Source organism: Nocardia sp. NPDC057353 (assembly GCF_042667085.1).
Taxonomy (GTDB): domain Bacteria; phylum Actinomycetota; class Actinomycetes; order Mycobacteriales; family Mycobacteriaceae; genus Nocardia.
The window spans coordinates 1-93649 of the sequence record NZ_JBHVAK010000025.1; the positions used below are offsets into that span (position 1 = coordinate 1).

General features: G+C 72.1%; 86 protein-coding genes and 2 pseudogenes. 60 read left to right on the plus strand and 28 right to left on the minus strand.

Annotated elements, in window-relative coordinates:
* Nucleotides 1–28: 28 nt before the first annotated feature.
* From ACFUUZ_RS15290 to ACFUUZ_RS15315, 6 genes are all read right to left on the minus strand, one after another.
* A complete protein-coding gene (locus tag ACFUUZ_RS15290; protein WP_378696470.1) occupies nucleotides 29–1666 on the minus strand; it encodes a cation acetate symporter in 1638 nt (545 codons plus the stop codon).
* Nucleotides 1663–2010, minus strand: coding sequence for a DUF485 domain-containing protein (locus ACFUUZ_RS15295; protein ID WP_378696472.1), 348 nt, complete (start codon nucleotides 2008–2010; stop codon nucleotides 1663–1665). Before ACFUUZ_RS15295 ends, ACFUUZ_RS15290 begins: the two co-directional genes overlap by 4 nt.
* Before the next feature lie 140 nt (nucleotides 2011–2150).
* On the minus strand, nucleotides 2151–3926 hold the full coding sequence (locus tag ACFUUZ_RS15300; RefSeq protein ID WP_378696473.1) for a cation acetate symporter: 1776 nt from the start codon (nucleotides 3924–3926) through the stop codon (nucleotides 2151–2153).
* Nucleotide 3927: 1 nt separating this feature from the next.
* Nucleotides 3928–4260 (minus strand): hypothetical protein, encoded by a 333-nt coding sequence (locus tag ACFUUZ_RS15305; protein ID WP_378696625.1) that lies wholly within the window; start codon nucleotides 4258–4260, stop codon nucleotides 3928–3930.
* Nucleotides 4261–4397: 137 nt separating this feature from the next.
* Nucleotides 4398–5192 (minus strand): LytR/AlgR family response regulator transcription factor, encoded by a 795-nt coding sequence (locus ACFUUZ_RS15310; RefSeq protein WP_378696475.1) that lies wholly within the window; start codon nucleotides 5190–5192, stop codon nucleotides 4398–4400.
* Between the two features lie 39 nt (nucleotides 5193–5231).
* A complete protein-coding gene (locus tag ACFUUZ_RS15315; protein WP_378696477.1) occupies nucleotides 5232–6395 on the minus strand; it encodes a sensor histidine kinase in 1164 nt (387 codons plus the stop codon).
* A gap of 117 nt (nucleotides 6396–6512) precedes the next feature.
* On the opposite strand from ACFUUZ_RS15315, the gene ACFUUZ_RS15320 reads away from it, so the two are divergent.
* From ACFUUZ_RS15320 to ACFUUZ_RS15335, 4 genes are all read left to right on the plus strand, one after another.
* Nucleotides 6513–7532 (plus strand): hypothetical protein, encoded by a 1020-nt coding sequence (locus ACFUUZ_RS15320; protein ID WP_378696479.1) that lies wholly within the window; start codon nucleotides 6513–6515, stop codon nucleotides 7530–7532.
* A 4-nt stretch (nucleotides 7533–7536) separates the two neighbouring features.
* Nucleotides 7537–8268, plus strand: a complete 732-nt coding sequence (locus ACFUUZ_RS15325) for a nucleotidyl transferase AbiEii/AbiGii toxin family protein (protein ID WP_378696481.1) — start codon at nucleotides 7537–7539, stop codon at nucleotides 8266–8268.
* A gap of 327 nt (nucleotides 8269–8595) precedes the next feature.
* On the plus strand, nucleotides 8596–9054 hold the full coding sequence (locus tag ACFUUZ_RS15330) for a hypothetical protein (RefSeq protein ID WP_378696483.1): 459 nt from the start codon (nucleotides 8596–8598) through the stop codon (nucleotides 9052–9054).
* Nucleotides 9055–9178: 124 nt separating this feature from the next.
* Nucleotides 9179–9868 carry a class I SAM-dependent DNA methyltransferase gene (locus ACFUUZ_RS15335; RefSeq protein WP_378696485.1) on the plus strand — a complete coding sequence of 230 codons (690 nt, stop codon included), beginning with the start codon at nucleotides 9179–9181 and terminating at the stop codon, nucleotides 9866–9868.
* 106 nt (nucleotides 9869–9974) lie between these two features.
* Here the strand turns inward: ACFUUZ_RS15335 and ACFUUZ_RS15340 are convergent, their stop codons facing one another.
* A complete protein-coding gene (locus ACFUUZ_RS15340; protein WP_378696487.1) occupies nucleotides 9975–10601 on the minus strand; it encodes a winged helix-turn-helix transcriptional regulator in 627 nt (208 codons plus the stop codon).
* A 30-nt stretch (nucleotides 10602–10631) separates the two neighbouring features.
* On the opposite strand from ACFUUZ_RS15340, the gene ACFUUZ_RS15345 reads away from it, so the two are divergent.
* Nucleotides 10632–11477, plus strand: a complete 846-nt coding sequence (locus tag ACFUUZ_RS15345; protein ID WP_378696489.1) for an alpha/beta fold hydrolase — start codon at nucleotides 10632–10634, stop codon at nucleotides 11475–11477.
* Between the two features lie 36 nt (nucleotides 11478–11513).
* Here the strand turns inward: ACFUUZ_RS15345 and ACFUUZ_RS15350 are convergent, their stop codons facing one another.
* Entirely contained in the window at nucleotides 11514–12188 is a 675-nt protein-coding gene (locus ACFUUZ_RS15350) for a hypothetical protein (protein ID WP_378696491.1), read from the minus strand.
* Nucleotides 12189–12300: 112 nt separating this feature from the next.
* Between ACFUUZ_RS15350 and ACFUUZ_RS15355 the strand changes: the two genes are divergently transcribed.
* Complete coding sequence (locus ACFUUZ_RS15355) at nucleotides 12301–13293, plus strand: metallophosphoesterase family protein (RefSeq protein ID WP_378696493.1); 993 nt, start codon at nucleotides 12301–12303, stop codon at nucleotides 13291–13293.
* Between the two features lie 38 nt (nucleotides 13294–13331).
* Here the strand turns inward: ACFUUZ_RS15355 and ACFUUZ_RS15360 are convergent, their stop codons facing one another.
* Nucleotides 13332–13847 carry a hypothetical protein gene (locus ACFUUZ_RS15360; RefSeq protein ID WP_378696495.1) on the minus strand — a complete coding sequence of 172 codons (516 nt, stop codon included), beginning with the start codon at nucleotides 13845–13847 and terminating at the stop codon, nucleotides 13332–13334.
* Between the two features lie 10 nt (nucleotides 13848–13857).
* Nucleotides 13858–14340 carry a nitroreductase/quinone reductase family protein gene (locus tag ACFUUZ_RS15365; RefSeq protein WP_378696496.1) on the minus strand — a complete coding sequence of 161 codons (483 nt, stop codon included), beginning with the start codon at nucleotides 14338–14340 and terminating at the stop codon, nucleotides 13858–13860.
* A gap of 119 nt (nucleotides 14341–14459) precedes the next feature.
* Here ACFUUZ_RS15365 and ACFUUZ_RS15370 point away from each other — a divergent pair, with 119 nt between their 5' ends.
* From ACFUUZ_RS15370 to ACFUUZ_RS15395, 6 genes are all read left to right on the plus strand, one after another.
* Nucleotides 14460–15194 carry a hypothetical protein gene (locus ACFUUZ_RS15370; RefSeq protein WP_378696498.1) on the plus strand — a complete coding sequence of 245 codons (735 nt, stop codon included), beginning with the start codon at nucleotides 14460–14462 and terminating at the stop codon, nucleotides 15192–15194.
* A gap of 333 nt (nucleotides 15195–15527) precedes the next feature.
* On the plus strand, nucleotides 15528–19070 hold the full coding sequence (gene dnaE / locus ACFUUZ_RS15375; RefSeq protein WP_378696500.1) for a DNA polymerase III subunit alpha: 3543 nt from the start codon (nucleotides 15528–15530) through the stop codon (nucleotides 19068–19070).
* A gap of 111 nt (nucleotides 19071–19181) precedes the next feature.
* Nucleotides 19182–21122 carry a cellulose biosynthesis cyclic di-GMP-binding regulatory protein BcsB gene (locus ACFUUZ_RS15380; protein WP_378696502.1) on the plus strand — a complete coding sequence of 647 codons (1941 nt, stop codon included), beginning with the start codon at nucleotides 19182–19184 and terminating at the stop codon, nucleotides 21120–21122.
* A 43-nt stretch (nucleotides 21123–21165) separates the two neighbouring features.
* Nucleotides 21166–22644, plus strand: coding sequence for a hypothetical protein (locus tag ACFUUZ_RS15385; RefSeq protein ID WP_378696504.1), 1479 nt, complete (start codon nucleotides 21166–21168; stop codon nucleotides 22642–22644).
* Complete coding sequence (locus tag ACFUUZ_RS15390; RefSeq protein ID WP_378696506.1) at nucleotides 22641–24083, plus strand: glycosyltransferase; 1443 nt, start codon at nucleotides 22641–22643, stop codon at nucleotides 24081–24083. Before ACFUUZ_RS15385 ends, ACFUUZ_RS15390 begins: the two co-directional genes overlap by 4 nt.
* Entirely contained in the window at nucleotides 24080–25738 is a 1659-nt protein-coding gene (locus tag ACFUUZ_RS15395) for an ArnT family glycosyltransferase (RefSeq protein WP_378696508.1), read from the plus strand. The genes ACFUUZ_RS15390 and ACFUUZ_RS15395 overlap by 4 nt, the downstream gene beginning before the upstream one ends.
* Here the strand turns inward: ACFUUZ_RS15395 and ACFUUZ_RS15400 are convergent.
* The 5 genes and pseudogenes from ACFUUZ_RS15400 to ACFUUZ_RS15420 all read right to left on the minus strand — a co-directional run bounded on the left by ACFUUZ_RS15400 (nucleotide 25713) and on the right by ACFUUZ_RS15420 (nucleotide 28172).
* Nucleotides 25713–25889, minus strand: a complete 177-nt coding sequence (locus ACFUUZ_RS15400) for a DUF397 domain-containing protein (protein WP_378696627.1) — start codon at nucleotides 25887–25889, stop codon at nucleotides 25713–25715. The genes ACFUUZ_RS15395 and ACFUUZ_RS15400 overlap by 26 nt on opposite strands.
* A gap of 56 nt (nucleotides 25890–25945) precedes the next feature.
* Nucleotides 25946–26104 (minus strand): annotated as a pseudogene (locus ACFUUZ_RS15405) (Scr1 family TA system antitoxin-like transcriptional regulator); the annotation flags it as partial.
* Entirely contained in the window at nucleotides 26076–26471 is a 396-nt protein-coding gene (locus ACFUUZ_RS15410) for a Scr1 family TA system antitoxin-like transcriptional regulator (protein WP_378696629.1), read from the minus strand. The pseudogene ACFUUZ_RS15405 and the gene ACFUUZ_RS15410, both read right to left, overlap by 29 nt.
* Before the next feature lie 18 nt (nucleotides 26472–26489).
* Nucleotides 26490–26750: a hypothetical protein gene (locus tag ACFUUZ_RS15415; protein ID WP_378696510.1), complete on the minus strand. Its 261-nt coding sequence runs from the start codon at nucleotides 26748–26750 to the stop codon at nucleotides 26490–26492.
* 444 nt (nucleotides 26751–27194) lie between these two features.
* Nucleotides 27195–28172 carry a beta-mannosidase gene (locus tag ACFUUZ_RS15420; protein ID WP_378696512.1) on the minus strand — a complete coding sequence of 326 codons (978 nt, stop codon included), beginning with the start codon at nucleotides 28170–28172 and terminating at the stop codon, nucleotides 27195–27197.
* A 98-nt stretch (nucleotides 28173–28270) separates the two neighbouring features.
* Here ACFUUZ_RS15420 and ACFUUZ_RS15425 point away from each other — a divergent pair, with 98 nt between their 5' ends.
* From ACFUUZ_RS15425 to ACFUUZ_RS15450, 6 genes are all read left to right on the plus strand, one after another.
* On the plus strand, nucleotides 28271–28675 hold the full coding sequence (locus tag ACFUUZ_RS15425; RefSeq protein WP_378696514.1) for a hypothetical protein: 405 nt from the start codon (nucleotides 28271–28273) through the stop codon (nucleotides 28673–28675).
* A gap of 119 nt (nucleotides 28676–28794) precedes the next feature.
* Nucleotides 28795–30531 (plus strand): malto-oligosyltrehalose trehalohydrolase, encoded by a 1737-nt coding sequence (treZ, locus tag ACFUUZ_RS15430; RefSeq protein ID WP_378696516.1) that lies wholly within the window; start codon nucleotides 28795–28797, stop codon nucleotides 30529–30531.
* A 56-nt stretch (nucleotides 30532–30587) separates the two neighbouring features.
* Entirely contained in the window at nucleotides 30588–31838 is a 1251-nt protein-coding gene (locus tag ACFUUZ_RS15435; RefSeq protein WP_378696518.1) for a serine hydrolase domain-containing protein, read from the plus strand.
* Nucleotides 31839–31995: 157 nt separating this feature from the next.
* Nucleotides 31996–33540, plus strand: a complete 1545-nt coding sequence (locus ACFUUZ_RS15440) for a hypothetical protein (RefSeq protein WP_378696520.1) — start codon at nucleotides 31996–31998, stop codon at nucleotides 33538–33540.
* Nucleotides 33541–33616: 76 nt separating this feature from the next.
* Entirely contained in the window at nucleotides 33617–34672 is a 1056-nt protein-coding gene (locus ACFUUZ_RS15445) for a hypothetical protein (protein WP_378696522.1), read from the plus strand.
* Between the two features lie 49 nt (nucleotides 34673–34721).
* Complete coding sequence (locus ACFUUZ_RS15450) at nucleotides 34722–38810, plus strand: hypothetical protein (RefSeq protein WP_378696524.1); 4089 nt, start codon at nucleotides 34722–34724, stop codon at nucleotides 38808–38810.
* Between the two features lie 16 nt (nucleotides 38811–38826).
* Here the strand turns inward: ACFUUZ_RS15450 and ilvA are convergent, their stop codons facing one another.
* Both ilvA and ACFUUZ_RS15460 read right to left on the minus strand, forming a co-directional pair.
* Nucleotides 38827–40191 carry a threonine ammonia-lyase IlvA gene (gene ilvA / locus ACFUUZ_RS15455; RefSeq protein ID WP_378696526.1) on the minus strand — a complete coding sequence of 455 codons (1365 nt, stop codon included), beginning with the start codon at nucleotides 40189–40191 and terminating at the stop codon, nucleotides 38827–38829.
* Between the two features lie 53 nt (nucleotides 40192–40244).
* Nucleotides 40245–40679, minus strand: coding sequence for a nitroreductase family deazaflavin-dependent oxidoreductase (locus tag ACFUUZ_RS15460; RefSeq protein WP_378696528.1), 435 nt, complete (start codon nucleotides 40677–40679; stop codon nucleotides 40245–40247).
* Nucleotides 40680–40777: 98 nt separating this feature from the next.
* Here ACFUUZ_RS15460 and ACFUUZ_RS15465 point away from each other — a divergent pair, with 98 nt between their 5' ends.
* Nucleotides 40778–41002 carry a hypothetical protein gene (locus ACFUUZ_RS15465; RefSeq protein ID WP_378696530.1) on the plus strand — a complete coding sequence of 75 codons (225 nt, stop codon included), beginning with the start codon at nucleotides 40778–40780 and terminating at the stop codon, nucleotides 41000–41002.
* Here the strand turns inward: ACFUUZ_RS15465 and ACFUUZ_RS15470 are convergent.
* The gene (locus tag ACFUUZ_RS15470; RefSeq protein WP_378696532.1) at nucleotides 40982–43651 is read right to left on the minus strand and encodes an AAA family ATPase; all 2670 of its coding nucleotides are present in this window, start codon (nucleotides 43649–43651) and stop codon (nucleotides 40982–40984) included. The two genes, ACFUUZ_RS15465 and ACFUUZ_RS15470, sit on opposite strands and share 21 nt — an antisense overlap.
* Nucleotides 43652–43746: 95 nt before the next feature.
* On the opposite strand from ACFUUZ_RS15470, the gene ACFUUZ_RS15475 reads away from it, so the two are divergent.
* Nucleotides 43747–44097 carry a nuclear transport factor 2 family protein gene (locus tag ACFUUZ_RS15475; protein ID WP_378696534.1) on the plus strand — a complete coding sequence of 117 codons (351 nt, stop codon included), beginning with the start codon at nucleotides 43747–43749 and terminating at the stop codon, nucleotides 44095–44097.
* 32 nt (nucleotides 44098–44129) lie between these two features.
* The gene (locus ACFUUZ_RS15480) at nucleotides 44130–44540 is read left to right on the plus strand and encodes a hypothetical protein (RefSeq protein ID WP_378696536.1); all 411 of its coding nucleotides are present in this window, start codon (nucleotides 44130–44132) and stop codon (nucleotides 44538–44540) included.
* Here the strand turns inward: ACFUUZ_RS15480 and treY are convergent.
* Together treY and glgX are read right to left on the minus strand one after the other, a co-directional pair.
* A complete protein-coding gene (gene treY, locus ACFUUZ_RS15485; RefSeq protein WP_378696538.1) occupies nucleotides 44526–46946 on the minus strand; it encodes a malto-oligosyltrehalose synthase in 2421 nt (806 codons plus the stop codon). The genes ACFUUZ_RS15480 and treY overlap by 15 nt on opposite strands.
* Nucleotides 46947–46960: 14 nt before the next feature.
* A complete protein-coding gene (gene glgX / locus ACFUUZ_RS15490; protein ID WP_378696540.1) occupies nucleotides 46961–49123 on the minus strand; it encodes a glycogen debranching protein GlgX in 2163 nt (720 codons plus the stop codon).
* Between the two features lie 91 nt (nucleotides 49124–49214).
* Between glgX and ACFUUZ_RS15495 the strand changes: the two genes are divergently transcribed.
* Both ACFUUZ_RS15495 and ACFUUZ_RS15500 read left to right on the plus strand, forming a co-directional pair.
* On the plus strand, nucleotides 49215–50495 hold the full coding sequence (locus tag ACFUUZ_RS15495) for an adenosylmethionine--8-amino-7-oxononanoate transaminase (protein WP_378696542.1): 1281 nt from the start codon (nucleotides 49215–49217) through the stop codon (nucleotides 50493–50495).
* A gap of 275 nt (nucleotides 50496–50770) precedes the next feature.
* Nucleotides 50771–51208, plus strand: coding sequence for a hypothetical protein (locus ACFUUZ_RS15500; RefSeq protein WP_378696544.1), 438 nt, complete (start codon nucleotides 50771–50773; stop codon nucleotides 51206–51208).
* A gap of 7 nt (nucleotides 51209–51215) precedes the next feature.
* On the opposite strand, the gene ACFUUZ_RS15505 is transcribed toward ACFUUZ_RS15500, so the two are convergent.
* The gene (locus ACFUUZ_RS15505) at nucleotides 51216–51590 is read right to left on the minus strand and encodes a cupin domain-containing protein (RefSeq protein ID WP_378696546.1); all 375 of its coding nucleotides are present in this window, start codon (nucleotides 51588–51590) and stop codon (nucleotides 51216–51218) included.
* A gap of 72 nt (nucleotides 51591–51662) precedes the next feature.
* Here ACFUUZ_RS15505 and ACFUUZ_RS15510 point away from each other — a divergent pair, with 72 nt between their 5' ends.
* The 4 genes from ACFUUZ_RS15510 to ACFUUZ_RS15525 all read left to right on the plus strand — a co-directional run bounded on the left by ACFUUZ_RS15510 (nucleotide 51663) and on the right by ACFUUZ_RS15525 (nucleotide 55163).
* The gene (locus ACFUUZ_RS15510) at nucleotides 51663–52121 is read left to right on the plus strand and encodes a MarR family winged helix-turn-helix transcriptional regulator (RefSeq protein WP_378696548.1); all 459 of its coding nucleotides are present in this window, start codon (nucleotides 51663–51665) and stop codon (nucleotides 52119–52121) included.
* 61 nt (nucleotides 52122–52182) lie between these two features.
* Nucleotides 52183–53337 (plus strand): 8-amino-7-oxononanoate synthase, encoded by a 1155-nt coding sequence (locus ACFUUZ_RS15515; protein ID WP_378696550.1) that lies wholly within the window; start codon nucleotides 52183–52185, stop codon nucleotides 53335–53337.
* The gene (gene bioD, locus ACFUUZ_RS15520; RefSeq protein WP_378696552.1) at nucleotides 53334–54023 is read left to right on the plus strand and encodes a dethiobiotin synthase; all 690 of its coding nucleotides are present in this window, start codon (nucleotides 53334–53336) and stop codon (nucleotides 54021–54023) included. The genes ACFUUZ_RS15515 and bioD overlap by 4 nt, the downstream gene beginning before the upstream one ends.
* Nucleotides 54024–54083: 60 nt before the next feature.
* The gene (locus ACFUUZ_RS15525) at nucleotides 54084–55163 is read left to right on the plus strand and encodes a hypothetical protein (protein ID WP_378696554.1); all 1080 of its coding nucleotides are present in this window, start codon (nucleotides 54084–54086) and stop codon (nucleotides 55161–55163) included.
* 42 nt (nucleotides 55164–55205) lie between these two features.
* Here the strand turns inward: ACFUUZ_RS15525 and ACFUUZ_RS15530 are convergent, their stop codons facing one another.
* Nucleotides 55206–56360: an acyl-CoA dehydrogenase family protein gene (locus ACFUUZ_RS15530; protein ID WP_378696556.1), complete on the minus strand. Its 1155-nt coding sequence runs from the start codon at nucleotides 56358–56360 to the stop codon at nucleotides 55206–55208.
* A 54-nt stretch (nucleotides 56361–56414) separates the two neighbouring features.
* Here ACFUUZ_RS15530 and ACFUUZ_RS15535 point away from each other — a divergent pair, with 54 nt between their 5' ends.
* Nucleotides 56415–56885 (plus strand): SRPBCC family protein, encoded by a 471-nt coding sequence (locus tag ACFUUZ_RS15535; RefSeq protein WP_378696558.1) that lies wholly within the window; start codon nucleotides 56415–56417, stop codon nucleotides 56883–56885.
* A gap of 82 nt (nucleotides 56886–56967) precedes the next feature.
* The gene (locus tag ACFUUZ_RS15540; protein ID WP_378696560.1) at nucleotides 56968–58128 is read left to right on the plus strand and encodes an alpha/beta fold hydrolase; all 1161 of its coding nucleotides are present in this window, start codon (nucleotides 56968–56970) and stop codon (nucleotides 58126–58128) included.
* On the opposite strand, the gene ACFUUZ_RS15545 is transcribed toward ACFUUZ_RS15540, so the two are convergent.
* Complete coding sequence (locus tag ACFUUZ_RS15545; protein WP_378696561.1) at nucleotides 58116–58580, minus strand: DUF1877 family protein; 465 nt, start codon at nucleotides 58578–58580, stop codon at nucleotides 58116–58118. The genes ACFUUZ_RS15540 and ACFUUZ_RS15545 overlap by 13 nt on opposite strands.
* Nucleotides 58581–58677: 97 nt before the next feature.
* Here ACFUUZ_RS15545 and ACFUUZ_RS15550 point away from each other — a divergent pair, with 97 nt between their 5' ends.
* Genes ACFUUZ_RS15550 through ACFUUZ_RS15570 form a run of 5 tightly spaced genes read left to right on the plus strand, consistent with a single transcriptional unit; the run spans nucleotide 58678 to nucleotide 63923 of the window.
* The gene (locus ACFUUZ_RS15550; RefSeq protein ID WP_378696563.1) at nucleotides 58678–59766 is read left to right on the plus strand and encodes an ABC transporter substrate-binding protein; all 1089 of its coding nucleotides are present in this window, start codon (nucleotides 58678–58680) and stop codon (nucleotides 59764–59766) included.
* Nucleotides 59766–60632 (plus strand): ABC transporter permease, encoded by an 867-nt coding sequence (locus tag ACFUUZ_RS15555; protein WP_378696565.1) that lies wholly within the window; start codon nucleotides 59766–59768, stop codon nucleotides 60630–60632. Before ACFUUZ_RS15550 ends, ACFUUZ_RS15555 begins: the two co-directional genes overlap by 1 nt.
* A complete protein-coding gene (locus tag ACFUUZ_RS15560; RefSeq protein WP_378696567.1) occupies nucleotides 60608–61354 on the plus strand; it encodes an ABC transporter ATP-binding protein in 747 nt (248 codons plus the stop codon). Before ACFUUZ_RS15555 ends, ACFUUZ_RS15560 begins: the two co-directional genes overlap by 25 nt.
* Nucleotides 61351–62703, plus strand: a complete 1353-nt coding sequence (locus ACFUUZ_RS15565; protein WP_378696569.1) for an LLM class flavin-dependent oxidoreductase — start codon at nucleotides 61351–61353, stop codon at nucleotides 62701–62703. Before ACFUUZ_RS15560 ends, ACFUUZ_RS15565 begins: the two co-directional genes overlap by 4 nt.
* Nucleotides 62700–63923 carry an MFS transporter gene (locus ACFUUZ_RS15570; RefSeq protein ID WP_378696571.1) on the plus strand — a complete coding sequence of 408 codons (1224 nt, stop codon included), beginning with the start codon at nucleotides 62700–62702 and terminating at the stop codon, nucleotides 63921–63923. The genes ACFUUZ_RS15565 and ACFUUZ_RS15570 overlap by 4 nt, the downstream gene beginning before the upstream one ends.
* A 46-nt stretch (nucleotides 63924–63969) precedes the next feature.
* Here the strand turns inward: ACFUUZ_RS15570 and ACFUUZ_RS15575 are convergent, their stop codons facing one another.
* Entirely contained in the window at nucleotides 63970–64557 is a 588-nt protein-coding gene (locus tag ACFUUZ_RS15575; RefSeq protein ID WP_378696573.1) for a TetR family transcriptional regulator, read from the minus strand.
* Between the two features lie 113 nt (nucleotides 64558–64670).
* On the opposite strand from ACFUUZ_RS15575, the gene bioB reads away from it, so the two are divergent.
* The 4 genes from bioB to ACFUUZ_RS15595 all read left to right on the plus strand — a co-directional run bounded on the left by bioB (nucleotide 64671) and on the right by ACFUUZ_RS15595 (nucleotide 67374).
* Nucleotides 64671–65684 (plus strand): biotin synthase BioB, encoded by a 1014-nt coding sequence (gene bioB / locus ACFUUZ_RS15580; protein WP_378696575.1) that lies wholly within the window; start codon nucleotides 64671–64673, stop codon nucleotides 65682–65684.
* A gap of 41 nt (nucleotides 65685–65725) precedes the next feature.
* Nucleotides 65726–65935 (plus strand): hypothetical protein, encoded by a 210-nt coding sequence (locus ACFUUZ_RS15585; RefSeq protein WP_378696577.1) that lies wholly within the window; start codon nucleotides 65726–65728, stop codon nucleotides 65933–65935.
* 11 nt (nucleotides 65936–65946) lie between these two features.
* Nucleotides 65947–66570, plus strand: coding sequence for a DUF2567 domain-containing protein (locus tag ACFUUZ_RS15590; RefSeq protein WP_378696579.1), 624 nt, complete (start codon nucleotides 65947–65949; stop codon nucleotides 66568–66570).
* Between the two features lie 72 nt (nucleotides 66571–66642).
* Complete coding sequence (locus ACFUUZ_RS15595) at nucleotides 66643–67374, plus strand: hypothetical protein (RefSeq protein WP_378696581.1); 732 nt, start codon at nucleotides 66643–66645, stop codon at nucleotides 67372–67374.
* Here the strand turns inward: ACFUUZ_RS15595 and ACFUUZ_RS15600 are convergent.
* Nucleotides 67358–68053 carry an NUDIX domain-containing protein gene (locus ACFUUZ_RS15600; protein WP_378696583.1) on the minus strand — a complete coding sequence of 232 codons (696 nt, stop codon included), beginning with the start codon at nucleotides 68051–68053 and terminating at the stop codon, nucleotides 67358–67360. The genes ACFUUZ_RS15595 and ACFUUZ_RS15600 overlap by 17 nt on opposite strands.
* Nucleotides 68054–68129: 76 nt before the next feature.
* Between ACFUUZ_RS15600 and nadA the strand changes: the two genes are divergently transcribed.
* From nadA to nadC, 3 genes are all read left to right on the plus strand, one after another.
* Nucleotides 68130–69155: a quinolinate synthase NadA gene (nadA, locus tag ACFUUZ_RS15605; RefSeq protein WP_378696585.1), complete on the plus strand. Its 1026-nt coding sequence runs from the start codon at nucleotides 68130–68132 to the stop codon at nucleotides 69153–69155.
* Nucleotides 69152–70885, plus strand: coding sequence for an L-aspartate oxidase (locus tag ACFUUZ_RS15610; protein ID WP_378696587.1), 1734 nt, complete (start codon nucleotides 69152–69154; stop codon nucleotides 70883–70885). Before nadA ends, ACFUUZ_RS15610 begins: the two co-directional genes overlap by 4 nt.
* Before the next feature lie 97 nt (nucleotides 70886–70982).
* Nucleotides 70983–71843 carry a carboxylating nicotinate-nucleotide diphosphorylase gene (nadC, locus tag ACFUUZ_RS15615; RefSeq protein ID WP_378696589.1) on the plus strand — a complete coding sequence of 287 codons (861 nt, stop codon included), beginning with the start codon at nucleotides 70983–70985 and terminating at the stop codon, nucleotides 71841–71843.
* Here the strand turns inward: nadC and ACFUUZ_RS15620 are convergent.
* A complete protein-coding gene (locus ACFUUZ_RS15620) occupies nucleotides 71840–73018 on the minus strand; it encodes a winged helix DNA-binding domain-containing protein (protein ID WP_378696591.1) in 1179 nt (392 codons plus the stop codon). The genes nadC and ACFUUZ_RS15620 overlap by 4 nt on opposite strands.
* Nucleotides 73019–73165: 147 nt before the next feature.
* Between ACFUUZ_RS15620 and ACFUUZ_RS15625 the strand changes: the two genes are divergently transcribed.
* The 12 genes from ACFUUZ_RS15625 to hisI all read left to right on the plus strand — a co-directional run bounded on the left by ACFUUZ_RS15625 (nucleotide 73166) and on the right by hisI (nucleotide 84893).
* A complete protein-coding gene (locus ACFUUZ_RS15625) occupies nucleotides 73166–74011 on the plus strand; it encodes an arylamine N-acetyltransferase (RefSeq protein ID WP_378696593.1) in 846 nt (281 codons plus the stop codon).
* A 47-nt stretch (nucleotides 74012–74058) separates the two neighbouring features.
* Nucleotides 74059–75810, plus strand: coding sequence for a penicillin-binding transpeptidase domain-containing protein (locus tag ACFUUZ_RS15630; protein ID WP_378696595.1), 1752 nt, complete (start codon nucleotides 74059–74061; stop codon nucleotides 75808–75810).
* A 167-nt stretch (nucleotides 75811–75977) separates the two neighbouring features.
* Nucleotides 75978–77552 (plus strand): protein kinase, encoded by a 1575-nt coding sequence (locus tag ACFUUZ_RS15635; protein ID WP_378696597.1) that lies wholly within the window; start codon nucleotides 75978–75980, stop codon nucleotides 77550–77552.
* 131 nt (nucleotides 77553–77683) lie between these two features.
* Nucleotides 77684–79021, plus strand: coding sequence for a histidinol dehydrogenase (hisD, locus tag ACFUUZ_RS15640; protein ID WP_378696599.1), 1338 nt, complete (start codon nucleotides 77684–77686; stop codon nucleotides 79019–79021).
* A 53-nt stretch (nucleotides 79022–79074) separates the two neighbouring features.
* Entirely contained in the window at nucleotides 79075–80172 is a 1098-nt protein-coding gene (locus ACFUUZ_RS15645; protein ID WP_378696631.1) for a histidinol-phosphate transaminase, read from the plus strand.
* A 16-nt stretch (nucleotides 80173–80188) separates the two neighbouring features.
* Nucleotides 80189–80803: an imidazoleglycerol-phosphate dehydratase HisB gene (gene hisB / locus ACFUUZ_RS15650; protein ID WP_378696601.1), complete on the plus strand. Its 615-nt coding sequence runs from the start codon at nucleotides 80189–80191 to the stop codon at nucleotides 80801–80803.
* Nucleotides 80800–81429 (plus strand): imidazole glycerol phosphate synthase subunit HisH, encoded by a 630-nt coding sequence (hisH, locus tag ACFUUZ_RS15655; protein WP_378696603.1) that lies wholly within the window; start codon nucleotides 80800–80802, stop codon nucleotides 81427–81429. Before hisB ends, hisH begins: the two co-directional genes overlap by 4 nt.
* Nucleotides 81430–81497: 68 nt before the next feature.
* A complete protein-coding gene (locus ACFUUZ_RS15660; RefSeq protein ID WP_378696605.1) occupies nucleotides 81498–82037 on the plus strand; it encodes a hypothetical protein in 540 nt (179 codons plus the stop codon).
* A gap of 72 nt (nucleotides 82038–82109) precedes the next feature.
* Complete coding sequence (gene priA, locus ACFUUZ_RS15665; RefSeq protein WP_378696607.1) at nucleotides 82110–82841, plus strand: bifunctional 1-(5-phosphoribosyl)-5-((5-phosphoribosylamino)methylideneamino)imidazole-4-carboxamide isomerase/phosphoribosylanthranilate isomerase PriA; 732 nt, start codon at nucleotides 82110–82112, stop codon at nucleotides 82839–82841.
* 73 nt (nucleotides 82842–82914) lie between these two features.
* Nucleotides 82915–83742 (plus strand): inositol monophosphatase family protein, encoded by an 828-nt coding sequence (locus ACFUUZ_RS15670; protein ID WP_378696609.1) that lies wholly within the window; start codon nucleotides 82915–82917, stop codon nucleotides 83740–83742.
* A 13-nt stretch (nucleotides 83743–83755) separates the two neighbouring features.
* Nucleotides 83756–84529: an imidazole glycerol phosphate synthase subunit HisF gene (hisF, locus tag ACFUUZ_RS15675; RefSeq protein WP_378696611.1), complete on the plus strand. Its 774-nt coding sequence runs from the start codon at nucleotides 83756–83758 to the stop codon at nucleotides 84527–84529.
* 19 nt (nucleotides 84530–84548) lie between these two features.
* On the plus strand, nucleotides 84549–84893 hold the full coding sequence (hisI, locus tag ACFUUZ_RS15680; protein WP_378696613.1) for a phosphoribosyl-AMP cyclohydrolase: 345 nt from the start codon (nucleotides 84549–84551) through the stop codon (nucleotides 84891–84893).
* A gap of 1 nt (nucleotide 84894) precedes the next feature.
* Here the strand turns inward: hisI and ACFUUZ_RS15685 are convergent, their stop codons facing one another.
* The gene (locus ACFUUZ_RS15685) at nucleotides 84895–85320 is read right to left on the minus strand and encodes a MarR family winged helix-turn-helix transcriptional regulator (RefSeq protein WP_378696633.1); all 426 of its coding nucleotides are present in this window, start codon (nucleotides 85318–85320) and stop codon (nucleotides 84895–84897) included.
* Nucleotides 85321–85583: 263 nt separating this feature from the next.
* Nucleotides 85584–86045, minus strand: coding sequence for a peroxiredoxin (locus ACFUUZ_RS15690; protein WP_378696615.1), 462 nt, complete (start codon nucleotides 86043–86045; stop codon nucleotides 85584–85586).
* An 89-nt stretch (nucleotides 86046–86134) separates the two neighbouring features.
* Here ACFUUZ_RS15690 and ACFUUZ_RS15695 point away from each other — a divergent pair, with 89 nt between their 5' ends.
* The 7 genes and pseudogenes from ACFUUZ_RS15695 (at nucleotide 86135) to ACFUUZ_RS15725 (ending at nucleotide 93606) form a co-directional block, all read left to right on the plus strand.
* On the plus strand, nucleotides 86135–87685 hold the full coding sequence (locus tag ACFUUZ_RS15695) for an anthranilate synthase component I (RefSeq protein WP_378696617.1): 1551 nt from the start codon (nucleotides 86135–86137) through the stop codon (nucleotides 87683–87685).
* A gap of 74 nt (nucleotides 87686–87759) precedes the next feature.
* Nucleotides 87760–88488, plus strand: a complete 729-nt coding sequence (locus ACFUUZ_RS15700; RefSeq protein ID WP_378696635.1) for a TIGR02234 family membrane protein — start codon at nucleotides 87760–87762, stop codon at nucleotides 88486–88488.
* 205 nt (nucleotides 88489–88693) lie between these two features.
* Nucleotides 88694–89512, plus strand: coding sequence for an indole-3-glycerol phosphate synthase TrpC (gene trpC / locus ACFUUZ_RS15705; RefSeq protein WP_378696619.1), 819 nt, complete (start codon nucleotides 88694–88696; stop codon nucleotides 89510–89512).
* Nucleotides 89512–90762 (plus strand): tryptophan synthase subunit beta, encoded by a 1251-nt coding sequence (gene trpB / locus ACFUUZ_RS15710; protein ID WP_378696621.1) that lies wholly within the window; start codon nucleotides 89512–89514, stop codon nucleotides 90760–90762. The genes trpC and trpB overlap by 1 nt, the downstream gene beginning before the upstream one ends.
* Nucleotides 90726–91553, plus strand: coding sequence for a tryptophan synthase subunit alpha (gene trpA / locus ACFUUZ_RS15715; protein WP_378696637.1), 828 nt, complete (start codon nucleotides 90726–90728; stop codon nucleotides 91551–91553). The genes trpB and trpA overlap by 37 nt, the downstream gene beginning before the upstream one ends.
* A gap of 64 nt (nucleotides 91554–91617) precedes the next feature.
* Nucleotides 91618–92721: pseudogene (lgt, locus tag ACFUUZ_RS15720) on the plus strand (prolipoprotein diacylglyceryl transferase); the annotation flags it as partial.
* Nucleotides 92722–93060: 339 nt separating this feature from the next.
* Nucleotides 93061–93606 (plus strand): TM2 domain-containing protein, encoded by a 546-nt coding sequence (locus tag ACFUUZ_RS15725; RefSeq protein ID WP_378696623.1) that lies wholly within the window; start codon nucleotides 93061–93063, stop codon nucleotides 93604–93606.
* Nucleotides 93607–93649 lie beyond the last annotated feature (43 nt).

Consider the following 93649-nt stretch of genomic DNA (forward strand, 5'->3'; position numbering starts at 1 on the left):
AATCGGATTCGCGCGGCGCGTGGCCGGGTCAGTGCGCGATCGCCTTCTCGGCGCCGACCCCGGTGAGCGAGCGCACCTCCATCTCGGTCGCCTTGGCCGGATCCTCGTCGTCCTTCCCGAGGAAGGTGCCGACGATGCCGAGCACGAAGGCCAGCGGGATGGAGACGATGCCGGGGTTCGACAGCGGGAACCAGTCGAAGTCGGCATCCGGCAGCATGGCCGTCGGGCCGCCGGAGACGGCGGGGGAGAAGACGATCAGCACGACCGTCGAGATCAGCCCGCCGTACATGCTGCAGAGCGCGCCGGTGGTGTTGAACCGCCGCCAGAACAGCGAGTACAGGATGGTCGGCAGGTTCGCCGCCGCCGCGACCGCGAAGGCCAGCGCCACCAGGAAGGCGATGTTCTGCCCGTTGGCCAGGATGCCGAGCCCGATGGCGAGCACGCCGATCACCACCGCGGTGATCCGCGAGACCCGCACCTGCTTGCGCTCGTCCACCTCGCCCTTCTTGATGACGCTGGCGTAGATGTCGTGCGCGAACGAGGCCGATGCGGTGATGGTGAGCCCGGCGACCACCGCCAGGATGGTCGCGAAGGCCACCGCGGAGATGATGCCGAGCAGCAGCACGCCGCCGAGCTCGAAGGCGAGCAGCGGGGCCGCCGAGTTCTGCCCGCCCGCGGCGGCCAGGATCCGGTCCGGGCCGACGATGGCCGCGGCGCCGTACCCGAGCACCAGGGTGAACAGGTAGAAGGCGCCGATCAGGGCGATGGCCCAGACCACGGAGCGCCGCGCCTCCTTGGCGGTGGGCACCGTGTAGAAGCGCATCAGCACGTGCGGCAGCCCGGCGGTGCCGAGCACCAGCGCCAGGCCGAGCGAGACGAAGTTCAGCTTGGACATCTCGCTGCCGCCGTACTGCGCGCCGGGCGCGAGCACGTCGCGCGCGGCGACCTTCTCGTTCGCCGAGCCGGTGACCGCCTGCTGCGCGCTGCCCAGGATCTCGGAGAGGTTGAAGCCGAACTTGGCGAAGACCATGACCGTCATCAGCGCCGCGCCGGAGATCAGCAGCACCGCCTTGATGATCTGCACCCACGTGGTGCCCTTCATCCCGCCGACCAGCACGTACACGATCATCAGGATGCCGACCACCGCGATCACGACGGACTGCCCCGCGCGATCGGAGATGTCGAGCAGCAGCGCGACCAGGCCGCCCGCGCCCGCCATCTGGGCGAGCAGGTAGAACAGCGAGACGGCGAGCGTGGTGAGCGCCGCCGCGGTGCGCACCGGGCCCTGCTTCAGCCGGAAGCTGAGCACGTCGGCCATGGTGAACTTGCCGGTGTTGCGCAGCATCTCGGCGACCAGCAGCAGCGCGACCAGCCAGGCCACCAGGAAGCCGATGGAGTACAGGAAGCCGTCGTAGCCGTAGACCGCGATGGCGCCCGCGATGCCGAGGAAGGAGGCCGCGGAGAGGTAGTCGCCCGCGATGGCGATGCCGTTCTGCGGGCCGGAGAAGCCGCGGCCGCCGGTGAAGTAGTCGGCGGCGGTGGCGTTGTTGCGGCTGGCCCGGATCACCACCACCATCGTGACCGCGACGAAGATCGCGAAGATGGCGATATTGGCGGCGGGGTTGCCGACGGTGGCCGATGCGGCCAGCAGGGAACCGGTGCTCACGCCTTGTCTCCTTCCAGCTCCGCGCGGATGGCGGCGGCGCGCGGGTCGAGTTCGCGGTTGGCGAACCGCACGTACACGCCGGTGATCACGAAGGTGGAGACGAACTGGCCGAGGCCGAGCAGCAGCCCGACATTGATGTTGCCCACCACCTTCGTCGCCATGAAGTCGTGCGCGTAGGCACCGAGCAGCACGTAGGCGAGGTACCAGAGCAGGAAGAGCGCGGAGACGGGAAAGACGAAGCGCCGCAGGCGGCTGCGCAGCTCCTGGAACTGGGGGCTGGAGTACGCCGCGGCGAACTCGGCCGGGGTCGGCGGCTGCGCGCCGCCGAGGTCGGTACTGGTCATCCGGGGGAGTCCTGTCGTGTGACGTGGCTGACAGCGGAAGACCGTAACCCCGCCGCGGGGGCCCACAGGGCGTGTGTCGCAGGTCACTCCGTGAAGGGGTGGGATCGTGCGGTGAGCGGTCGGCGGGGAGCGGCGAGCGGTCAGCGCCCCGCGGGGCCGCCCGGCTCGTTTCCGAGGACTCCGTGCTCGCGGTCCGCGCCCATCCCCAGCTTCTCCGGGGCGTGCATGCGCACGAAGATCCGCCCGACGGTGCGCGCGTCCTGGCCCCTGGTCACCAGGCTGACCAGCACCATGGTGGCGAAGGCGATCGGCACGCTGACCGCGGCCGGGTAGCCGAGGATGTCCGCGGGCCAGCCGCCCGCCCAGTCGGCGGCGACGCCACCGGTCACCGAGACCACGGTGGCCGCCCCCGCGGTCAGCCCGCCCGCGCTCAGCCCTGCGGCGGCCCCGGCCGCGGTCAGCCCGCGCCACCAGATGCCGAGCACGAGCAGCGGGCAGAGCGTGGAGGCCGCCACCGAGAAGGCGAGCGCCACCGTCCTGGAGAGGTCGAGCGAGACCACGGTGAGCGAGAGCAGCAGCGGCACGACCCCGGCCACCACGGCCGCGAACCGGAAGTCCCGGACCCGCCCGCGCAGCACGTCGGTGCCGAGCACCCCCGCGATCCCCACCAGCAGCCCGGACGAGGTGGAGAGGAAGGCCGCGATCGCCCCGGCCGCCGCCAGCGCGGCGAGCAGCTGTCCGGGCAGCCCGCTCAGCACCGCGCCGGGCAGCAGCACCACCGCCGCGTCCGAGGTGCCGGTGATCAGCAGCTGCGGCACGTACAGCCGGGCGAAGACCCCGAGCAGCACGGGGAACAGGTAGAAGACGCCGAGCAGCCCGATCACCGCGAGCGCGGTCGCCCGCGCGGCCCGCCCGTCCGGGTTGGTGTAGAAGCGCACCAGCACGTGCGGCAGCCCCATGGTGCCGAGGAAGGTCGCGATGATCAGCGAATACACCTGGTAGGTGGGGTGCGTGCCGCCGAACCCGCCGCCGGGGCGCAGCCAGTCGGCGCCGTCCGCGGGCGCGCCCGCCACCACCGGGACCGCGCTGCCCGGCTCCAACACCAGATCGGTGCCCGCGCCGAGTTCGTGGTCACCCGCGCTGAGCTCGACCGGGCCGTCGACCGCGGCGCCGTCCAGGGTGCCGCGCACGGTGGCCGGGGTGGGGCCCGCGACCTGCACCACCACGTCGGTGCTGATGTCAACGGTGGTGCGCTCGGCGAGCACCGGCGGCGCGGGTGAGCCGAGCGGCCGGTCCTCGGCCAGGAAGTGCCCGGCCAGCACCAGCGCGGGCAGCGCCACCGCGGTGAGCTTGAGCCAGTACTGGAAGGCCTGCACCAGCGTCGCCGAGCGCATGCCGCCGCCCGCCACATTGCCGATCACGATCACCCCGACCGCCACCGCGCCCACCCACCCCGGCCAGCCGAGCAGGATGCGCAGGGTGAGCCCGGCGCCCTGGAACTGCGGGATCAGGTACACCGCGCAGACCAGCACCACGACCACCGCGGCCAGCCTGCGCAGCCGCGCCGAGCCGAGCCGGAACTCCGCGAAGTCCGGCACCGTGTAGGCGCCGGAGCGGCGCAGCGGCGCGGCCACGAAGAGCAGCAGCCCCAGGTACCCGGCGGTGAACCCGACCGGGTACCAGAGCGCGTCCGCGCCGTACTTGGCGATCAGCCCCGCGACGCCGAGGAACGAGGCGGCGGAGAGGTACTCGCCGGAGATGGCGGCCGCGTTCCAGCGCGGGCCCACGCTGCGCCCCGCGACCAGGAAATCGGAGGTGGTGCGCGCCAGCCGCACCCCGTACACCCCGAGCGCCACCGTGACCAGCGCCGCGAGCAGCAGCGCGGCCACGGTGAGCAGCGGGGCGGTGCCTGGCATCTCAGTCGCCGGCCAGTTCCAGGAAGTCCTGCTCGTTGCGCTCGGCCAGCCGCCGGTACAGCCGCCCCGCCCCGTACAGCAGCGGATACGCCACCGCGCCGAGCAGCAGCCAGGGCAGCCGCACCCCGAACACGGTGACGGTGGCGGGCGCGCCCGCGGCGAAGAGCATCGGCAGCGCACCGAGGACGAGCACCACGACCAGCCCGATCCGTAAGCCCAGGCCGAGCTGGGCCCGGATCAGCCCGCCGATCAGCGCCGCGCCGATCTCGGTCTGCTCGGCCACCTCGCTGCGGGTGCGCACCCGGCGGGCGCCGCGCCGCTCGGCCAGCACCACCCGCTCCCTGGACGGCCGCTGCACAGCCGGACGCTGCGGGGTTTCGCGCGCGGCCGCCGGGTGCTGCGATATCTCGCGCGCGGCCGCCGGGCGCCGCACTTCTCCGGCGGGCCGCCGCGGCGGCTCCCCGTTGCCGCTCACCGCCCGGTCCAGTTCTGCCGGGGGCCGTGGACCAGGCGGTTCTTGAGTTCGCGCAGCTGCCTGCGGCTGACCGGCAACTCCACCGCGGCCGCCTCGCCCTCGCCGCGCAGGCAGACCAGCGTCGCGCCGCCCACGGTGCGCAGCCCGGTCACCAGGCGCAGCGCGATCAGGTAGGAGCGGTGCACGCGCAGGAAACCGGCGTCCCGCCAGCGGGTCTCCAGCGCGGAGAGCGGGATCCGGACCAGGTGCGAGCCCGCGCTGGTGTGCAGCCTGGCGTAGTCGCCGTCCGCCTCGACCCAGTTCACGCTGGCCCGGTGCACCAGCGTGGTCACCCCGCCCAGCTCCACCGGGATCACCTCGGCCGGGTCGGCGCGCGGCGCGGCGGCCGGGGGAGCGGCGGTGCTGCGGGCGGCGCCGATCCGGCGCACCGCCTCCGCGAGCCGCTCCGTGCGCAGCGGTTTGAGCAGGTAGTCCACCGCGCCCAGGTCGAAGGCGGCGACCGCGCGGTCGTCGTGCGCCGTCACGAAGACCACCGCGGGCGGGTGCGCGAACTCGGCGAGGATGCCCGCCAGCTCCATTCCGTCCAGGCCCGGCATGTTGATGTCGAGGAAGACCGCGTCCACCGGGTGCCTGCGCAGCAGCCGCAGCGCCGCCGTCGACTCCCTCGCCGCGTGGATCTCGCCCACCTCCGGCTGCGCCCGCAGCAGGTAGACCAGCTCGTCCAGAGCGGGCTTCTCGTCGTCGACGGCGAGCACGCGCAGGGCGGCGCCGGAGGGGGTGGTGGCGGTCACAGCGGTCTCATCGTAGAAGGAGGCGCCGCCGGTGCGCCGTCATACCCGCACGCCCGGTCGGAACTTCGGCACCCGCAGGCTCACCTTGGTGCCCGCGCCCGGCGCCGTCTCCACCACCAGCCCGTAGTCGTTGCCGAAGGCGGCGCGCAGCCGGTCGTCCACATTGGCGAGCCCGACGTGCGCCGACTCGCCGGTGGTGACGGCGTCCAGCTCGCCGGAGCGGAGCAGCTCGGGGTCCATCCCGGCGCCGTCGTCCTCCACGCTGATCAGGCACTCGGTGCCCGCGTCGACGGCGACGATGCTCACCGTCCCGGTTCCGGTCAGCCCGTGCCGCACCGCGTTCTCCACCAGCGGCTGCAGCGCCAGGAACGGGAGTACGACGCCGAGCACCTCCGGCGCCACCCGCAGCCGCACCTGCAGCGCGTCGCCGAACCTGGCCCGCTCCAGCGCCAGGTAGCGCTCGATATTGCGGAGCTCGTCGGCGAGCACGGTGAACTCGCCCGCCGCGCGGAACGAGTAGCGGGTGAAGTCGGCGAACTCCAGAATCAGCTCGCGCGCCCGGTCCGGGTCGGTGCGCACGAACGAGGCGATGGTGTTCAGCGCGTTGTAGATGAAGTGCGGGCTGATCTGCGCGCGCAGCGCCCGCACCTCGGCCCGGTCCAGCCGGGCCCGCGAGGCGTCCAGCTCGGCCAGCTGCAGCTGGCCGCAGGCGTACCTGGCCACCTCCGCCAGCGCGCCCAGCGTCCCCGGCCCCGGCCTCCCCTCGGTCACCACGCCGAGCACCCCGGTGACCTCGTCGTCCGGCAGCAGCATCGGCTGCGCCACCAGCGTCCGCCCCGCCTGCTCACCCGGCCCCGCCACCAGCACCGCGCGCCCGCCCGCCGCCGCCCGCGCCGCCGCCTCCGCGAACGTCCCGCGCAACCCCGCGTGCGGGCCGTCCCACGCCAGCACCGCCCCCACGTGGTCGGCCACCCCCAGCGCCGCACCCCCCGTCAGCAGCCGCAGATGTGGCGCCGCCTCCGCCGCCGCCTCCGCCGTCAGCCCGCGCCGCAGCGGGACCGCCGCCAGCGCCGCCGTGTGCAGGGCGGAGTGCACCGCGCGCTCGGCGGGGGTGGTCACCACGCGGCGGGTGCGCGGCCACAGGAGCAGGGCGCCTGCCAGCAGGGCCGCCGCCACCACGATCGCCGCCGCGGTGGTGTTCATCGGGTGGGTTCCATGGGTCGATTATGCGGTCTGCGCTCGGTTCGACCGGGCAGGCGCGGTGTTCGCTGTTCGGTGTTCGGTATTGACCGAACACCGAACATTAGGCACTCTGAAACGGTGGAAGGTCTCTCGGCAGCCGGTGCGCGCGAGCATCTCGCCGATGCGCTTCGATCCGTCGGGCTCGAGAACGAGGCAGGCGACGGCACTGTTCTGATCGTTCGGCACGGTGCCGAGCGGATTGCGATCGAGGTCGAAGCCGCTTCGCTGATTACCGCCAAGGACGTCTCCCGCCTCGTCCGTCGTGCGACCGAAGAAGGCGAGCAGCGCCCTCGCCCCCGCGTGCTGGTGGCGAAGCGAATCACCGAGGACGCTCGTCGATCGCTTCGGGAAGCCGGATACAGCTGGTTGGATCTCCGGGGGCGCCTGCACCTGGCCGCGCCCGGCCTCTTCGTCCACGCTGATGTCGAACCGGTGCTGACCACTCGGCGAGCGGAACCGTTCGCCGGCGCGGTGGTCGTGGAGGTGGCCGTCACGGCTCTCCTCGCTCCGGAGCGGCCGGTGCGCATCCGGCACATTGCGCAGAGCATCGGCCGCGCACCGAGTTCGGTCTCGGTGGCGGTCGACGGGCTGCGCCGCGCGGGGCTGCTCACCTCGGACGGGGTGCCCGACGTGCCCGGGCTCTTCTGGGAACTCGCCGCGGCATGGCGCCCCGAGGAACTCGACATCGCGGAGCTCCCACTCGACGATCTCGGCCTTCGACAGGCGCTCAGGATGAACGACGCGGATGTATCGGTCGCCGGATGGGCACTGAGCGACTCGCATGCCGCCGCGGCCTACGGCGCCCCCATCGCCATTCGTGCCGACAGTCCGCCCGACTTCTACGTGCCGGACTCCGCTGTCCTCCGCCGTGCCGCGAAGCTCCTCGGCACGACGAACCGCGGAAGAGGTGATCGGGCAGCCACTTTGCGGGTTTCGCCGGTCGGCTATGTTTGTCGGCATCGGGTGGCGCCGCAGGCGGGGGAGTGGCCGCTGGCGCATCCGCTTTTCGTAGCTCTCGACCTGGCGGGGGACCCCGGGCGCGGGCGGGAGATCGTCGAGTTGTGGACGCCGGAGGGGGAATTTCGTCGTGTCTGGTGATCGGGTGGTCGAGCTGGCCGGTCCTTCGATGGCCGCGTTGGTGCACGCCATACCGGAAACGGAGCGCCGGGCCGGGCGGCCGATCACCGTGATCGGCGGTTTGGCGGTGATCTGCCGGGTCGCGAGCCCGCATCGCGCCACCAGCGATCTCGATACCGTTCATCGCCGCTGCGGTGACGAGCCGAGCCAGCTGGAGGTGCTCGTCGCGAGCACCGGCCGGGCGAGTGGGCCCGCCGGGGTGCTGATCCCCACGCCCGAGGGGGAGGTGCAGGTCGACGTGCTCGAGGTATCCGACGCCGATTTCGATCCCCTGCCCGAGGATCCGACCGGGCGCCTGCACGTGCTGTCCCATTCCTGGGCCGCGGAGACCGCGAGCCCGCTGCGGCTTCGGGCGCGCGGGAGTGCCGCCGTCACCGTTGCCGTCGCCGAACCCGGTTCGCTGATCGCCATGAAGCTGCAGTCCGCCTTCGACCGCGGAGCGCGCAAGGAGGCGACGGATCTGCTGGACATCGTGCGTCTCAGCACCGATCGGGCGTGCGGCGCGACAGCGCGATCCCAGCTGGCGGCGGCTGCCCAGGTGCTGCGTCGCGATGCCACCCAGCACCTCGACCTCTTCTTCGAGCAGCGGGTCGCGCGGACAGCGCGGCTCATCCGGGAAATCCCGGAGGGCAGGGATGCCGCGCTCGACGACCTCGTCCTGGTGCACGAACTCCTGTCGGAGGCATTGCGGAGCTGAACCGATTCACACCACGGGATCGTTCTGCGGGCATCCGCGGTGACGTTCAGCAAAATGCGGCTTTCCGTGCGGAACGGAATGCGGGTCTTTCCGAACATGCCGACGGCGGAGATGGATTGCCGCAGCAATGCCGACTGTTCCGCGCAGCCGCCGCCGCGTGCCGTCGGCGCCCGCCGCTGACCTGCTCCGTCGCGGCAAGGGTCGGTCGCAGTGCACCTCGCTCAGAATTCACCGGCGGCGATCCACTCCGTGCGCTGAACCGGTTTACGCCACCCCCACCGGGGCACTCCTTCCCAGCCCCGCCCACCAACCCCCGAGAGGGCCCCGATGAGATCAGCCAGACCCGTGCTCGCCGTACTGGCCACCGCCGTGCTCGCGGGCGCCGCGCTGGTCGTGTTCGCCACCCCCGCCGTGGCCAACCCCGCCACCACCGGCGGCCCGTTCACCCCGGCGGTCGCGCTCACCGACGGGCCGTGCGTGGCCTACGTGGAGTCCGCGGTCACCGGCGACGCCTACCCGGAGCACGCGGCGTTCACCGTGGCGGCGACGCTGGTCGGCGTCGGCCCCTGCTCGCTGCCGGTCACGCTGACCTGGCGCAATGTCGACACCGGGGAGACCGGGGTGGTGACGAAGACGGCGCAGGGGCCGGGGTACTGGAGTACCAGCGGGCGGGACGCGCTGTTCCACGCCGGTGTCGGCCGCTTCGACGGCACCGTGACGATCGGCCCGGCGCACCTGCCGGAGCCGGGCACCGTCGACTTCACCGTCACCCGCTACCAGGGCTGACCGAGCCGGGCAGCGGGGCACGTCGAATCCCGGTCGGCGGACGGTGCCGGATTCGAGCCCCGGCACCGCCCGCCGCTGGAAAAGGCAGTGCACCCGGCCCGGCGCCGGCGCTACCGTCCCGCGGGTGATCGATCACTTCGGGGAGGCGGTCGCCGCGACGTACGACCGGAATTCGGCCGAGCGCTTCGAGCCGGAGCTGGTCGCGTCCACCGTCGACGTACTGGCCGAACTGGCCGGTGCGGGCCGGGCACTGGAACTCGGAATCGGGACGGGGCGGATCGCGCTGCCGCTGGCCGCGCGCGGGGTGCCGGTGCACGGCATCGAACTCTCGACCGCCATGCTCGCCCGGCTGCGGGCGAAACCGGGCGGAGCCGAGATCGGCGTCACCGTCGGGGATTTCGCGAGCACCAGGGTCGCGGGCGAGTTCGCGCTCGCCTACCTGGTCTTCAACACCATCATGAACCTGACCACCCAGGACGCCCAGGTCGCCTGCTTCCGCGCCGTCGCCGACCAACTCACGCCCGGCGGCTGCTTCGCGGTCGAGGTGATCGTGCCCGAGCTGCGCAAACTGCCCGCCGGGCAGACCGTGCTCCCCTTCGGCCTCGGCCCGGACCGCTGGGCTCGGTCGGACTACAACCCGGCGACCCAAGCCGCACCTGCCACTACCTGGACATCGCGGCGGGCACGCACCGGAGCGTCCCGGTCGATCTCCCCGTGCCGCCGCAGGATTCGATACGCCGAGCAGGCCATCTCGGTGTCGTCGGTCCACAGCCAGGGCCGGCGGCAGCGCGCGCCGCGAGGGCCGAGCTGTTGAGCGGGTCGGTCCAGCAGGAGCCGAAGCCGTCACCCGTGGCCAGTCCGCGCAGCGCGATCGCCGCGCGCTCCTCCCGCTCGGTCCGCACGGGTGCGAGTATCCCAGGTCAGGCGGCGAAGGCGGCGCGGACCGCGGCCTCGTCCCCGTCGATCGCGAGCAGGCCGAGCGCGCGGGCGTCGTCGAGGGTGAAGGCGCCCGCGGCGAGCCCGAGCAGGTGGGCGGGGTCGGCGCGGAGGGTGGCGTCGAGGGCGCGGCCGTCGTGCGGGACGACCTCGACGCCGGAATCCGTCACGCTGAGCCGCAGGGGCGGGCCACCGACCTCGAGGCCGATCGCCGCCGGGGTGCGCACCTCGACCCGAGCGCTGAGCAGCGCGGGGACGGCGAGGGTGAGCCACTCCGCGCGGAAGGAGTCCCCCTCCGGGCCGCGGACCATGAGCGGGGTGGACCAGCGGATCAGGCTCTCGATCGGCCCGCGCAGCTCGGCGCCCCACGGGGTGAGCGCGTACTCGACCACGCTGCCGGTGCCCGCCAGTCGCCGCTCGACCACGCCGGCGGCCTCGAGGTTGCGGAGCCGGTCGGCGAGCAGGTTGGTGGCGATACCGGGCAGCCCTTCGGCCAGGTCGCGGTAGCGAGCGGGGGCGATGAGCAGCTGCCGGACGACGAGCAGGGTCCAGCGGTCGCCGATGACCTCGAGGGAGCGGGCGAGCCCGCAGAACTGTCCGTAGCTGCGCATCGGGGTTCTGCGAACGCGCGTCCCGCCTGGGTGGACGATGCCCTGTTCCCTTTCGAGAGCCGCTTCGTCGAGCTCGACGGGCACACCGTGCACTACGTGGACGAGGGGGCGGGGCCGGTGCTGCTCCTGCTGCACGGCAACCCGACCTGGTCGTTCCTCTGGCGCGAGATCATCACCGCGCTGCGCCCCGACTACCGGTGCATCGCCCTCGACTACCCGGGCTTCGGTCTCTCCGCGGCGGCACCCGGCTACCGGTACCTGCCCGAGCAGCACGCGGAGGTGGTCAACGCCTTCGTCGACGCACTCGGTCTCGAAGGGGTCACCCTGGTCGGGCAGGACTGGGGCGGCATGATCGGCTTGGCCGCGGCGCAGCGGCTGCCCGGCGTCTTCGAGCGGTTGGTGCTCGCCAACACCTGGGCCTGGCCGGTCAACGGCATCCCGCACTTCGAGGCTTTCTCGCGCATCATGGGCGGCCCCCCGGCCCGCTTCCTGATCCGGCGGTTCAACCTCCTGGTGGACGCTTTCATCCCCACCGGCCACCGGCGGCGGAAACCGACCGCGGCCGAGATGACCCACTACCGCCGGGCGCTCGACACCCCCGAGCGGCGTGGTGCCTCCGCCGTGCTGCCTCGTCGCGTCCGCGCGAGCCGGGCCTTCTTCGCCGAGGTCGAGGCCGGGCTCCCCGGTCTCGCCCCCCTGCCGACGCTGATCGTGTGGGGTGATGCCGACATCGCCTTCCGCCCCCGCGAACGGGTCCGGCTGGAAGCCGCCTTCCCTCGGCACACGACCGTGATCGTCGAGGGCGCGGGAACGTATGTGGAGTCCGACGCGCCCGAGGAATTCGTCGCCGCCTTCCGCAGCTGGGTGGCGCGGTGACCGAGCCGGCGGGAACCGACCCGTCCTGAGCGCCGCTCAGTTCTGGCAGACCGGATACACCGCGGCGGGATGGCAGTGCGCGGGGCAGGCGAGCAGGTAGACCATGTTGCCGAGCAGGAACCCGTCGTCGAAGGCGACCGCCGCGTCCGCCTCGGGGGTGCGGTGCCGGAAGGCGCCGAAGTCGTAGTTCTCCGAGATGTGGGCGAGGAAGACCAGATCTTCGCCGCAGGGGCAGCGGAGGTGCTCGGCGCCCTGGAACCAGTAGGGGGAGCCGCCCACCTTGAAATCCTGCAGCGGCCCGTCGTAGCCCGGGAAGTCATCGTCGTCGACCGCGCGCTCCAGCGTCAGCCGGTGCGGGCGCAGGTACGGGTCGAGCTCGGCGACCTCGGTGGCGTTGCGCTGCAGCAGGATTCGCCAGTGCGCGTGGTCGTTGGCGGGCGGGTGGTCCCAGAACTCCGGCGGCAGCTGTCCCCTGGCCTGGAAGCAGGCGTCGCTCTCGGCCGGGCACTGGAAGACCAGGAGTTGGTCGCCCGCGAAGTGCGTGACGTCGGCTGGGACTCGGAGCTGGAAGTAGAGCGCCATCCTGGCGCCGCACCGGCACACCGGCCACGGCTGCCCGGCGTCGAGGACCGGCCATCCGCCGATGGTGTCGCGGTCGCCGGGGGCGGCGGGGTCGCCGGAGGCTCGGATGATGTAGGTGTGCGCGTCCACGGGCTGCTCCTTCCAGGGGTGGGTTCACCCTGGCAAATGCGTCCGCGCGGCGGCACGCCGGGACCGGAAAAGCCGTCGCGCCGGGGCGCACGGGCGGTCTAGCGTCGGCTGGATGGAGCGCACCGTGATCGTCGGCGACATCCACGGCTGCCACGCCGAACTCGTGGAGTTGCTGGCGGTGGCCGAGGTCGGGCCGGACGACCTGCTCGTCTCCGTCGGCGACCTGGTCGATCGCGGGCCCGCACCCGCCGAGGTGGTGCGGCTGTTCCGGGAGCGACCCAATTCCCTGGTGCTGATGGGCAACCACGAGCGCAAACATGTCCGCGGCGTCTTCTCGTACGCCCAGGAGATCACGCGCCTGCAGGCAGGGGCCGGGTACGCGGACATGGTCACCTGGATGGCGACGTTGCCGTACTGGTTCGAGAACGAGCACGTGCGGGTGGTGCACGCGGCGCTCGTCCCCGGCGTGCCGCTCGCGGAGCAGCGGGAAGAGGTGTTGTGCGGGTCCACCCGCGGTGAGCGCGAGTTGAAAGCGCTCTTCCCCGAGGGGTATTGGCACGAGCGCTACACCGATAGCGTGCCGGTCGTGTTCGGACACCATGTGACCGGTGCGGACCCGCTCATCCGGGACGGCCGAATCTTCGGCCTGGACACCGGCGCCTGCCACGGCGGGTACCTGACCGCCCTCTCCGTCCCCGACTTCACCCTGCACCGGGTGCGCGCGCACGCCGACCACTGGACCGCGGTGCGCCGCACATGGCAGCTTCCGGTACTGCGCAGCAGGCCGTGGGCCGAAACCACCTGGGACGAGATCGACGCGGCGGGCCCGTTCGCCGATCCGGCGTCGTCGGCCTGGGTCACTGCCCTGCGCGAGTGGGCATTTCGGGTGCGCGCCGTGCAACCGGCGATTCTCGCCGCGGCACAGGAGCAGGCCGCCCGCTCGGAGCCCGCGCAGTTCCACGCGCACCCCGCGGCGCCCCTCCTCTTCCAGGCCAGGGCCGGGCGGCTCGACGCCGCCGCCCTCGACCGGCTGTGCACCACGCCCGAGCGGCTGTGCCGCCTGGCGGCCGCCTTCGGCATCGAGGTGGAGTCCCGCCCCGCCTGAACCGCGCTGGGCGGGCATCTGCCGCGGCGGCTCCGCCGTCAGCGCCGGAGCGCGGCGCGGGTCTCCCGGTCGAACGCCACCGTGGCGGCGAGGGCGGCGCTCAGGTCGGCGAGCGCCCGGTCGTAGGCGGGGCGGGGGAAGCGGAACGGGCCGAAGGCGGTGTAGTCGCGGGCCGGGCGGAACGGTTGCTCGGCATCGCTCCAGTTCACGGTGGTGTCGGTGGTGGTGATGGTGAGGATCAGCGGCCAGTCGGCCCATTCACCGCACCGGCAGGCGAGGACGCGGGTGCGCGGCTCGTGGCCGAGGAAGTGCCGGTCGGCCGAGCCGCCGTCGAACCGCAGCAGGGCGGGGACGATCCCGCCGTACGCCTCACCCGCCGGTTCCATCCCGGCCTGCTGCTCGAACCGGTCGACCAGGTCGGTGAAGCGCACCCCGTCCAGTCGGGGCACGATCCGACCCCGGGCGTTCAGCGGCGGGACCCCGTGCCGGATCCGCCGCGGCGCGCGGAACTCCACCTCCAGGTCGAACCGGATCGTGCCGACATCGCGAACCACGAGCCCAGTATCAGCCCTCCCCGTCCAGGGTGAGCACGACCAGCGGCATCGGTCGGTCGATCTTGGACTGGAAGTCCGCGAGCAGCGGGTTGTTCGCCAGCACCCAGGCCGCGAACTCGTCGTACTCCGCGCCCTCCAGCACCCGGCCGGTCGCGCGGTGGGTCCGGTCCCCGAGCTCGATGGTGACCTGCTGATTCGCCTTGATGTTGTGCCACCAGGCGGGGTACTTGTCCTCGACGAACGAACTCACGTACAGGATGTCGCCCCGGTAGAGCGGGCCGAGCGGGACCGTGTGCCGCTTGCCGCTCCTGGCGCCGGTGGTGGTGAGCAGGATGAGGTCCCCGCCCGCGTAGGCGCCGCCCACCCTGCCCTCGTTCTCCCGAAATTCCTTGATCACGTCGTCGTTCCAGTTGGCGATGCTGCCCTCCTGGTCCCACGCCTGGTTCCAGGGTGCGTTCGGATCGTTGTAGTCGGTGATGTCGGGTTCGCTCATGATTCGAGTATCTCGGGCGGTTAGGACAGACCAGGTCCTAACTCGACACCCCGGGCGCAATCGTTTCCCGTAGCACAGGGGTATGACAGACTCGAAAGTATGTTCGAATGGATCCGGCGGTGAGCGCGCGCGACCGGCTCGACCCCGAGCGCCTGGCCGCGCTGTCGAAGGCCGAGCGCGTGGCCGCGCTGCGCGACGTCATCGACCGGGTCCCCGGCGCCGCCGCCGCGCGCACCCCGGTGCTCGCCGTGCCTGCGGCCCTCGCGCCGATCTTTCCGGACGGCGGACTCGCCAAGGGATCGACGGTGGCCTACACCGGCACCAGCACGGTGCTGCTCGGGTTGCTGGCCGCTGTCACGGCGGACGGCGCGTGGGCCGCGCTGGTAGGCGGCGGGCGGCGCGGGCTGCTCGCCTTCCACGAGATGGGGGGCGCGCTGGAGCGGCTCGCCGTCATCCGGGATCCGGGGCGGGACCCGCTCGGCGTGGTGGCGGCGCTGACCGACGGGATCGACCTGGTCGTGCTGGACCACCGGGTCGACATCCCGCCCGCTCGGGCCAGGACCCTGGCGGGGCGGGTGCGCAGTCAGCAGGCGGTGTTGCTGGTCGCCGGGCAGGACTGGCCGCACCCGGACCTGCGGATTCGCAGCCACCTGGCGGGGGCGCACGGCCTCGGCGCGGGGCGCGGGCGGCTCAAGGGGCTGGAGGTGGAGGTGGCGACGCAGGACCGCACCGGCCGGGTCCGGGAGGTGACCGCCGTCCTGGACGGGGTGGGCGGACGCACCGGGTGGACCGCCGCGGACGAGGGGCACGGCGCCGCGGTGCAGCCGCCGGTCACCGATCAGCGGACGGGGTGAGAACCGTGCCTGCACTCCACCGGGGGACCGGAGCGCGGCCGTGCCGGAGGTCGCCACCCGGCCGGGCGGCGCGGAGCGCGGCCGATGCCGAATGTTCGCCGACGTGTCGCACAGCCACCCGCCGCGGTCCGAATCGCGGCGATTTCCGACGCGCCAGAGGCGACGCGCCGGGATGCATATCGGCCGTTCCGCAGCGTCGGCGGGGCAACTTGACGGCCCCGAATCCAAGCACGAGACTCGACCACTCGGGCCGGATCGACGGCGGGGCGGCACACCTCCTCGCCGGGAGAAACGCGTCCCGATCCCGTCGCGACCCTGGGAGGTAGGACCGTCTTGGCCGAGTCCGGTTTCGTTCACCTGCACAACCACACCGAGTACTCGATGCTCGACGGCGCGGCCAAGATCTCGCCGCTCTTCGCCGAGGCGAACCGGCTCGGGATGACCGCGGTTGGCATGACGGACCACGGCAACATGTACGGCGCCTCCGAGTTCTACAACTCGGCCAAGAAGGCGGGCATCACGCCGATCATCGGGATCGAGGCGTACATCGCGCCCGGCTCCCGGTTCAACACCAAGCGCGTGCAGTGGGGCGACCCGAGCCAGAAGGGCGACGACGTCTCCGGCTCCGGCGCCTACACGCACATGACCATGGTCGCGGAGAACGCGACCGGGCTGCGCAACCTGTTCAAGCTCTCCAGCCTGGCCTCGATCGAGGGCCAGCTGGGCAAGTGGGCGCGGATGGACGAGGAGATCATCGCCGCCCACGCCGAAGGAATTATCGCCACCACCGGCTGCCCCTCGGGCGAGGTGCAGACCAGGCTGCGGCTGGGCCACGAGCGCGAGGCGCTGGAGGCCGCGGCCAAGTGGCAGGAGATCTTCGGCCCGGAGAACTTCTTCCTCGAGGTGATGGACCACGGGCTGTCCATCGAGCGCCGGGTGCGCGAGGGGCTGCTGATGATCAGCAAGCAGCTCGACATCCCGCCGCTGGCCACCAACGACTGCCACTACGTCACCAAGGACCAGTCGACCAACCACGAGGCGCTGCTCTGCATCCAGACCGGCAAGACGCTCTCGGACCCGACCCGGTTCAAGTTCGACGGCGACGGCTACTACCTCAAGTCGGCCGCCGAGATGCGCGCCATCTGGGACGCCGAGGTCCCCGGCGCCTGCGACAACACCGTGCTCATCGGCGAGCGGGTGCAGTCCTACGACGAGGTCTGGCAGCACCGCGACCGGATGCCGGTCTTCCCGGTGCCCGAGGGCGAGACCGAGGGCTCCTGGCTGCGCAAGGAGGTCGCCCGCGGCCTGGACCAGCGCTTCCCGAACGGGGTGCCGCGCGAGTACGCGGACCGGGCCGACTACGAGATCAGCGTCATCCTGGAGATGGGCTTCCCGGCCTACTTCCTGGTCGTCGGCGACCTGATCAAACACGCCCGCGAGGTCGGCATCCGGGTCGGCCCCGGCCGCGGCTCGGCCGCCGGTTCGCTGGTGGCCTACGCCCTGCACATCACGAACATCGACCCGATCCCGCACGGCCTGCTCTTCGAGCGCTTCCTGAACCCCGAGCGCGTCTCGATGCCCGATATCGATATCGACTTCGACGATCGCCGCCGCGGCGAGATGGTGCGCTACGCCACCGAGCAGTGGGGCACCGACAAGGTCGCCCAGGTCATCACCTTCGGCACCATCAAGACCAAGGCCGCGATCAAGGACTCGGCGCGGGTCCTCTTCGGCCAGCCCGGCTTCGCCATCGCCGACCAGATCACCAAGGCGCTGCCGCCGCCGATCATGGCGAAGGACATCTCGGTCTCCGGGATCACCGACCCGAACCACGAGCGGTACAAGGAGGCCGCCGAGGTCCGCGAGCTGATCAACACCAACCCGGACATCGCCAAGATCTACGAGACGGCGCGCGGCCTGGAGGGGCTGATCCGCAACGCGGGCGTGCACGCCTGCGCGGTCATCATGTCCTCGGAGCCGCTCACCGACGCCATCCCGGTCTGGAAGCGGGCCCAGGACGGCGCCATCATCACCGGCTGGGACTACCCGTCCTGCGAGGCCATCGGCCTGCTCAAGATGGACTTCCTCGGGCTGCGCAACCTCACCGTGCTCGGCGACGCCATCGACAACGCCAAGCTCAACCGCGGTATCGAGATCGACCTGGACGCGCTGCCGCTGGACGACAAGCTCACCTACGAGCTGCTGCAGCGCGGCGACACGCTCGGCGTCTTCCAGCTGGACGGCGGCCCCATGCGCGACCTGCTGCGCCGCATGCAGCCCACCGCCTTCGAGGACATCGTCGCCGTCGGCGCGCTCTACCGCCCCGGCCCGATGGGGATGAACGCGCACAACGACTACGCGGACCGGAAGAACGGGCGGCAGGAGGTCAAGCCGATCCACCCGGAGCTGGCCGAGCCGCTCAAGGAGATCCTCGGCGAGACCTACGGCCTGATCGTGTACCAGGAGCAGATCATGCACGTCGCGCAGAAGGTCGCCGGGTACTCGCTCGGCCGCGCCGACATCCTGCGCCGCGCCATGGGCAAGAAGAAGGCCGAGGTGCTGGCCGCGGAGTTCGAGGGCTTCGAGGCGGGCATGCAGGCCAACGGCTACTCCAAGGCCGCCATCAAGGCGCTCTGGGACACCATCCTCCCGTTCGCCGGCTACGCCTTCAACAAGTCGCACGCCGCCGCCTACGGCCTGGTCTCCTACTGGACCGCCTACTTCAAGGCGAACTACCCCGCCGAGTACATGGCGGCGCTGCTCACCAGCGTCGGCGACGACAAGGACAAGGCCGCCGTCTACCTCTCGGACTGCCGCAGGCTCGGCGTGCACGTGCTGCCCCCGGACGTGAACGAGTCCGAGCTGAACTTCGCCTCGGTCGGCACCGACGTGCGGTTCGGGCTCGGCGCGGTGCGCAATGTCGGCGCCAACGTGGTGGCCTCGATCCTGCAGGCGCGCAAGGAGAAGTCGAAGTACACCGACTTCTCCGACTACCTGAACAAGATCGACACCGTGGCCTGCACCAAGAAGGTCACCGAGTCGCTGATCAAGGCGGGCGCCTTCGACTCGCTCGGGCACCCGCGCAAGGGGCTGCTGCTCATTCACTCGGACGCCATCGACGCGGTGATGACCACCAAGAAGGCCGAGGCGATCGGGCAGTTCGACCTCTTCGGCGGGATGGACGCCGACGAATCGATCACCTCGATCTTCAATGTCTCGGTGCCGGACGACGAGTGGGAGTCCAAGCACCGGCTGGCGCTGGAGCGGGAGATGCTCGGGCTCTACGTCTCCGGGCACCCGCTGAACGGCGTCGAGCACGTGCTGGCCGCGCAGGCCGACACCCAGATCCCGGCCATCCTGGAGGGCGACCTCAAGGACGGCACCCAGGTGACCGTCGGCGGCATCCTGGCCTCGGTGAACCGCAGGGTCAACAAGAACGGCCTGGCCTGGGCCTCGGCCCAGCTCGAGGACCTGACCGGCGGCATCGAGGTGCTCTTCTTCCCGCAGTCGTACCAGCTCTACGGCATGGACGTGGTCGAGGACGCCATCGTGCTGGTGAAGGCGCGGGTCAGCGTCCGCGACGACCGGGTCTCGCTGATCGCCAACGACCTCGCGGTGCCGGACCTCTCCGCCATCGGCGTCGCCAAGCCGCTCGCCGTCACCATGACCACGCGGAACTGCACCCCGGACAAGGTCAGCGAACTCAAGCGGGTGCTCATCAGGCACCCCGGCACCGCGGACGTGCACGTGCGCTACGTCGGCGCCAGGGAGAAGACCACCGTGCTCAAGCTCTCCGACTCGCTCCGGGTCTCGCCGTCCTCGGCGCTCATGGGCGACCTCAAGGCGCTGCTCGGCCCCGGCTGCCTGACGAGCTGAGCCGGACCGCGGGCACCGCGACACGCCCCGCCTTCGGCACTGACCAGGACTTTCGGCCCTATTGTTGGGGTCGTTCGTCCTGATCTCGGCTCGTGTGGTGGAGGTGTGGGCATGACGGTCGCCGGCTCGATCCGGTCCGGTATCGCGCGCTGCGCGGCGATCGGGGTCGCGGTGCTCGCGCTGGCCGCGCCCGCCGCGGCGGCGCCGCTCCGGCAGGACGCGCAGTTCCCGCTCCCCGCGCTCGGGCTCACCGCGGCGCAGACCTTCGAGGGCCGGGACGACGTGGTCGCGCTGGTGGTCCCGGTTCCGCCGGGCATGGCGCCCGCCGCGCTGCGCGGCACCCTGCAGGTCGCCCCGGACGCCGGGGCCGGGCGGATCGACGTCGAGGTGCAGGGGCGGGTGGTCGGCTCGGTCGAGGTGCCGCCAGGCAGCTCCACGCTGCCGGTGAGCCTCCCGCTGGCCGGGGTGCCGGTGCTGAACGGGGCCGCGACCGTCACGCTGCACTCGCACCTGACCGCCATGGACGCGGGCTGGTGCGCGGACGACAGCGGGGGGACGCTCACCCTGGTGGACGCCACCGTCGACTACACCGGCGACGAGGCGCAGCCCGCGGTGATCGCGGACTTCCTGCCGCCGGTGCTGAACCGGCTCACCCTGTACCTGCCCGCCACCCCGTCCGCGGACGAGACCGCCACCGCGCTGGAGCTCGGCACCGCCGTGGTGGCCAGGTACGCCAACCAGACCGTCGCGGTGCAGCTGCGCCCGCTCGGACCAGGCAACACCGTCCCCGCCGACCAGCCGGAGCTGCTGGAGCGCCGCGTGGTGATCACCGAGGACGACACCGCGGGCACCACCCTGCGGACGACGGCCCCCGGCGGCCCGGTGCTCGCGGTCACCGGCCGCGGCGGCGAGCTGCGCACCCAGGCCAGGTTGATCACCAGCAACATGGCCTGGATCGCCGCCGACACCGACGCGGTCGCCGGGTCGCTGGAGCTCGCGCCGCAGCTCGCGCCGGACAGCGTCACGCTGCGCGACCTCGGCGTCACCACGCTCAGCGCGACCGGTCCCGGCCGGGTCCGGATCCCGGTCGCGGTGGACCAGACCCGGCTCGGCCGTCCCTCCGGCAGCGTGCGCATCCACCTGCGAGGCAACTACACGCCGTTGCCCGAGGTGGCGAACGGGCAGCTCACGGTGAGCATCGGGGACAGCACGCTGGCCCAGTGGCCGGTGGAGGACTCCGGGCGGATCGACCGCTGGATCGATGTCCCGGACCGGTTGCTCGGCCGGTTCACCGAGGTCGCGGTCGGGTTGCAGGTCGCGGGGACCGCGGGCTGCGAGGTGGCGCAGCCGGTCACGCTCACCCTCGACCCGGAGAGCACGGTGGAGAGCGTGCGCCGGGTGCCGCCGGTGCCCGGCGGGTTCGAGGCGCTGCCGCAGGCGCTCATGCCCGGCGTGCAGGTGGGGTTGAGCGAGGGAACGCTGGCCGACGCGGGCCGCGCGCTCGGGCTGCTCGCCGGGATGCAGCGGATGACGCTGGAGCCGCTGCGCCCGGAGCTGGTCCCGATGGACGCGGCGCTGGACTCGGACCGCCCCGCGATCCTGATCGCCGCCGACGGCGGGCTGCCGGACTCGCTGCACCTCCCGCTCACGGTCGTCGGGCCCAGCGTCACGGTGGCCGACGCGGGCGGCGGCGAGGCGCAGAGCGTGGAGCTGCCCGGGCAGCGGCTCGGCTCGCTGCAGGCCGCCTGGGCAGGCGACCGGATGCTGCTGGTCGCCACCTCCACCGGCGACCCCGCCGCGCTCGACCGGCTGCTGGACTGGCTGCGCGCCGAGCCGGACCGCTGGTACGGGCTGCGCGGCGGGGTGCTGGTGCAGACCGGCGATCGAGAACCGATCCTGCTCCAGGCGCCCGCGACGGTGCCCGCCGAGCAGCCGGCCGACGACCACACCACGCTGCTGATCGCGGGCGGCGTCCTGCTCGCCCTCGGACTGGTCGGCGCGGTCCTGGTGCTGCTCACCCGGGCCCGCCGCGGCCCCGGCCACCGAGCGTGAGAAGGGCGCCGAGATGGGCGGACCGGCGAGCGTGAGCGGGGCCGTGAGTACCGACACGGCGCAGCACTCACTCTGGTTCCGGCACCCGGTCCTCGCGATCACCCTGCGCTGGGTGCCCATCGTCGGCGGCGGCGCCATCGCCTTCGACGCCTCGCTGGACCGGCTGCAACCGACCGCGGAGAACGGCCAGCGGATCGGGTACCTGGTCATGCTGCCGCTGCTGGCGCTGGTCGCCGCGCTCGGCATCGCCCGGCGCCGGTACCGGGAGCTGCCGATCCACGACCGCCAGGTCGACTACATCGTCGGCGGGATGGCGCTGGTCCTCGCGGTGGTGATCGTCGGGTTGATGGTGCCGCGCTACCCGGACACCTTCGACCTGCTGCGGCTGGACATGTACGCGGGCGTCGCCTACTACTTCGGCGGCTGCGTGCTCATGTTCGGGCTGCGCGCCACCGGGCGGTTCTGGCCGGTCTGGCTGGTGGTGGTGCTGTTCGGGCCGCTGCCGTACCGGGCCATCGCGGTGCTGCTCGGCGGCGACTGGAAGGCATCGGCGCTGGTCTCGGTGCTGTTCGTCGGGTTCTGCGCGGGCATCGCGGTGGCGCGGACCTGGCGGCGCGGGCTGCTCGGCGCGGTGGTCGGGCTGCTCGTCGGGCTGGCGCTGGTCGGCGTGCTGGACCTGCTGACGACGGGCATCCCCAACCCGTTCGTGCAGCAGCTGCCCGCCGCCGTCGCGGCGGCCGCGGTCGGGCTCTACTTCATCTGGCACACCATCCGCTTCAAGGAGCCGAACGCGCACCTGGTGCCGCGCCGCGAGCCGACCGTCGCCCGGCCGTGGCCCGCGCTGATCCTGCTCGGCGCCGTCACCCTCGCGCTCGCGCTGCTGCCGCTGCCGCCGCCGATCGACCAGCGGATCGGCACCGGCCCGCCGCTCGCAGGCGGTCCGGGGCTGAACGTCCCGGACGGCTGGACCCAGACCGGCTTCGCCCGGCTGGACTGGGCGCCGCAGTACTTCGGCGCCGACGCCACCCTGGTCCGCCAGGTGGTGACCGCCGACCGCGTGGTCGACGCCTGGGACTCCAAGGGCCGCAGGCGGACCCTGGTGGTCGACACGCTGAACACCGACGACGTCTTCAATCTCCAGGTCTACCCGGGGCAGACCCTGTACTCCACCATCTACGCCCGCCGCTCCGACCCGCTCACCATCGAGCTCGCCCCGGGCCAGACCGGCCGCATCTACACCATCGTGGACGAGAACCTCTTCCTCACCTGGACCTACCTGAGCTTCATCTGGCAGCGCGGCGCGGTGGTGGAGTCGGTGCGGGTGATCGCGGTCGACAACCACGACCCGGACGCCCCGTTCCCCGAGCCGACGCCGAACATGGGCTCGATCGCCGGGCAGAGCTTCACGATCCTGATGCGCGGCAACGCCGTCGCGGTGGACGACAAGCCGGAGTACAAGGACGTCGACCTGCTCACCACCTTCGGCAGGGCACTGGTCGCCGAGCAGTGGGAGGCGCCGTGACCGACCCCGAGTTCCGCGCCGCCGCGCTGCACGACGCCGTCTCCGGGCTGCGCGAGCGCACCCCGAGCGCCTCGGCGGCGGTGCCCTTCACCCCCTGGCAGCGCAGCATCGCGCTCGCGCTGCTCGCGGCGCTGATCGCGGGCGGGATCTTCGCCCCGATCCCCACCCTGACCACGCTCACCGCCGCGAGCACGCTGGCCTACGTCGCCGCGCTGCTGGACCGGCTGCTGATCTTCCGCCGCGGGCTGCCCGCCGACGCCATCGTGACCATCGACGACGACGAGGCGCGCGCCGTCCCGGACGCCGAGCTCCCGCCCTACACCGTGCTCATGCCCGCCTACGACGAGACCGAGGTGATCGGCCAGCTCATCGCCGCCATGCGCGCGCTGGACTACCCGAAGGACAAACTGCAGATCCTGCTGCTGCTGGAGGAGGACGACGACACCACCATCGCCGCCGCGGCCGCCGCCGGGGTCGAGCAGGTGGCCACCGTCGTGCTCGTCCCCGCCGCCGACCCGCGCACCAAACCCAAGGCCTGCAACTACGGGCTGCACTTCGCCACCGGCGAGATCCTCACCATCTACGACGCCGAGGACGTCCCGGACCCGCTGCAACTGCGCAAGGTGGTCGCCACCTTCGCCCGCTCGGACCCGAGGACCGCCTGCGTGCAGGCCAAGCTCGCCTTCCGCAACGGCAGGCAGAACCTGCTCACCGGCTGGTTCACCGTGGAGTACGACGTCTGGTTCAGCTACCTGCTGCCCGGCGTCATGCGGGTGAACGCGCCGATCCCGCTCGGCGGCACCTCCAACCACCTGCTCCGCCGGGTGCTGGACGACATCGGCGCCTGGGACCCGTACAACGTCACCGAGGACGCCGACCTCGGGGTACGGCTGGCGATCAACGGCTACCGCACCGCGGTGCTGAACTCGATCACCTGGGAGGAGGCCAACAGCGACCCGATCAACTGGCTGCGCCAGCGTTCCCGCTGGTATAAGGGGTATCTCCAGTCCTGGCTCGTGCACACCAGGCACCCGGTGCGGCTCTGGCGCTCGATCGGCCCCGCCGCCTTCCTGCGCTTCACCCTGCTGCTCGCGGGGACCCCGCTGATCGCCTGCGTGAACGCGATCTTCTGGCTGGTGCTGGTGCTCTGGCTGCTCGGCCAGCCGCGCGCGGTGGCCTGGGTCTTCCCGCCCGCGGTCTACTACCCGGCGCTGATCAGCCTGGTGCTCGGCAACGCGCTGACCATCTACATGAACCTGATCGGCTGCCGCGAGGGCCGCGACCCCCGGCTCGTCGTCGCCTGCCTGACCGTGCCGATCTACTGGTTCATGATGAGCATCGCCGCGATCAAGGGGGTCTGGCAGCTGCTGCGCAACCCGTCGTACTGGGAGAAGACCGCGCACGGGCTGGAGGTCACCACCGACGAGCCCGCGCCATGAGGTCGCGCGCGGTCCCGCTGCTCTTCGCCTGCGCCGCCCTGGTCTACCTGGCGCTCGGCTGGGTGCTGGCGGTGCGGCACGGCTACCTCATGGGTGACGCGCTGAGCCGGGTGCAGGCCGTGCAGGCGGTGCTTTTCAGCCGGGACCCGCACCTGGCCGCCATCGGCTTCGTCTTCACCCCGCTCACCGCGCTGCTGGAGTTGCCGCTGGTGGCGCTGAGCCCGTGGCTGCCCGCGCTCACCCGGTACGGCGTGGCCGGGGTGGTGGTCTCCGCGCTCTTCATGGCGGGCGCGGTGGTGCAGGTGTACGGGGTCGGCGTCGACCGCGGCGCGCCCCGGTGGCTGACCGTGCTGGTGACCGCGGTCTTCGCGGTGAACCCGATGATCCTCTGCTACGCCCTGACCGGGATGAGCGAGGCGCCGTTCGTCTTCTGCGTCTGCTGGGCGGTGCGCAGGCTGATCCGCTGGGTCTGCACCGACGACATCCACGACCTGATCACCGCGGGCGCCGCGCTCGGGCTCGGCTACCTGGCCAGGTACGACGCGGTGGTGCCGATCGCGGTCACCGCCGCCTTCGTCGCGCTGCGCAGCTACCGGGCGGGCCGCGGTCGCAAGCGGGGCGACCGGATCGCCGCGGGCGTGCTGGACGCGCTGCTGCTGATCGGGCCGGGCGCGCTGGCGGTACTCACCTGGTTCGTCACCAGCTGGCTGCTCACCGGCGAGGGGCTGGCCCAGTTCAGCTCGGCCTACGGCAATGCCGCCATCATCGAGCAGTCCGGCGGCGCGGCGCAGCAGGGGCTCGCCGCGCTCGGCTTCTCCGCCGCCGGGCTGCTGGTGCTCGCCCCCGCGCTGCCGCTGATCGCGCCGGTCGCGCTGGCGCTCGGGTGGCGCCGCCGGGACGTCGAGGTGCTGGTGCCGACGCTGATCCTCGGCTCGGTGCTCGCCTTCCAGGCGTACGCCTACTTCAACGGCGCCACCTTCCCCCTGCTCCGCTTCTACATCGCGGGCCTCCCGCTCGTCTGCGTCTACGCCCTCCAGCTCAGCCCGCCCGCGGGCGCCCCCGTCGCCCGGCGACCCGGCCGCAATGCCCGCCCCCGCGCCGCCGCCGTCCCGCGGGCCCGCCTCGCCGCCGCGCTCGGCGCCGCCCTCCTGGTGCTCGGCCTGCCGATCACCGCCGTCGGCCTCGCCGAACCGACCATCTCGGTGCAGCAGTACGCCCTGCGCAGCCTCTTCACCGGCCCCGGCGACACCGCGCCGACGGTCGACACCGAGCGCCGCATCCTCGCCACCTTCCGCACCGAGCGGCAGATCGCCGACTACCTCGACGCCCAGGACCTGCCGGACGGCTCGGTCGTCACCGACACCGTCTCCGGCTTCGGCGTCGTGGTCGCCTCGGACCACCCGAAGCAGTTCGTCATCCCCTCCGACGAGGACTTCATCACCGTCCTCAGCGACCCCGCCGCGCACGGCGTCCGCTACATCCTCGCCGTCCCCCCGGTCGGCCGCGGCACCGCCGACGCCGTCAACCGCCGCTACCCGACCATCTACGAGAACGGTGGGGAGGTGGGGGTTCTGGAGTTGGAGGCGCCGAACGACGGTCAGGATCAGCCGGATTGGCGGCTGTACCGGGTCATCCCGGAGCGGGATCGCAATTGAGCGGGCTACCGCTGCCGCACGTCGAAATCCCCGCCTGCGATCGCGGAGGTGAAGGCACCCAGGCGCTCGCGGAGAACGTCAGATGCCCACGCTCGATGTCTTTAGAGTCTCGGACACCGACCTGAACACCCGCGAAAAGCGACTTCGACACAGTCTTTGCTGCCGCTCTTGGTGGACTTGAACCAGCGCGCCCCGCGAAATCAACGGTCACCGCCCGTATTTCCTTGCCACCTGCCGGAGCAGGTCACGTGTCTGCTGCGGGTTCAACTCTAAGCGGGCGCAGGTCTCGAAGGCGATTCGATATCGATCCACGCTTTCGGACCGCTCGAGGTAGAGGTCACCGGTGTAGCTGTCGACGTAGACGACCGATGGTTCGTGCTTGCTTTCGTGCCCTGGTCGAAGTCGAGGATGGTGAACGGGCCTGTAAGGTCACCGAGCGGGACACCCGCAGCGAAGGGCACCACTCTGATTCAACGTTGTCGCGCGTGCCGATGTCGGCGAGATGTTTCAGCTGCTGAGCCATGATCGCTGGGCTGCCGACGATCCGGTGCAGGATCTGCTCGTCCAGCAGAGCGGCCATTCGAGTGGGCCGCCGCTCTCGGGTGGCGAGCTTCTGGCGATGTAGTCGCATCTGGACGCGACGACCTATATCGGACGACTCGTTGTCCGGGTACGCCGCTCGAATCAGTGATTCGGCGTAGGAGGGCGTCTGGAGCAGGCCAGGGTTAAGCAGGTGTGTTCGATTCTTGAACTACGGTCTGCGGTCTTTCACCTGTCCACCAAGCAGCACGCAGAGCGCGTAGGCTGGCCAATTCCAGTCATCAAATACCTCGTAATTATTCTTGGAGCGCACACAGTATTTCTTGATGAAGTCAAGCTTAACCTCGCCAAGATTGTTGGTGACAAATTCGGCGTCGCGTGCAGATCCCGCGGCAGGTTCGGCCGCCGCCGTCGCACTAGGTGCGCACAGCAAGCCAGCAATAACCGCAGCGATCCAAAGTCGAGTCTTCATGGTTCTCCTGACATGTTGGTAACGGTACGCTGATCAGCAGTAGGCTAGCAGTAAACTAAACGCTTGTATGTCGATTGATCGGCGGACAAGCCATGCAGGGCTACCAGAAATCTGCTCGGCAATATCGCCGAGATTTGAGCGGCCGTCAAAGTCCTACCTGACTGTGCGCCGTCACAGCTTCAATAGCTTGGTTACGACTCCGACTCCACCACCACGAGCAGACGAACGCCAATAGTTATTGACCTGGAACTATTCGGTTTCCTCGATTCGGGTGTAGCGGACGCGGGTGCGCCGAAGTAGCCGCGGATGATGTGGGGCTGTCGCGCGTCAGACTTTGTGGCAGGGCCCGTTGTTTGCGGGCTTGACCAGTGAGAGAGTCTGAATCATGGCTAAGTGCTGCAACGGCACTCAGGTGAGGTAGCTTGCCTGAGTGCCATTGCAGTATTAGCCGGCGAGGAGGGTGAAGAGCGGGTCGCTGGGGCCGATGTCGTAGGTCTGCTCGCCCGGGCGCGGGTCGGGGACGAAGGCCCAGAGCAGGGCGCCCGCGGTGCCCGCGGCGCGCTGGCCGTCGATCTTGCGCTCGATGTCGGCGGCGCGCTGGGCCAGGGACGCCGGTGATTGGTCGCTGTGCTGCCCGATCTCGGCCACCAGCAGCGGTTTACCGGCGGCCCGCGCCTGCTCGATGCGGCGGGCGAGGCCGTTCCACTGGTCGCCGGGGAGCGGGACGCCGTCGGCGCCGTAGTCGTGGTACTGCATGATGTCGACGTACGGCGACTCGGCGATGAACCCGTATTCGTCACCGGCGGAGCCGCATTGGCCGCCGCCGAGGAGTCCGGCGGTGATCGGGGTGTCCGGCGAGTTCGCCCGGACGATCGCGCCCGCCTCGTCCATGAAGGCGCGCAGGACGGCGGCGGCGTCGGGCGGGCAGGTGCGGGCGTTCCAGGCGCAGTCGCCGTCTGGGCAGACGCCCGGCTCGGGTTCGCCGACGAGTTCCCAGGCGGCGAGCGCGGGGGAGCCGTGCCAGCGGGCGGTGGCGGCCGCGGTCCAGGCGGCGAAGGGGCCGCGCCAGCCGTCGGTGTACCAGTTGTACTGCTTGAACTGCTCGTCCTCGCAGGCGCCGTCCTGCGCGGTGAGGACCGGGATCAGCAGTTGGCCGTGCCGCTCGGCGGCGGCGAAGACCGCGTCGATCGGGGCCCAGTCCCGCGCGCCGGTCACCTTGTGCGTGGCCAGCGACTCGAAGGCATTGAACCGGGTGAGCGAATCAGGGTGCAGCGCAGCGAAATACGCGTCCAGGTCGACCTGGGCCCCACAGCCGCGGTTGATCGACCAGTTCGTGGCGAGTTGGTAGGCGTTCAGCCCGGCGGGCCACCACGGCTCGCCGTCCAACCGCAGTTCCCCCTGCTGCACGCCCACCCTCGCCATCACCCCAGTGTGCGCGTTGACCGGATGTTAAGGGCGCGAAAAGCGGGAGACCGCATTCTTTCCTCAACACACCGACCGAGACACACAGGAGAGAGACAATGAACGTCCTTCGCGCCCAGTTCCGGCTGCTGGCCCTCGCGTTCACCGCGCTGGCGGCCGCCGCCGCGCTGACCATCGCGGGTGCGTCGGGCCAGGCTGCCGCAGGCGTCTTCACCGAGCTGCAGCTGCAGCCGGGCACCAGCAGCGGCGGCATCGGCGGCGCCGTCGTCCGCGGCGACTCGGACACCTACATCCTGGAGGCCCGCTCCGGCCAGCTGTTCAGCGCCGGGCTCGGCTCGGTCGAGGACAACGCGACCTTCACCCTGATCGCCCCGGACGGCACCATCCTGGCGATCGAGGAGACCTACACCGAGGTCTGGCTGCCGCTCTCCGGCGACTACGTCCTCGATATCGCGCCGACGCGCGGCAATGCCGAGTACTACCTGCAGATCGAGATCCTGTAGCGCTCCCGGCGGTGGGGGCGAGGGGTGCCCACCGCGCGGGTCACGAGGCCGCCGGTCCACTGGACCGGCGGCCTTTCCCGTTCCCGGCACACCGGCCGCGATCGTGGAATCCTGGCCGGGTGACTCTCTTCGAGGTGTGGGCGCCCCGGCCGGATCTGGTCCGGCTCGATCTCGACGGCGCGGTGCACCCCATGCGCCGCGACCACGCGGGCTGGTGGCGGGCCGAGGTCCCGGCCGCCCCCGGCGCCCGCTACGGCTTCCTGCTCGACGACGACCCCACCGTCCTGCCCGACCCGCGCTCGCCGTGGCAGCCGGACGGCGTGCACGGCCGCTCCGCGCTCTGGAGCCCGGACCCGGAGCTCTGGACCGACGCCGCCTGGCCCGGCCGCGGGCTGCCAGGCGCGGTCTTCTACGAGCTGCACATCGGCGCCTTCACCCCGGAGGGCACCTTCGACGCCGCGATCGGCAAGCTGGACCACCTCGTCGGCCTCGGCGTCACCGTGGTCGAGGTGATGCCGGTGAACGCCTTCGACGGCACGCACAACTGGGGCTACGACGGCGTGCTCTGGTACGCGGTGCAGGACTCCTACGGCGGCCCCGCCGGGCTGCAGCGCTTCGTCGACGCCTGCCACGCCCGCGGGCTCGCGGTGGCGCTCGACGTCGTCTACAACCACCTCGGCCCCTCCGGCAACTACCTGCCGAAATACGGCCCCTACCTCACCGACGGCCGCAACACCTGGGGCCAGAGCCTGAACCTGGACGGCCCCGGCTCGGACCACGTGCGCAGGCACATCCTGGACAACGCGCTGCGCTGGCTGCGCGACTTCCACCTCGACGCGCTGCGCTTGGACGCGGTGCACGCCCTGGTCGACCGCACCGCCGCGCACCTGCTCGAGGAGCTGGCCACCGAGGTCGCGGTGCTCAGCGCCAGGGTCGGCCGCCCGCTCACCGTGGTCGCGGAGAGCGACCTCAACGACCCGCGGCTGATCACCCCGCGCGCCGCGGGCGGCTACGGCCTCACCGCACAGTGGAACGACGACCTCCACCACGCCGTGCACACCGCCGTCTCCGGCGAGCGGCAGGGCTACTACGCCGACTTCGGCAGCCTGGAGTGCCTGGCCACCACGCTGACCCGCGGCTTCTTCCACGCGGGGAGCTACTCCAGCTTCCGCGGGCGCAGGCACGGCCGCCCGGTGGACCGGAGCACGACCCCGCCCTCAGCGCTCTTCGGCTACACCTGCGACCACGACCAGATCGGCAACCGGGCGATCGGCGACCGGCCGTCGATGAACCTCACCGACGGCCAGCTGGCGGTCAAGGCCGCGCTGGTGCTGCTCGCCCCCTTCACCCCGATGCTGTTCATGGGCGAGGAGTGGGGCGCGCGCACGCCCTTCCTCTTCTTCACCTCGCACACCGACCCGGAGATCGGCGCCGCCACCGCAGCAGGCCGCAAGGCGGAGTTCGCCGAGCACGGCTGGGCCGCCGCCGAGGTCCCCGACCCGCAGGACCCGGAGACCTTCGCCCGCAGCAAGCTGGACTGGACCGAATCCGCCGACCCGTCCCGCGCCCGCCTGCTCGAGCTATACCGCGATCTGCTCGCGGTGCGCCGGCTGCGGCCGGAGTTCACCGGCACCTGGATTCCGGACCACGCGGTCCGCTACGACCAGCGCGCGAACTGGATCGTGATCACCCGCGGCGGCCTCGAGCTGGCCTGCAACCTCGGCACCGAACCGGCGACGGTACCGGTGACCGGCGTCACAGTACTGGCCTCGGCCGAGCCGGACAGTTCGCCCGACGGTGCCGGAACCGTGCTCCCCGGGCACTCCTTCACACTGCTGGCCTGCGAGAACAATTGAATCACCGTCTCGGACGGGTGATTGCCGGAGTGGAAACACCCGACTACCGTTGTTCTATGAGCACCGTTGCTTCCGCCGGCGATTGCGCCGAGCTACCGGACGGTGTCGGCGGCAGCGCCGGCACCGAGTTCGCCCCGCTGGTCCGCACCTTCGCGCGGGTCTTCGGCCACCGCAGGGACGCGGGGGCCGCGCTCGCGGTGTACCGGCACGGACAACCGCTCGCCCACATCTGGACCGGCTACGGCGGCGACCGGCCGTGGACCGCCGACACCGGCACCGTGGTCTTCTCCGCCACCAAGGGCATCACCGCCACCGTGATCCACCGGCTCGCCGACCGCGGGCTGATCGACTACTACGCGCCGGTGGCCGAGTACTGGCCGGAGTTCGGGGCCAACGGCAAGGCCGCCATCACCGTCGAGCAGGTCATGACGCACCGGGCCGGGCTCTCCGCGCTGCGGCAGGTCGCGCGGAACACCACCGAGGTGCTCGACCACGAGCTCATGGAGCAGCGGCTGGCCGCCGCCGCGCCGGACCACCTGCTCGGCACCCCGACCTACCACGCGCTCACCTACGGCTGGCTGATGAGCGGGCTGGCCCGCTCGGTCACCGGCAAGAGCATGGGGCAGCTCTTCCGCGAGGAGGTCACCGAGCCGCTCGGCATCCGGGACGGGCTGCACCTCGGCTACCCGAGCCCCGGCTCCGCCACCCGCTACGCGCCGATGGCGGGCACCCAGCTCAGCGCCGCCCGCAGCCCGATCGCCGCGCTGGTGCTCGGCCGCGGGCACGGCATCCCCGGCGTGGTCGGGGCCGCCGTGCGCTGCCTCTTCGTGCCCGGGCTGGAGGCCATCCTGGAGGGGGCGCAGCCCTCGCTGCTGCAGACCGAGCAGGGCGCCGCGAACGGCGTCTGCACCGCCTCCGCGCTGGCCACCGTGTACGGCGCGCTCGCGGGCGACGGCACGGTACAGGGCAAGCGCTACCTCTCCGGGCACACGCTGCACGAAATGCGCAAGGTGCGCAGCTACCAGCTCGACCACGCGCTGTTCTACCTGCCGATGATGTGGCACCTCGGGTACCACTCCATCCCGGTGCCCGGCGGGCACACCGGCTTCGGCCACATCGGGCTGAACGGCTCGTTCGGCTGGGTCGACCCGCGCTCCGGCATCTCGGTCGGCTTCGTGCACAACCGCTTCACGCTGCCGTTCTTCGGCCTCGACATCTCCACCGTGGCCTGGCTGCTCCCGCTGATCGTCGGCTGCCTGCGCGGCACCGGGGCCGAGCTCGCGCCCGCCACCCGCTCCGCGGCGTGAGCGGGGCGGATCCGATGTCGATCGTTCGACCGACAGAGAATCCGGACTCCGTATCCTACTCTGACCCTGAGTAATGCCACAAAATTCGTGAGCTCTCGCCGGATGAGTACGCTGTCAGGCTGCTCCGAGGCAGCCCGCCCAGCGACTCGGGGGAAGTGTGAAATTCGGCATCGCCGCCGTGTTACTGGTCCTGGCAGCCGGATTGCAGCTATTGAGCCCCGGATTCGCCTCGGTACGGGCAGACCCAGGAGGCTTCATCGCGACGCCCGGCGAACTCACCTTGGCTCCCGACGAATCGGCCTCCGGTTTGGTGGAGATCAGTAATCCCGGCGCGGTTTCGACCCGAGTCCGGCTCATGGCCAGACCGTCGAATGATTCGGTGCGCGTGGAGTTGCCGAATCCCGAGCTGGTGATCGAGGCCGGGCGGGCAGCCGTGATCGGCTTCACGGCTACCCGTATCAGGGAGGGAAGTGGCAATGACGTCACCATAGCTTTCATCGTGGAAAAGACACCGGTGTCTGGCGCTGCCGGAGCCGGTCCCGACATCACGGTTGGGAAGGTCCTCGTCACCTCGTCCGCCGCTCCCGCCCTGGTCGAACTTTCCATACTTGCCGCGGACTTGACGGTGAACGAGAACCGGACAGCGACCGCGCTGGTGAAGATCGTCAACCAGCGGAACGACGCGATCGAGCTGACCAGCCTCTCGATCACGGCCCCGAATTCGGTGACGCTGACGGTGCAGTGTCCCGGCGGACAGACCGTGCTCGCAGTGGAGCGGCAACGGGGAACCGGTTGTTCCTACACCATGCTCCCGCGGGAAGAAGTGCTGCTACCTGTTCAGATCGATGCCATGCGGGCGGTGGTCCCCGGTCCGCGCGCGGCAGTCGTCGAGGCCGAGGTACGTAACCCCGGGACGCCAAAACCACACCGCCTCGCTGCCACGATCCCGTTCACGGTCGAGGTATTCGGCGAGTCGGACATTCTGCAGGTGGTGGGGGTGCCCACGCTCCTGCTCGCCCCCGGCCTGATCGTACTTCTCACGTTCTGGTTCCTGCTGCGGCTGGCGGGGATCGGCGCAGGCGTGCAGAAGGAATTGGCCACCGAAAGCACCATCGCGAATGTCGGTCTCACTGCGGTCGCGGGCGTATTCCTGTCGCTCGTGATGGCAAAGGTCTATCCGACGATCACGCAGTGGCTGCCGCCGGGAGAGCGGCGAGACTACCTGAAGAGCTACGGATTCAATGACATCTTCTTGGTCTTCACCTATAGTTTCGCCATTGCCACACTGCTGTGGGTGGCGGCGGTGGCCGTCTCACGAGTGTGGCACTGGGCAGCGGTTCCCGCCGAGCGGGACGACCCGAGGACACTGCTGCGCAAACTCGCGCTGCGGGATCTCGCCGGATTCCGATCGACGTTTCCCAAAGTGATGTACGACGGCCGCGGAGCGCTGCTGATTGCCGACAGCGCCGAGGACACGGTGCTCATCGCTCCTCGGATACGGCTTTCGGCGAGCAGCGAGCTGCTCGAGAGCGTGGAGAACTGGGTAGTCGACGGCCGGACGTGCCGGATATGGCAGAAGATCTGGAGATCCAGCGAGGCGCGGCTGAGCTGGGTCGCCGGTGATGTCGGCGAGGTCGAGGTGGTCCCGCGGCCGGAGGTGGGCGACCCCGGGCAGACCGTGTCAGCGATCCAGAGCTCCTGATGAAAGACGAATGGCCGGCAATGCCGGCCATTCCCTTACCGTAGCAAGGAGTCTCGGACACTATAGCGGAGGAACGATGGCACGAGTGACGAAAGTGGCGTTCCGGATCAGCTGGACGACCATCTACCCCGAGCTGCTCGCCGAGAACCGAGGCAAGCTGATCACGTCGGCGGGCTACCGCGCCCTCTTCGATTCCTATAACCCGAACCTAACCATGCCCTGGAATCACTATCCGCAGCGGAAGCACTGGTCCCGCTTCTGGTCGTCGTACCTCGCCGCGCCGAGCAAAATGCACGGAATCCGGTGGGATGCCGCGTACGCGCGACGCCTACCATTCCAGTGGTGGGAGCCGGTTACGCTCTCCGGCCCCGGCGGAGCCTCCGGCGTCATGCGGGTCCGGATGTATCCCTGGGCGGTCGTCGTACTCGCGCAGATCGAGGCCGTCGGCGCCTGGCCGGTCCCAGAGCTGGCGCACTCTGTGAGCGATCTGCGTCGCGCGCGGGAGTGGAGGGCGGCCCAGGTCGACGCTCGCGCCGATCGCTCGCTCGACGGGCTGGCGGACGAGCTGCGCGAGCGGATCGGTAATCCGCATCTGACGGATGGGCAGCTCGGCGATCCGTGGCCCGCGAATGTCTATACGATCGGGGCGCCTATCCGCGGCGAAGGCTCGCTCTCCGACTTCGAATTCGAGAACGTTGCGGCGGCCTCCTGCCTGGCGGGGCTGGCTTCGCTGGGGCCGCCGGGCGACTACGACAGCGAGCGGTTGACAGCGGCGAACAGGACATCGCAGTGGTCGACCCGAGCGTACGTCTCCCGGGACGGGCACGCGATCTGGAACCCGACGACCTTCACCGACCCGAATGCCGGGCACACCCTGGACTGCCTGCTCGCCAACCAGGCGGACGCAATATCGCACATCGACGCGCTCGAGGGAGCCCTGTCCTGGGCGGCGGAGCAGATCGCGGAAAGTCTGCCGATTCCCACGGCGGCACAGCCGACAGTATTGCGTGTGTCCGAAATATTGGAACAGCTGTACCGGGGTGATAAACGGAAAACCTACAGAAGTGGGGTTGCCCGACTCCGAATCGAAAAATATATCGACTCGATCGCGCCTGTGCGAGCGGCCCTATAGATTTCTGGAGAACACAATGGCGGCAGAAAATCGCATACGGGCGTCGAATGTGACGACGTTGATCGAGGCTGTCCGGCAGAGCAAGGTGGCCGCGCGCACAAGCGGCGGCCAGCACAGCATATCGGGCTTCGACTATCAGGTGCATACAGCGCTGCTGAACTACCTCCGCGCCGCCAGCGAGATCTCCTCGGAGATGCCCGACCTGCGCTACGAAGAGATCGCGGACTACGCTATCTTCGGCGACGAGACCTGGTTCACGTCGGAGGTCAAGCAGACCCTCAATGTGCGGCAGCTGCATTCCGCGCTCAACGTGCTGCTCGAGGTGCGCCAACTGGCCGAGCGGGTCGAGCAGTCGTTGGTCGCACGGCTGCGTTTCCGGATCTGCTACATCCGATCGGACATCGCGGCGAAAGAGAATGCGGCGTTGGCCTGGGCCCAGCAGCAGCCCGATCCAACCATCGCGGAGGCGGTGGTCGAAGCACTGGAGTTCTCGAACGAACCGGATCCGCACGGCGAACTGATCAGCATTCTGACGACCGAGTACCGGATACGGCAACCGCAGGCGCTGATCGACAAGTGGATCAGGCACATCATGGCCGACGCGGCGGGGCGCAGTTCGCTGGCCGGAGAGATAGCGCACGAGCTGTCTTCGGCGCGCCGGTCAGCGACGGACACACCATTCATAGTTCTGTCGCAGGAGGATCGGGAACCCACCGAGGTCGATCTGCTGGCGGACGGATTTCTGGTGTCCAGTCAGCCGACTATCAGCCACCTCCGGGAGGGTTACTTCGCTCCCGGCGGCGAGCGTGTGGATAGAGTCGCAGCCAGCCTCTGGGACTGGTACGAGAGTCTCGCGTCCAGCCCGCAGGTCTCGTTCGGGGCGCGGATTCCCCTGTTCTGGATTGAAGGTCCCTCGGGAGCGGGAAAAAGTATCCTGCTCCTGCAGACACTGGCACGGCTCAACGCCAGTCCGCAGGTCACGGTGCTCTGGCTGGCGGAGGCTGTCGAGGGCCTGCCGGAGGCCGTGCGATTCGCCAAGGCGGTGAGCGGTCTGCGCCGGGTCGTCATCGGACTGGACGATCCGCTCTCGAGGGGAATCGACGAGGTCAGCGCGTATTTCCGGCGCGCCATCTCCGAGCTGGTCCCCGTCCGGCAGCACCGGCAATTCGATTCGCTCCCCATCGTCGTGTGCTGCGGGCCGAGCGAGCAACTGGCGGATTTCCGCGAGCAGTACGACGACGAGTTCGAGATCAAGACGCTGTACCACGGAATTCCCAGTGACGATTTCGCGGGCGATCTGCGGACGTGGTACCTAAGACGCACCGGCGACACGCGCGAACTACCGCTGCGCGAACCCAATATGCTACCTCTGCAACTCTTCTTCGAATGGTGGCAGCACGCCGATATCGGAGTGTTCGCGCGGCGGTTCCGAAGGCGAATCCGCTCCATGGGGAATCCGGCACTCGAGAAGTTCATCGATCATGTCATAGCGCTCAATCGGCTGTACGTGGGCTACCCGAGGGCGGCGGTCGAGAAGCTCAATCCGCAGACGCGCGACAATCTCGCCGTCCTGGAACGCGATCTCCATTTCGGCGCCACCAAGATCGGGCGCCGTGAAGTTTGGCTAAGTCACCCGCATCTCGCCGAGATTCTCTACAACATCTGGCATCCCTCGATGCAGAAGACGCACAATCGAAGCGCGCACCTCATCAACGCCCTGCTCGAGGCGGTCGATGCGGATGAGGGCGGGTATGCGCACTCGGGCATCGTGCTCGCCCTGCTCGAGCCACTCGGCATCGCCGAGAACAAGCGCAGCGCCGCCGGTCGCCGGGTGCGAAGGCAGGATGCCGCGAAGGCGTTGGCTCGCGCCGCCGAGGTGCTGAGGCCGCGGGCCGATCGCTTGGGATTCCACGCCCTCGGTGCCTGGATTCGCGTGGACGTCCTGGCGCCCGCCTGTGTGCAGAGCTGGGATCCGCTCGCCATCGCGATGGAGGCGTTGGAGACGGCGAACACGTCCAGCCCCGGCCTCGTGACCATGCTGCTCGCCATTGTCGACGGCAGTGATATCGCTGCCGTCGACCGGGTGCGGGACTTCCTCGATGCGCACAGTGACTGGGACGAGTGGGCGCTGGTGGTGGAGAGACTGGTCGCGTGGTACCACCAGGACGAGATCTCCGGAATGATCGGTCGCGGTGTGCGCGCGAACCGTGCCGATCCCGCCCGGGTGCAGCTCCTCACACGGCTTATCCGCAGGTCGGACGAGTCTGGCGAGCTCGCGGCGGTGGGCAGGGAGATTCTGGGGGATCCGAACAGCGCTCCGGAGGGCGTCGGCTCGCTCACCGCGGAATTGATCGGCCGCTCGGACGCGGATCGCAGGGCGGCCGTCAGCTGGCTACTGCGTGATATCCGCCAGGAGAACGGTCCCGGGCTGACCGTCGCGCTCGCGACACCGGCGGCTCCGGTGGAGTTCCTTCACGCCGCCAATCACTGGTTGCTGCGGTACCCGACGGATCCCGCTGCCAACTCGCTCTTCGCGACGACGCTCACGTGGTTCAAGTTCCGAAATCACGAATACCGGACCGCGCTCGGACGGCAGCTGAATTCGCCCCATGCCGTCATCGATTCCGACCTGCTGAGCCGAATCATGACCATCTTGGAGCGCGATATCGACCACGCGTCATGGCCCTTCATGCTCGACGCGCTGTCGGACACCCAGCGCAGTGCCCCGGAAATTCAACGGCTCGGCCGTGCGTGGCTCGCCGCGAACCCGGCATCGAAGGGCTGGGCGAGCGTGTGGGTGCTCCTCGCCCGGGGAGTTGCCGAGGAAGATGCCGAACTGATCCGGTATGCGATGGAAAACCTGCCCTACTTCGTCAACACCGACCGCTGGTCGTACATCACCCGGCAGATGTATGACATCGCTCCGAGTGTCGTCCGGACTGGACACTTCCGGGAGTCGCTGGAGTGGCTGCGGGCAAATCCCGAGAGCGACATGGGCTGGGGTCACCTCTACACCTACCTGGCCGAGCGCGCCGAGTCGTGCCGACCGGAGCTGGAGCGGCTGTCCTACGAATGGCTGGAGAACAGGCCGGATGCCGTCACCTGGAGCTATGTCTGGCGAGCGGCCAGCTCCGCTGCCGAGGGGCGGCATCGGCAGGAGTTGGCTGCGCTCGCGCTCGACTGGCTGGCGGTTCCCCGTAGGGGCTGGGGGCAGGTCTTCCGGCACCTGGTGAAGCTCGAGCTGGTCCCGGCCGAGCGGCAGGAACGTGCCGAAACCTGGCTGCAGAACAACCTGCGGGACGATCAGTGGCCCGCGGTGTTCGATCTGGTGATGGTGCAGGCCGGGCGCGAGAAGGCGACGAATCTGCTCGCGGCCTGGTTCGACGAGATGGCGGACGAGGACAGCAAGGTCGGATTCCTGTGGGCGGTCGCGGTGGAGAGCGGGCGCTACCCCGGCCTCAGCATGGAGCCCGCGCTCCGGGAGCATGTCATCCGGTGGCTCCGGAGATCGGCGCGAGTCCGCACCTGGTGGCATATCTGGTGGTTCATCTACGCCGAGGAGCCGACGTCCAAGGTGCTCCTTGAGATAGCGATCTCCGTCGAGACGTTTCGGCACCGCATCTACGGGATCAGCAACAGGCTATCGAAGATGGCCGTCGGGAGCCCAGCTGTGGCGGCGGCGATCTGGGAGGTCTTGGCCGGTGCCGCGGAACGTGGACCGGCCTGGATCCCCATCTGGCGTGACCTCGGCGTCGCGACTCGGGACCCGATGTTCTTCCAGCTCGGCATTCGCGTCTTCAACGAGCCCGAAGACCCCGATTTCACGCTGATCTGGAAGACCCTGTGGGATGAGTTCTCTGGGGTCCGCGAGCGGACCTACCTCGAGGACGTCGGCATTGAATGGTGCGAGCGTCGCGGGCACCACTACTGGGCGGGAGTTTGGCTACGACTCGCCGTCGACCCATCGCCGACACAGGCCGACCGCATCTGGGCGGCCGGGATCGCCTGGGCGGCCGAACCGCGGAACGCGACCGCCTTCAAATTCGAGGAGGTCCAGGCTGCCCTGGCCGACCACGCGCAGGGCAGCCTCGAGGTGGTCGCCGTACGGGATGCCGAACTCGGCGCCGGACAGCGGTGATCGCGATCATTTCCGGTCAGGTGAGGTAGCGGTAGGCGGGGGAGCCGGGGTCGAGGCGCTCGCAGTTGATCGGCGAGTCCTCGATCCGCCGCAGCAGCGCGTCCAGGCAGTCGGCGGCGCCGAGCTCGATGCCGACCAGCGCGGCCCCGGTCTCCCGGTTGTTCCGCTTGACGTACTCGAAGACGGTGATGTCGTCGTCCGGGCCGAGCACCTCGTCCAGGAAGCGGCGCAGCGCGCCGGGCTCCTGCGGGAAGTCCACCAGGAAGTAGTGCTTGAGCCCCTGGTGCACCAGCGAGCGCTCGATGATCTCGTTGTACCGGGAGACGTCGTTGTTGCCGCCGGAGACCAGCACCACCACGGTCGAGCCCGGCTCCACCGCGATCTCGGCGAGCGCCGCGGTGGCGAGCGCCCCCGCGGGCTCGGCGATGATGCCCTCGTTCTGGTACAGCTCCAGCATGGCGGTGCAGATGGCGCCCTCGTCGATCTGCATGAGCCCGAAGTCGCCGTCGCCGGTGCCGCCCGCGGGCGCCGCGAGCAGCGGCAGCGAGCCGTGCGAGACCACCCGCCCGCCGAACTCGGTGACCGCGGCGAACGGCACCGCCCCGATCCGCCGGACGGCGGCGCCGTCCACGAACGGGTCGATCTCCGGCAGCGTCACCGGCCCGCCCGCCACCAGCGCCGCCGTCATCGAGGCCGCGCCCGCGGGCTCGACCCCGAGGATGCCGGTCTGCGGGGAGCGTTCGCGCAGGTAGGTGCCGACTCCGGCGAGGCAGCCGCCGCCGCCCACCGGAACCACCACCAGGTCCGGCGCGAGCTCCAGCTGGGTCAGGAACTCGGCGGCGATGGTGCCCTGCCCGGCGGCGGTGCGCGGGTCGTCGAAGGGCGGGACCATGGTGGCCCCGGTGCTCGCCACGTCGTCGGCGGCGGCCGCTGCGGCCGCGTCGAAGTTCTCGCCGACCGCGATGAGCTCGACGAACTCGCCGCCGTGCACCCGGATGCGGTCGCGCTTCTGCTTGGGCGTCGTGGTCGGCACGTAGATCCGGCCGCGCACCCGCATGGCCTGGCAGGCGTAGGCGACGCCCTGCGCGTGGTTGCCCGCGCTGGCGGCGACCACGCCCGCGGCGCGCTCGGCGTCGGTGAGCTGGACCATGAGGTTGTAGGCGCCGCGCAGCTTGTAGGAGCGGACCGCGGTCAGGTCCTCGCGCTTCAGGTAGACCGTCGCACCGGTGAGCGCCGATAGCCGCGGGCTGTGTTGCAGCGGCGTCGGCTCGATAATGTGCCGAATGCGCTCCGCCGCGAGGTCGATCTCGGCAGCGGTCAGAGCCGGATGCGCGATGGACTGGGTCTCGAGTACCGGAAGCGGATTGGACACCCGGTCCATGGTGCCACCCGGCACGTGCGCCGCGCGCGCCGGGTGGCGGGTGTCCGGGCTGGTCAGCGCGGCGTGAGCACGAAGACCGGGATCTCCCGGGAGGTCTTGGTCTGATACTCGGCGTAGTCCGGCCAGACCGCGACGGCGCGCTCCCACCAGGCGGCCTTCTCGTCGCCGGTCACCTCGCGCGCGGTGTAGTCCTTGGTCTCGGTGCCGTCGCGCAGCTCCACGTGCGGGTCGGCCTTGATGTTGAAGTACCAGACCGGGTGCTTGGGCGCGCCGCCGAGCGAGGCCACCACCGCGTACTCGCCGCCGTGCTCCACCCGCATGAGCGGGGTCTTGCGCAGCTTGCCGGTCTTGGCGCCGCGGGTGGTCAGCAGGATGACCGGCACCCCGCGCAGCGTGGTGGCCTCGGTGCCGCCGGAGTTCTCGTACTGCTCCGCCTGCTCCCTGGCCCAATCCGACGTACTCGGTTCGTACTCTCCTGTAAGTGGCATGCAACCAGTAACTCGCAGATCGGGCCGCGCTGTTCCCGTGACACACGGAACAGAAAAGTTCGGTGGACCGAAAACTTTCCCACGGCTATGGTGAAGAGATGACAGCGGTGCACCCTGATTCCCCGCTCGCCGAGGCTCCGACGGTAGCGCTCGCCGGGGTGCCGTGGCCGCTCTTCAAGCTGGAGGCGCTCGCGCTCGGCCTGGTCGCGCTGCTGGTCCTGCTGCTGGTCACCGGCTCGCCCGCGGTCGCGGTGCTCGGCGGCGCCGGGTTGGCCGCCGCCCGCTGGGCGCTCGCCGCGGTGTCACCCCGGCTCCAGCGGTAGCCCCGCCAGCTCGCCGCGCGCGGCCACACCCAGCTTCGGGTACGCCTTGTACAGGTGGTGCCCCACCGTGCGCGGGCTCAGGAAGAGCTGCGCCGCGATGTCCCGATTCGAGAGGCCGCGCGCGGCCAGCCGGACGATCTGCAGCTCCTGCGGGGTGAGCCGGGCGAGCGGCCCCGGTGCGGCCGGTGTGCTCGCGCCGCCGCCGATGGCCGCGAGTTCGGTGCGCGCCCTGGCCGCCCACGGCGCCGCCCCCGCTCGCTCGAAGGTCTCCGCCGCCGGTTCCAGCTGCGCCCGCGCCTCGGTCTTGCGCTTGGCCCGGCGCAGCCACTCGCCGTAGAGCAGCCGGGTTCGGGCCTGCTCCAGCGGCCGCGCCCCCGACTCCAGCGCGGCGCGGAAGTACCGCTCGTCGCCGGTGAGCAGGGCACGGCAGCGCTGCTCCAGCGCCGCCACCCACGGCTGCCCGCCGCGCCGGGCCCACTCCGCCAACCGCTCGACGGCATCCCCTGCCCGCTCCGGCTCGCCGAGCCGCACCGCCGCCTCCACCACGTCGGGCAGCGCCCGCGCCGCCGCCACGTGGTGCCGCACCGGCCCCGCGGTGAGCGCGGTCAATCGGTGCAGCGCGCCCGCCACCCGGCCGAGCCCGAGCTCGAGCAACCCCTGCGCGGCCTCCGCCCAGGTGCCGCCGGGCGCGCGCACCCCGCCGACCGCGGTCGCCGCCGCCACCGCGGCCGCGCACTCCCGCTCGTCGCCCGCCAGCGCCGCCAGGTAGGCGCGGAAAGCGTGATGCTGGCTCACCCACTGGCCGAGCCCGGCGTCGACGGCGATCCGCAGCCCCTCGGCCGCCGCCACCGCGGCCTCCGCGCGGTTGCCGCCGAAGAGCTCGGCCTCGGCCAGGAAGAAGAGCAGCGGCGGCAGCAGCGCGATCCGGCCCTGCTCCCGGCACTCCGCGATCAGCTCCGCGGCCAGCTCGGCCACCTGCGCGTCCTGCCCGACCACCAGCCCGGCCCCGCACAGCTGCACCAGGTCGCGCGGGCTCTCCGCGCCGTGCCGCCGAGCCGCCGCGGCGGCGTCCCGCAGGTCGGTGGTACGGGTGCCGCGCAGCGCGGGCAGCATGTAGCCCGCGATCGGCGCGACCGGGTCGACCTCGGGCAGCGCGAGTCCGGCGAAGGCGTCCGCCACCGCGGTGAGCTCGGCGTCGCCGAGGTACCAGGCCGGGTGCACCGCCTGGATGAGGATGCGGGCCGCGCGGGCGGGCTCGCTCGCGGCGGCGGCGCCGAGCAGCAACCGGTGCGCGGCCGCGGGCCTGCCCGCGCCGAACTCGGCGAGCCCGCGCACCACGTCCAGCCGGGCCAGGGTGGCCTGCTCCGGCGTAGCCACCGCCGCGGCGCGCTCGGCCGAGCGGCGGGCGAGGTCGAGCAGCCCGGCCTCGGCGGCGGTCTCCGCGGCGGGTACCAGCCGCCGCGCCCTGGCCGCGTCGTCCACGCTGAGCGCGGCCGCGCGCTCGTAGGCGGCCACCGCGCCGTGGTAACCGCTGCGCCTGCGGGCCCGCTCCGCGGTCTCCTCCAGCGCCGCGGCGACCGCCTCGTCCGGGCCGGTGGCCGCGGCGGCCAGGTGCCAGGCCCGGATATCGGCGTTCTCCGGGCCGGTCGCGGCGTCGGCGAGCGCGCGGTGCGCGGCCAGCCGCTCGGGCAGCGGCGCGCTCCGGTACACCGCCGAGCGCAGCAGCGGGTGCCGGAACACCACCCCGGCGGTGCCGGTGCGCACCAACCCGGCCCGCTCGGCCGGGGCCAGCTCGGCCGGGCCCGCCCCCAGCGCCGCCGCCGCGCGCAGCACGGTGCCCAGCTCGGCGGTGTCCGCCGCGGCGGCGACCAGCAGCAGCGTCCTGGTGGCCGCGGGGAGCCGGGCCACCTGGCCCTGGAATGCCCGCCGAAGCCGCTGCGGCAGCGGCTGTTCCGGCGCGGCGCCCTCGGTCTCGGCGGCGAGCAGCGCCGGGAGCTCCAGCAGCGCCAGCGGGTTGCCTGCCGATTCGACCAGCGCGCGGTAGCGCACGGTGGGTGAGAGCCCGGTGTGCCCGGCGTCGAGCAGCGTGGCGGCGGCCTCGGGCGGGAGCGCGCCGACCGGCAGCTCGGGCAGCCCGGGGGCCGGGAAGTCGTGCTCGCCCGCCCTGGTGGCGAAGATCAGCGCGACCCCCTCGGCATCGAGCCTGCGGGCCGCGAACAGCAGCGTCTCCGCGGTCGCCCGGTCCAGCCAGTGCGCGTCGTCGACCAGGCAGAGCAGCGGGCCGTCGGCCGCCTCCTCGGCGAGCAGCGAGAGCACCGCGAGGCCGATCAGCATGCGGTCGGCCGGGTCGTGCTCGGCGAGGCCGAAGGCGCCGTCCAGCGCGGCACGCTGGCGCGGCGGAAGCGCGCCGAGGTCGGCGCCGCGGACCAGGAGATGCAGCGCGGCGAAGGGCAGCTCGGCCTCGGACTCGATCCCGGCCCCGCGCACCGTCGGCAGCCCGGCCGCGGCCGCGTGTTCCAGCAGCGCCGTCTTGCCGATGCCCGCCTCGCCGCGCAGCACCAGCGCGCCGCTGCGGCCCGTGCGTGCCGCGGCCAGCATGGCGTCGATCCGGGCCAGCTCGGCCGCGCGGCCGAAGAGTGCGGTCGGCATCACCGAAAAGTACCTATAGGCGACCGATTCGGCACACCCCCGGCCCGCCATAACGTTGTCCTCACACCGCAAACCAGCAGGTAGAGGAGAAAATCGTGAACGAGATCGTGGCGCAGTACCTGGCGGCGTGGAACACGACCGACCCGGCCGCCCGGCGGGCGGCGATCGCCCGGGTCTTCACCCCCGACGCCGCCTACACCGACCCGCTCATGGCCGTGCGCGGCCACGCCGAGATCGACGCGGGCATCGCCGCCGCCCAGGCGCAGTTCCCCGGCTGGGAGTTCCGGCAGGCGGGTGAGCCGGACGGCCACCACGACCAGGTGCGCTTCACCTGGGGGCTCGGCCCCGCCGGTGCCCCGCCGGTGGTGCTCGGCTTCGACGTCGCCGTGCTCGACCAGGGCCGGATCAGCACCGTCTACGGCTTCCTGGACCAGGTTCCCGCGTAATCCCCACCCCGAACCCCGAGGAGGTTCCCGTCATGACGAACACCGGACTGCTCGCCCCCGGCGACCGACTGCTGCGGCTCTCGCTGCGCGCCGACGCCGTGATCACCGGGGTCAACGGCCTCGCCTACCTGGCGCTCGCCGGGCCGCTCGAGTCGCTGCTCGGCCTGGATCGCCCGCTCGGCATCGCGATCGGCGTGTTCCTGACCGGCTACGCCGTCGCGGTCGCCGCGGTCGGGCAGCTCGCCCGGATCCCGGCCGCCGCCGCGGGGGCGGTGATCGCGGTGAACGCCGCATGGGCGGTGGCGAGCGTGCTCGCCCTGGTCACCGGCGCGCTCGGCGTCACCGCGGTCGGCGCGGTCTGGGCGGTGCTCCAGGCGCTGGTGGTCGGCGGCTTCGCCGCGCTGCAGTACCTGGGGCTGCGCCGGGCGTCAGCGCACCAGTAGCGCCACCGGCAGCCGGTCGAAGATCTTCTCCAGGTGCGCCCGCCCCTGGAAGGTCTCGCCGGTGAGCCGGTCGGTCCAGACGCCGGGCGGCAGGTCGAGGACGGTGTCCGCCCAGCCGGTCTGGGCCAGCGCGTAGCTGTGCCTGGTGGCGGCGACCAGCACCTCGGGCAGCCTGCCCGGCTTGCCGCGGCCGTAGCAGATGAGGTGCCCGGCCCGCTCGCCGATGGCGTGCATCGGCAGGTAGCTGCCGCCGACGAAGCACTCCGGCCGCTCCCGGCGCAGCCACAGCGCGTAGGCGACCACCCACATCTTGGCGGCGCCGGTGGTGTCCAGCGCCGGGGTGCCGGTGAGCGACTGCAGCATGCCCGCGCGCACCGCGAAGTCGACCGGGCGTCGGTTGTCCGGGTCGACCAGGGAGTCCTCCCAGAGCTCGCAGCCCTGGTAGATGTCGGGGACGCCGGGGCCGCAGAGCTGCAGCAGCTTCTGCGCCAGCGCGTCCGACCAGGCGTGCGGGGCCAGCTCGTGCACCAGGTCGTTCAGCCCGGTCCCGACCGGGCCGTCGATCACCGCGTCCAGCCAGCGGTGCACTGCCGTCTCGAACTCGGTGTCCGGGTCCTCCCACGAGGTGCGGGTGCCCGCCTCCCGGATCGCCTTCTCCGCGTACTGGTGGATCCGCTCGCGCAGCCCCGGCACCGAGGAGGCGGGGCGGCCGTCCGCGGGCCACACCCCGAACATGTTCTGCAGCAGGAAGAGCGCGGTCGCGCCGTCTGGGCCAGGCGTCGCCTCCTGCCAGGCCCGCACGCGCCGCGCCCAGATATTGCCGACCTGGGAGAGCACCCCGATCCGCGCCCTGACGTCCTCGCCGCGCTTGGTGTCGTGGGTGGAGAGCGTGGTCATCGAGGAGGGCCAGCGCCGGGCCCGCTCGCTGTTGGCCAGGTGGAACTCGTTGACCGAGCGGGCGAAGCGCGCCGGGCTGCCGCCGACCTCCTGCAGCGAGATCAGCCGGACCGCGCGGTAGAACATGGCGTCCTCCACCGCCTTCGCCGTCATCGCCCCGCACACCTGGTCGAACCGGATCTGCGCCTCGCCGTCCCTGGCCAGCGCCGTCACCAGCACCTGCAGCGGCGCGGTGAGCTCGGCATTGCGCCGCTCCACCTCGGCGACGACGGCGCCGGTCATCCCGGCCAGCGGGCTGTAATCGGCCCGGTAGACCGGCATGAAGGCCAGCACCTCGATGGTGGCGTTGGTCAGCGCCATGGTGTCGAAGCCGGGGGCGTCGGCGTCGTGCTTGATCGCCGCCACCAGCCTGCGCACCTCGGGGGAGAGGATCGACTCCGCGACCGCGCGCTTGATCCGGTGCTCGGTCTCGCCGATCCAGGAGCGGTCGCTGCCGTGCCCGGTGAACCGCCGGGAGAGTTCGGTGAGCGCGGGCTCGCCCGCCGGGTCGATGAGCACCCCGCCCAGGTCGGCCAGCGCGTCGTAGCCGGTGGTGCCGTCGATCGGCAGCGTCGGGTCCAGCGGCTCCCGGTTGGCCAGGATCTTCTCGATCAGCAGCAGCCGGTCCGGGCCGAGCAGTTTCCGCAGCCGGTGCAGGTAGCCGATCGGGTCGGCGAGGCCGTCCGGGTGGTCGATCCGCACCCCGTCGATCAGGTCGTGCTCGCACCACGCGGCCAGCTCCCGGTGCGTGGCCTCGAAGACCTCGGGGTCCTCCTGGCGCACCGCGGCCAGCTCGCTGACCGCGAAGAACCGCCGGTAGGTGCAGACCCCGGACTTCCAGCTCACCAGCCGGTAGTGCTGCTTGTCGTGGATGCGCAGCGCATTGTCGCCGTCGGTGCCCGGCGCGATCGGGAACCGCATGTCGTGCAGGCTGAGCATGGGCTCGGGGCCGGAGCGGTCGACGCCGAGCGCGGCCGGGTCGTTCTCGCCCTGCAGCACCGGCAGCGCGAGCCGCCCGCCCGCGCCGTTGCCCTGGCTCCAGTCGATGTCGAACCAGTGCGCGTACTGCGACTCCCTGCCGTGCCGCAGCACGTCCCACCACCACTTGTTCTGCCGCGGGTCACCGACCCCGACGTGGTTCGGCACCAGGTCCACGATCAGCCCCATGCCGCGGGTGCGCACCTCGTCGGCGAGCGCCTTGAGCCCGGCCGGGCCGCCGAGCGCCGCCGAGACCGTGGTCGGGTCGGTGACGTCGTAGCCGTGCGTCGAGCCGCGCACCGCCGTCAGGATCGGCGACAGGTAGAGGTGCGAGATCCCGAGCTGCTGAAGGTACTCCGCGATGGACCTGGCGTCGGCGAAGGTCAGCGCGTCCGGCCGGAGCTGGAGCCGGTAGGTGCTGCGCACCGGCCGTCGGGCGGGTTCCCGGCGGCGCGGGGTGGGGTCGGTGGTGTGCGTCGCGGACTCGGTCATGGGCGTCGGTTGCCTCAGGTCGAGGGGTCGGTGTGCCGCAGGACGAGCAGGCAGCGGCCCGGGACGGTGACGGTGGCGCCCGCCTCGTGGTCCGCGGGCGCCTCGCCGGTGGGCGTCGAGCAGTCGAGCACCACGCTCCACCCCAGCCCGTAGTCCGGGCCGGGTAGCGCGAAATCCAGTTCCTGGTCGTGGGCATTGAAGCAGAGCAGGAACGAATCGTCGGTGATCCGCTCGCCCCGCGGCCCCGGCTCCGGGATGCCCGCACCGTTGAGATACACCGAGAGCGACTTGCCGAAACCGCTGTCCCAGTCCGCCGGGGTCATCTCCTCGCCCGCCGGGGTGAGCCAGGCGATGTCGCGGGCGTCGTCCTTGGAGCGGATCGGCCGCCCGGCCAGGAACCGGCGGCGCCGGAAGATGGGGTGCGCGGTGCGCAGCGCGATCACCCGCCGGGTGAACTCGAGCAGGTCGGCATTGGTCTCCGCGAGCGACCAGTCCATCCAGGAGAGCTCGGAGTCCTGGCAGTACACATTGTTGTTGCCGTGCTGGGTGCGGCCCATCTCGTCGCCGTGCGCCAGCATCGGGGTGCCCTGGCTGAGCACCAGGGTGGCCAGCAGGTTGCGGCTCTGCCGCGCGCGCAGCGCCAGGATCTCCGGGTCGTCGGTCGGCCCCTCGACGCCGCAGTTCCAGGAGCGGTTGTGGCTCTCCCCGTCCCGGTTGTCCTCGCCGTTCGCCTCATTGTGCTTCTCGTTGTAGGAGACCAGGTCGCGCAGGGTGAAGCCGTCGTGCGCGGTGATGAAGTTGATGCTCGCGCTCGGCCTGCGGCCGGTGGCCTCGTAGAGGTCGGAGGAGCCGGTGAGCCGGGAGGCGAACTCGCCGAGCGTGGCGGGCTCGCCGCGCCAGTAGTCCCGGACGGTGTCGCGGTACTTGCCGTTCCACTCGGTCCACAGCCCAGGGAAGTTGCCCACCTGGTAGCCGCCCTCGCCGACGTCCCACGGCTCGGCGATCAGCTTCACCTGGCTCACCACCGGGTCCTGCTGCACCAGGTCGAAGAAGGTGGAGAGCCGGTCCACGTCGTGCAGCTCGCGGGCCAGGGTGGCGGCCAGGTCGAAGCGGAAGCCGTCGACGTGCATCTCCAGCACCCAGTAGCGCAGCGAGTCCATGATCAACTGCAGGGTGTGCGGGTGCCGCACGTTCAGGCTGTTGCCGGTGCCGGTGTAGTCCATGTACTTCGACGGGTCCTCGTCGACCAGCCGGTAGTAGGCGGCATTGTCGATCCCGCGGAAGGCGATCGTCGGGCCCTTGTGGTTGCCCTCGGCGGTGTGGTTGTAGACCACGTCGAGGATCACCTCGATGCCCTCCTCGTGCAGCGCCCGCACCATCGCCTTGAACTCGGTGACGGCGGCACCCGCGCGCGGCATGGCGGCGTACTCGCTGTGCGGGGCCAGGTAGCCGAAGCTGTTGTAGCCCCAGTAGTTTCGCAGCCCCTGGTCGAGCAGCACGGTGTCCTGGAAGAACTGGTGCACCGGCATGAGCTCGATCGCGGTGACGCCGAGGCTCTTCAGGTGCTCGATCACCGCCGGGTGCGCGATCCCCGCGTAGGTGCCGCGCAGCTCCTCCGGCACCGCCGGGTGCGTCATCGTCATGCCCTTGACGTGCGCCTCGTACAGCACCGTCTCGTGGTACGGGGTCTTCGGCGCGCGGTCGTTGCCCCAGTCGAAGTAGGGGTTGATCACGACGCAGGTCATGGTGTGGCCGAGCGAGTCCAGCCCGTACGTGTGCAGCGAGGGGTCGCCGTCGAACTCGCCGTCGAACGCCTTGCCGTACGGGTCGAGCAGCAGTTTGCTCGAGTCGCAGCGGCATCCGTTGTCCGGGTCCCACGGGCCGTGCACCCGGTACCCGTAGCGCTGGCCGGGGCCCAGGCCGGGCAGGTAGGTGTGCCAGACGTACCCGTCGACCTCCTCCAGCGCGATCCTGGTCTCCGCGCCGTCCCGGTTGATCAGGCACAGCTCGACCTTCTCCGCGACCTCGGAGAAGACGGAGAAGTTCACCCCCGCGCCGTCGTAGGTGGCGCCCAGCGGGTAGGCGGTGCCCGGCCACACCCCTAGCGGCGCCACCTCGGCGATGGCAGGAGCGGGGGAACTGTCGCCGGCCGGAGCGGCGGGGTCGGGCGCGAGCATGTCACCGACAGTAGCGGCCCCGGGCGGGTGGGGGATGCCAGGTCGCGACCATCACAGCGGACTTGAACGGTGTTCAAGGTACGGTGCTGAGATGGACATCGACCGGCTGATCGCGCTCGACGCCGCGCACGTCTGGCACCCGTACGGCGGTTTCCCGGCGAGCACCGCCCCGCTGCCGGTGGAATCGGCCTCCGGGGTCCGGCTGCGACTGGCCGACGGGCGCGAGTTGATCGACGGCATGAGCTCGTGGTGGGCCGCGATCCACGGTTATCGGCACCCCGTGCTGGACGCCGCGCTGGCGGCGCAGGCCGGGCGGATGAGCCACGTCATGTTCGGCGGGCTCACCCACGAACCGGCCGTCCGCCTGGCCGAGCTGCTGGTCTCGCTCACGCCCGCCGGGCTGGAGAAGGTGTTCCTCTGCGACTCCGGGTCGGTGTCGGTGGAGGTCGCGGTGAAGATGTGCCTGCAGTACTGGCGGGCGCGCGGGCATCCTGCGAAGCGGCGGCTGCTGACCTGGCGCGGGGGGTACCACGGGGACACCTTCACGCCCATGAGCGTGTGCGACCCGGACGGGGGGATGCACTCGCTATGGACCGATGTGCTGGCGTCCCAGGTGTTCGTGGGGCCGCCGCCCCGCGAGTACGACCCGGAGTACGTGGGGGAGCTGGACCGGGCACTGGGCGCCCATGCCCACGAACTCGCGGCCGTCATCGTCGAGCCCGTCGTCCAAGGTGCCGGTGGCATGCGCTGGCACCACCCCCGCTACCTGAGCGACCTGCGCGCGCTCTGCGACCATCACGGCGTCCTGCTGATCTTCGACGAGATCGCCACCGGATTCGGCCGCACCGGAACGCTGTTCGCCGCCGACCAGGCGGGGGTTTCGCCGGATGTGCTCTGCGTCGGCAAAGCGCTCACCGGCGGGTACCTCACCCTCGCCGCCGCGCTGTGCACCGCGCGGATCGCCGAGACGGTGAGTGCCGCGCACGGCGGTCTCATGCACGGCCCGACCTTCATGGGCAATCCGTTGGCCTGTGCTGTCGCCGTCGCATCGGTGGAGCTGCTGCTGTCCCGGGATTGGGCTGCCGAGGTGTCCGCGATCTCCGCCGGGTTGGAGGCCGGGCTTCGTCCGCTGGCCGAGCTGCCCGGTGTGGTGGACGTCCGGGTGCTCGGGGCCATCGGGGTGGTGGAGCTGGAACGCCCGGTGGACATGGTCGCTGCCACCGACGCTGCTGTGGAAGAGGGGGTTTGGCTGCGTCCGTTTCGGAATTTGATCTACACGATGCCGCCGTTCATCAGTGGAGCGGAGGAAGTGGCGGCGATCGGCCGTGGGATCGGTTCGGCGGTGCGATCTTCCCTCGCTCGGAGCGTGTAACCTGCTTCCTTGCAGTTAATTTCGTGTGCAGCGCACTTCGCTGCAGGAGACGCGTTCCGAAGCTCCGAGGGCTGCATTGCCTGGTTTCGAGTCGGGGACCTTCGCGCCGCCGGATACCGGGTCGAGCGCAGTCCGGGCCGCGGCATCCACGTCAGCGTCTGGGGCGACGTCGAGGAGTCGGATCGCGGCGACCTCGCGGTGAACAAGTCGTGGTGGTGCGATGGTGACCGTGCGAGACTGGAAACATTGGCTATCGGGATCGGAGGTGATCCGAAGTGAGAGAAGCGTACGCGTGGTTGCGAGAAACGCCGCTCCGCGAGCCCACTGTGCTCGGTAGATGGGACGGTGTCGCGAACATCCTGCTGTTCTCCATCTCGAGCGGCGCGCTGCTGTGGTGGATGTTCGAAGACCACGACGGGACCTCGCTCGGAGTCTTCGTCCACCTCGCCGATGACGAGGCCCAGGCGGTCTTCGAACACTCCGGCGCGGGCGCCGGGCTGCTGGAGCCGGTCCGGCAGACACTGGCCGACCCCAACGCCCTCGTCTGGTCGATCGATGGCGACGCAGGTTTGAAGGTGGCGCCGTTCTTCGTCGTTCCCTACGTGGACGAGCAGGTATTCACGGACATGTTGTGGAATGCGGCGGAGGCGACGATGGAGCCACTGGCGAAGCTCGCCGAACAGGCGTACTCGCTTCATCTGACCGCCTGCTGAGCTCATCTCAAGCGATCCAGGGCGGGACGACACCCTTCGTTTCTCCTGCGCGGAAGGCCTGCGCTCCGGCGGCCGCCGTCGCCACCGCCGTCAGCCCCCACGGACCGGCTGTGATCTGCCGGGGAACCTCGGCGGGGAGTACGGCGGTGTCGCCGGGGCCGAGCGTCAACGTCTCGGCGCCGAGGGTTACCTCCGCGCCGCCGTCGAGGACGGTCCAGATCTGTTCGACGTCGATGCGGTGCTCGGGGCCCGCGGCGTGCGGGGCCATGCGGACGCGCCAGAGCGCGGTGGCCGCGCCGCCGAGGGTGGGGGAGGCGAGGGTGGTCATGGCGCCTGCCGGGGTTTCGGTGTGGCGGGCTTGGTCGCGGGTGATGACGGGCATGAAAGCTCCTCGAGATGGTCAATCGGGTTGTCTTGTTGAAAGATAGTCAACCAGGTTGTCTATCCTGTCAAGGTGAACTCCTTCGAGCTGCCGCTGCGCATGCTGCTCGCCTTCCGCTCGGCCGTCGACGAGGTGCACGCCGACTTGGCCGCGCACGGGCACCCGGAGATCCGGCCCATGCACGGGTTCCTGTTCCAGGCGGTGTTGCGGGCCGAGGGGTGTACGGCGGCGGAGCTGGGGCGGGTGCTCGGGATCTCCAAGCAGGCGGCGGGGAAGCAGGCGGAGGGGCTGGAGCGGCTCGGGTATCTGCGGCGGGAGGACGATCCGGCGGATGCCCGGCGCAAGGTGTTCCGGCTGACGGCGCGCGCCGATGACGTGCTCGCCCGGTCCGAGGCGGTGTTCGACCGGGTGCGGCGCGGGTGGGCGCGGGAGTTGGGGGCCGGGCGGATCGCGGAGTTGGAGCGGGACCTGCGGGTGCTCGCTCCGGGCGAGCTGTTCCGATTGGACGTGCCGGGATGGTTCACGCGCTGACCCGGCCCGGCTCGGCCACCCGCACCCGCCCTTGAACGGCGTTCAAGTATGCTCCCGAGCTGTGAGTACCGATCCGCTGAGCTGGCTGGACGACCGCGCCGCCGAGCGGGCCGCCGCCGGCCTGCGCCGCGAACTGCGGCCACGGGCCGCGCAGTCGGCCGCCATCGATCTGGCCTCCAACGACTACCTGGGCCTCACCAGGCACCCGGAGGTGATCGCGGGTGCGGTCGCGGCGACGAGCCGCTGGGGTGCGGGTTCGACCGGGTCGCGGCTGGTCACCGGGACCACCGAGGAGCACATCGCGCTGGAGCGTGAGCTCGCCGAGTTCACCGGGGCGGAGAGCGGGCTGGTGTTCGCCTCCGGGTACGCCGCGAACCTCGGGGTCGTCACGGCGCTCGCCGGGCGCGATGCGCTGGTGGTCTCCGACGCGGCGAGCCACGCATCGCTGGTCGATGCCTGCCGCCTCTCCCGGGCCCGGGTCGCGGTCGCCCCGCACGGGGATGTGGACGCGGTGGCCCGGATCCTCGCCGCGCGCACCGAGCGGCGGGCGCTGGTGCTCACCGATTCGGTGTTCAGCGCGGACGGCGATCTCGCACCGCTCGCCGCGCTGCACCGGGTGACCAGGGCGGCGGGGGCGGTGCTCGTGGTGGACGAGGCGCACGGGCTCGGGGTGCGCGGACGCGGTGGGCGCGGGCTGGTGCACGAGGCGGGGCTGGCGGGGGAGCCGGATCTGGTCGTGACCGCGACGCTCTCCAAGGCGCTGGGTTCGCAGGGCGGGGTGGCGCTCGGCGCCCAACGGGTCCGGGACCATCTGATCGATGCCGCGCGCACCTTCATCTTCGACACCGGGCTCGCACCGGCCGCCGTAGGCGCGGCGCGGGCGGCGCTCGGCGTGCTGCGCCGCGAGCCGGAGCGGGCCGCCGCCGTGCTGGACCGGGCGGCTCGGATCGCGCGGATCGCCGGGGTGCCGGAGCCACCGTCGGCGGTCGTGTCGGTGGTACTCGGGGATGCGTCGGTGGCATATGAGGCGGCGCTGGCCTGCCGGGAGCGCGGGCTGGACGTCGGGTGCTTCCGCCCGCCGACGGTGCCGGAGGGGACCTCCCGGTTGCGGCTCACCGCGCGGGCGGATCTCACCGACGCCGATCTCGAGGTGATTCGCGGAGTGCTCGCCGATGTGCTGGTACCACGGCGGTCGAGGGTGGAGGTATCCGCGTGAGGAGCGCGGGCAGGGGGCGGCTCCCGCACGAGCACAGCGGGATTCTGCTCGTCGCAGGCACCTCGACCGAGGTCGGCAAGACCGTGACCTCCGCCGCGCTGGCTGCGGCGGCGCTGACCGCGGGGCGGACCGTCGCGGTGTGTAAGCCCGCGCAAACCGGAGTCGCGGCGCGCGAACCCGGCGATCTGGCCGAGATATCCCGGCTCAGCGGGGTCACGCAGACCCTCGAACTGGCCCGCTACCCCGACCCGCTCGCCCCGGATACAGCCGCCCGCCGCTGCGGCGCGCCACTGCTCACCCTGGACGAAACCGCGACCGCCATCGAGCAACTCGACGCCGACCTGGTTCTGGTCGAGGGCGCGGGCGGTCTGTTGGTCCGGCTCGGCGACTTCACCCTGCTCGATTTGGCCCGTCGCGTCGGGGCGCCGGTGCTGGTCGTCACCGCGGCCGGTCTCGGCACGCTCAACCACAGCGAACTCACAGTACGCGCGCTCCGTGCCGCGAACGTCCCCTGTGCGGGGCTGGTGATCGGATCCTGGCCCGCGGAACCGGATCTGGCGGCGCAGTGCAATCGCCACGACCTCCCCCGCGTCACCGAGGTGGAACTCGTCGGCGCCGTTCCCGCTGGAGCAGCGGCCTGGGATCGTGCGCGCTTCTGCGCCACGGCATCCAGCTGGTTCGGGTGAACCAGCATCCGTCTGATATCGGCGAACCGACACTGTCATTCGATCGACCGATTCCCGACGGTGACACCTACCTCGACAATCGAGCCCGGCAGCGTCGGCTGCCATCCGGTGCGCGCCGTACCGGACTCGATCAGCCGTTCGGACGTGACAGTGGGCTTAGCCGAGGAATTCTCGAAGGGCATGGACGCGCAGCGCGGCTTCCATGCGCGATCGGTGGACGCGAGGGACGCTGCCGTCGCTTCGCTCGATCGTGACTTCGCCGAGATGGCGGAGGTCATACAGCGCAACGGAATCCCTTCCTCGATCATCCGCGTAATCGAGGGAGGCGAAGAGTTCGAAGGCTGGCCGATCGCGGTCGACGGCGGTGATTACCACCATTCGAGCGGTGAACTGTGGATGCTGACACCGGCGGGGAAGCTGGCGATCGGGCCGTACAACCACCAAGCGCGTTCAGGATCGCGTTCCAGCAACAACACGCTGCCCTTCCCGATTCATCGCGCGCCGATGTCGCCCAGCGACATGCGATGGGTGCATCGCGAGAGCCACTCGTATCCGCATGCGGAGTTCGAAAACCAGTGGTACGCGGCGGAGCTGCAAACAGGCCCGAGTTCACAGCCGAGATTGACCGTTGTGGTTCGGGATCGCGCGGGTCGGGCTGTTGCCGAAGTCGTGCCGCCGGAGGTGACGTATTCGAATTCGGATCGAAAGGCGAACGAGACGGACCTCGAGCGCTGGATGCTGTTCACTCTCGACTGCGTGATTCGCGCGCGGAAGGTACCGCAACGCCGCGACGAGCCCACCTGTCTCGAGTCGCGAACTCGGTCGGACATGGCGACCCGATCGCGGGAACAGGAGGAGGCGGACTCGACTCAGCGGCAGAAGGAGGAAGAACAGCGACGAATCCGTGTGCGCGCCGAACGGAAGCGAACCGGTGTGGTGACAACCGCCAAGGTGGCGACCGTGCTCGGCATGCCCGCGGTGTTCCTGTTGCCGCCCGTCGCCATCGTCCTACTCGGTTTCGCGGCATACACGTGCTTCACGAGCACGGATCGGCGGTTCCAGGAGTGGACCCTGTGGATCTACGGGGGATTCGCGGCGTCGATCATCACCATGGGCTCCTGGCTGAACGCGATCCTGTGACACAGCGCCGCGCGGCGGTGCCCGCGCGGCGCTCCGACCTCCCTACAACCCCAGATCCCGCCCGATCAACTCCTTCATGATCTCGTTCGTCCCCGCCCAGATCTTGGTCACCCGGGCATCCCGCCACGCCCGCGCCACCCGGTACTCGTTCATGTACCCGTACCCGCCGTACAGCTGCACGCAGTGGTCCAGCACCTCGTTCTGAATCTCCGACGTCCACCACTTCGCCTTCGCGGCGTCCACCGCCGACAGCGAACCCTCCGCGTGCGCGGCGACGTACCGCTCGACGAACGCCCTGGTCACGTCGATCTTCGTGGCCAACTCGGCGAGCAGGAACTTGTTGTGCTGGAACGACCCGACAGGCTGCCCGAACGCCTTGCGCTCCTTCACGTACTCCACCGTTTCGGCCAGGATCTGCTCCGCGTGCGCGAGATTCGAGACCGAGCAGCCGAGCCGCTCCTGCGGCAGGTTCTGCATCATGTGGATGAAGCCGCCGTCGACCTCGCCGACCACCTCGGCGTCGCTGACCCGCACCCCGTCGAAGAAGAGCTCGGCGGTGTCGGACTGCGGCTGCCCCACCTTGTCCAGCTTGCGGCCGCGGGAGAAGCCGGGCCGGTCCGCCTCGACGGCGAAGAGCGTGATGCCGCGGGCCTTCTTCTCCGGGCTGGTGCGCGCCGCGACCACGATGAGGTCGGCGGAGTAGCCGTTGGTGATGAAGGTCTTGGAGCCGTCCAGCACCCAGTCGCCGCCGTCCCGGACCGCGGTGGTCTTCAGTGCGGCCAGGTCGGAGCCGCCAGAGGGCTCGGTCATGGCGATGGCGGTGAGGATCTCGCCGCTCACCACGCCGGGCAGCCAGCGTTTGCGCTGCTCCTCGGTGGTCAGCTTGGTGAGGTAGGGCGGGACGATGTCGGCGTGGATGCCCATGCAGGAGGCGAGCGAGGCATTCACCTTCGCGCACTCCTCCAGCAGCACCGCGTTGAACCGGTAGTCGCCCGCCTCGCCGCCGCCGTACTGCTCCGGCACCTCGAGGCCGAGCAGCCCCTGGCTGCCCGCGTCCAGCCAGAACTGCCTGGGCAGCGCCTTCTGCTCGGCGTGCTCGTCCAGGTGCGGGCGCACCGAGCGCTCGATGAACTGCCGCACGCTGTCCCGGAACGCCTCGTGGTCCGCGCCGTACAGGGTGGGTGGGGGGAGCGCCATTGCCGATCCTTCGTTGCCGGAGAACTCTGATCCGCCGTCCAGTATCGTCGGCCCGTGACATCGACCCGAATCGGCAGGCACATCGCGGCCCCGCGCGGCGCCGTGTACCGGCTGCTGCTCGACGCCGACGCGGTCGCCACCTGGATGGTGCCGGACGGCATGACCAGCGAGGTGCTGACCTTCGAGCCGCGCGAGGGCGGCGCGGTGCACATCGCGCTCACCTACGACGACCCGGACGCCAGCACCGGCAAGACCGACGCCCGCACCGACTCCTACCGCGGCCGCTTCGTCGCGCTGGTCCCGGACGAGCAGGTGGTGCAGGTGGTCGAGTTCGACACCGACGACCCGGAGGTCCGCGGCGAGATGCGGATCGTCATGACGCTCACCGACGCCGACGGCGGCACCGACCTGGTCGCGCTGCACGACGGGGTGCCGCCCGGCGTCGCGCCGGAGGACAACGAACTGGGCTGGCGGATCTCGCTCGGCAAACTCGCCGCACTCGCCGAGGGCGAATCGCGGCCCTGAACACCCCGGACACCGCCCCTGAACCGACCGTCCGCCCCGCTTCCCGTGGCACCCCCGCCGGGGCGTGCTTACAGTGGGACGGGTGTCGCCGATGGAGGATCGGCACCCGTCCACCGTCTCGGACTGGAGCGATACGCGACGCCGCGCCCGCCTGCGGGAGACCCGCGGGGCGCGCGAACGGACGTCGTGGCACCGGACCAGGACGGCCCTGCTGCGGGTGACCGTGCTGCTGCTCGCGGGGCTCGTGGTGTTCGCCCAGTACTGGCAGCACGACGTGGCCCCGGAGCGCGACCGCCTGGCCCGCACCGAGCCCGCGCTGCTCCCGGTCGCCACCCCCGCCGACGGGGAGGACTGGGACACCGTCGTCGTCGACCTGGTCGGGCTCGGCAACCTCAATGCCCAGCCCACCGCCGCCGCGCTGCCCGCGCTGAGCGAGCTCGGCGTGGTCTGGGCGGTGCGCTACGACCAGAACGGCATCGACACCGAGGTGATCGCGGAGCTGATCGTGCGCGCGGCGCAGATGTCCGGGCTGCGCAACGTGATCCTGGTCGGGCACAGCATGGGCGGGGTGATCGCGCTGGAGGTGGCGCGGCACATCCACACCGAGAGCGACCGCAGGCTGCTCTCCGTCATCCTGGACTGCACCCCGCTCGACCTGGACGCCGTGCGCCAGGAGAGCAGGGGCCGCGGCGAGGACCTGGTGCGCTGGATGGGCTGGCTGCCCGGGGTCAGGGAGAGCCGCACCCTGCGCACCGCCGCCGAGCTCTACGCGCGCCGGGACCGCTTCATCACCCACGACGGCGCGCTGCCCACCGTCGACTGGCCGCGGTTCGGCATCGCGCTGGACGAGGTGCTGCGGCAGAAGACCTTCTCCGCCGACGCCGCCAGCAACGGCCTGATCGAAGCGCAGTTCCTGGCCATCGTCGCCAGCGGCGCGGGCAACGACCTGCGCGCGCTCCGCGAGCCGCGACCTGGCCGGACCCGCCCCGCCATCGTCCTGCTGCGCCCGCTCGACCCCGCCGACGACCACATCGTGCTGGTGGACCGCACCCAGGCCACGCTCACCGAGGAGGCGGGCGCCCGCGAGGGCGCGCTGCTGGTGGTGAGCGGAAAGACCGGGCACGCCAACCCGCGGCAGCGGCCGGAGGCCTACGACGCCATGCTCACCGAGCGGGTGCTCCCGTTCCTGAACCGCTACCAGCAGACCGCCCGCGGCGGCGCCGCGCTGCCTCAGCCCAGGTGAGCGACGGCGGCGCTGCGGTACTTCGCGGCGTGCCGGAAGAACTCGCGGAGCCCGGCGTAGTGGTGGTTCAGGTAGTGCCGCCCCTCGGCGCCGCCGTCGCGGAGCCAGATGTTCGGGTAGATCGCCGCCCGATCCAGGGCGGCCGGGTCGTAGTGCGCGGCCAGGGCGTCGAAGGGGAGCGCGCGCAGCCGCTCGTCGGTGTCGCGCACCAGCTCCTCGGGCCAGACCGCGTACGCCTCGTCGGCCAGCGAATTCCCGGCATCGGTCAGCTCGATCCCGGTCTCCGCCGCGCGCAGCAGGTAGTCCAGCCCGCTCCACGCCTTGTCCAGGTAGCCGCTCGGCCCCGGGTTCCGCATGGCGTACGGCAGCTCCCCGACCTCGTCGGCCCCGGCGAAGCCCAGCTCCGCCACCTGCTCCGGCCGCACCCGGGTGAACGACATGATGATGCCCATAGCGCGCACGGTAACCGCCCGGGGTGACAACCCGGAGTTGTAATCGCGGTGAAAACAACCGTTTTCGCAGCTCGCCGCCGCTGCTTGACTCTGCATCATGTCTCGAACCCGTCTGTTCCACACCGGCCTCCGCGGCCGCATGACCGCCGCACTGCTCGCTGTGGCGACCGTCGCGACCCTCGGCACCGCCGGTTGTGCGAAGAGCGACGAGCCGGTCGCGGCGGCCAGTGGTCCGCTGCCCACCGAGATCCAGCCCGGCACCAAGCTGGTGATCGCCGACCAGTCCGAGCGGCTGCAGTCGGCGCTGCGCTTCTCCGGCGAGCTGGACAAGCTCCCCTTCCAGGTGGAGTTCGCCAACTTCACCGGCGGCCCGGCCATCCTGGAGGCCTTCCGGGCCGGTGCCGCCGACCTCGCCCCGGTCGGCGACGTCCCGCCGATCCACGCGCTCGCGGCGGGCCAGGACGTGCCGATCATCGCCTCCTACCGCACCAACCCGCAGGCCATGAAGCTCGCGGTGGCGCCGGGCGTCCCGGTCCGCACCCTCGCCGACCTGAAGGGCCGCAAGATCGCCTACGCCGAGGGCACCGCCCAGCAGGCCGCGGTGCTGCGCGCGCTGGACAAGGCCGGGCTGAGCACCGGCGACGTCGAGCTGGTCCGGCTGCAGCTGGCCGAGTTCCTGGACGCCGTGCGCACCGGCCAGGTCGACGTGGCACCGCTGCTGGAGCCGAACGTCACCCGGCTGCTCCGCACCCAGGGCGCGAGCCTGATCCCGGACTCCGAGACCGCGGGCATCTACCCCGGCCTCGCCTACCTCTACGCGCGCCGCGACGTGGTGAACGACCCGGCCAAGGCGGGCGCGGCCCGCGCGCTGGTCGCCGCCTTCATCCGCGCCTTCCACTGGGCCAACACCAACAGCGACGAGTGGGAGCGGCGCTACTACGTCGAGAACCAGAAGGTCAGCCCGGAGGACGCCGAGCGCATCGTCACCTCGCTCGGGCAGTGGACCTTCCCGCACCTCGACCAGAAGGTGATCGACGTGCAGCAGCAGACCATCGACGCCATCGACGCCGCCGGTCAGCTGCCCAAGAAGGTGCGCGCCGAGGACGGCTTCGACCTGCGCTTCGACGACGTGATCACGCAGACGGTCACCGAGTCGGGCGCCTCCTTCGGACCGGAGGTCGGCTGATGGCCACGATCACCAGGAAGATCAGCGCACCCAGCGGGCTGTTCGGCCGCGCCGGGAGCAGCACCGGCAGCGCGCAGCGGGTCGTCCGCAAGCGCAGGCTGGGCCCGGGCAGGGCGATCCCGTTCGGGATCGGGCTCGGCCCGGCGATCCTCATCGCGATCTGGGTGATCGGCTCGGCCGCGGGCACCATCGACCCGGAGACGCTGCCCGCCCCGTGGACGGTCGCGCAGACCGCCGGTGACCTGATCGCCGACGGCCGGCTGCAGTCCAACCTGCTCACCTCGCTGCAGCGCGCGGTGCTCGGGCTGGTGCTCGGCGTCTCCATCGGCCTGGTCCTGGCGCTCATCGCCGGGCTGAGCCGGATCGGCGAGGCGCTGGTCGACGGCCCGGTGCAGATCAAGCGCTCGATCCCGACGCTGGCGCTGATCCCGCTCTTCATCGTCTGGTTCGGCATCGGCGAGGAGATGAAGCTGGTGGTGATCACCACCAGCGTGCTCATCCCGGTCTACATCAACACGCACGCGCACCTGCGCAGCGTGGACGCCAAGCACGTGGAGCTGGCCGAGACCGTCGGGCTCTCCCGCTGGGGCTTCGTCCGCCGGATCGCGCTGCCCGGCTCGCTGCCCGGCTTCTTCACCGGGCTGCGGCTCGCGGTGACCATCTCCTGGCTCGCCCTCGTCGTGGTGGAGCAGGTCAACGCGACCAGCGGCATCGGCTACCTGATGACGCAGGCCCGCACCTACGGCCAGATCGACGTGATCGTGGTCGGGCTGGTGATCTACGGCCTGCTCGGCCTGTTCGGCGATATCGCCGTGCGCACCATCGAGAGGAGGGCGCTGTCGTGGCGACAGACACTCGGGGACTGAACGTGGTCCGCACCCGCGGCCTGACCAGGAGCTTCGGCGACCGGGATGTGCTGACGGGGATCGACCTGGAGATCGCGCGCGGCGAGTTCGTCGCGCTGCTGGGTCGCAGCGGTTCCGGCAAGAGCACGCTGCTGCGCGCGCTGGCCGAGCTGGACGGCGAGGTCACCGGGCGCGGCGAGCTGACCGTGCCGACGGAGCGCGCCGTGGTCTTCCAGGATTCGCGGCTGCTGCCGTGGAGCCGGGTGCTGGACAACGTGGTGCTCGGCCTGACCGGCGCGGACGCGAAGGCCCGCGGCACCGCCGCGCTGGCCGAGGTCGGGTTGGCCGGGCGGGAGAAGGCGTGGCCGCGCGAGCTCTCCGGCGGTGAGCAGCAGCGCGTCGCGCTGGCCCGCTCGCTGGTCAGGGAGCCGGAGCTGCTGCTGGCCGACGAGCCGTTCGGCGCGCTGGACGCGCTCACCCGGCTGCGCATGCACGCGCTGCTGGAGGCGCTCTGCGCCAGGCACCGGCCCGCGGTCCTGCTGGTGACGCACGACGTGGACGAGGCGGTCGCGCTGGCCGACCGGGTGCTGGTCCTGGACGAGGGCCGGATCGTGCTCGACGAGCCGGTCGAGCTGGAACGCCCGCGGCGCCACGGCGACCCGCGCTTCGCCCGGCTGCGTGAGCGGCTGCTCGGCGCGCTCGGCGTCGAGACCCCCGATTCGACCGAAAGGCGAGCCTCATGAGCTCCGCGCCCCGACAGCTCAGCCTGAATGCCTTCATCTACCCGTCCGGGCACCACGAGGCGGCCTGGCGGCACCCGGCCAGCAGCCCGGACCGGCTCTACGACGTGAAGTACTACCAGGAGATCGGCCGCACCGCCGAGGCCGCCAAGCTGGACGCGGTGTTCTTCGCCGACGGCCCCGCGCTGCGGGTGAACGTCAAGCACAATGCCGCCTCCGGGCTGGAGCCGATCACGCTGCTCACCGCGATCGCCACCGCGACGACGCACCTCGGGCTGATCGCGACCGCCTCCACCACCTACTACGAGCCCTACAACCTGGCTCGGCTCTTCTCCACCCTCGACCACCTCTCCGGCGGTCGGGCGGGCTGGAACATCGTCACCACCGCGACCGACCAGGCCGCCGCCAACTTCGGGCTGGAGCGCCACCCCGACCACGAGGAGCGCTACGCCCGCGCCCGCGAGTTCGTCGACGCCGTTGTGGCGCTCTGGGATTCGTGGGAGGACGACGCCATCGTGCTCGACCCCGCCGCAGGCATCTACGCCGACCCCGATCGCATCCACCGGATCGACTTCGAGGGCGAGCACGTGAGGGTGCGCGGCCCGTTCAACGCCCCGCGCACTCCGCAGGGCCACCCGGTGCTGGTGCAGGCGGGCGCCTCCAACGAGGGCCGCGCCTTCGCGGGCCGTTACGCCGAGGCCATCTTCACCGCGCACCAGCAGTTGAGCGACGCGCAGACCTTCTACCGGGACATCAAGCGGCAGGCCGCCGAGTTCGGGCGCAACCCGGAGCACGTCAAGATCCTGCCCGGGCTGAGCCCCTTCATCGCCGACACCGAGGCAGCCGCCAAGGCGCTGGAGCGGGAGTTCAACGAGCTCACCGTGCCCGAGTACGGCCTGCACCAGTTGGAGAACCTGGTCGGCACCAGCCTGCGGCACCTGCCGCTGGACGAGCCGGTGCCGACCGCGCTCTTCGAGCAGGCGGGCGACGTCACCGACAACACCCGCAGCAGGCTGCAGGTGATCGCGGGCATCGTGCGGCGCGAACGCCCCACCGTGCGCGGGCTGCTGCACCGGCTGGCGGGCGCCCGCGGGCACCGGGTCTTCGCCGGAACGCCGGAGCAGGTGGCCGACACCATCGAGGAGTGGTTCACCCAGGGCGCGGCGGACGGCTTCAACGTCATGCCGCCGTACTACCCGGGCGGGCTGGAGGTCTTCGCCGAGCAGGTGGTGCCGATCCTGCAGCGGCGCGGGCTGTTCCGCACCGAGTACAGCGGCACGACGCTGCGCGACCACTTCGGGCTGCCGCGCCCGGAGAGCCAGTTCGCCGGGCGCCCGGCGCTGGCCGGGTGACCGCCGCACCCGCCACCGGTTGTCCGACGCCGGGCCCGCCGCCGCGGGCCCGGCTGGCGCCGCTCGTCCTCCCGGTCTTCGTTCCCTCCGCCGTCTACGGGCTCGGCAACGGCGCCGCGGCGCCCATGTTCCCGCTGCGCGCCCTGGAGCTGGGGGCATCGCCCGGGCTGGCCGGGCTGGTCGTCGCGCTCGCGGGCTTCGGCATGATCCTCATGGACCTGCCCGCCGGGTCGATCGTGGCCAGGCTCGGCGAGCGGGTCGCCATCGCGCTCGGCTCGGCCGCGGGCGCGCTCGGCATGCTCGCCGCCATCTTCGCGCCGACCATCGCCGTGTTCGGCGCGGGCATGCTGCTCACCGGGGCCGCCACCGCGGTGTGGGGGCTGGCCAGGCAGTCCTACGTGGTGGCCGTCGTGCCCGCCGCCGACCGCGGCCGGGTGCTCTCGATCTTCGCCGGGAGCATGCGGCTCGGCTTCTTCGTCGGCCCCTTCCTCGGCGCCGCCGTCGTGCACGGCGCCGGGCCCGCCGGTGGGCTCTGGGTGCAGCTCGCCGCCGTCGTGCTGGCCGGGGCGCTGGTCGCGGTCATGCCGGAGCCGGAGGACGGCGCCGCCGCCAAGGGCGTCACCGGGCTCGGCACCGTGCTGCGCGAACAGCGCGGGCTGCTCACCACGCTCGGCTCCGGAGCCCTGCTCATGGGCGCCGCCCGCGCCGCCCGCCAGGTGCTGCTTCCGCTCTGGGCCGCGCACATCGGCGCCGACGCCGCCGTCGTCGCGCTGCTCTTCGGCATCGCGGGCGCGGTCGACGTGCTCATGAGCTACCCGGCCGGGCTGTGGATGGACCGCTTCGGACGCCGCGCCATCGGCGTCCCCTCCATGCTCTGCTTCGCCGCCGGGTACGCCGTGCTCCCCTTCGCCGGGACGGTGGTGTGGCTCGGCGTCGTCGCCCTGCTGCTCGGCCTCGCCAACGGTCTCAGCAACGGGGTCATCATGACGGTCGGCGCCGATATCGCGCCCGCGGACCGGCGCGCCGAATTCCTCGGCGCCTGGCGGTTGACGCACGACTTCGGCATGTTCGCCGGGCCGATCACCATCGGGGTGATCGGCGCCGTCTCGATGCTCGGCGGAGCGGCGGTCGTCCTCGCCGTCTCCGCCGGTGCGGGGGCGGCGGCCATGTACCGCTGGTTCCCGGGGCCAGGGGGAGTGCTGCGCGACCCCTCCCGGTAGACATCGACGGCGAAAGTCCGCACCCGGTGCGGACTTTCGCGGGGCGTCAGCGCACCCGGTCGCCGAGCTGGTGCCTGACCCCGCCGACGAACAACTGCAACCCGAAGTCGAACCGCGCGGTGGGGTCGGTATCCGGCTCCGCGAGCGGCGAATCCGCCTCCGCCAGCGCGCCGACCGAGTCCATCTGCATCCGCGACTGCTCGTCCACCGTCTGCCCGAGCACGTAGTAGAGCAGCGCGAACGCCGCGAGTTCGGCGTCGCCGCGCGGCATGCCGGCGCGCAGCGCGGCGGCGGCGAAGCGCTCCCGGCCGCGGCTGGTGGTGAGCCGGGAGGCGTAGGTGGCGGAGACCAGCTCGGCGCCGTCGCGGTAGGCGAGCAGGCAGTCGCGCAGCCGGTGTGCGAGCTCGACCAGCTGCCCGGCCCAGTCCGCGGCCGCCACCGGCTGCTCCATGGGGGCGAGGATGCGGTCGGCGACCGCGCCGAGCAGCGCCTGCTTGTTCGGGAAGTGCCAGTAGAGCGCGCCGGGCTGGACGTTCAGCGAGCCCGCCAACCGGCGCATGGTCAGGTCGGCCAGGCCGTACTCGTCGAGGATGGCGATCGCGCCGTCCACCACATCGCCCCTGCGCAGCTGCACCCGTCGACCTCCCGTCTCGCCCCGGCTCCGACCGTACTCTATCCTGAACGCCGTTCAAGTAGTCCTGAACGGCGTTCAAGTCGGGGGGCTACCTCGGCGAAGGAGGGATTCGCATGACCCAGGCACCCGTCACCGTCGACATTCTGGCGACTGCTCGCGAGCAGGTGCTGGAGCGCGGCGAAGGGCTGGACCGGGAGCAGACGCTCGCGGTGCTCGAGCTCGGCGACGACCGGCTGGAGGAGCTGCTGGCGCTGGCGCACGAGGTGCGGCTGCGCTGGTGCGGCCCCGAGGTCGAGGTCGAGGGGATCATCAGCCTGAAGACCGGCGGCTGCCCGGAGGACTGCCACTTCTGCTCGCAGTCCGGGCTCTTCCAGTCGCCGGTGCGCGCGGCCTGGCTGGATATCCCGAGCCTGGTCGAGGCGGCCAAGCAGACGGCCAAGACCGGCGCCACCGAGTTCTGCATCGTGGCGGCGGTGCGCGGGCCGGACGCGCGGCTCATGGCGCAGGTGGCGGCGGGCGTCGAGGCGATCCGCAACGAGGTCGACATCCAGGTGGCCTGCTCGCTCGGGATGCTCACGCAGGACCAGGTGGACCAGCTCGCCGCGATGGGCGTGCACCGCTACAACCACAACCTGGAGACCGCGCGCTCGTACTTCCCCAACGTCGTCACCACGCACAGCTGGGAGGAGCGCTTCGACACCCTGCGCATGGTGCGCGAAGCGGGCATGGAGGTGTGCTGCGGCGGCATCCTCGGCATGGGCGAGACCCTGGCGCAGCGCGCCGAATTCGCCGCCGACCTGGCCGCGCTCGACCCCGACGAGGTCCCGCTGAACTTCCTCAACCCGCGGCCGGGCACCCCCTTCGGCGACCTCGAGGTGCTGCCCGCGGCGGACGCGCTGCGCGCGGTGGCCGCCTTCCGGCTGGCGCTGCCGCGCACCATGCTGCGGTTCGCGGGCGGCCGGGAGATCACGCTCGGCGACCTCGGCGCGAAGCAGGGCATCCTCGGCGGCATCAACGCGGTGATCGTCGGCAACTACCTGACCACCCTCGGGCGCCCGGCCGAGCGCGATCTGGATCTGCTCGGCGAGCTGAAGATGCCGATCAAGGCGCTGAACGAAACGCTCTGACCGCTGCGATGCGCGAAAGACCACTGGGTACTGTCATGGCCATGGAGGAGCGCTACAACCCGTTCACCGGCGCACCGGTGGTCACCGGCGCCGAGGACGCGCTGCCGACGGCCGCCGCGCTCGGGCTGGAGCCGCCGCGGTACTGCGCGCGGTGCGGCCGCCGGATGGTGGTGCAGGTGAGCCCGGACGGCTGGTGGGCCCGATGCTCCCGGCACGGCATGCTGGAATCCGCCGCGCTGGAACGCCGCTAGTGGCCGGCCGGATGCGCCGCGAGCTGCGGGCGGCGCTCGCCGTCGGGGTCGGGGTGCTCGTGGTCGGCGCGCTGCTCGGCGTCGCGTGGGGGTTCCTCGCCCCCGCCGAGCGGCTGATCGTGGTCGCCGACGGCCGCGGCGCGCCGCTCACCGGCGAGAGCATGCACCGCTTCGACGCGCTGGCGATCTTCGTCTGTCTCGGCGCCGGGCTCGGGCTGGTCTCGGCCGCCGCGGCCTGGCGGGCCCGCTCGGTGCGCGGCCCGCTGCTGCTGGTCGCGCTGCTGCTCGGCTCGTTCGCGGGCGCCTACGCCATGGCCGACATCGGCGAACTGGTGGCCGAAATGCGGAACCCGCGCCCGGACGACCCGCTGGTCGGGCAGATCGTCACGCTGCCCGCCGAGGTCGAGGCGTGGCAGGCGCTGCTGATCCAGCCGCTGCTGGCCGGGCTGGTGTTCCTCTTCCTCGCCGCGCTGAGCACCGCCGAGGATCTCGGCACCGGCTTCACCGGGCCGTTCGGCGAGAGCAGGCCGGTGCGGGCCGCGGAGCCGGAACCGGAGCCCGCCGTGTACACGCCGTACCCGCAGGACACGGCGCCGGATCCCCGCTGGTCCCGCCCCGGCCCGTCGGAGCACTGACCGGCCGGACATCCGCGTGTCCGCCCCGGATGTCCGGTGCGAAACCCGCTCCCGCTGTTCGATCCTGGGGGGATGACGCAGACCGAGCTCGACCGACTACCGGTGCCCGCCGACCTTCGCCGCGCGCTGGCGGGCGACTACGCCGACCGCGCGCGGGTGGTCGACGGCCAGCGGGTGCGGGTGGACCTGGACTGGTGGAACACCTCCCTGGTGAAGCTGGGCGCGCCCGGCGGCTGCCTGTGGGTGGACGGCACCGACACCGGCCAGGTCGACGTCACCCGCGCGCACGTCTTCGCCGCCGCGGACCAGGGGGTCTGGCCGCTGCTCTGGCTCTCCATGGCCTGGGGCACCGGCTCGCGGCGCAGGCTGGTGCACAGGCGCATGCGCGCGGCCGCCGCCGACCCGGAGCGCTACGCCGCCGCGCTCACCGCCGCCGCGCAGGCCGCCGCCGCCGACCCGGAGCGGGCGTACGCCCTGCTCTACCCGGGCGACCGCAGCCTCGTCCCCACCCTCGGCCCCTCCTTCTTCACCAAATTCCTCTACTTCGCCGGCGGCGGGAACCCGGTGCACCGCAGCCGCATCCTGGACAGCCGGGTGGCGCGCAGCCTGCACCGCGCCGGGTGGCGCTCGCTGCGCACCGGCGGCGCCTGGCCCGCCCGCACCTACGGCCGCTACGCGGGGCTGCTCGACGACTGGACCGCCACGCTCAGCGCCGAGCTGGGCTGCCCGGTCGCGGCCGACACCGTGGAGCGCTGGCTCTTCGACCAGGGCGCGGGCTCGCGACCGGTCAGCTCCGTGGCCTGAGCGCCGCGAACTCGTCGGTGACCCGCAGCTCGGAGTCGGTGAAGCGGTAGAGCGCCGCCGGGCGCCCGCCGCTGCGGCCGGGGGCGGCGGTGGCGCCGGTCGGGGTGATCACCGTGCGGCGGCTCAGCACCCGCTGCAGGTTCGTGGTGTCCACGTCGTAGCCGAGTGCGGCGCAGTAGATCTCGCGCAGGGTGGACATGGCGAAGCGTTCGGGAGCCAGGCCGAAGGCGATATTGGTGTAGGAGAGCTTGGCGGCCAGCCGGTTGCGCGCGTGCCGCAGCACGGTGCCGTGGTCGAACGAGGTGACCGGGAGCGCGGAGAGCGGGTGCCACGCGGTGTCGTCCGGGAGCCGCGGGTCGGCGGTCATCGGGACCAGGCCCAGGTAGGCGGAGGCGATCCGGCGCGGGCCCGGCACCCGGTCCGGCGCGCTGAAGACCGAGAGCTGTTCCAGGTGGCTGAGCTCGCGCACGTCCACCTTCTCGGCCAGCTGCCTGGCGGCCGAGGCGTCCAGGTCCTCGTCGGCGCGCAGTTTCCCGCCCGGCAGCGACCAGGTGCCCGCCTGCGGGTCCAGCGCGCGCTCCCACAGTAGAACGGCGAGCTCAGGGCGCTTACCTGCGGAAACGTCGCGAACCTGGAACACCGCGGTGAGCGTTTCGTGGATGGTGCTACTATGGGTCACGTTTTCGATTGTAAGTCGAAAACCTGGTTCGGTGCGAATCCGGCGACGAGGGCCGGCGCACGAGGAAGGAGCCGTCATGGCGATGCCAGCACTGATGGAACAGGTCGTGGACGGGCCCGAGGGGTACGAGGGCGTGCAGGCGGGGCCGGAGTGGGCCGCCGAGGTGCGCCGGCTGGCGAAGGCGCGCAACGCCACCATCCTGGCGCACAACTACCAGCTGCCGGAGATCCAGGACATCGCCGACCACGTGGGCGATTCGCTCGCGCTCTCCCGGATGGCGGCCGAGGTGCCGGAGGAGACCATCGTCTTCTGCGGCGTGCACTTCATGGCCGAGACGGCCAAGATCCTCAGCCCGGAGAAGACCGTGCTGATCCCGGACCAGCGCGCGGGCTGCTCGCTGGCCGACTCGATCAAGGGCGAGGAGCTGCGCGCCTGGCGCGCCGAGTTCCCGGACGCCGTCGTGGTCTCCTACGTGAACACCACCGCCGAGGTGAAGGCGCTCACCGACATCTGCTGCACCTCCTCCAACGCGGTCGACGTGGTCGCCTCCATCGACCCCGACCGCGAGGTGCTCTTCCTGCCGGACCAGTTCCTCGGCGCGCACGTCAAGCGGGTCACCGGCCGGGCCAACATGCACATCTGGGCGGGCGAGTGCCACGTGCACGCGGGCATCAACGGCGACGAGCTGGCCGAGCAGGCGCGCACGCACCCGGACGCCGAGCTCTTCGTGCACCCGGAGTGCGGCTGCGCGACGTCGGCGCTGTACCTCGCGGGCGAGGGATCGTTCCCGGCCGACCGGGTGCACATCCTCTCCACCGGCGGGATGATCGACCAGGCCAAGGCGGCGAAGTCGTCGCAGGTGCTGGTGGCGACCGAGGTCGGCATGCTGCACCAGCTGCGCAAGGCCGCGCCCGGCATCGACTTCCAGGCCGTCAACGACCGCGCCTCTTGCCGCTACATGAAAATGATCACCCCGGCCGCGCTGCTGCGCTGCCTGGTCGAGGGCGCCGACGAGGTGCACGTCGACGCCGAGGTGGCCGCGCTCGGCCGCGGCTCGGTGCAGCGCATGATCGCGATCGGCAACCCCGGCGGCGGGGAGTGACCGGGTTCGTCCCGCGCACGGTGCCGGTCACCGTCGACTGGGAGGCCGCCGCCGATCTGGTGGTGATCGGCGGCGGTGTCGCCGGGCTCACCGCGGCGCGCACCGCCTCGCTGCGCGGGCTGCGGGTGCTCACGCTGAGCAAGGGGGGTCCGGCCGACACCGCCACCCAGTACGCGCAGGGCGGGATCGCGGTGGTCGCGCCGGAGGGCGATTCGGTCGACGCACACGTGCGGGACACCGTCGCCGCGGGCGCCGGGCTCTGCGACGCCGCCGCGGTGCGCTCCATCGTGGCGGGCGGGCAGGCCGCCGTCGCCGCGCTCACCGACCTGGGCGCCGTCTTCGACCTGGGTCGGGACGGGCGGGTGGCGCGGACCAGGGAGGGCGGGCACAGCATCCGCCGGATCATCCACGCCGGTGGGGACGCCACCGGCGCCGAGGTGCAGCGGGCGTTGAACGCCGCCGGGCTGCCGGTCCTCTTCGGCGCCGCCGCCGGGGAGATCCTGCGCGGGCCGGACGGCGTGCGCGGCGTGCTCGTGGTCTCCGAGCGCGGGACCGGGGTCGTGCACGCGCCCGCGGTGCTGCTCGCCACCGGTGGGCTCGGGCAGCTGTACGCGTTGAGCACCAACCCGGACGGGGCCACCGCCGACGGGGTGGCGCTGGCGCTGCGGGCCGGGGCGGCCGTGGCCGACCTGGAGTTCGTGCAGTTCCACCCGACCGTGCTCTACACGCCCGGCGGGCTCGGGCGCAGGCCGCTGATCAGCGAGGCCGTGCGCGGGGAGGGCGGGGTGCTGGTCGATCTCGCGGGCCGGTCGGTGACCGCGGGGGTGCACCCGCGCGGGGACCTGGCGCCGCGGGACGTGGTCGCGCTGGCCATCGCCGGGCGCATGCGGGAGACCGGGGCCGACCACGTCCTGCTCGACGCCACCGGCATCGCCGGGTTCGCCGCCCGGTTCCCGACCATCACCGCCTCCTGCCTGGCCGCCGGGATCGACCCGCGCACCGACCCGATCCCGGTCGCGCCCGCCGCGCACTACCAGTGCGGCGGGGTGGTCACCGACACCGCGGGGCGCACCGGGGTACCGGGGCTGTACGCGGCCGGTGAGGTGGCGCGCACCGGGTTGCACGGTGCGAATCGGCTGGCCTCGAACAGCCTGCTCGAGGGGCTCGTCGTCGGGGAGCGGGCCGGTGCGGCCGCGGTCGAGCGGCGCGGTGCCGCGGGGGAGGTGACCGAGGTCCGGCGGGTCGCCGCCGAGGTCGCGCCGCGCGCCGCGGTGCAGCGGCTCGCCACCGCGCACGCGTCCGTGGTCCGCGACGCGGACGGTCTCGACCGGGCGCTGCGGCGGCTGGCCGAGGTGAGCCGTCCGGTGTCCACGGACGAACGGCACGCGCCGGAAGGCTCCGGTATCGGCCGATTCGCCGCGACCGATGCCTCGGGGCACCGGGGAGACCGTCCCGCGCCCGCGGACGCCGCCGCCGGTCCCGACGCCGCGTTCGCGGATGCCGTCGCGGCCAGGCGGATCACCGCGGTGGAGGACGCCGCGCTGACGCTCACCGCGCGGGCCCTGCTCGCCGCGGCCGCGCTGCGCACCGAGAGCCGCGGCTGCCATACCCGCTCCGACCATCCCGGCACCGACGCGGCCCGAGCGCGGAGCACCCGCTTCGTGCTCGGCCCGGACGGCACGCCGGTCCCGGCGGGCGCCGCCGACCCAGCCGTTCCGACGGCTTCCTGATCCGGCCGCCCGACGGCGTCCCGATCGGCCCGACTGCCTCGTGATCCCGCCGGAGGCAGCGTTTCCGACCCGACTCACCCGACCCCGAGGAGACCCGATGACCCTCGACCCCGCCCTCGACCGCGAGGAGCTGCTGACCCTCGTCCGCACCGCACTGCACGAGGACCTGCGCTACGGCCCGGACGTCACCACCACCGCCACCGTCCCCGCCGACGCCACCGTGCGGGCCCGTGTCGTCTCCCGACAGCCGGGCACGATCGCCGGGCTCGACGTCGGGCTCCTCGTCCTGGACGAGGTGCTCGGCGCGGGCGGCTACGCGGTGACCGCGCGGCTCGCCGACGGCGCCCGTGTCGCTCCGGGGGACGTCGCGCTGGAGCTCACCGCCCCCACCCGCGGCCTGCTCACCGCCGAGCGCACCCTGCTCAACCTGCTCTGCCACCTCTCCGGCATCGCCACCGCCACTGCCGCCTGGGTCGACGCCGTGGACGGCACCGGCTGCCGGATCCGGGACAGCCGCAAGACCCTGCCCGGGCTGCGCGCGCTGCAGAAGTACGCGGTCCGGGTCGGCGGCGGCGCCAACCACCGGATGGGGCTCGGCGACGCCGCGCTGATCAAGGACAACCACGTGGCCGCGGCGGGCTCGGTGGTCGCGGCGCTGCGCGCGGTCCGGGCAGCCGCCCCCGGCCTGCCCTGCGAGGTCGAGGTGGACAGCCTGGAGCAGCTGGACGCGGTGCTCGCCGAGAACCCGGAGCTGGTCCTGCTCGACAACTTCCCGCTCTGGCAGACCCAGGCCGCGGTGCAGCGCCGCAATGCCGCCGCCCCGGACACCGAGCTGGAGTCCTCCGGCGGCCTCACCCTCGACGTCGCCGCCGACTACGCCCGCACCGGCGTCGACTACCTCGCGGTCGGCGCGCTCACCCACTCGGTGACCGTGCTCGACCTGGGGCTGGACGTCTAGCCCGAGAGCTCCTGCTCCAGCGGGGTGCGGAACCGCGGGATCGCCCGCACCGCGCCGTAGAAGGCGCGCATCCGCTCCGCCTCGGCGGTGATCGCGGCCTCGGCCTCGGCGCCGACGTCCTCCAGCAGCCGCCAGGCGAGCTCGCCGTCGCGGCGCTGGGCCCAGCCGCCGACGATCCGGCCGTCCCACCAGACGGTGGGGCCGATATTGCCGAAGCGGTCGAAGAGCGCGGGGGCGTGCGGGCCCAGGTACCAGTCGCGGGATTTCCAGCCCATCGGGGTCGGGTCGAGGTGCGGGAGCAAGGCGGCCCACGGCTCGGGCTGGGGGACCGGGTCGAGGTCGTCGGCGAGGATCAGGCCGGGGGTGCCGTCCAGGTCGACCTCGACGGTGTCGACCTCGGCCAGCGCCTTCGTGACGTCCCGTTGCGACCAGCCGGTCCACCAGACCAGGTCGGAGAAGGGGGCGGGGCCGAAGGCGCGCAACCACTCGCGCAGCAGGGTCGCGCGCGCCGCCACGAGCGGAATGGTGGGAACGCCTGCCGGGAGCCAGGATTCGATGGGCTCCCAGCGGTACTGGCTGCCCGCCCAGGTGCCGCCGGGGCGGCCGCGCACGATCCGGCCCTGCGCGCCGAGCAGCACCAGCACCCAGGTGGTGATCGAGCCCGGTTTGGAGTACGCCTTCTCCGGCGTCGGGTCGATCTTGGTGGCCAGCCGCGGCACCAGCTTGCCGAGCTGGGCGCCGGTCGCCGAGCCCGCTTCCAGCAGGGCGCGGTGGGTCTCGTCGGCGACCTCGTCCAGCCAGGCCGCGGGGTCGTCGCCGCCCTCCCCGGCCTTGGCGAGGTGGCGGGTGTAGGTGCGGTGCTGGGTCACCGCGAGCGCGTCGGCGCAGGCGGACTGCAGCACCGGGACCAGGTCGGTGGGGACGACGAACATGGTGCGCCGCATGCCGAGCAGCCGGACCAGCTCGCGCCGGTCGTAGAGCGCCTGCTCCAGGTGCGCGGGGGTGAGCTCGGGGCCGCGGGCGGCGGCGGAGAGGAAGACCGTGGCCGGGTCGGTGGCGTGCAGCGCGACCACCGAGCGCACCACCTCCACCACGTCGGCGGTGCGGGCGGCGGGGGCGAGCCGGTGCCGCACGGCGAGCCGCGCCCGCCGCTGGGCCGTGTCGATCGCGTGCATGCGCGCAGCGTAGCGAGGGGCGGTGACAGCCCGGGTCGGCTGCGCGGACGCGACGCGCGCAGCCTGGTCGGGAACAGGAGGGCAGCCCGCGCGGTTGTCGGGAACGAGGCGCGCGTTCGGCCGCCGCACCCGAGGCGAGGAGGCCCGATGACGGCGCAGCAGACCCCGTGGCAGGGCGGGGCGCTCGACCTGGACGCCTACCTGACCCGCATCGGCTACGCGGGCGAGCGAGCGCCGACGGCGGCCGCGCTGCACGCCCTGGTCCGCGCCCACACCACCGCCATTCCGTTCGAGAACCTGGAGGCCCTGCTCGGCCGCCCGGTCCCCCTGGACCTGGACTCCCTGCAGCGCAAGCTCATCCGCAGCCCGCGCGGCGGCTGGTGCTACGAGAACGCCGTGCTGTTCGCCGCGGCACTGGAGCGCTTCGGCTTCGACTTCACCGCGCTGAGCGCCCGCGTCACGATGGGCACGGCGCACCCGGTGCACATCCCGACCAGACCCGCCACGCACGCACTGCTCGCCGTCCGGGTGCCGGGGTCGGCGCACCCGCTGATCGCCGACGTCGGCTTCGGCGCGGGCCCGCTCGCCGCCTACCCGCTGACCGAGCGCGGCGAATTCACCCTCGGCGACTGGCGTTTCCGCCTGGAGCAGAAGGGCGAGCTCTGGGTCCTGCACCAGTTCGCCAGGGACGGCTGGGTGGACCGCTACACCTTCACCGAGACCCCGCAGTACCCGATCGACTACGAGGTCGCCAACCACTACGTCGCGACCTCTCCGCGCTCGCCCTTCACGCACCGGATCTTCGCCCAGCGATTCCACCCGGACGTGCACCACATCCTGGACGCCCGCACCTGGACCACCGAGTACCCGGACGGCCGCGCGGAATCCCGCGAACTGGAGCCGGAGGAACTGCCGAAGGTGCTGGCCGAGGTCTTCGCGATCGAACCGCCCGCCGCCGACGCGGCGGCGCTGGTCGCGACGGTCCTGGACTGAGCGCCTTCCTCCCGCATACCCGGCCCCTCCGGCGTTACTCTCCCCGCGTGCGCTCTCCTCTCCGCCGACCGCTGGTCGCGCTCGCCGTCCTCGGGCTCGGGCTCGCAGGCTGCTCCGGCCCGGAGCAGCCGGACACCGTCGCGGCCGAGTTCGCCGACGCGCTGCGCCGCGACGACGTGGCCGCCGCCGCCAGGCTGACCACCGACCCGGCCGCCGCGACCCCGGTGCTGGAGGGGCTCTACCGGGCACTCGGCACCGAGAACGAGGTCGCCGTCCGCTCCGCCGACGGCGGCGACTTCACCCTCGACGTCACCTGGAAACTCGGCCCCGGCGGCCGGAACCTGTGGCAGTACACCACCTCCGGGCTCGCCACCGACACCGACGCCGGCTGGCGGGTGAAGTGGAGCCCCGCCACGGTCGCCCCCGGCCTGGACGCGGGCCCGCTGGAGTACAGCCCGGCCTACGGCGACCCGGCCAGGGTGCTCGACGCCGCGGGCGGCGAGCTCATGACCGAGCAGGTCGTCACCCTGGTGAACCTGGCACCGGACGCCGACACCGCGGGCGTCGCCGCCCTGGTCGCCCCGGTCGCACCCGGCCTCACCGCGCAGACCCTCGACACCGAACTCGCCGCCGCCCAGGGCCGGACGGTCACCGCGATCACGCTGCGCGACGCCGACATCGCGCCGATCCAGAACCGGCTGAGCGCGCTGCGCGGCGTCACCCTCGCCCCGCAGCCCCGGCTGCTCACCGTGGACCGGGCACTGGCCGGGCCGCCGCTGGCAGGCCTCGCCGAGCTCTGGCAGCAGGAGGCCGACGCGGCCGCGGGCTGGTGGGTCCGGGCGGAGACCCCGCAGGGCGACCGCCGGGTCGCGGGCCGCGACCCGCGCGCCACCGCCGACATCGCGAGCACGCTGGAGCCGGAGCTGCACCGGGCCGCCGAGGCCGCGCTCGCCCCGATCCCGACGCCGGCCGCGGTGGTCGCGCTGCGGCCCTCCACCGGCGCCGTGGTCGCGGTGGCGCAGAACGCGGCGGCCGACGCGCAGGGCGCGCTCGCGCTCACCGGGCTCTACCCGCCCGGCTCCACCTTCAAGACCGTCACCGCCGCGGCCGCGCTGCAGGCGGGCGCCGCCACCCCCGACACCGTGCTGCCCTGCCCCGGCCGCGCGGACATCGAGGGCAGGCGGATCCCGAACGACGACGACTTCGACCTCGGCCGGGTGCCGCTGCACACCGCGTTCGCGCGGTCCTGCAACACCACCATGGCCGCGCTCGCCGTCGGGCTCCCGCCCACCGCGCTCACCGACGCCGCCGCCCAGCTCGGGCTCGGCATCGACTACGTCACCCCCGGGCTCACCACCGTCACCGGCTCGGTCCCCGCCGCCGAGACCCCGGCGCAGCGGGTGGAGGCGTCGATCGGGCAGGGGCAGGTGACCGCGTCGCCGTTCGGCATGGCGCTGGTCGGCGCCGCGCTCGCGCAGGGCTCGGTGCCCGCCCCCGCGGTCGTCCAGGGCCGCCCCGGCACCCCCGACCGGATCCCGCCCGCGCTGCCCGCGGGGATCGCCGACGACGTGCGATCGATGATGCGGGAGACCGTCACCGGTGGCACCGCGACCGCGCTGCGTGACATTCCCGGCCTACTCGGCAAGACCGGTACCGCCGAGTACGGCGACGGCACGGCGGCGCACGGCTGGTTCCTCGGCATCGACGGCGATCTGGCATTCGCCGTGTTCGTCGCGGACGCGGGCAGTTCGGAGCCCGCGGTGGCGGGCGCGGGGCGCATGCTCAGGGCAACTCGATAGCGAAAACGTATGGCAACACGGTATCGTGATCGGTGCGAGATAAACCCCCGCTGACGCCGACTCGGGATCACAGGCCCGCTACACTTGGCGTCGAACGTGCGGATGTCGAGCCGCGCGCTGTCACGATTTCGAGAAGGTTCGGAGTAGAAGCCATCGATACCGGTCAGTTGATCGCGGAACATTACCGCCTGGTCGAGCGGATTGGTAGCGGCGGCACGGGCGTGGTCTGGCGCGCCGTCGACGAGCGGTTGCAGCGCTCGGTGGCGATCAAGCAGATCCACATCAAGCCGAGCCTCCCGCAGCACGAGCGGGAAGTGGTCCGCCAGCGCGCATTCCGTGAGGCGCGCAACGCCGCCCGCTTCCAGCACCCGAATGCCATCGTGGTCTTCGACATCACCGAGCACAACGGTGACCCGTGTCTCGTCATGGAGTACCTGAAGTCGCGCAGCCTGGCCGCGGTCATCTCCGCGCAGGGCACGCTGCCGCTGACCCAGGTGGCCAGGATCGGCGAACAGGTCGCCGCCGCGCTGATCGCCGCGCACCAGGCGGGCATCGTGCACCGCGACGTCAAGCCGGGCAATGTCCTGCTCGACGACCACGGCACCGTGAAGATCACCGACTTCGGCATCTCCCGCGCCACCGGCGACGTCACGCTCACCGAGACCGGGCTGATCTGCGGCACCGCCGCCTACCTCGCCCCCGAGGTGGCCCGCGGCGCCGACCCGACGCCATCGGCGGACGTCTTCGCGCTCGGCGCAACGCTTTTCCACGCCCTCGAGGGCGAGCCGCCGTACGGGGCAAGCGCCAACCCGCTCGCCGTGCTCTACGCGGCGGCGAACGGCCAGGTCAGCGAGCCGCGGAATGCCGGGCCCGCGACCGATTTCCTGCTCCAGCTGCTCGATCCGGACCCGGAGCAGCGGCCCACCATGCGCACCTCGCGGGCTCGGCTGGCCGCGCTCGCCGAGACCGGCGCCGAGCCGGTGCCCGCCGGGTTCGTGCCCGCCAGCGAGGCGTACGGCGCCCGCGAGCAGCAGCGCGGCGGGCCGGGGGTGCGCACCGCGTCCCCGCCGCCGCAACGACATTCGCGCCCCACCTCGCCGCGGCCGGGTGGCCCCGGCGGGCCGGGTGGCCCGCGCAACGGCGCCGCCCCGCGCGGCGCCAACCACCCGAAGACCGCGACCCACCCGCGCACGGCCGCACACCCGCAGCCCGCGCCGGACGCGGGCTCCGGCTCGGGCAAGCGCACCGCCGTGGTGATCGGCGCCGGGCTCGGTGCGATCGCCGCCGTGGCCGCGGTGCTCTTCACCACCATGGGTGGCGACGACTCGACCGGAAACCAGGCGGCGGCGAGCACCACCTCGGTGAGCGTCAGCGCGGGTCCGGCCACCAGCTCGGCGGCGCTGGCCGCCATCGGGCAGACGCCGAGCGCGGCCACCGTCGACCTCGGCTCGGCCGCCCAGCTGGTCGTCGACTTCTACAGCAGCCCCGCGGGCAACTGGTCGCTGCTCACCCCGGCGGCGCAGGAGGTGTACGGCTCGGAGTCCGAGTTCCGGCAGTACTGGCGCTCGCGGACCATCGACACCTTCTCCAGCATCGACGCCCCGTCCCGGAGCAACAACGACGACGGCTCGATCACCATGCGGGTCGCCAGCCTCACCATCAGCGGCCAGACCAAGGCGGTCACGCTGCGGGTGATCGGGTCCGGCAGCGGCAGGCTGCTGATCGACAGCGACACCCGCTAGCCCGACGGCGGTGCCGGGTGACCGCCGCCACGCGGCGCGGCGGCCCCGGAAAAGCGCGTGCGCGGGACGGATAGGCTGGTAGCCGGACGCGCGCTGCGCCAGGCCCCCTCGAGACAGGACCGCAGACCGAGATGACCACACCCATCGAGCTCGCCCGCGTGGATCTGCGCGGTCGCACTCCCACCGTCGCCGAGCTGCGCACCGCGCTGCCGCGCGGGGGAGTCGACGTGGACTCGGTGCTGCCGCACGTGCGGCCGGTGGTGGAGGCGGTCCGGGACCGCGGCGCCGCCGCCGCGCTGGAGTACGGGGAGAAGTTCGACGGCGTCGCCCCGGCCGCGGTGCGGGTGCCCGCCGCCGCGCTCGCCGAGGCGCTCGCCGAGCTGGACCCGCGGGTCAGGACGGCCCTCGAGGTCGCGATCGAGCGGACCAGGAAGGTGCACGCCGACCAGCGCCGCACCGACACCGTCACCGAGGTGGTGCCCGGCGGCACCGTCACCGAGCGCTGGGTGCCGGTCGAGCGGGTCGGGCTGTACGTGCCGGGCGGCAACGCCGTCTACCCGTCCAGCGTCGTGATGAACGTGGTGCCCGCGCAGGCCGCCGGGGTGGCGTCCCTGGTGGTGGCCTCGCCGCCGCAGGCGCAGTTCGGCGGTGCCCCGCACCCCACGGTGCTGGCCGCGGCCGCGCTGCTCGGCGTCGAGGAGGTGTGGGCGGTCGGCGGCGCGCAGGCCGTCGCGCTGCTCGCCTACGGCGGCACCGACACCGACGGGCAGCCGCTCGCGCCGGTCGACCTGATCACCGGGCCCGGCAATATCTACGTCACCGCGGCCAAGCGGCTCTGCCGCGGGCTGGTCGGGATCGACGCCGAGGCCGGGCCCACCGAGATCGCCGTCCTCGCCGACGCCACCGCCGACCCGGTGCACGTGGCCGCCGACCTGATCAGCCAGGCCGAGCACGACGTGCTCGCCGCCAGCGTCCTGGTCACCGACAGCCCCGCGCTGGCCGACGCCGTCGACGCCGCGCTCACCGCGCAGCTGCCGGTGGTGGAGCACGCCGAGCGGGTGCGCACCGCGCTCACCGGCACCCAGTCCGGCACCGTGCTGGTCGACGACATCGCCCAGGGGCTGCGCGTGGTCAACGCCTACGCCGCCGAGCACCTGGAGATCCAGACCGCCGAAGCCCCCGCCGTCGCCGCGCGGGTGCGCAGCGCGGGCGCGATCTTCGTCGGCGCGTACGCCCCGGTCAGCCTGGGCGACTACTGCGCGGGCTCGAACCACGTGCTGCCCACCGCAGGCTGCGCGCGGCACTCCTCCGGGCTCAGCGTGCAGACCTTCCTGCGCGGCATCCACGTGGTCGAGTACACCGAGGCCGCGCTGAAGGACGTCGCCGGGCACGTGGTCGCGCTCGCCGACGCCGAGCAGCTGCCCGCGCACGGCCAGGCCGTGCGGGCGCGGTTCGAGGCGCTCTCGTGACCGTCACCCCGGACGATCAGCGCCCTCGCGCCGCCGCGGTCCCCGGCGCGGGCATCGGGCTGGACGCACTGCCGCTGCGCGAGAACCTGCGCGGCAAGCAGCCCTACGGCGCCCCGCAGCTCAGCGTGCCGGTGCAGCTCAACACCAACGAGAACCCGCACCCGCCGACCCGCGCGCTGGTCGACGACGTCGCCGAGGCGGTCCGCGCCGCCGCCGCCGAGCTGCACCGCTACCCGGACCGGGACGCGGTCGCGCTCCGCGCCGACCTCGCCGCCTACCTGACGAAGCAGACCGGCACCGCGGTCGACACCGCCAATGTCTGGGCCGCCAACGGGTCGAACGAGATCCTCCAGCAGCTGCTGCAGGCGTTCGGCGGGCCAGGCCGCAGCGCGCTCGGCTTCGTGCCCTCCTACTCGATGCACCCGATCATCTCCGAGGGCATCGACACCGCGTGGATCGAGGCCAAGCGGGCGGGCGACTTCTCGCTCGACGTGGAGCACGCGCTCGCCGCCATCGCCGAGCGCCGCCCCGACGTGGTCTTCGTGACCAGCCCGAACAACCCGACCGGGCACAGCATCCCCGGCCCCGAGCTGGAGCGCATCCTGGACGCGGCGCCCGGCATCGTCGTGGTGGACGAGGCCTACGCCGAGTTCTCCGCGCAGCCGAGCGCCATCGGGCTGATCGACCGCTACCCGGCCAAGCTGGTGGTCAGCCGGACCATGAGCAAGGCCTTCGCCTTCGCGGGCGGCAGGCTCGGCTACCTGGTCGCCGCACCCGCCGTCGTCGACGCGCTGCTGCTGGTCCGGCTGCCGTACCACCTGTCGGTGGTCACCCAGGCCGCCGCCCGCGCGGCGCTGCGGCACGCCGCCGAGACGCTCGGCAGCGTCGCCGAGCTCGCCGCCCAGCGCGACCGGGTGGCGGCCGAGCTCACCGCGCTCGGCTTCGACGTGGTGCCCAGCGACGCCAACTTCCTGCTCTTCGGCCGGTTCGCCGACGCACCGGCCACCTGGCGGCGGTACCTGGACCGCGGCGTGCTGATCCGGGACGTCGGCATCCCCGGCCACCTGCGCGCCACCATCGGCCTCGCCGCCGAGAACGACGAATTCCTGCGGGTCAGCGCCGAACTGACCGGCGAACTCGCCCCGCGATGACACCGGAGGTAGCCCGATGAGCAGAACCGCGCGGGTGGAGCGCAGCACCAGGGAGTCGAGCATCCTGGTCGAGCTGGACCTGGACGGCACCGGCCGCACCGAGATCAGCACCGGCGTTCCCTTCTACGACCACATGCTGACCGCGCTCGGCGCGCACGCGGGCTTCGACCTGACCGTGCGCGCGCAGGGCGACATCGAGATCGAGGCGCACCACACCGTCGAGGACACCGCCATCGTGCTCGGCCAGGCGCTCGGGCAGGCGCTCGGCGACAAGGCGGGCATCCGCCGCTTCGGCGATGCCTGGATCCCCATGGACGAGACGCTGGCGCACGCCGCCGTCGACGTCTCCGGCCGCGCCTACTGCGTGCACACCGGCGAGCCGGAGCACCTGCTGCACGCCGTGATCCCCGGCTCCGGGCCGGGCGCGCCGTACTCGACCGTGCTGAACCGGCACGTCTTCGAATCGATCGCCTCGCACGCACGGATCGCGCTGCACGTCCGGGTCATCTACGGCCGCGACCAGCACCACGTCACCGAGGCGGAGTTCAAGGCGGTGGCCCGCGCGCTGCGCGCCGCCGTCGAGCCGGACCCGCGGATCAGCGGGGTCCCGTCCACCAAGGGGGTGCTGTGAAATCCGTGGCGCTGCTGGACTACGGCTCCGGCAACCTGCACTCCGCCGAGCGCGCCCTGGTACGCGCGGGCGCCGAGGTGACCGTGACCGCCGACCCGGATACCGTGCTCGGCGCCGACGGCCTCGTCGTCCCCGGTGTCGGCGCCTTCGCCGCCTGCATGACCGGGCTGCGCGAGGTGCGCGGGGAGCGGCTGATCGGGCAGCGGCTGGCCGGTGGGCGGCCGGTGCTCGGGATCTGCGTCGGCATGCAGATCCTGTTCGAGCGCGGGGTGGAGTTCGGCGTCGAGGCCGACGGCTGCGGGGAGTGGCCCGGCACCGTCGACCGGCTCGAGGCGCCGGTCCTGCCGCACATGGGGTGGAACACCGTGGACGCCCCGGCGGGCAGCGTGCTCTTCGACGGCCTCGACCCCGAGACCCGGTTCTACTTCGTGCACTCCTACGCCGCCCGCAGCTGGGACCTGCCGGACGCCGAGCACATCGCCCCGGCCCGGCTCACCTGGTCCGACCACGGCGGCCGCTTCCTCGCCGCCGTCGAGAACGGGCCGCTCTCGGCCACCCAGTTCCACCCGGAGAAGTCCGGCGACGCCGGAGCCGCGCTGCTGCGCAACTGGGTTCGCGCGCTCTAGATTTCTCCGGGTCGATATCGGGGTGGCACCCGGATCCGCCGGGGTCCGGCGCTGCCTACCGTCGGCATATGCGCCCATCACCCGTGCTGCCCAGCGTCGCCGTCGGCGGCTACGCGGCGGTCGCGAGCCTCGCGTTCGCGGCCACCCTGGTCGAGACCACGCTGCTGTACCCCAATATCTTCCGCGACGTCCCCGCCTCGCTCGCGCTCTCCGAGGAGTTCATGAGCGCGGTCGCCATCGGCGACGTCATGCGCCCGCTCGGCGCCGTCCTGATGTTCACCGCCCTGCTCGCCCTCGCGGCCGCGGTCGCCTACCGCGTCGCCCGCCGCTGGGTCCTGCTCTCGCTGATCCCGCTGCTCCTCGGCCAGGCAGTGCTCTCCATGCTCTACCAGTGGCCCCGCGCGACCATGCTCTACGACGACCGGGCGCGGTACAGCACCGCCGAGATCCAGCGCGCCGCCGACGAATTCCTGCTCGGCCACTACGCCCGCATCGGCGCCGCGCTCCTCACCGCCGCGCTCGCCGTCACCGCCCTGCTCGCCTGCCACCGCGCGCTGGTGCTCGCGGGCGCCCGCCGCGCGCGGCCGGAGCCGCTTCCCGCCGCCTGACCGCGGCGACCGGAGCACCGGTGGCAAACCCCCAGGCCGGGCCGCTCCGCGCGCCCGACTAAGCTGCCACGAGTGAGTCTCGTACTTCTGCCCGCCGTCGATGTCGCCAATGGTGAGGCCGTGCGCCTCGTACAGGGGGAGGCAGGCAGCGAAACCAGCTACGGCTCGCCCCGGGAGGCGGCGCTGGCGTGGCAGCAGGCGGGCGCCGAGTGGGTGCACCTGGTCGACCTGGACGCCGCCTTCGGGCGCGGGTCGAACCGGGAGCTGCTGGCCGAGGTCGTCGGCGAGCTGGACGTGCAGGTGGAGCTCTCCGGCGGGATCCGGGACGACGAGTCGCTGCGCGCCGCGCTCGCCACCGGGTGCGCCCGGGTGAACCTGGGCACCGCCGCGCTGGAGGACCCGGTGTGGTGCGCCAAGGCCATCGCCGAGTACGGCGAGCGGATCGCGGTCGGACTGGACGTGCGGATCGTCGACGGCGAGCACCGGCTGCGCGGCCGCGGCTGGGTCAGCGACGGCGGCGACCTGTGGGAGGTGCTGGAGCGGCTGGAGCGCGACGGCTGCACCCGCTACGTCGTCACCGACGTCACCAAGGACGGCACCCTGACCGGCCCCAACCTGGACCTGCTCCGCGATGTCGCGGGCGCCACCGACGCCCCGGTGATCGCCTCCGGCGGCGTCTCCACCCTGGACGACCTGGTGGCCATCGCCGAGCTGGTCGGCGAGGGCGTGGAGGGCGCGATCGTCGGCAAGGCGCTGTACGCGGGCCGGTTCACGCTGCCCGAGGCGCTGGCGGCGGTGCGCTGAGCGTGCCCCGCAACCTCGAGGCGTCCGCCGCCGAGCCGCGCGGACTGTCCGCACCGCGCCCGGATCGCCTCCGATGACCGCGCGTGACCAGGCAACGGTGGCCGACGGCGAGCTGACGGCGCTGCTCGACATCGCGGGCCGGATCCTGGACGAGGCCGCGCCGCGGTTCGTCGAGGGGATCGGCGCGCCGAGCGCGGTCACCAAGGGCCGCAACGACTTCGCCACCGAACTCGACCTGGAACTCGAGCGCACGGTGAGCGCCGCGCTGCGCGAGCGCACCGGCATCGAGGTGCACGGCGAGGAGTTCGGCGGCCCGCAGCTCACCTCCGGCGCCGCCTGGGTGCTCGACCCCATCGACGGCACCTTCAACTACTCCGCCGGGCACCCGCTCTCCGGCATGCTGCTGGCCCTGGTCCGGGACGGCGAACCGGTGCTCGGCCTCACCTGGCTGCCGCTGCTGAACCGCCGCTACGCCGCGGCCGCCGGCGGCCCGCTGCTGGTGGACGGCGCCGCGCTGCCGCCGCTGGAGCAGGCCGCGCTCGGCGAGTCCATGATCGGCTTCGGCGCCTTCAACGTGGACTCGACGGGCCGCATCCCCGGGCAGTTCCGGTTCGACCTGCTCGGCCCGCTGAGCAGGCTCTCCTCCCGGGTCAGGATGCACGGCTCCACCGGGATCGACCTGGCGTTCACCGCGCACGGGGTGCTCGGCGGCGCCATCGTCTTCGGCCACCACCCGTGGGACAACGCGGCGGGCGTCGCGCTGGTCAGGGCTGCGGGCGGGGTGGTCACCGATATCGCGGGCGAGCCGTGGAGCATCTCCTCCGGCTCGGTGCTCGCCGCCGCGCCCGGCGTGCACGCCGAGCTGCTGGCGATGATCTGCACGGTCGCCGAGGACGCGTGAGGAAGGTGCCGAGATGACGCTGGCCGTGCGGGTGATCCCGTGCCTGGACGTGGACGCGGGGCGGGTGGTCAAGGGCGTGAACTTCCAGAACCTGCGGGACGCGGGCGACCCGGTCGCGCTGGCCGCGACCTACGACGCGCAGGGCGCCGACGAGCTCACCTTCCTCGACGTCACCGCCTCCACCGGTGACCGCGGCACCATGATCGACGTGGTCACCAGGACCGCCGAGCAGATCTTCATCCCGCTCACCGTCGGCGGCGGCGTGCGCACCGTCGACGACGTGGACCGGCTGCTGCGCGCGGGCGCGGACAAGGTCTCGGTGAACACCGCCGCCATCGCGCGCCCCGAGGTGCTGCGCGAGATGTCCGAGCGGTTCGGCTCGCAGTGCATCGTGCTCTCGGTGGACGCCCGCACGGTGCCCGCGGGGCAGCCGGAGACCCCCTCCGGCTGGGAGGTCACCACGCACGGCGGCAAGCGCGGCACCGGGATCGACGCGGTCGAGTGGGCCGAGCGCGGCGCCGAGCTGGGCGTCGGCGAGATCCTGCTCAACTCCATGGACGCGGACGGCACCAAGGCAGGTTTCGACCTGCCGATGATCCGCGCGGTGCGGGCCGCGGTGGCGGTGCCGGTGATCGCCAGCGGCGGCGCGGGCGCGGTCGAGCACTTCGCCCCCGCGGTGCACGCGGGGGCGGACGCGGTGCTCGCCGCCAGCGTCTTCCACTTCGGCGACCTGACCATCGGGGACGTCAAGGATTCCATGCGCGACCAGAAGATCGTGGTGCGCTGATGTCCCGTATAAAGACAGCATGAGCCTGGACCCGAGCATCGCCGCCCGCCTCAAGCGCAACGAGGCGGGGCTGGTGTCCGCGGTGGCCCAGGAGAAGGCCACCGGGGACGTGCTCATGGTCGCCTGGATGGACGACGAGGCGCTGGCCCGCACGCTGGCGACGCGCAAGGCCACCTACTACTCGCGCTCCAGGCAGCAGTACTGGGTGAAGGGCGAGACCTCGGGGCACACCCAGTACGTGCACGAGGTGCGGCTGGACTGCGATGGCGACACCGTGCTGCTGGTGGTCGACCAGGAGGGCGCCGCCTGCCACACCGGCACGCACACCTGCTTCGACGGCGACCAGCTGCTCGCCGAGGGCTGAGTCAGTCCTGGTTCTCCCGGTCCAGCACCTCGGTGAGGTGCCGGGAGAGCGTCTCCACCACCCGGGCGAGTTCGCGCGTGGCCTCCGGGTCCAGCGCGTCGAAGACCAGCCTGCGCACTGCCGCCAGGTACCCCGGCGCCACCGCGACCACTTTGACGTAGCCCGCGTCGGTCAGCACCGCCCGTACGCCGCGCTTCCCCGAGGTCGCGGAGCGCTGGACCAGGCCGAGCCGCTCCAGTTTGGAGACCACGTGCGAGAGCCGGGATAACGACGCATTTGCCTTGTGCGCCAGCTCGCTCATCTGCAATCGGTGCCCCGCCTCCTCGGAGAGCAGGGTGAGCACCCAGTACTCGAAATGGGTGATCCCGAATTCCCGCTGCAGCCGGGTGTCGAGCGCACCGGGCAGCCGGGTGGTCACGGTGACCATCGCGCGCCACGCGCGCTCTTCGACCGGGTCGAGCCATTTCGTCACTGCCTGCCTACTTTCGGAGCCAAGTGACGTGGGCGGAGGTTCAGCCGGGCGGAATCGGCGCGGTATTCACTGCAACGTGTATTCACAGTCACTCGCGTGAGCGAGTTTGCCACGGCGATGCTCGAGCGTCAGGGAGTTGCCGAGTTCCGTGAAAACACTCACAAACCGCCGGAATCGGTCGCCCGGCGCGCGGGCCTTCTCGCGCCGGGCGCCGCCTCCTACTTCGCGCGGTCGCGCAGGAACTGCAGGGCGTCGTCGGCGTGCACGTTGGCGCGCAGCTCACTGGAGATCACGGTGAGCACCGTGCGATCGGTGTCGATCACGAAGGTCTGCCGCTTCACCGGCGCCAACTTGCCGAGCAGCCCGCGCTTCACCCCGAACTCCTTCGCCACCGCGCCGTCGGCGTCGGAGAGCAGCGGGTACCCGAGGCTCTGCTTGCCCGCGAACCCGGACTGGGTGTCCACCGAGTCGGTGCTGATCCCGGCGCAGCTCGCACCGAGCGCGGCGAACTCGCCGACCAGGTCGCGGAAGTGGCACGCCTCGGCGGTGCACACGGGGGTGTTGGCGGCGGGGTAGAAGAACAACACCAGCGGTCCGTCGGCGAGCAGCGCGTCGAGCGAACGGGGTGTACCGGACTGATCGGGGAGCTCGAACTGCGGAGCGAGCTGGCCTGTCTGCATGAACCCCGACCCTACCTGCCGTGCGGCCGGTGGGCCCCGCCCCTGCGGGGGCCCGAACTCCACCGGAGCCCACCTGGGATGATGGGCCGATGCACGCCGCGTCCACCCCAGCCACCACGTCCCGCGAACGCTTCCACGAGCTGGCCGCGGAGCACCGCGTGGTCCCGGTGACCCGAAAGGTACTGGCGGACTCCGAGACCCCGCTCTCCGCCTATCGCAAGCTGGCCGCGAACCGGCCTGGCACCTTCCTCTTCGAGTCGGCGGAGAACGGCCGCTCCTGGTCGCGCTGGTCGTTCATCGGCGCGGGCAGCCCGTCCGCGCTCACCGTCGCCGACGGCGAGGCCGCCTGGCTGGGCGCGACCCCGGCCGACGCCCCGGTCGGCGGCGACCCGCTGACCGCGCTGCGCGACACCCTGGAGCTGCTGCGCACCGAGCGGCTCCCCGGGCTGCCGCCGCTCACCGGCGGCATGGTCGGCTACCTCGGCTACGACGCGGTGCGCCGCATGGAGCGGCTCCCGTCGCTGGCCGCCGACGACCTGCGGCTGCCCGAGATGGTGCTCATGCTCGCCACCGACCTGGCCGCCTTCGACCACCACGAGGGCGCCATCACGCTGATCGCCAACGCGGTGAACTGGAACGGCACCGCCGACCGGGTGGACGAGGCCTACGACGACGCCGTCGCCAGGCTGGACCGGATGACCGCCGCGCTCGCCGCCCCGGCCGCCTCCACGGTCTCGGTCTTCGACCAGCCCGAGCCGGACTACCGCCGGGCGCGGACCAGCGCCGAGTTCCACGCCGACGTGCGCAGGCTGATCTCCGAGATCGAGGCGGGCGAGGCCTTCCAGGTGGTGATCTCGCAGCGCTTCGAGATCGACTTCGACGGCGAGCCGATCGACCTCTACCGCATGCTGCGCGCCGCCAACCCGAGCCCGTACATGTACCTGCTGCACATCCCGGACGCCGCGGGCGGGACGGCGTTCTCCATCGTCGGCTCCTCCCCGGAGGCGCTGGTCACCGTGGTGGACGGGGTCGCGACCACGCACCCGATCGCGGGCACGCGGTGGCGCGGGGCCAACGAGGAGGACGACCTGCTGCTGGAGAAGGGGCTGCTGGCGGACGAGAAGGAGAACGCCGAGCACCTCATGCTGGTCGACCTCGGCCGCAACGACCTCGGGCGGGTGTGCACGCCGGGGACGGTGCGGGTCACCGACTACCGGCACATCGAGCGGTACAGCCACGTCATGCACCTGGTCTCCACCGTCTCCGGGCACCTCGCACCCGGGAAGATCGCGCTGGACGCGGTGCGCGCCTGCTTCCCCGCGGGCACGCTCTCCGGGGCGCCCAAGGTGCGGGCCATGCAGCTCATCGAGGAGTTGGAGCCGACCAGGCGCGGGCTCTACGGCGGCGTCGTCGGGTACCTGGACTTCGCCGGGGACGCCGACACCGCCATCGCCATCCGCACCGCGCTGGTCAAGGACGGCACCGCCTACGTGCAGGCCGGGGCCGGGGTGGTCGCCGACTCGGTGCCGGAGTACGAGGACGACGAGGCCAGGAACAAGGCGATGGCGGTGCTGCGCGCCGTCGCCGCCGCGCGCACGGTGCGCTCGGCCGAGGCGCCGGTCGCGGAGGGCGCGCTGTGAGCGCGGGGGAGCCGGGCGGTTCGGGTGCGGCGAGCACGCCGGGGCGGCCGATCGAGCCGGTGTCCGGCGGCGAAGTGACCGCGGGTGCCGCGGCCGAGCGGTCGGGCGCCGCGGGCGGGCGGCGGTATCCGGTGGGGCCGGTGGTGCTGCTCGCCGTGGCCGCCGGGCTCATGTGGCTGGCCTCGCGGCTGACCTGGGTGACCGTGACCTCGTCGGACGGGCTCACCGAGCCGCGCACCGACGAGCTGAACGGCGGCACCTGGTTCGGCGCGCTCACCCCGCTCGCGCTGGTGCTGCTCGCCGCCATCGCGGCGGTCTTCGCGACGCGGGGCTGGCTGCGCCGCTTCCTCGGGGTGCTGGTCACCCTGGTCGCCGCCGTGACCGCCGTGCCGCCGTTCGCGCTGCTCACCGGCTCGGGTGACCCGGGGCGGCGCGGCGCCACCCTGGCCGAGCTGCCGGGCCGCGCCACCGTCACGGACGTGCAGACCGCGGTGCTCCCGGCGCTGATCACGCTCGCCGCCGCGCTGGCCGCCTTCACCGCGGGCGTGCTGCTGGCCCGCATGCCGCGCGAGTCCGCTGACCTCTCCGGGCGCTACGACGCCCCCGCCGTCCGCCGCGCCGCGGCAGGCGCCGAGCTGGACCGGGCCCGCGCGGGCGAGGACGCCGACCTCACCGAGCGCGTCCTCTGGGACGCCCTCGACGCGGGCGACGACCCCACCGCCGACCCGCCACCGGCCCGGGAGCCGGGCGCGGCGGGCGGACCGCCCCCGGGTGACCGGCCTCGCAGTGCGGGCCAGGAGTGAGCCCGTTCACTGCGCGGCGCAGCGCGGCCGGGCGCGCCGCGGGTGCGCAGGTCCGGCCCGGAAACCGCGCGGATCGGGGAGGCAACCCCGGACCCGATTCGGGCACCCGGTTGCCCGCCATTTATTCTTGGTCGGCATCGGTGAGACAGCGCCTGAAGGGATTCTCAGGCAGCAAGTCCGTCTCCCCAGAAAGGATTCGAGCCAGATGACGGTACTCGACTCGATTCTCGACGGGGTCCGTGCGGATGTGGCCGCCCGCGAAGCCGTCACGGATTTCGCCGCGATCAAGGCCGCGGGCGCCGCCGCCCGCCCGGCCCTCGACGCTCGGGCCGCGTTGCTCGAGGACGGTATCGGAGTCATCGCGGAAGTCAAGCGCGCCAGCCCGTCCAAGGGCTCGCTGGCGACCATCACCGACCCCGCCGCGCTGGCCAAGGCCTACGAGGACGGCGGCGCGCGGGTGATCAGCGTGCTCACCGAGGAGCGCCGCTTCCACGGCTCGCTGGACGACCTGGACGCCGTCCGCGCCGCCGTCTCCATCCCGGTGCTGCGCAAGGACTTCGTCGTCGGCCCGTACCAGATCCACGAGGCGCGGGCGCACGGCGCCGACGTCATCCTGCTGATCGTGGCCGCGCTGCAGCAGGACGTGCTCGCCGCGCTCATCGACCGCACCGAATCGCTCGGCATGACCGCGCTGGTCGAGGTGCACACCGAGGAGGAGGCGGACCGCGCGCTGGAGGCGGGCGCCTCGGTGATCGGCGTGAACGCCCGCAACCTCAAGACGCTCGAGGTGGACCGGGACGTCTTCTCCCGGATCGCCCCCGGGCTGCCCACCGAGGTCATCCGGATCGCCGAGTCCGGCGTCCGCGGCACCGCCGACCTGCTCGCCTACGCGGGCGCGGGCGCGGATGCCGTTCTGGTCGGCGAGGGGTTGGTGACCAGCGGCGACCCGCGGGCCGCCGTGCTCAAGCTGGTCACCGCGGGCACCCACCCGTCCTGCCCGAAGCCGGCCCGGCGGGGCCGGTGATGGCCGCGCTGCCCCAGGCCAGCGCGGGCGTCGCCGAGCACAGCGCGCACGAGCCGACGCCCGGCGGCCACTTCGGCGTCTACGGCGGCAGGCACGTGCCGGAGGCGCTGATGGCGGTGATCGAGGAGGTCACCGCCGAGTACGAGAAGTGCCGCGCCGACCGCACCTTCCTGGACGAGCTGGACCGGCTGCAGCGCGACTACACCGGCCGCCCGTCGCCGGTCTTCGAGTGCACCCGGCTGGCCGAGCACGCGGGCGGCGCCCGCATCCTGCTCAAGCGCGAGGACCTGAACCACACCGGCTCGCACAAGATCAACAATGTGCTCGGGCAGGCGCTGCTCGCCAAGCGCATGGGCAAGAAGCGGGTGATCGCCGAGACCGGCGCGGGCCAGCACGGCGTCGCCACCGCCACCGCCTGCGCGCTGCTCGGGCTGGAGTGCGTGATCTACATGGGCGCGGTCGACACCGCCAGGCAGGCGCTGAACGTCGCCAGGATGCGGCTGCTCGGCGCGGGCGTGGTCTCGGTGGAGACCGGCTCGCGCACGCTCAAGGACGCCATCAACGAGGCGCTGCGGGACTGGGTCTCGCACGCCGACGACACCTACTACTGCTTCGGCACCGCCGCGGGCCCGCACCCGTTCCCGCTGCTGGTCCGCGATTTCCAGCGGATCGTCGGGCTGGAGGCGCGGGAGCAGGTGCAGGCGCTCACCGGCAGGCTTCCGGATGCGGTGGCGGCCTGCGTCGGGGGCGGCTCCAATGCCATCGGCATCTTCCACCCCTTCATCGACGACGCCGGGGTCCGGCTGATCGGCTACGAGGCGGCGGGCGACGGCGTCGAGACCGGCAGGCACGCGGCCACCTTCACCGGCGGCACGCCCGGCGCCTTCCAGGGCGCCTACTCGTACCTGCTGCAGGACGAGGACGGCCAGACCATCGAGTCGCACTCCATCTCCGCCGGGCTCGACTACCCCGGCGTCGGGCCGGAGCACGCCTACCTCAAGGACATCGGCCGCGCCGAGTACCAGCCGGTCACCGACGCCGAGGCGATGGACGCGCTGCTGCTGCTCAGCCGCACCGAGGGCATCATCCCGGCGATCGAGTCGGCGCACGCCGTCGCGGGCGCGCTGCGGCTCGGCAAGGAGCTGGGGCCGGGGGCGATCATCCTGGTGAACCTCTCCGGGCGCGGGGACAAGGACATGGACACCGCAGCCCGCTGGTTCGGGCTCTTCGACGAGGGGCAGGAAGCGTGAGCTCGCGTCTCGCCGCCACCTTCGCGGCCGCTCGCGCCGAGGGCAGGGCCGCGCTGATCGGCTACCTGCCCGCCGGGTACCCGGATGTGGACGGCTCCATCGCCGCCTGCCGGGCACTGGTCGAGGCGGGCTGCGACATCGTCGAGGTGGGCGTCGCCTACTCCGATCCGGTGATGGACGGGCCGACCATCCAGGTCGCCGCCGAGCAGGCGCTGCGCAACGGGGTCCGGGTGCGCGACGTGTTCCGGGTGGTCGAGGCGGTCGCCGACGCGGGCGGGCAGGCCGTGGTGATGAGCTACTGGAACCCGGTGCTGCGCTACGGGATCGACGCCTTCGGCCGCGATCTCGCCGCGGCGGGCGGGGCCGGGATCATCACCCCGAACCTCATCCCGGACGAGGCGGGGGAGTGGTTCGCCGCCTCCGACGCGCACGGGTTGGACCGGATCTTCCTGGTCGCGCCGTCCTCCACCGAGGAGCGGCTGGTCATGACGCTGGAGGCGAGCCGGGGGTTCGTCTACGCCGCGTCGACCATGGGCGTGACCGGGGCCCGGGATGCCGTCTCCTCCGCGGCGCCGGAGTTGTGCGGGCGGATCCGGGCGCACAGTGATATTCCGATCGGCGTCGGGCTCGGGGTGCGCTCCGGGGCGCAGGCCGCGGAGATCGCGGCGTACGCCGACGGGGTGATTGTCGGGTCCGCCCTGGTCACCGCCGCGGGCGAGAGTCTGGACGCGGTGCGGGCGTTGACCGCCGAGCTCGCCGAAGGTGTGCGCTCCGCGTCGGTCACCTCCTGACCGCCCCTGCCAGGGGCGGTGGCCCGGCCCCTCGGATACGGTGGCGTTCGTGACCTCACGAGTCCTGGCAGACAGTCTTCCCGGCGCCGCCGACGTGCTGGCCTACATCCCGAGTCCCGCGCAGGGCGTCTGGCAGCTGGGCCCGTTCCCGTTGCGCGCCTACGCCCTCTGCATCATCGCGGGCATCATCGTCGCCATCTGGTGGGGCGAGCGGCGCTGGCAGGAGCGCGGCGGGCAGCAGGGGGCGGTGCTCGACGTCGCCATGTTCGCGGTGCCGTTCGGGCTGATCGGCGGCAGGCTGTACCACGTCGCCACCGACTGGCAGAAGTACTTCGGGCCGGACGGCAACGCCGTCGACGCGCTCAAGATCTACCAGGGCGGGCTCGGCATCTGGGGCGCGGTCGCCTTCGGTGCCGTCGGCGCCTGGATCGGCTGCCGGATCTACAAGATCCCGCTGCCCGCCTTCGGCGACGCCGTCGCGCCCGCGATCCTGCTGGCCCAGGCCATCGGCAGGCTCGGCAACTGGTTCAACCAGGAGCTCTACGGCCGGGAGACCACGGTGCCGTGGGGGCTGGAGATCTACCGCCGCCTCGGTGACGAGGGCAGGCTGGACATGATGAGCGGCGTCTCCACCGGCGTGGTGGACAAGGTCGTGCACCCGACCTTCCTGTACGAGCTGCTCTGGAACGTGCTCGTCGTCATCGCCCTGGTCTGGCTGGACCGGCGGTACCGGATCGGGCACGGCAGGCTCTTCGCGCTCTACGTCGCCGGGTACAGCTTCGGCCGCTTCTTCGTCGAGCTCATGCGCGACGACGAGGCGACGCTGATCGCCGGGATCCGGATCAACTCGTTCACCTCGGCCGTGGTCTTCCTGCTCGCCATCGCCTACTTCGTCTTCGCCACCAAGGGCAGGGAGACGAAGGAGCAGCTGCAGCCCGCCGCGGGGCGGCCGTGGCCGTGGCAGATCGCGGCGCTGCGCACCTACGGTGCGGCGGCGGCCGTTCCGGGCGACCCGGACGGGGTCGAGGCCGATCCGGACGCTGATGAGGCGGATGTCGCCGAGGTGAAGGACGCGGCGGATGCCCACTCCGCGACCGGTGCCGTGAGCACCACGAAGTCCGCGGCCACTCCGAAGGCGACCACCACCGAGAAGCCCGTGGCCGCCGAGAAGCCTGCCGCCACTGAGAAGGCCGCCGACGGCGGGAAGACGCCCTCGGGGGAGAAGCCCGCACCGCCCGCACCAGGCACCGATGAGACCCCGGAGACGACGACCTCGCCCGGGGCGAAGGCCACCGAGACCACTCCCGATCCGGATCTGGCGAAATCACCCGAGGATTCCGGCAACGCCGACGCGAGCGCGCGCGATAACGGAACCGAGAGCGCTGCGGAGTCCACTGCGACGAAATCGAGCGGTTCACGCCAGAATGACTCGTGACCGTCGCGGCCCGTCGCCGCTCGGATCAGCAACCGGGCCCCGAGCAAGGCGCCCGCCCACGGAGGAGGACGTGTGACCGACCCCTATCAGAGCAATCCGGCCGGCCCCCAGTACGGCCCGCCCGGCACCGGCCCGGACCTGAACAAGTCCGGTGAGCAGCCGCAGCAGCCGTACGCGCAGTCCGATCCGTACAACCAGCAGCAGCAGTACGGCCAGCCGCAGTACGGGCAGCAGCCGCAGTACGGCCAGCAGCCCCAGTACGGCCAGCCGCAGTACGGCCAGCCGGTCGACCCGTACGGCAACCCCGGCGGCGCCTACCCGGCCCCGTACCCGCAGCCGCAGGGCTACAACCCGAACGACCCCGAGGCGCCGTTCGGCCGCGACATGTACGGCGTCCCGCTCTCGGACAAGCAGAAGCTGGTCGCCGGGCTGCTGCAGATCCTGGTCGGCTCCCTCGGGGTCGGCCGCTTCTACCTCGGCTACACCACGATCGGCGTGCTCCAGCTCGTGGTCACCATCGTGACCTGCGGCTTCGGCGCGATCTGGGGGCTGATCGACGGAATCATGATCCTCATGGGCAAGGTGCCGGACCCCCAGGGCCGCCCGCTGCGCGACTGACTTTCGCGCGCAGGCGCCCGCCCGGGACGCCACCGCCTTCCGC

Excerpts from the sequence above, each read along its gene's own strand:
- ACFUUZ_RS15545 (WP_378696561.1), bottom strand. The coding sequence starts at position 58,580 with ATGGGCATCATCATGTCGTTCACCCGGGTGCGGCCGGAGCAGGTGGCG.
- ACFUUZ_RS15380 (WP_378696502.1), top strand. The coding sequence starts at position 19,182 with ATGACGGTCGCCGGCTCGATCCGGTCCGGTATCGCGCGCTGCGCGGCG.
- ACFUUZ_RS15565 (WP_378696569.1), top strand. The coding sequence starts at position 61,351 with ATGAGCTCCGCGCCCCGACAGCTCAGCCTGAATGCCTTCATCTACCCG.
- ACFUUZ_RS15505 (WP_378696546.1), bottom strand. The coding sequence starts at position 51,590 with ATGCCCGTCATCACCCGCGACCAAGCCCGCCACACCGAAACCCCGGCA.
- ACFUUZ_RS15670 (WP_378696609.1), top strand. The coding sequence starts at position 82,915 with ATGACCGCGCGTGACCAGGCAACGGTGGCCGACGGCGAGCTGACGGCG.
- ACFUUZ_RS15550 (WP_378696563.1), top strand. The coding sequence starts at position 58,678 with ATGTCTCGAACCCGTCTGTTCCACACCGGCCTCCGCGGCCGCATGACC.
- ACFUUZ_RS15620 (WP_378696591.1), bottom strand. The coding sequence starts at position 73,018 with ATGCACGCGATCGACACGGCCCAGCGGCGGGCGCGGCTCGCCGTGCGG.
- trpB (WP_378696621.1), top strand. The coding sequence starts at position 89,512 with ATGGCCGCGCTGCCCCAGGCCAGCGCGGGCGTCGCCGAGCACAGCGCG.
- ACFUUZ_RS15300 (WP_378696473.1), bottom strand. The coding sequence starts at position 3,926 with ATGCCAGGCACCGCCCCGCTGCTCACCGTGGCCGCGCTGCTGCTCGCG.
- ACFUUZ_RS15695 (WP_378696617.1), top strand. The coding sequence starts at position 86,135 with ATGCACGCCGCGTCCACCCCAGCCACCACGTCCCGCGAACGCTTCCAC.
- ACFUUZ_RS15445 (WP_378696522.1), top strand. The coding sequence starts at position 33,617 with ATGGCACGAGTGACGAAAGTGGCGTTCCGGATCAGCTGGACGACCATC.
- ACFUUZ_RS15585 (WP_378696577.1), top strand. The coding sequence starts at position 65,726 with ATGGAGGAGCGCTACAACCCGTTCACCGGCGCACCGGTGGTCACCGGC.
- ACFUUZ_RS15595 (WP_378696581.1), top strand. The coding sequence starts at position 66,643 with ATGACGCAGACCGAGCTCGACCGACTACCGGTGCCCGCCGACCTTCGC.
- ACFUUZ_RS15295 (WP_378696472.1), bottom strand. The coding sequence starts at position 2,010 with ATGACCAGTACCGACCTCGGCGGCGCGCAGCCGCCGACCCCGGCCGAG.
- nadA (WP_378696585.1), top strand. The coding sequence starts at position 68,130 with ATGGCGATGCCAGCACTGATGGAACAGGTCGTGGACGGGCCCGAGGGG.
- ACFUUZ_RS15415 (WP_378696510.1), bottom strand. The coding sequence starts at position 26,750 with ATGAAGACTCGACTTTGGATCGCTGCGGTTATTGCTGGCTTGCTGTGC.
- ACFUUZ_RS15555 (WP_378696565.1), top strand. The coding sequence starts at position 59,766 with ATGGCCACGATCACCAGGAAGATCAGCGCACCCAGCGGGCTGTTCGGC.
- ACFUUZ_RS15330 (WP_378696483.1), top strand. The coding sequence starts at position 8,596 with ATGAGATCAGCCAGACCCGTGCTCGCCGTACTGGCCACCGCCGTGCTC.
- ACFUUZ_RS15355 (WP_378696493.1), top strand. The coding sequence starts at position 12,301 with ATGGAGCGCACCGTGATCGTCGGCGACATCCACGGCTGCCACGCCGAA.
- ACFUUZ_RS15365 (WP_378696496.1), bottom strand. The coding sequence starts at position 14,340 with ATGAGCGAACCCGACATCACCGACTACAACGATCCGAACGCACCCTGG.
- ACFUUZ_RS15625 (WP_378696593.1), top strand. The coding sequence starts at position 73,166 with ATGACGGCGCAGCAGACCCCGTGGCAGGGCGGGGCGCTCGACCTGGAC.
- ACFUUZ_RS15685 (WP_378696633.1), bottom strand. The coding sequence starts at position 85,320 with ATGGTCACCGTGACCACCCGGCTGCCCGGTGCGCTCGACACCCGGCTG.
- ACFUUZ_RS15315 (WP_378696477.1), bottom strand. The coding sequence starts at position 6,395 with ATGAACACCACCGCGGCGGCGATCGTGGTGGCGGCGGCCCTGCTGGCA.
- ACFUUZ_RS15660 (WP_378696605.1), top strand. The coding sequence starts at position 81,498 with ATGCGCCCATCACCCGTGCTGCCCAGCGTCGCCGTCGGCGGCTACGCG.
- nadC (WP_378696589.1), top strand. The coding sequence starts at position 70,983 with ATGACCCTCGACCCCGCCCTCGACCGCGAGGAGCTGCTGACCCTCGTC.
- ACFUUZ_RS15530 (WP_378696556.1), bottom strand. The coding sequence starts at position 56,360 with ATGGCGCTCCCCCCACCCACCCTGTACGGCGCGGACCACGAGGCGTTC.
- ACFUUZ_RS15395 (WP_378696508.1), top strand. The coding sequence starts at position 24,080 with ATGAGGTCGCGCGCGGTCCCGCTGCTCTTCGCCTGCGCCGCCCTGGTC.
- bioB (WP_378696575.1), top strand. The coding sequence starts at position 64,671 with ATGACCCAGGCACCCGTCACCGTCGACATTCTGGCGACTGCTCGCGAG.
- ACFUUZ_RS15480 (WP_378696536.1), top strand. The coding sequence starts at position 44,130 with ATGACGAACACCGGACTGCTCGCCCCCGGCGACCGACTGCTGCGGCTC.
- ACFUUZ_RS15590 (WP_378696579.1), top strand. The coding sequence starts at position 65,947 with ATGCGCCGCGAGCTGCGGGCGGCGCTCGCCGTCGGGGTCGGGGTGCTC.
- ACFUUZ_RS15690 (WP_378696615.1), bottom strand. The coding sequence starts at position 86,045 with ATGCAGACAGGCCAGCTCGCTCCGCAGTTCGAGCTCCCCGATCAGTCC.
- ACFUUZ_RS15425 (WP_378696514.1), top strand. The coding sequence starts at position 28,271 with ATGAACGTCCTTCGCGCCCAGTTCCGGCTGCTGGCCCTCGCGTTCACC.
- ACFUUZ_RS15460 (WP_378696528.1), bottom strand. The coding sequence starts at position 40,679 with ATGCCACTTACAGGAGAGTACGAACCGAGTACGTCGGATTGGGCCAGG.
- ACFUUZ_RS15420 (WP_378696512.1), bottom strand. The coding sequence starts at position 28,172 with ATGGCGAGGGTGGGCGTGCAGCAGGGGGAACTGCGGTTGGACGGCGAG.
- hisB (WP_378696601.1), top strand. The coding sequence starts at position 80,189 with ATGAGCAGAACCGCGCGGGTGGAGCGCAGCACCAGGGAGTCGAGCATC.
- trpC (WP_378696619.1), top strand. The coding sequence starts at position 88,694 with ATGACGGTACTCGACTCGATTCTCGACGGGGTCCGTGCGGATGTGGCC.
- hisF (WP_378696611.1), top strand. The coding sequence starts at position 83,756 with ATGACGCTGGCCGTGCGGGTGATCCCGTGCCTGGACGTGGACGCGGGG.
- ACFUUZ_RS15470 (WP_378696532.1), bottom strand. The coding sequence starts at position 43,651 with ATGCCGACCGCACTCTTCGGCCGCGCGGCCGAGCTGGCCCGGATCGAC.
- hisD (WP_378696599.1), top strand. The coding sequence starts at position 77,684 with ATGACCACACCCATCGAGCTCGCCCGCGTGGATCTGCGCGGTCGCACT.
- ACFUUZ_RS15465 (WP_378696530.1), top strand. The coding sequence starts at position 40,778 with ATGACAGCGGTGCACCCTGATTCCCCGCTCGCCGAGGCTCCGACGGTA.
- ACFUUZ_RS15435 (WP_378696518.1), top strand. The coding sequence starts at position 30,588 with ATGAGCACCGTTGCTTCCGCCGGCGATTGCGCCGAGCTACCGGACGGT.
- hisI (WP_378696613.1), top strand. The coding sequence starts at position 84,549 with ATGAGCCTGGACCCGAGCATCGCCGCCCGCCTCAAGCGCAACGAGGCG.
- treY (WP_378696538.1), bottom strand. The coding sequence starts at position 46,946 with ATGACCGAGTCCGCGACGCACACCACCGACCCCACCCCGCGCCGCCGG.
- ilvA (WP_378696526.1), bottom strand. The coding sequence starts at position 40,191 with ATGGACCGGGTGTCCAATCCGCTTCCGGTACTCGAGACCCAGTCCATC.
- glgX (WP_378696540.1), bottom strand. The coding sequence starts at position 49,123 with ATGCTCGCGCCCGACCCCGCCGCTCCGGCCGGCGACAGTTCCCCCGCT.
- ACFUUZ_RS15340 (WP_378696487.1), bottom strand. The coding sequence starts at position 10,601 with ATGCGCAGCTACGGACAGTTCTGCGGGCTCGCCCGCTCCCTCGAGGTC.
- ACFUUZ_RS15495 (WP_378696542.1), top strand. The coding sequence starts at position 49,215 with ATGGACATCGACCGGCTGATCGCGCTCGACGCCGCGCACGTCTGGCAC.